Consider the following 113,528-nt stretch of genomic DNA (forward strand, 5'->3'; position numbering starts at 1 on the left):
CGGAGAGCCTCGGCTGGTTCGACGCGGACGGCCGGCTGTCCGGGGCCGGGCTGGTGCTGTACCGGCCGGTGCCCAGGCTGAAGAAGTACCTGGCGTACCTGCCGGAGGGGCCGCTCGTCGACTGGTTCGCGCCGGACCTGGTCGAAGGCTGGCTGGAGCCGATGCTCGCCCACCTCAAGGCGCGGGGCGCGTTCTCGGTGAAGATGGGCCCGCCGGTCGTCGTACGGCGCTGGAGCGCCGACGCCGTCAAGGCGGCCGTCGCGGACCCGGCCGCCCACCGGCTGCGCGACGCCGAGCCGACCTCCGAGGAGCCGCGCGCCCTCGCCGTCGCCGACCGGCTGCGCCGTTCCGGCTGGCGGCAGACCGACCCCGGCGGCGAGGACGGCTTCGCCGCCGGACAGCCCCGGTACGTCTTCCAGGTGCCGTACGAGGGGCGGTCGTTGCAGGACATCCACCAGGGGCTCAACCAGCAGTGGCGGCGCAACATCAAGAAGGCCGAGAAGGCCGGGGTGAAGGTGGTCCGCGGTGGCCCCGAGGATCTGGCGGCGTTCTACACCCTGTACACCGAGACCGCGGAGCGGGACCGTTTCATCCCGCGCCCGCTGTCCTACTTCCAGCGCATGTGGACCGCGCTGAACGCCGAACACCCCGACCGTATGCGGCTCTACCTCGCCCACCACGACGGCGACGTCCTCGCCGCGGCCACCATGCTGACCGTCGGCCGGCACGTCTGGTACTCCTACGGCGCCTCCACCGCGCGCAAGCGCGAGGTCCAGCCGAACAACGCCATGCAGTGGCGCATGATGTGCGACGCCCACGAACTGGGCGCCGCCGTGTACGACCTGCGCGGCATCACCGACACCCTGGAGGACTCCAACCACCTGCTCGGCCTGCTCCGCTTCAAGGCCGGCACCGGCGGACAGGCGGTGGAGTACCTGGGGGAGTGGGACTTCCCGCTGAACCGGCTGCTGCACAAGGCGCTGGACCTGTACATGTCCCGGCGCTGAACCGCTTCGGCTCAGGGCACGCGGGCGGGACGCGGGCCCGGAGCCGTGGGGTCATGGGGCCATGAGGGCGTGGGGCCATGAGGCATGAGGGCATGAGGCATGAGGGCACGAGGGCGTGGGGCCATGATGCTGGTGAGGCCGTGAGGCCGTGAGGCCGTGAGGCCATGAGGGTGCGGGCCGTCCGGCAGAGCGCGGGCCCGGAGCCATTCGCTCATGAGACCAGTGACGCCGCCAGCCGTCCGGCATGCGAGACACCGTCGGGACAGTGGCATAACCGCTTCACACACCTGACCGAGTCCACTACCCTGCACCGGGTAGTACATCGTGATGGACATGCCCTTCCCGGCCCGGACCCGAGGAACGCCCGTGAACACCCCCGACACCGCCACACCCGCCCCGTCGGCCGCAGCAGCCAAGGCGACGCGCGGCGGTCCGGCGCGTCGGGGCTCCCTCGGCCCGGTCGGCCTGGTCCTCGCAGGCGGCGTCTCGGTCCAGTTCGGCGGTGCCCTCGCGGTGTCGCTGATGCCGAGGGCGGGCGCGCTGGGCGTGGTGGCCCTGCGGCTGCTCGTCGCGGCCGTCGTGCTCCTGCTGGTGTGCCGCCCCCGGCTGCGCGGCCACTCCCGCGCCGACTGGGGCACGGCCGTCGTCTTCGGCATCACCCTCGCCGCGATGAACGGCCTCTTCTACCAGGCCGCCGACCGCATCCCCCTCGGCCCGGCGGTCACCCTGGAGGTCCTCGGCCCCCTCGCCCTGTCCGTCCTCGCCTCGCGCCGGGCGGTCAACCTGGTCTGGGCGGGCCTGGCACTCGCCGGTGTCTTCCTGCTCGGCGGCGGCAGCGGCTTCGGTGACCTCGACCCGGTGGGCGTCGCCTTCGCCCTGGGAGCGGGCGCGATGTGGGCGGCGTACATCGTCTTCAGCGTCCGCGTGGGGCGCCGGTTCCCGCAGGCCGACGGGCTCGCCCTCGCGATGGCGGTGGGCGCGCTGCTGTTCCTGCCGCTGGGCATCGCGGGGTCGGGGGCGAAGCTGGTCGACCCGGTGGTCCTCGGCCTGGGCGCGGCGGTGGCCCTCCTGTCCTCCGTCCTGCCCTACACCCTCGAACTCCTCGCCCTGCGCCGCCTGCCCGCCTCCACCTTCGCGATCATGATGAGCCTGGAGCCGGCCCTCGCGGCGGCGGCCGGCTTCCTGCTCCTCGGCCAGACGCTGTCCCTCATGGAGGCCGCCGCGATCGCCCTGGTCATCGCGGCGAGCATGGGGGCGGTGCGCACACAGGTGGGGTCCGCCCGCCACAATTAATGCAAGCATGCTTGCTTGTTTTTTGGTGCGCTGCCATGCTCCTCGCCATGGCAGACCCGACGCCCGTGCTCGACGACCTGCGTGCCGAAAGCGACGAACTGGACCGCCTCGTCGCCGCGTCGACACCGCAGCGGTGGACGCTCCCCACCCCCGCCCCCGGCTGGACCGTCGCCCACCAGATCGCGCACCTCGCCTGGACCGATCACTCGGCCCTCACCGCCGTCACGGACGAGGACGGCTTCCGCGCGCTGGTGGAGCAGGCCCTCGCCGCCCCCGACACCTTCGTCGACCAGGGCGCGGAGGAACTCGCCCGGCTCCCGGTCCCCGCACTCCTGGCCCGCTGGCGCGAGGGCCGCGCCGCCCTCGACGAGGCCGTGCGCAAGGCACCCGAGGGCGCCCGCTTCCCCTGGTACGGACCGCCGATGTCGGCCGCCTCCCTCGCCACCGCCCGGCTCATGGAGACCTGGGCGCACGGCCTGGACGTGGCGGAGGCCCTCGGCGTCACCCGCGCCCCCACCGACCGCATCCGCCACATCGCCCGGCTCGGCGTCCGCACCCGCGACTTCGCCTTCGGCGTGCGCGGACTGCCCGCCCCCACCGACCCCGTCCGCGTCGAACTCCTCAGCCCGTCCGGCGAGGTGTGGGCCTACGGCCCGCAGGACGCCCCCCAGCGCGTCACCGGCCCCGCCCTCGACTTCTGCCTCCTGGTCACCCAGCGCGCCCACCGCGCCGACCTGGCCCTGCGCGCCGAGGGCCCCGACGCCGACCGCTGGCTGGACATCGCCCAGGCCTTCGCGGGCCCGCCCGGCAGCGGCCGTCCACCCAAGGGGGCGGCCGGGTGACCCTGCGCGTCGGGAACTTCTCCGGCTTCTACGGCGACCGCTTCGACGCCCTGCGCGAGATGCTCGACGGCGGCGGGCTCGACGTCCTCACCGGCGACTACCTTGCCGAGCTGACCATGCTGATCCTCGGCCGGGACCGGCTGAAGGACCCCTCCGCCGGATACGCCCGCACCTTCCCGCGCCAGCTGGAGGAGTGCCTGGGCCTCGCCCACGAGCGCGGCGTCCGGATCGTCACCAACGCCGGCGGGCTGAACCCGGCCGGACTCGCCGACGCCGTGCGGAAACTGGCGGACCGGCTCGGCATCCCCGTACGGGTCGCGCACGTCGAGGGCGACGACCTCACCGCCGCGCACCCCGGCAGCCTCACCGCCCACGCCTACCTCGGCGGCTTCGGCATCGCCGCCTGTCTGCGGGAGGGGGCCGACATCGTGGTCACCGGGCGGGTGACGGACGCGGCGCTCGTCACCGGGCCCGCCGCCGCCCACTTCGGCTGGGGGCCCACGGACCACGACCGGCTCGCGGGAGCCGTCGTCGCCGGACACGTCCTGGAGTGCGGGACGCAGGCCACGGGCGGCAACTACGCCTTCTTCCGCGAGGGCGACGTGCGCCGGCCGGGCTTCCCGCTCGCCGAACTCCACGCCGACGGCAGCAGCGTCATCACCAAGCACCCCGGCACGGGCGGCTTCGTCGACGTCGGCACGGTCACCGCCCAGCTGCTGTACGAGACGGGCGGCGCCCGGTACGCGGGACCCGACGTCACCGCCCGCCTGGACTCCGTACGGCTCACCCAGGACGGCCCGGACCGGGTGCGGATCGACGGCGTGCGCGGTGAGGCGCCGCCGCCGACGCTGAAGGTCGGCCGCACACGCGTCGGCGGGTTCCGCAACGAGGTCGTCTTCGTGCTGACCGGGCTCGACATCGAGGCCAAGGCCGCGCTGGTGCGCGAGCAGATGGCCGAAGCGTTCTCCAAGTCCCGCCCCGCCGAGGTGCGGTGGGAACTCGTCCGCGCCGACCGGCCCGACGCCGACACGGAGGAGACGGCGAGCGCCCTGCTGCGGCTCGTCGTGCGCGACCCCGAACAGGCGGTCGTGGGGCGGGCGTTGAGCGGAGCGGCCGTCGAGCTGGCGCTGGCGAGCTACCCCGGCTTCCACGTCCTCGCGCCGCCCGGCAAGGGCTCCCCGTACGGCGTGTTCGAGGCGACGTACGTCCCCCGGGACGCGGTGGAGCACGTGGCCGTGCTGGACGACGGACGCCGGGTGCCGGTGCCGCCGGTGGCCGAGACGCTCGGCCGCCGGGTCTCCGTGCAGCCAGTGGCCGAGGCCCCCGGCCGCCGGGTCTCCGTGCCGCCGGTGGCCGAGACTCCCGTACCCGGTGATGACGGACGCGGGTTGTCCGTGCCGCCGATGGTCGAGGCCCCCGCACTCGGTGACGACGGACGCCGGGTGACCGTGCCGTCGGCCGTCGAGCCCCCCGTACTCGGCGACCGTCCGGTTGCGGAGCCTTCGCTTCCGGAACGGCTGCCCGCCGGGCCCGTCCGGCGTGCCCCTCTCGGGCTCGTGGCCGGCGCCCGCAGCGGGGACAAGGGCGGGGACGCCAACGTGGGCGTGTGGGTGCGGTCGGAGACGGCCTGGCGGTGGCTCGCCCACGAGCTGACCGTCGAGCGCTTCCGGCAACTGCTCCCGGAGAGCGCCGGCCTGCCGGTCACCCGGCACGTGCTGCCGGGCCTGCGCGCCCTGAACTTCGTCGTCGAGGGCCTCCTCGGCGCCGGTGTGGCCGCTCAGCACCGCTTCGACCCGCAGGCCAAGGCGCTCGGCGAGTGGCTGCGCTCCCGCCACCTGGACATACCGGAGGACCTGCTGTGACCGTCCTGTCGTCGGCGCTGGACACCGGCGCGTCCGACTACCGAGCCCACCGCGAGGCCATGCTCGCCAAGCTGACCGACCTGGACGCCGAGCACGCCAAGGCGCTCGCGGGCGGCGGCGAGAAGTACCTGACCAGGCACCGCGAACGCGGCAAGCTGCCGGCCCGCGAACGCGTCGAGCTGCTGCTCGACCCCGACACACCGTTCCTGGAGCTGTCCCCGCTGGCCGCCTGGGGCAGCGACTACGCGGTCGGCGCCTCGCTGGTCACCGGCATCGGGGTGGTCGAGGGCGTGGAGTGCGTGATCACCGCCAACGACCCGACCGTGCGCGGCGGCGCCAGCAACCCCTGGAGCCTGCGCAAGGCCCTGCGCGCGAACGACATCGCGCTCGCCAACCGCCTGCCGGTCATCAGCCTCGTCGAGTCGGGCGGCGCCGACCTGCCCTCCCAGAAGGAGATCTTCATCCCCGGCGGCGCCATCTTCCGGGACCTCACCCGGCTGTCCGCCGCCGGCGTCCCGACCGTCGCCGTGGTCTTCGGCAACTCCACCGCCGGGGGCGCCTACGTCCCCGGCATGTCCGACCACGTGATCATGGTGAAGGAGCGGGCCAAGGTGTTCCTCGGCGGGCCGCCCCTGGTGAAGATGGCCACCGGGGAGGACAGCGACGACGAGTCGCTGGGCGGCGCGGAGATGCACGCGCGCGTGTCGGGCCTCGCCGACCACTTCGCCGTCGACGAGCACGACGCCCTGCGCCAGGCGCGCCGCGTGGTCGCCCGCCTCAACCACCGCAAGGCCTACCCCGACCCCGGCCCGGCGGCCCCGCCGAAGTACGACCCGGAGGAGCTGCTGGGGATCGTCCCCGGCGATCTGAAGGTGCCCTTCGACCCGCGCGAGGTGATCGCCCGGATCGTCGACGGCTCCGACTTCGACGAGTTCAAACCGCTGTACGGGACGAGCCTGGCCACCGGCTGGGCGACCCTGCACGGCTACCCGGTCGGCATCCTCGCCAACGCCCAGGGCGTGCTGTTCAGCGCGGAGTCCCAGAAGGCCGCCCAGTTCATCCAGCTCGCCAACCAGCGGGACATCCCCCTGCTCTTCCTGCACAACACCACCGGATACATGGTCGGCAGGGAGTACGAGCAGGGCGGCATCGTCAAGCACGGCGCGATGATGATCAACGCCGTCTCCAATTCGCGGGTGCCGCACCTGTCGGTCCTGATGGGCGCGTCCTACGGCGCCGGCCACTACGGCATGTGCGGCCGCGCCTACGACCCGCGCTTCCTCTTCGCCTGGCCCAGCGCCAAGTCCGCCGTCATGGGCCCGCAGCAGCTCGCCGGCGTCCTGTCGATCGTCGCCCGCCAGTCGGCCGCCGCCAAGGGACAGCCCTACGACGAGGAGGCGGACGCCGCGCTGCGCGCGATGGTCGAGCAGCAGATCGAGTCCGAGTCGCTGCCCATGTTCCTGTCCGGGCGGCTGTACGACGACGGCGTCATCGACCCGCGCGACACCCGCACCGTCCTCGGCCTGTGCCTGTCGGCCGTGCACACCGCCCCCTACGAGGGCGCGCGCGGCGGCTTCGGCGTCTTCCGGATGTGAGACCAGACATGACCGCACCCGACCCGGTGACCATGACTCCCGACCCGGTGACCATGACTTCAGACCCGGTGACCACGACTCCCGACCCGCAGGCCGTTGCCGCTGACCCAGTGGCGACCACTTCCGCCCCTGCGGCGACCATTTCCAACCCCGTGACGATCTCTTCCGTTCTCGTGGCGAACAGGGGTGAGATCGCCTGCCGTGTCTTCCGCACCTGCGGTGAGTTGGGAATCCGGACGGTCGCCGTGCACTCGGACGCCGACGCGCACGCCCTCCACGCGCGCGTGGCCGACACAGCGGTACGACTGCCCGGCGCGGCGCCCGCCGAGACGTATCTGCGCGGCGACCTGATCGTGAAGGCGGCCGTCGCGGCGGGCGCGGACGCCGTGCACCCCGGCTACGGCTTCCTCTCCGAGAACGCCGACTTCGCGCGCGCGGTCCTGGACGCGGGCCTGGTGTGGATCGGGCCGGCGCCGGAGGCGATCGAGGCGATGGCGTCCAAGACGCGCGCGAAGCGGTTGATGGGCCTGGAGCCCCTGCGTCCGCAGGACGTGACCGAGGCCGACCTGCCGGTCCTGGTGAAGGCGGCGGCGGGCGGCGGCGGGCGCGGCATGCGGGTCGTGCGCCGCCTTGAGGAGCTGGACGGCGCGCTGGAGGGCGCGCGCGCCGAGGCCGCGAGCGCCTTCGGCGACGGCGAGGTCTTCGTCGAGCCCTATGTGGAGAACGGCCGCCACATCGAGGTGCAGATCCTCGCCGACGCGCACGGCACGGTGTGGGCGCTCGGCACCCGCGACTGCTCCCTCCAGCGCCGCCACCAGAAGGTCGTCGAGGAGGCGCCGGCACCCGCCCTGTCCGAGGACCTCGCCACGGAACTGCGCACCCTGGCCGTACGGGCCGCGCGGGCCGTCTCCTACGTCGGCGCGGGCACCGTCGAGTTCCTCGTCGCGGACGGCCGGGCGCACTTCCTGGAGATGAACACCCGCCTCCAGGTCGAACACCCGGTGACCGAGGCCGTCTTCGGCCTGGACCTGGTGGCGGAGCAGATCCGTGTGGCCGAGGGCCACGCCCTCCCGCAGGAACCGCCACGCGCGCGTGGCCACGCGATCGAGGCCCGCCTCTATGCCGAGGACCCGGCGAACGGCTGGACCCCCCAGACCGGCACGCTGCACCGTCTCGCCGTCCCCGCCGGGGTCCGCCTGGACACCGGTCACGGCGACGGCGACGAGATCGGCGTCCACTACGACCCGATGCTCGCCAAGGTCGTCGCCCATGCCCCCACGCGCGCAGAGGCCGTCCGCAAGCTGGCGGGAGCGCTGGAGCGGGCGACGGTCCACGGCCCGCCGACCAACCGTGACCTCCTCGTGCGCTCCCTGCGCCACGAGGAGTTCACGTCGGCCCGCATGGACACGGGCTTCTACGACCGTCACCTCGCCGCCCTCACCGAACCCGCGCCCGACCCGCACGCCCCCCTGGCGGCGGCCCTCGCCGACGCGCACGGCCGCTCCCGCTTCGGCGGCTGGCGCAACCTGCCCTCCGGGCCCCGGACCAAGCGCTACGCGATGGCCGGCGAGGAGCACGAGGTCCACTACCACCACACCCGGACCGGCCTGGCGGCCGACGGCGTGCTGGTCGTCCACGCCGACGCGCACCTCGTGATCCTGGAGACGGACGGCGTACGGCGCCGCTTCGAGGTGGCCCGCTACGGCGACCAGGTCCACGTCAACAACACGACGCTCACCGCCCTGCCTCGCTTCCCCGACCCGACGGCCCACCGGGCCCCGGGCTCCCTCCTCGCCCCGATGCCCGGCACCGTCGTCAAGATCGCGCCCGGTCTCGTCACCGGATCGAGTGTGCGGGCGGGCGAACCGATCGTGTGGCTCGAAGCGATGAAGATGCAACACGTCATCGCGGCCCCGGTGACGGGGACGCTGACGGCCCTGCCGGTGACGACGGGAAAACAGGTGGAGGTCGGCATGGTGCTGGCGGTGGTGCGAGAGACCCCCGACCCGCACGCGAAGGAGTCACAGTGACCACCCTCATCGAAACCGACGAGCACAAGGCACTCCGAGCGGCGGTGTCCGACTTCGGCAAACGCCGGCACGACCGCGACCACCGGACCCTCTGGCGGGAGGCGGCCGAGCTCGGCTACATCGGCGTCAACCTCCCGGACACCTACGGCGGGGGAGGCGGCGGCATCACCGAACTCTCCCTGGTCCTCGAAGAGCTCGGCGCCGCCGGCAACCCCCTCCTGATGATGATCGTCTCCCCGGCCATCTGCGGCACGGTGATCACCCGTTTCGGCACGGAAGCCCAGAAACAGGAGTGGCTCCCCGCGCTGGCGGACGGCACCCGCCTCATGGCCTTCGGCATCACCGAGCCCGACGCCGGCTCCAACAGCCACCGCATCACCACCACCGCCCGCCGTGACGGCGCGGACTGGCTGCTGACCGGCCGCAAGGTGTTCGTCTCCGGTGTGGACATCGCGGACGCGACCCTCGTCGTCGGCCGCACCGAGGACGCCCGCACCGGCCGCCTCAAGCCCTGTCTGTTCATCGTCCCGCGCGACGCGCCCGGCTTCACCCGCCGCCGGATCGACATGGAACTGCACAGCGAGGAGAAACAGTTCGAGCTGGTCCTGGACGACGTACGGCTGCCCGCCGACGCGCTCGTCGGCGACGAGGACGCGGGCCTGCTCCAGCTCTTCGCCGGCCTCAACCCGGAGCGGATCATGACGGCCGCCTTCGCGATCGGCATGGGCCGCCACGCGCTCGCGAAAGCCGTCGCCTACGCCCGCGACCGCGCCGTCTGGCAGACCCCCATCGGCGCCCACCAGGCCATCGCCCACCCCCTCGCCCAGGCCCACATCGACCTGGAACTGGCCCGGCTGATGACGCAGAAGGCGGCCCAGCTGTACGACGCGGGGGACGACACGGGCGCGGGCGAGGCCGCCAACATGGCGAAGTACGCGGCCGGGGAGGCCTGTGTGAAGGCGGTCGACCAGGCCGTGCACACCCTCGGCGGCAACGGCCTCACACGCGAGTTCGGGCTCGCCCGGTTGATAACGGCGGCGCGCGTGGCTCGTATAGCCCCGGTGAGCCGGGAGATGATTCTCAACTACGTCTCCCACCAGACCCTCGGACTGCCCAAGTCGTACTGAGGCGCCGCGTGGTGCCCGTCGCGCGAGGAGGAACCATGTTCCGCAGTGAGTACGCAGACGTACCGCCCGTAGAGCTGCCCATCCACGACGCGGTCCTCGGTCGCGCCGCCGAGTTCGGTGACCTGCCCGCCCTCGTCGACGGCACCGACGGCACCACCCTCACCTACGAGCAGGTCGACCGGTTCCACCGGCGGATCGCCGCCGCCCTGGCCGAGGCCGGTGTCCGCAAGGGCGATGTGCTGGCCCTGCACAGCCCCAACACGGTCGCCTTCCCGACCGCGTTCTACGCCGCCACGCGCGCGGGCGCCGCCGTCACCACCGTCCACCCGCTCGCCACCGCCGAGGAGTTCGGCAAGCAACTGCGCGACTCGGCCGCCCGCTGGATCGTCACCGTGTCACCGCTGCTCGAGACGGCCCGCCGGGCCGCCGAACTCGCGGGCGGCGTACGGGAGATCTTCGTCTGCGACAGCGCGTCCGGCCACCGCTCACTGATCGACATGCTCGCCTCGGCCGCCCCCGAGCCGCAGGTCGCCCTCGACCCCGTCACGGACGTGGCGGCCCTGCCGTACTCCTCCGGCACCACCGGCGTCCCCAAGGGCGTGATGCTCACCCACCGGCAGATCGCCACCAACCTCGCCCAGCTCGAACCGGCGATCTCGGCGGGCCCGGGCGACCGCGTCCTCGCCGTCCTGCCCTTCTTCCACATCTACGGCCTCACCGCCCTGATGAACGCCCCTCTGCGCACCGGCGCCACCGTCGTCGTGCTGCCCCGCTTCGACCTGGAGACCTTCCTCGCCGCCATCCAGAACCACCGCATCACCGGCCTGTACGTCGCCCCGCCGATCGTCCTCGCCCTCGCCAAGCACCCGGCGGTCGCCCAGTACGACCTCTCCTCCCTCCAGTACGTCATCAGCGCCGCCGCACCCCTGGACGCCGGCCTCGCCGCCGCCTGCTCCCAGCGCCTGAACCTGCCGCCCGTCGGCCAGGCCTACGGCATGACGGAACTCTCGCCCGGCACCCACGTCGTCCCCCTCGACGCCATGCGCGAGGCCCCCGCCGGCACCGTCGGCAAGCTCATCGCCGGCACCGAGATGCGCATCGTCTCCCTCGACGACCCCGACAAGGACCTCGGCGTCGGAGAGCCCGGCGAGATCCTCATCCGCGGCCCCCAGGTGATGAAGGGCTACCTCGGCCGCCCCGACGCCACCGCCGCCATGATCGACCCCCACGGCTGGCTGCACACCGGAGACATCGGCCGCGTCGACGAGGACGGCTGGCTCTTCGTCGTGGACCGCGTGAAGGAACTGATCAAGTACAAGGGATTCCAGGTCGCCCCCGCCGAACTCGAAGCCCTGCTCCTCACCCACCCGGGCGTCGCCGACGCCGCCGTCATCGGCGAGTACGACACCGACGGCAACGAAGTGCCGCACGCGTACGTGGTCCGCCAGCCCACCTCCCCCGACCTCACCGAAGGCGAGATCGCGATGTACGTCGCCGAACGCGTCGCGCCCTACAAACGCGTCCGCCGCGTCACCTTCATCGACACCGTGCCGCGCGCCGCCTCCGGCAAGATCCTCCGCCGCGAGCTGAGGAGCCGCCCATGACCGCACTGATCGGCCGCACCCGCGCGCGGGGCGTCGAGACGCTCAGCCTCGACGCGGCCGACACCCGCAACGCCCTGTCGGCGGCCCTCGTCGCCGACCTGTCCGCCGCGCTCACCGACTGTGCGGAGGACACCGCCGTCCGCGCCGTCGTCCTCACCCACACCGGCACCACCTTCTGCGCCGGCGCCGACCTGCGCGACCCGCCCGCCCCGGACGCCTTCGTCGGCCTGCTGCGGCAAGTGGTGGAGTTGCCCAGACCGGTCGTCGCCCGCGTCGACGGACACGTCCGGGCGGGCGGCCTCGGCCTCCTCGGCGCCTGCGACATCGCGGCCGCCTCCGACCGGTCGACGTTCGCGTTCACCGAGGTCCGCATCGGCGTGGCCCCCGCCGTCATCTCCCTCACCCTGCTGCCGCGCGCCGACCCGCGCGCCCTCGCCCGGCGCTACCTCACCGGCGAGCGCTTCGACGCGGCCGAAGCGACCCGCCTCGGCCTGCTCACCGCCTCCGGCGACGACGTCGACACCGTCCTCGCACCCGTCCTCGACGGCCTGCGCAGAGCCGCCCCCGAAGCCCTGACCGAGACGAAACGGCTGCTCACAGCTAGGGTGCTGGAGACCTTCGACCGGGACGCGGCCGACCTCACCGCGCTCTCGGCCCGGCTGTTCTCCTCCCCGCGAGCCCGCGAGGGAATGACGGCCTTCCTCGAACGACGGGATCCCGCATGGGTGCTGTGACCACGGTCGACCGTGTCCCGGGCGACCGCTCCCCCAAGCAGGACCGCAGCCGGGCCACCCGGCAGCGGCTCCTGGAAGCCGCCGTGGCCTGCCTCGCCGAACACGGCTGGGCGGGCTCCACGGTCTCCGTCGTCGCCGAACGCGCCGGCGTCTCCCGCGGCGCCGCCCAGCACCACTTCCCCACCCGCGAGGACCTGTTCACCGCCGCCGTCGAATACGTCGCGGAAGAACGCTCCACCGCCCTGCGCGCCCTGTTCCCGCAGGGCGCGGCGGGCGACCGGCGCGCGGTCGTGTCCGCCCTCGTCGACCTCTACACCGGCCCCCTCTTCCGCGCGGCCCTCCACCTGTGGGTCGCCGCGTCCAACGAGGAACAGCTCCGCCCCCGTGTCACCGAGCTGGAGGCCCGGGTGGGCCGCGAGACCCACCGCATCGCCGTGGAGCTGCTCGCCGCCGACGAGTCCCGCCCCGGCGTCCGCGAGACCGTCCAGGGCCTGCTCGACATGGCCCGCGGCCTCGGCCTGGCCAACCTCCTCACCGACGACCGGGGCCGCCGCGAGCGGGTCGTCGCCCAGTGGGCGGCCCTGCTGGAGGAGACACTGGGCTGACCCCGTTGTCGGTGGCGAGCCCTACGGTTCGGGCATGGGCAGCACATTCCAGACGATCGCCGACCGTGACGCGACCCCCGAGGACGCCCCCCGCCTCGCGCGGGCGGTGGTGGACTGGCTGGTCGCCGAGGGCATCGTCCTCGCCGAGGCGGAGCCGGGCTGGGCCCTGGGACCCCATCCGGTCCACCCGCCCGGCCCGCACTGGCAGAAGGCGGTCGAGGACCCCCGCTGGGGCCACCCCGAGGGCGTCGCCGTGTACACCGGGCACCACGTCTTCTTCAGCAACTGGAACGAACCGGGCCCGGTGGCCGTGACCTGCCCGCACTGCGGGGCGGGCGGCGACGAGCCGCTCCTGTCCACGGCGGCCGAGCGGTGGCACGTGACCGGCGAGGCCGACGCCGACTGCCCCGTCTGCGCCCGGACCGTCCCCCTGACGGCCTGGAACTGGACCAACGACCACCTGGCCTTCGTCCATCTCGGTTTCGAGTTCTGGAACTGGCCGTCACTCAGCGAGGAGTTCAAGGCCCGCGTGGCCGAGCTCCTGACCGGACACCGCACGGCCTTCCTGCCGGGCAAGGTCTGAGCCTCGGTCGGGCCCGCGCCCGCAAGGTCTGAGCCTCGGTCGGGCACACCGACGGACGGCTCAGGGACTCAGCCGCTCCACCCGCCAGCCCCCGTCCTCCCGCGCCACGTACCGCAGCCGGTCGTGCAGCCGGTTCTCCCGCCCCTGCCAGAACTCCACCGACTCCGGCACCACCCGGAAACCACCCCAGTGCGGCGGCACCGGCACCTGCCGGCCCTCCGGATAGCGGGCCGCCAGCTCCGCGTACGAGGCCTCCAGCTCCGCACGGCCCGCCACCACCGACGACTGGGCACTGGCCCACGCGCCCAGCTGGGAGCCGTGCGGCCGGGTGCGGAAGTAGGCGGCCGTCTCGTCCCGCCCGGTCCGCCGGGCCACGCCCTGCACGATGACCTGCCGGGCCATCGGATGCCAGGGGAAGAGCAGCGAGGCCCGCGGGTTCTCCGCGAGGTCGCGGGCCTTGCGGGAGTCGTAGTTGGTGTAGAAGACGAAGCCCTGCTCGTCGAAGTGCTTCAGCAGCACCGTGCGCACGCTGGGCCGGCCCTCGGCGTCCGCCGTGGAGACCACCATGGCGTTCGGCTCGAACAGGTGGGCCTCCGCCGCGGCCTGCTTGAACCAGCGCGCGAACTGCTCCACGGGCGTCGCGGCCAGGTCGGCCTCGGCGAGCCCCTCGGCCCGGTACTGCCGGCGCATCGAGGCGGGATCGGGGGAGACGGCGTCTGCGTCGTTCACATGGTCATCTTGCCGTACCGGACGCGCTCCGCACCGGAGACCCCGCACAGATGGTGGCACTCAGTGCCGCGAACACTCCCCAAAGGTGGCACTCAGGGATATGGTGCTGATGCCATCCCGGTTGCCGTCGGCCGCACGGGGCATCACAGGGGTGACCGCCCACGACCGCGAGTCCCCGCACGCACCCCCGTGCACCGGACCGCGGATCCGCCGGCGCCATCTGTCGCACACATCACGAGGAGCCGCCTGATGTCCGACTTCGTACCCGGGCTCGAAGGAGTCGTCGCGTTCGAGACGGAGATCGCCGAACCGGACAAAGAGGGCGGCGCCCTGAGGTACCGGGGCGTCGACATCGAGGACCTGGTCGGTCACGTCTCCTTCGGCAACGTCTGGGGTCTGCTCGTCGACGGGGCCTTCAACCCCGGCCTGCCGCCCGCCGAACCCTTCCCCATCCCCGTCCACTCCGGCGACATCCGCGTCGACGTCCAGTCCGCGCTCGCCATGCTCGCGCCCGTCTGGGGCCTCAAACCCCTCCTCGACATCGATGCCGAGCAGGCCCGCGAGGACCTCGCCCGTGCCGCCGTCATGGCCCTGTCCTACGTCGCCCAGTCCGCCCGCGGCCAGGGCCACCCGATGGTCCCGCAGCGCGAGATCGACAAAGCGCAGTCCGTCGTCGAACGCTTCATGATCCGCTGGCGCGGCGAACCCGACCCCAAGCACGTCGCCGCCGTCGACGCCTACTGGACCTCCGCCGCCGAACACGGCATGAACGCCTCCACCTTCACCGCCCGCGTGATCGCGTCCACGGGCGCGGACGTCGCCGCCGCCCTCTCCGGCGCCGTGGGAGCCATGTCCGGCCCCCTGCACGGCGGCGCCCCCTCCCGCGTCCTCGGCATGATCGAGGAGATCGAACGCACCGGGGACGCCGAGGCGTACGTCAAGCAGGCCCTCGACCGGGGCGAACGCCTCATGGGCTTCGGCCACCGCGTCTACCGCGCCGAGGACCCCCGCGCGCGCGTGCTGCGCCGCACCGCCCGCGAGCTGGGCGCCCCCCGCTTCGAGGTGGCCGAAGCCCTGGAGAAGGCCGCCCTGGAAGAACTCCACAACCGCCGCCCGGACCGCGTCCTCGCGACGAACGTGGAGTTCTGGGCGGCCATCGTGCTGGACTTCGCCGAGGTCCCGGCGCACATGTTCACCTCCATGTTCACCTGCGCCCGCACGGCCGGCTGGTCGGCGCACATCCTGGAGCAGAAGCGCACCGGCCGCCTCGTGCGCCCCTCCGCCCGCTACATCGGCCCGGGTCCCCGCGACCCCCGGCAGATCGAGGGCTACGGGGACACCGCGCACTGACACGGCACGACGATCACGCGGGGCTGAGCAGCTCCGCGTGATGCCGCTCGGCCACCAGCGGGTGGGCGCGCAGCTTGCCCTTCAGCTCGTTGAAGCCGTACTCCGCGAACAGCGGGTTGGCCGGGTCGTCGGTGACGCCGGGCGCGGCGGAGGCGTGCGGGAAGGGCAGCGGCTCCACGCGCGCGTCCAGCCGCGGGTTGTAGAAGAACGGCACGGAGAACCGCTCGACGGCGCTCGGCGGCGACACGACCCGATGGTTGGTGGCGACCAGGTACCCGTCGGTCGCCACCTCCAGCAGCTCCCCGAGATTGACGACGAAGGCCCCGGGCAGGGGCGGCACGTCATGGAACAGCCCGTCCTCCCGCTGCACCTGGAGCCCGCCCACCCGGTCCTGGAGCAGCAGGGTCAGGAACCCGTAGTCCTTGTGGGCCCCGACCCCCTGGTCGGCGCCGTCGCCCGCGCTGCCCGGGTACCGCACCAGCTTCAGATGCGGATGCGCCCGTTCCCCGAAGATCGGGTCGTAGAAGTCGGCCGGCGCGCCGATCGCGGCGAGCAGCTCGCGCAGCAGCCGCTGAGCGACCCCGCTGAGCCGCTCGATCCACCCCAGCGCGGCCGTCCGCAGCTCGGGCAGCCCGGCGGGCCACTGGTTGGGCCCCTCCAGCCACCAGTACGCCGGTTCACCCGGCCCCGGCACCCGCGCGGGCCGCTCCGCGCCGATGTCCAGCTGGTCCCGCCAGTCCTGGCGGCCCCCGGTCCGCTCGTCGCCGGTCCTGGTGTATCCGCGGAAGTGCGGTGAGCGCACATTGTCGATGGCGAGCCGCTCCGCCTCCGGCAGGGCGAAGAACCGCCGCATGGCGGACAGCAGCCCCTCGGTCTCGGCGTCGCTCACGCCATGCCCCACGAGCTGGAAGAACCCCACGTCGTGCGCGGCGCGGTGCAGCTGTTCCCGCAACAGCGCCCGGGCCCGCGGCCCTTGCTCGACAGCGGAGAGATCGACGATCGGCAGTTGCTGGTACGACGGTTTCGTCATGGTGGGTCCGCGGGGTCTACGGGTCCCGCGCGAGCGCCATGGGTGGGGCGGACGCACGGGTGCCAGGTGGGCAGAGGAGAAAACAGGCGGCCGGTGGGGGCCCGCGCAAAAAAGGACGGCTGGACGGCTCAGAGGGAGCGTCGACAGCCCATGCTCGTGACGCGGACGTAGTCCACATGGCGGCGTCGAACGAGCGAAAGCATGCCGTCAGCCTACTGCCTGACAAAAAATCCGTACGTGACGCGCATCACGCGCCGAAGGATCTCCGTAGAAGGCCCCGGGAAACGCAGACGACCCGCGAGTCTGGTCCTCCAGAGGAGGGCCGGCCGGACGTACCGGCGACTCGCGGGTCGGGTGACTGCTGGGATTGGGCCGGCTGCACGCGACTTTCACGTGCTCGGTCCGGCACCGCACTGAGTGTGGTGGCGAGCCGCTAGCCCGCAGTCACCTCACGCGTCCGGTTTTCATACATCTGCCGAACCACCTCCCTTCTCGTGTACCCGACACCTTAAGAACGCTTCCGGCGCCCGTTCAACCCTTTTTCCGAGTCGGTGTCACGCCGGTCCGGCAGTGGCCGCTGTGAGCGTGGTCAGCAGATGGCGTACCAGCGGATTCTCGTCCTCCGTGCGTCGTGCGGCCGCCACGGTCGTGTCGGCCGTGGGCGGCGTCAGGGGGCGGAAGGCGATTCCGCGCAGACAGAGGCGGTGGATGCCCGCGGGGGCGAGGGAGACGCCGAGGCCCGCCTCGACCAGGGCGCAGACCGTCACCCACTCGACGGCTTCCTGGGAGACGCGCGGCGTGAAGCCGGCCGTGGCGCACAGGGTGGTGATGCGGTCGTGGAGGCCGGGCCCGGCCGCGCGGGGGAGGAGGACGAAGGGGGCGTCCGCGAGGTCGGAGAGGGCGACGGCGGGGTGAGCGGCCAGCGGGTGGCCGGCCGGCAGGACGGCGACGAGGGGTTCGGTCAGGAGCGGGGTGAACGTCAGCTCCGGGTCCTCGGGCGGGGGTTCGCGCAGGAGACCGACGTCGACGGCGCCCTCGCGCAGCGCGGTGAGCTGCGGGGCCGTCGTCATCTCGCGGAGGTCCAGGTGGACGTCCGGGAACCGCGCGCGGTGGGCGTGCAGCAGCGGCGGGAGCAGGGTCAGGGCGAGGGAGGCCGCGAAGGCGACGCGGAGGCGGCCACTGCGGCCGTCCCCGGCGGCGCGGGCGGCACTGAGGCCGTCGGCGAGGCCGGTGAGGGCGCGCCGGGCGGCGGGCAGCAGCGCCCGCCCGGCCGGGGTGAGGGCGGTGCCGGCGGCGGTGCGGGTGAACAGGGGGTGGCCGACCTTGCCCTCCAGACGGCGGATCTGCTGGCTGAGCGGCGGCTGGGCGACCCCGAGGCGGTCGGCGGCCCGGCCGAAGTGGAGTTCTTCGGCGAGGACGACGAAGGCGTGCAGCTGGGGGAGGGGGAGTTCCGGACGCTCCATATCGCCAGAGATATCAGAAGGGCACTGGGTGAGTATTGGACGTATACATACGGGCGGCCTACCGTTCCCGGCATGACCGAGCGACGCGCCATCCTCAGCGGCTCCGTGTTCGAGGAGCAGATCGGCTACGCCCGGGCCGTCGTCGACGGCGACTGGGTGCATGTGTCGGGGACGACCGGCTTCGACTACGCCACGATGACCATCTCGGACGACGTGGTGGAGCAGGCCGAGCAGTGCCTGAGGAACATCGGCGCGGCCCTGGCGGAGGCGGGCTGCGGCTTCGCCGACGTCGTACGGGTGCGGTACCTGCTGCCGGACCGGGCGGACTTCGAGCCCTGCTGGCCCGCGCTGCGCCGGTGCTTCGGGGAGGTGCGGCCGGCGGCGACGATGCTGATGTGCGGGCTGGCCGACCCCCGCATGAAGATCGAGATCGAGGTGTACGCGCGGCGCCCGCGAACACGTTGACGCGCGCGTGGGGACACGCTTCGCTGACGCCGTGACGACGGATCTGCGCATCGCGCCCGTGGCCGGCGAGGCCATGCTCGAACAGTGGCGGCACGTCCACAACGTGATCGTGCCGCCGGCCGCCATGACCCTCGACGAGGCACGCGCGCGTGCGGCGCGGTACCGCTTGGAGAACGCCTACGCCGGTGACGTCCTCGTCGGCTGCTCGACCGTGCGGCCGCCGGAGGACGAGGAGGCGGTGGTGACCGTCATCGCGCGGGTGCTGCCCGAGTACCGCCGCCGCGGCTACGGCACCGTCCTGTACGACCGTGGCCTCGCCCACGCGCGCGTGCTGGGCGCCCGGGCGGTCGAGACGTGCGTGCTGGCGGTCAACGAGGACGGCCTGCGGTTCGCGCACGCGCGCGGGTTCGTCGAGACGGAGCGGTACGTGCTGGACGGCGAGAGCGACGTGTGGATCGACCTGCGGCTGACCCTCGCGTAGGGGACGCCCGGGGCCGTTACAACGATTCCTCTGCAATCTTGCGGGAACCCTATGTGGGCTGCGTCACGTTCGAGTTGAATGAGGGCACGTGAGCGAACCTGCAGGGGGTCCAGGTGAGTGCTTCCCGGCATAGAGGGACCACCGACGAGCTGGGGCCGGACGAGCCCGAGCGGTCCGGCGACCCGGAGGGCCCCGAGGGCCCGGACGGATCCGACCTGCTCGCCGCACTGCTCGACGGGATGGACGCGGCCCTGTGCGCCTTCGACGCCGACGGGGTCGTGACCCACTGGAACCGCGAGGCCGAGCGGATCCTCGGCTGGAGCGCGGCCGAGGCCGTCGGACGGCAGGGCTTCGCCGGATGGGCGGTGCGCGAGGCGGACGCTCAGGAGGTCGAGGGCCGCCTGATGTCGGCGATGCACGCCCCGGGCCGGCAGGTACACGAGTTCGCGCTGCTGACGAAGGACGGCGGCCGGGTCCTGGTGCGCACCCAGTCGGCGGCGGTCCGCGGGCCCGAGGGCAAGCCCGCCGGCCTGTACTGCGCCTTCAGCGAGGTGCACGCCCAGATCGACCTGGAGCGGTCGATAGCGCTGAGCGAGGCCCTCTTCGAGGACGCCTCCTGGGGTGTCGTCCTGGTCGACGCGGACCTGCGCCCGGCCGTCGTCAACGCGCACGCGGCCCGCGCCCTCGGCACCGGCCGTACGGCCGTCCTGGGCCGTCCGCTGGGCGAGCTGCTCGCCCGGGGCGTGGAGGAGCTGGAGAACGCGCTGACGCATGTCCTCGCCGAGGGAGCCCCGCCCGCCCCCGCCGAGATGTGGGTCGGGGTGCGCACCCCGGAGGGCGAGAAGCGGCGCTGCTGGCGCAGCGGTTTCCTGCGGCTGGCCTCGCCGCTGGCCGAGGAGCCGGTGCCGCTCGGTGTCGGCTGGCTGTTCCAGGACGTCACCGAGGCCAAGCAGGGCGAGCAGGAGGCCGCGCTGCTGCGGTTCCGCGCCAACCAGCTGCATCGCGCCTCACGCGCGGCCGCCGAGTGCGAGGACCCGGCCGAGGCGGCCACCGTCCACCTCGACTTCGCGCTGGCCGGGTTCGCCGACCACGCCCTGATCGACCGCGTCGCGGGCACCCCGCGGGCCGACGGGGAGTCCGTGCCGCCGCCCCGGCTGGTGCGGATCGCGGCGACACCGTCGGGCGGGCCCGGTCCGAGCGCGCTCACCGGGCACGCCGGGCTGCCCGTGCGGTACGCGGAGGGGCATCCGGCGCTCCAGTGCGTGGCCCGCGGCGGCTCGGTGCGCGCCTCCGCCGGCACCATGGCGCCGGACCAGGCCCGCGAGTGGGCGCGCACCCGCCAGTGGCCCGAGGACACGGTGCACGCCCTGTGCGCGGTGCTGCGCAGCCGCGGCCGCACCCTGGGCGTCGTGACGTTCCTGCGCGGCAGTGGCCGCAGCGCCTTCGAACGCTCGGACGCGACGTACGCCGAGGACGTCGCCGTCCACATGGCGGCGAGCCTGGACCTCGCCGACCTGGCGGGGCGGGCCGGCTCCGGCTGAGGCCCGGGGCGAGCGGGGCGTCGCCGGCGGGTGAGGCTCCGCCTCAGGGGCGGTAGAAGATCCGGTCCCGGTACTCGTCCATGATCCGGGCGTTCCACTCGTGTCCGCCGTCCACGTTCCCCGAGCGCAGCAGCGGCGGCTCGATGCCGCGCTCGGCGAGGGAGGCGGCGGCGGTGGCCATGACGGCCTGGAGCAGGGCCGAGGTGACGACCGTGGAGGCGGGCGCGAAGGGCGCCGGGACGGTGTCGAGGGTCAGCTCGGCGTCCCCGACCGCGATCTTGGAGTCCAGGACGAGGTCGCAGTGGTCCTTGAGGAACGTCCCCGAGACGTGCCGGGAGCCGGTGTGTGCCGCGTACGCCACCGACGTCACGCCGATGACCTTCACGCCGAGGGCGCGGGCGCGGAGCGCCATCTCCACGGGGAGGGCGTTGCGTCCCGACAGCGAGATGATCACCAGGGCGTCGCCGGCCCGCACGGGTGAGGTGTCCAGGACGGCGCTCGCCAGGCCGTCGACCCGTTCGAGGGCCGAGCCGAGGGTGGCGGGTCTGACGTCGACGCCGACGACGCCCGGCACGGCGAGCAGGTTCATCAGGGCCAGCCCGCCGGCCCGGTAGACGACGTCCTGGGCGGCCAGCGAGGAGTGCCCGGCGCCGAAGGCGAAGAGGCGGCCCCCGTCGGCGACGGTGTCGGCGAGCAGTGCGCCGGCGGCCTCGACGGCCTCGCCCTCCTCGTCGCGGACCTGCCGCAACAGGCCGATCGCGGCGTCGAAGAACTGCGCGGCGGGCGTGCGGTCACTCATCCGAAAGGCCCCTTTGCCGTGTCGGGTGGCCGGTGTCGCGGATCACCGTGCGGTCTGGACCAGTGCCCTGTCAACACGGCGCCCCCGTCCGGCACGGCTGACCGGCACGACCGACCGGAACCGCGGCGGGTCTCCTACCGCGACCGCGACCGGAACCACCCATCGGGACCACCGTCTCGACGTAACCGCCTCGTTTCAGCGGCGCGGCACGCTTGTCAGTGGTATCCGGCAGAATTGAAGCCAGGGCCAGCGCACGCGTCGGAGAGCCGTCCAGCCTTCGGCACATCTCATCGAGGGGCACGTATGTCCGGACTGATCGACACCACGGAGATGTATCTCCGCACCATCCTCGAGCTGGAGGAGGAAGGTGTGGTCCCCATGCGTGCCCGTATCGCCGAGCGGCTCGACCAGAGCGGTCCGACGGTCAGCCAGACGGTGGCGCGCATGGAGCGCGACGGCCTGGTCTCCGTGGCCAGCGACCGCCATCTGGAGCTGACGGACGAGGGGCGTCGGCTGGCGACCCGCGTGATGCGCAAGCACCGCCTCGCCGAGTGTCTCCTGGTCGACGTCATCGGCCTGGAGTGGGAGCAGGTGCACGCCGAGGCCTGCCGCTGGGAACACGTGATGAGCGAGGCCGTCGAGCGCCGTGTGCTGGAGCTGCTGCGCCACCCCACCGAGTCGCCGTACGGCAACCCGATCCCGGGCCTGGAGGAGCTGGGCGAGAAGGACGGCGCCGACCCGTTCCTGGACGAGGGCATGGTCTCCCTCGCCGACCTCGACCCCGGCCTCGAGGGCAAGACGGTCGTGGTCCGCCGTATCGGCGAGCCGATCCAGACGGACGCGCAGCTGATGTACACCCTGCGTCGCGCGGGCGTGCAGCCGGGTTCGGTGGTGAGCGTGACGGAGTCGGCCGGCGGTGTGCTGGTGGGCAGCGGTGGCGAGGCGGCCGAGCTGGAGGCGGACGTCGCCTCCCATGTGTTCGTCGCCAAGCGCTGAAGCCCGGGCGTCGTTCGACTCCTGTGCCCCGGGGCGCCCGAGGCGTGCCGTCGACGGCACGATCCGGGGATTCTGTGCGCCGAATCGCAGCGCTCCGGCGCTTCGCGTGCCACGCTGTCGCGTGAGGCATATGACCTGAGGGGGGCGGGATGATGTGCCGCGGATCATGGGAGAGCCCCGGTGCCGTAGGGCACCGGGGCCTGTCCTCCCCTGCGCTGACCCGGAGCCCCGAGCTCTCAGGGTCATTCCCCTCGGACCGGTTTCCCCGAGCGGTCCGCCTCCCGCTGAAGATCTCCCCTCGGTGGCGTCGATCATTCCTTGAGCGAGGTCACTCGTACGAGGGGTGTTGGCCGCAGAGGCACGCATTTTCGAATAGGCATTCGATAGCCTGCGGGTGAGGGAGGCCCGTGCGTGACGGATCACGCCGGGCGCGCGATGAGCAGAAGACAGTGGGCAGCACTGCGGTACGACGGCAGACACGACGCGTGACCGGACCGGCCGGCTCGAGCGGGAGCGGGGGTCCGGGCTGAGCTAGGGGGGTGCCAGGGCCTATGGCGCGACGCATCGAGGTGACCGGGGCGGGCGGTGTACGCCTGGTGGCCTGGGAGTTCGGCGACCCGCCGAAGGGCGACCCGCCGGACACCGGACCGCAGCCCGCGATCCCGGCCCAGTCGGCCGGCGACCGGACGGGCCCGCACGACGCGGACACCACAGACCCCGCAGACTTTTTCCGCTCGACCGACCCCTTCAGCCCCACCGCTCCCACCCCCGGCGTCCTGTTACTGCACGGCCTGATGGGCCGTGCCTCCCACTGGGCGTCCACCGCCCGCTGGCTCTGCGAGCGCCACCGCGCCATCGCCCTCGACCAGCGCGGTCACGGCCAGAGCGAGAAACCCCCACAGGCCGCCTTCACCCGCGAGGCCTACGTCGAGGACGCCGAGGCCGCCCTCGAACAGCTCGGCCTCGCCCCCGCCGTCCTCATCGGCCACGCCATGGGCGCCCTGACCGCCTGGCAGCTCGCCGCCAAGCGCCCCGACCTGGTCTCCGGCGTGATCATCTGCGACATGCGGGCCTCCGCGCTCGGCGCGGCCTCGCAGCGCGAGTGGGCCGACTGGTTCAAGTCCTGGCCCGTTCCCTTCGCCACCCTCGCCGACGTCCGCAAGTGGTTCGGGGAGGACGATCCCTGGGTCGAGCGCCCGAACCCGGCGCGCGGCGCGTTCTACGCCGAGGTGATGCACGAGTCCGCCGACGGCTGGCGCCCCGTCTTCGAACCCGAGCAGATGCTGAAGTCCCGCGAGACCTGGGTCTACGACGCTCACTGGGAGGAACTCACCCAGGTCCGCTGCCCCACCCTCGTCGTCCGCGGCCTCGACGGCGAACTCGGCCGAGCCGAGGCCCAGGAGATGGTGCGGGTGCTGCCCCGCGGGGAGTACGCGGAGGTGGCCGACGCCGGGCACCTCGTCCACTACGACCAGCCGGAGGCCTGGCGCGCCGCGATCGAGCCGTTCCTGGACGGCGTCCTCACTCCGTGACCCGGACCGGGCGCCGTCAGCGATCCCGCCCGCACGCGTAGGCCAACGGAGAGATCAGCTCCTCCGCGTCCGGCAGCCACCGGTTCGCGGGCGTCGGCCGGCAGGCCCACTGCACGGCACCCCGCGAACCGAACCGCGTGGGCGGCGCGGCCACGTACTCCCCTTCACCCAGCGCGACGAGATCGAGGGAGGACAGCGACCAGCCCAACTTGCGCACCAGATCGGGGACCTTGACCGAGGCTCCGGGCAGCACGAAGAAGTGCATCCGCCGGTCCGGCGCCAACGTCACCGGCCCCAGCGTCAGTTCCATCCGCTCCATCCGCGCCAGCGCCAGGAACCCGGCCGTCTCCGGCACGGAGATCGCGTCGAACGTACGCCCGGTGGGCAGCAGGATCGAGGCGGTCGGCTGCTTCTGCCACATACGGCGGGCGACGGTCGCGCTGCCCGTCGCCTGCGTCGCCCAGTCCGGCCGGGAGGGATGCGCCCCGGGCGCCGCGCACGCGGCGTCACCGCAGGAGCAGCGCTGTGCCCCGTCGACGGCTTCCAGCCAGGTGCCGGGGAAGACGTCCCAATGACGTTCCTCGGCGTAGCGAACAGCGGTCTCCAGCAGCGATTCCCCGCGCTGCTTCGGGATTTGGGTGGCTTCGGCACCCACGATGGTCTCTTCCACGATGAACACAACTCTAGCCGTCACCAGGGGTTACGCGGACCCGTGTGCGCGGGGGAGGAGCATCGATTCCGCGTCCGGGGCGCATAGGTGCATGTCCGGGGGCGCGCGGGAGGAACGGGCGCGGGAGCGGGTAGGCAGGCATGGGGGTCGGCTTCCGCCTTTACCCCGGCAATCCTCGCATGCCTCGCATTTTCGCCGTCTACGTGGGGCATTGATCTTCACGGCCGGAACTTTTCGGTGGAAGACACATCAACTCGGTGCGCGGGATGGCACCGCAGCCACAGGGGGTAGTGCCAATGGCCGCAAGGCCTCTCGTCGCGCGGCAGCCGAACGAACGGCTGCAGGCGCTCATCCAGGAGGCGGGGTGCTCGAACGCCGGGCTCGCCCGCAGGGTCAACATGTGCGGTGCCGAGCACGGCCTCGACCTGCGCTACGACAAGACGTCCGTGGCCCGTTGGCTGCGCGGTCAGCAGCCGCGCGGACGGGCCCCGGCGATCATCGCGGAGGCCTTGGGCCGCAAACTGGGCCGTACGGTCACGATCGACGAGATCGGCATGGCCAACGGCAAGAACCTCGCGTCGGGTGTCGGTCTCCAGTTCTCGCCGACGGTACTGGGGGCCATCGAGCAGGTCTGCGAGCTGTGGCGCAGCGACGTGGGGCGGCGCGACTTCCTCTCGGGATCGTCCGTGGCCGCCTCGGCGTTGGTGGAGCCGAGCCGGGACTGGCTGATCTCCTCGCCCGACGCGCAGGTGGCGCGCTCGGCGGGGCCACGGGTGGGGATGTCCGACGTGGCGGCCGTGCAGGCGATGACGCAGGCGCTGGTCGACCTGGACCACCAGTACGGCAGCGGGCATGTGCGCCCGGTGGTCGTGCACTACCTCAACAGCGTCGTCTCGGGTCTGCTGGCCGGCTCCTACCGGGAGGCGGTGGGACGTGAACTGTTCGCTTCCGTGGCGCGTTTGACGGAGCTGGCGGGCTACATGGCCGTCGACACCGGACAACCGGGCCTGGCCCAGCGCTACTACATCCAGGCCCTGCGCCTCGCGCAGGCGGCGGGCGACCGCGGCTACGGCGGCTACGTCCTCGCCGCGTCCATGAGCCACCTCGCCGCCCAGCTCGGAAACCCGCGCGAGATCGCCCAGTTGGCGCGGGCGGCGCAGGAGGGGGCGCGGGGGCGGGTGACCCCGCGCGCGGAGTCGATGTTCCACGCCGCCGAGGCGCGCGGGCACGCGCTCATGGGCGACGTACGGGCGGCGCAAGTGGCGGCCGGGCGGGCGGTGTCGGCGCTGGAGGCGGCCGATCCGGCGGCCGGGGACGACCCGGTGTGGATCGCGCACTTCGACGAGGCCTACCTCGCGGACGAGTTGGCGCACTGTCACCGCGACCTGGGGCAGGCCGAGGCGGCGGCGCGCTGCGCGGAGCGGGCGCTGGCCGGGCATCCGCCGAGCCGGGCGCGGCGGCGGGCCATCGGCTATGTGCTGTTGGCCACCGCGCAGGTCCAGCAGCGTGACATCGAGCAGGCCTGCACCACCGGGATGAAGGCGGTGGAACTGCTGGAGACACTGCGCTCCAACCGGGGCGCGGAGTACCTGGAGGACCTCCAGCAGCGGCTGGAGCCGTTCCGGGAGGAGCCCGTGGTCAGGGAGTTCGGGGCGCGTCTGGACCTCCAGGCCGCCGCGTGAGAGGGCGGAGCGCCGGGCGCGACGGGTACAGCGCACGGCGCTCCGGTGCCGCCAGACCCCTCACTGGGAGGGAGATCACGTCCTGAGCTGCGTGGCACGGGGTTCCGGGGACCCGGTAGCGTGAGCCGACGATTCCGAAGGTCCCCCATTCGTAGGAGTCCCGGTGACGCAGAGTGGACAGGGCGAGGAGCCCTCGGCGCGGCCCGCGCGCGAAGGCATCGTGCTGCCCTCCGACGGTGGCGAGCCCCTGCTGCCGGGCATGACGGGCGACCGGACCGGCCCGAGCGGCCCGCGGCCGCGCCCCTACGGCGGCCCGCAGCCCTACGACCGGCAGGACCCGTCGGCGTCCGCGCCGCCCGCCGGGCAGACCTGGGGCCGGCCGTGGGGACCCGAGCAGCAGCAGCCGGAGCAGGGACGGCCGCTCCCGGGCGAGCAGCAGTGGGACACCCCGCAGCCGACGGGCCCGGACGCGTGGCACGGGCAGACGGGTCCGGCCGCGTCCCAGCCGGGCGCGGGCCCGCTCCCGCCGGAGGGCGCCCCGGCACCGTCGTACGGGCAGGACGCGAGCGCCGTGCAGCCGTCGCCGTACGGCCACGGTGCGCCCACCGGGCAGCCGCAGCCGTACGGGCAGGACCTGCCGACCGCCCAGCCGCCGTCGTACGGGCAGGACCTGCCGACCGCCCAGCCGCCGTCGTCGTACGGGCAGGACTCCCGGGCCGCGCAGTCGGCGTCGTACGGGCAGGGGGTGGCGGGGGCGCCGTTGCCGCCCGTGGACGAGGGGGCCACGCAGTACATACCGCCGGTCTCGGCCGGGGCCGGGCCGATGCCCGCCTCCGACGAGGGCGCCACGCAGTATCTGCCGCCCGTCGCCGCCGCGCCCGTCGACGAGGGGGCCACGCAGTACATACCGCCGGTCGCGCCGGGCGCGCTGCCGCCGGAGAGCCCCTCGGAGTCGACGCACTTCCTGGGCCGGGCGCAGAAGCCGCAGCCGCAGCCGGGTTCGGCGCCGATGCCGGGTGCCGGGCACCCCGACGCCGAGGCCACCCAGTACATACCGCCCGTGACCGGGCAGGCGTCGGACCGGCAGCCGCCGGCCGAGTTCGACAACCTCTTCCGCGGCGGCGCGGGAGGCGAGGCGCCGGCCGGCGCCACCCAGCAGATACCCCGCTTCTCCGAGCCGGAGGGGTACGCCCCGCAACCCGCCTACTCCGCACAGCCGCCCGGCGACCCGGCGGGCGGGCGGCGCGGCAGACGCGGGGACGACGACAACGGCGGCGGCCGGGGCGGCCGTACCGGATCGCGGGTGCCGCTGCTGGCGGCGGTCGGGGTGGCCATCGCGGTCGTCGGGCTCGGCGCGGGCGCGCTGATGGCCGGCGGGGGCGGCGGTGACCAGGGGGACGACAACAAGACCGTGGCCGCGTCGGCGCCCGCGGGCGAGGGGTCCGCGTCGGCGTCCGCCGATCCGACCGAACAGCAGGCGATCGCCCTGGACAAGCTGCTCGCGGACAGCGGCAGCAGCCGGGCCAGCGTGATCAGCGCGGTCGCCGACGTGAAGGCGTGCACCGACCTCGCGCAGGCCGCCACCGATCTGCGGGAGGCGGCGAAGCAGCGCACCGAACTGGTGACGAAGCTGTCCGCCCTGACCGTCGACCGGCTGCCGAACCACACGGCCCTGACCACCGCCCTCACCAAGGCGTGGCAGGCGTCCGCGTCCGCCGACGACCACTACGCGGCGTGGGCCGACCAGACGGCCGCGGACAAGAAGAGCTGCAAGAAGGGCCAGGCCCGCACCACGGCGCAGACGCAGGCCGGCAACCGGGAGAGCGGCACCGCCAGCACGCAGAAGGCGCGGGCCGCCAAGCTGTGGAACGAGATCGCGAAGAAGTACGGTCTGACCCAGCGCCAGCCGACCCAGCTCTGAGACCCTCGGCGGGCTCAGTCCACGTCCGCGGTCTCCAGCGTCTTCGTCGTGTCGACGAAGCCCTGCTTGGCCGCCACCAGCCGGCCCCGCTTCACCGTCTGGAGCGTCACGTTGGCGTTGACCAGGCGCGGGAAGCCGATGGAGGCGAGCTGGTCGGTGAACTCCCAGCGCAGCGTGGGCGTGAGGCCGCCCGTGGAGACCTTCAGCCCGTCGTCCAGGGCCCGGCGCACGGTGTGGGCGGTCACCTCGCCGTCGCCCAGCGCGTCCACGGCCGCCCTGAACACGGAGTACGCGATCCAGGTGGTCTGCACACCGGTGTCCCCGGCGTCGATACGGGTGTCGGAGAACGCCTCCTCGCTGATCACCTTCTTCATCGCCTCCCAGCGCGGATCGCTCGCCACCGGGTACCAGCCGGTGACGTACGCGCCCTCGTAGGGGCCCGACGCGCCGCCGGAGGAGTCGATGACGCTCTGGTCGACGCTGCCGAGGACGGTGGCGGTGCGCACGGCGGGGAAGTCCTCGCGGGTGCGGCGGAAGGAGTCCATGAAGGTGCTGGTGCGGTCGCCGAGCGCGGGCACCACGCAGCCCTTGCGGTCGGCCGTGCCGTCCGCGGTCTTCTCCAGGGCTTCCTCCGCCTGCGCCGAATACTCGGTGGCGTCCTCCGCGGCCCGTTGGTCGGAGGAGGGGTCGTGGTCGCCGGCCGTCAGCCCGGCGTTGAGCATGGTGGGCAGCGTGTCGCCCGCGATGGTGTCCGGGCGGATGAGCGCGACCGGCCCGCAGACCGTGGCGAGTTCCTTCCCGAGGCCCGCCAGCAGCGTGGGCTGGCCGCCGTTGACCGGGTAGGACAGCGGGCTGGTGAACTCGGCGTCGGTGACGCCGTAGCCGCCGATGTAGGGGATGCCGGCGCCCTCCAGATGCGGGAAGAAGGCGTCGGAGTGCTGGCTGTAGGAGCCGACGACGGCGACGGCGTCCTCCTTGACCGCGCGCCGGGCGCACTTCGCGGCGCTCACCGCGTCGTTGTGCTCGTTGCACGTCAGCACGGACAGCTTGCGCCCGTTCAGGCCGCCGTTGGCGTTGACCCAGCGGGCGTAGGCGCGGGCGAAGGCGGGCATGCCGGGCATGTTCGTGGCGCCGGTGCCCTCGGGGGCCCAGGTCATGACGACCACCGGGTCGTCCCCGGAACCCCCCGTGGCGCCGGGGACGATCCCGCAGCCGACGGCCAGCGACGCACAGGCCACCAGTGCGCCCGCCGCGACGGCTTTCGCTCTGGCGGGCCTGGGGATGCGGATGGACCTGGGGAGGAAGGTGTCTCGCGTACGTCGCCTGCCGGTCATGTACCCGCACGATTCCGTCACATGGCTAACCTGGGAGTCATCCATGATCAACGGTTGGTAACGGGCAGGTGAATTGCGGGGGCCGGGGAGCCGCCCGGAGCCGGGAACGTACGATCGGTGACCGTGCAAGGTTCCCAGAACACTTCCCGTCGCGGCCGTCGCTCGTTCACCATGGGCGGCATGCCACTCAACGACATGCCGTGGTGGCGCTGGCGCAGCAATGTGCGCTCCGCGCTGCACATGCTCTCGGACCCGGTGTTCCAGCGGGACGTCTGGCTGGCCGGCGTGGACGGCTACGGGGACGTCACCGACGCCGTGTACCGCCTGGTCGAGGACACCTGGCTGGACAACTGGTCCGCCGAGAAGTACGTCGGCACGATCTTCCGTGACTCGCAGGAGGCGGCGCTCGTCGACACCGCGGTGCTGCGGGTGCTGCGGATCATGCACCAGGTCGGCCCGGACGCGCCGGTGGCCGCCTACCTCGAGCACCAGGCCTGGCCGGAGGCGGTGCGGGCGGCGCGCGACGCGCACGTACGGATGGCGGCGGCCGACGAGGAGGACCCGGACGCCCCGCCGCGCACGCTCGAGGTGCTGCGGATCATGACGCGGTCCGCGTAGCGGACGACGGTCGGTGGGGTGGGGCGGACATGAGACCCTGTGGTGCATGAACGAGCAGTCCACCCGAGCCGCGGCGGTCCCCGCCGACCAGTACGTCCTCACCCTTTCCTGCCCCGACAAGCAGGGCATCGTGCACGCCGTGTCGAGCTACCTCTTCATGACCGGCTGCAACATCGAGGACAGCCAGCAGTTCGGTGACCACGACACGGGTCTGTTCTTCATGCGCGTGCACTTCTCGGCGGACGCGCCGGTGACGGTGGACAAGCTGCGGGCGAGCTTCGCGGCGATCGGTGACTCCTTCCACATGGACTGGCAGATCAACCGGGCCGACGAGAAGATGCGCATCGTCCTCATGGTCAGCAAGTTCGGGCACTGCCTGAACGACCTGCTGTTCCGGGCGCGGATCGGGGCGCTGCCGGTGGAGATCGCGGCGGTGGTCTCCAACCACACCGATTTCGCCGAGCTGGTGGCCTCCTACGACATTCCCTTCCACCACATTGCGGTGACGAAGGAGAACAAGCCCGAGGCGGAGGCGCGGCTGCTGGAGATCGTCCGCGGGGAGAACGTCGAGCTGGTCGTGCTCGCGCGGTACATGCAGGTGCTGTCGGACGACCTGTGCAAGCAGCTCAGCGGGCGCATCATCAACATCCACCACTCCTTCCTGCCGAGCTTCAAGGGCGCGAAGCCGTACCACCAGGCGCATGCGCGGGGCGTGAAGCTGATCGGGGCGACGGCGCACTACGTCACCGCCGACCTCGACGAGGGGCCGATCATCGAGCAGGAGGTCGAGCGGGTGGGGCATGACGTCACGCCGGATCAGCTGGTCGCGGTGGGGCGGGACGTGGAGTGCCAGGCGCTGGCCCGGGCCGTGAAGTGGCACGCGGAGCGGCGGATCCTGCTGAACGGGCGACGGACGGTGGTGTTCGCCTAGGGCCACGGCGGCCCGAGCCGTCACATGCGCTGAGGTCCCCGAGCCGTCACATGCGGCTGAGGGACGCCGCCGCGTACAGGACGTCCCTGATGGCCTGCCGGTCTCCGGCCTGGCCCGCTGCCGCCTCCTCCGGAGGGACGTGGCCGGCGGTGAGTTTGCAGAACTCCGTGTCGTCCAGGGCCACGTGGGCCACCTCGTGGTCGGCGGAGCCCAGTGCGGCGGGGGAGTCCAGGGGGATGAGCCACTGGCCGCCGCCCGAGCCCTCGATCTCCAGCCGGAGACTGCGGCCGGGCCGGCCGGCGGGGACGAGGTGGCGGGTGGGCGCCGGGGCGGCGAGACCCGCGCGGCGGCGTTCGGCGAGGGCGCCGGGGAGCATGCGGGCGGCCAGGTCGATCATGCCGTGGAGGTGGCGCGGGGCGGGCGGCGTGTAGGGGTAGTCGACCGCCTCCGCGATGTCCTCGGCGTGCAGCCAGCACTCGAAGGCCCGGTCCAGCAGCGCGTCCCGCAGGGGCAACTCGAAGTCGCCGTACGACACGGGCAGGGTGCCGGGGCCCGCGCCGGTGAAGGAGACCGTGCGGACGAGGGCGTGGGTCTGGTCGCGCCACGGGCCGCGTACGGAGCGGTCGGGCGGGACGTGCGAGGCGTCCCAGAACGCCTCCGTGCGCTCGGCGGGGGTGCGCGCCGGTTTGTCGCCGGGGAGCGGGTCGTCGAGGCCGAGCGCGACGGCGACCAGGCCGTCCACCGCGAGCAGGTGGGCGATGACCCCGGCGACGGTCGTGCGGCGGCTGGTGGCCTCCTCGCCCCGGTACCAGCGCAGCCGTACCGGCGCGAGCCACTCGGCCTCGCCGAAGTCCTGGAGCAGGGCGTCCAGACGGGCGGTCTCGGCGTCGTACGAGGTCGCCCAGTCGGGCACCGGGATACGGGGCGGGCGCCGGTCCAGGCAGCCCTCCAGGACGCGGGTGCGCAGGCCGGGGTCGAGGTCGAGGCTCTCGGGGCGCTGGAGCAGGCCGACGGCCTCCCGCAGGCGCCGTGCCTCGTCGGCGCAGGTGCCGCAGGTGCCGAGGTGGTCCTCGACGGCCGCGGTCTCCTCGGCCGAGCAGGCCGCCAGCGCCCACGCGCCCAGCAGCGACTTGAGCACCCGGTGCTCCAGGTGGAGCGGGGCCGCATCCCGCTGGTCGTACGGGTCGAGGTCCTCCGTGCCGGTCATGCCGCGCCTCCGTATTCGGGTGGGGCTCCGGGCGCGGCGGTGTCGTGGGCCGTGGAGAGCAGTTGCAGGCCGAGGCGGAGCCGGCGGCGGGCCTCGTCCTCGGTGACGCCGAGGTCGGCGGCGGTCTGGCGGTAGTCGTGGCGCTGGAAGTAGGCCAGCTCCAGGGCTAGGCGCAGCGGGGTCGGCATGGACTGGACGATGTAGTCGGCGCGGGCGGCGACAGCGGCGTGGCGGACCTTGGACTCCAGTTCCTCGGTGGTGCCGGGGCCGCCGTCGGCGAGGGCGGCGGCCCCGGTGGCGCGCAGCCGCTGTACGGCGAGGCGGTGGGTGAGGGAGGCTAGGAAGGTGCGCAGAGGGCCCTGGCGGGGGTCGTAGGTGCCGGGGTGTTCCCAGACGTGGGCGAAGACCTCGCGGGTGATGCCGTCCGCGGCCTGTTCGTCTTTGAGTACACGGTGGGCGAGTCCGTGCACAAGCGAAGCGAACCGGTCGTAAAGCTCACCGAGGGCGGCGGCTTCCCCGCGCGTGAGCCGCTGCTGCATCGTGCGGTCCCAGCGGGGCGGTGCCTCCCTCTTCGTCATGCGGCCCCCTCACTCGTGCCGTTGTGTCCAGCCTGCTGCCTCCGTCACCTCGAATGTAGTCGGCACCCCGGACACCGCACGCCCCTTTGTGGCAATGTGCGCCCCCCGTCGCTCCGCGGGTGGTATTGGGCGCGCCCGTCCGGCCTCTTCATGATCAGGTATGCCCTATTGCGATCGAACGGGACCGAAAGCGATTGAAACAAGCCTCTTTCCTTTGTCTGCCGTTTTTTGCTCGGAGTTTCGGGGAACGGCCGCTGGGCAGCCGCGCTGCGAGGAAGCGAAGGGACAGCTTCCGTTCCAGCGAGCGAAGGGCGTGGTGGTGGCGTTCAAAGTGACCGGCGGCGAGCGGGGCGAATGGGCCGTGCTCCATGTGTCGGGCGAGCTGGACCTGGTGACGTCGCCGGTGCTGCGTCAACGGGTGCACGACGCGGTGGCCGAGGGCCGCCACAGTCTCGTCCTGGACCTGTCCGAGGTGCATTTCTGCGACTCCAGCGGCGTCGGCGTGCTCATCGCCGCCCGTCGCCTGATCCGCTCCTGCCGGGGCCGGCTGCGGCTGATCCTGCCGGCCCGGGGCGCGGTCGAGGACTCCCACGTCAACCGGGTCCTCGGCGCGCTGGGCGTACGCCGGCTCTTCGACGTCTACGGCGACGTCGCGGAGGCCGTGGACGAGGGCGACGACACCGAGCCGCTGTCGGCGTGACGCCCCCGGGCCGGGCGGACCGGGCCGGCGCGGGTCAGCCCAGTGCGTCGCGGGCGGCCACGACGAACTCCGTCACCGTCAGCCCAGTGCGTCATGGGCGGCCGTGACGAACTCCGTCACCGTCAGCCCAGTGCGTCGCGGGCGGCCGTGACGAACTCCGTCACCATGGCCCGTGTGTCGTCGCGGAGCCGGTCCAGTGCGGCCCGGTCGTGCGCCTTGTGCAGCTGGTCGATCCGCTTCAACGTCCGGCGTCCGCGCTCCACGAGGGCCTCGTCCGGCGACAGCATCTGCACCCGGAACAGCGCCTCCTGCGCCACCGACCGCAGCTCGTACCCCTCCGCGCGGGCCTGCCGGCACTCCTCGGGGGTGCCGTCCTCGTGCTCCAGGAACCACCGGCCCACCAGCGCCCGCCGGTAGTTGACGAGCGCGCCCGCGTACGCCCCGTAGGCGTCCATGCGCTCCTGCCGCAGCCGCTCGTCGCGGGTGAAGCGCTCCGTCCGCTCCACCGACCGCAACTGGAACCGGTGGGTGAGCGCCGCGCCGAGCAGGGTCCCCACCACCGCTATGAAGCTCGCCGCCAGTGCCTCCATGTCCGACAGTGGATCACATCACAGGTCGGCCACACGCCTGTTCCGAAATTCCCCCGGTCTTGGCACAACCGTCACCTTCCGGCCGTCCGGGCGTCGTCGGCGTCGTACGCTCCCGCCTGGAAGCACACCCCACGTGACGACGTAAGGCGGCCCGAGAAGACATGGTCAGCAGCGAGTACGAGCGCAGGATCGCCGGCCGGTTCGCCACCTTCGACCAGGACGGCAACGGCTACATCGACCGGGAGGACTTCGGCGCCGCGGCGAAGGCGCTGCTCGCCGAGTTCGGCATCCCCGCCCGGTCGGACAAGGGACAGGCCCTGTACGCCGGCGCCGAGGCGTTCTGGCAGGGCATGGCCGGCATGGCGGACCGGGACGGCGACCAGCGCATCACCCGGGAGGAGTTCGTCGACGGCGCGGTCAAGCGCCTGCGCGACAACCCCGGGCGGTTCGCGGAGATCGCCCGTCCGTTCCTGCACGCGGCCCTGGACCTCGCGGACGCCGACGGCGACGGCGCGGCCACCGTCGAGGACACCGTGCGCGTACTGCGCTGCTTCGGCGTCCCCGAGGACGTCGCCCGCGCGGCCGCCGCCGCCCTCGACACCGACGGCGACGGCCTGGTCGGCGAGACGGAGATCGTGCCCGCCTTCGCGCGGTACTTCACCGTCCCCGGGTAGGGCTATCCGGTGGTGCCCGCATAGCGTTCGCGCAGTTTGTACTTCAGTACCTTCCGCAGCGTCTCGTTCCGCGGGAGGGCGTCCACCACCTCCAGCCGCTCCGGCAGCTTGTGCACCGACAGCCCTTCCGCGCGCAGGTACGAGGTCACGGCCTCCAGGGTCAGTTCCGGGGCCCCCGAGGGCTGTTCGACCACCGCGCACACCAGCTCGCCGCGCTCCGCGTCCGGCAGCCCGACGACCGCCACGTCGCCCACCGCAGGGTGGGCGTGCAGCAGGTCCTCGATCTCCTTGGCCGAAATGTTCTCACCCTTGCGGATGATCACGTCCTTCAGCCGTCCGGTGAGGACGAGATGGCCGTCGGCGGTGAGGTGTCCGAGGTCGCCGGTGCGCAGGAACCCCTGCTCGTCGAAGGCCTCCGCGGTCTGCGCCGGGTCCAGGTAGCCCCGGCACACCGCCTCCCCGCGCAGCCGCACCTCACCGTCCACGATCCGGATCTCCATCCCCTCGGGCGGCCGGCCCTCCGTCGTCGCCAGGTTCTCCGGGGTGTCGTCGGGCGACCCCATGGTGATCATCGGCACCTCGGTCATCCCGTACCCGTGGGTGAGCCGCACGCGCATCTCGCGGACGACCGCGTGGTACAGCTCCGGCGGCTTGGGCGCCCCGCCGCCGGCGAGCAGCCGCAGCGACGGGATCAGCGGCGCCCCCGGCCGCTTGCGCTGCTCGGTGAGGAACATCGAGTAGAACGCCGTCGAGCCGCCCGCCACGGTCACCTTGTGCCGGCGGTACTCCGTCAGCGCCTCCGGCAGCGCGAACTGCTCGAACATCACCGCCGGGAAGCCGTACAGCAGCAGCATCACCGTGTAGTCGGGGCCGGCGATGTGGGCGTACGGGAAGGCCATCGAGCCCACGTCGGCGGCGGACAGCCGCAGCGCGTGGGCGAGGCAGGAGCCGCCCGCGATCAGCGAACGGTCGGTGTGCAGCACGCCCTTGGGGTCGGAGGTCGTCCCGGAGGTCCAGTAGATCCAGCGGACGCGGGTGCCGTCGGCGGGCGGCGGGGGCAGCACGCGCGGGTCGCCCTCCGGCAGGTCTTCGTACGCCTCGAAGACGCCCTTGGCGCCCAGTCGCCGTGCCATCTCGCCGTGGTCGAAGCCGCGCCAGACGCCCGGCACCGCGAAGAACTCCGCCTTCGACTCGCGCAGCGCGAAGCCGACCTCGCGGTCGCGGTAGAAGGGGATGACGGGGCTCTGGACGGCGCCGAGCCGGGCCAGCGCGAAGGACAGCACGGCCGTCTCCAGGCGGGTGGGGAGCTGCCAGGCGACGACCGTGCCGGGACGTACGCCCAGGTCGTACAGGCCGGCCGCGGTGCGCTCGGCACGCGCGCGCAGGGCGCCGAAGGTCAGTGAGCGGTCGCCCTGGAGGAGGACCGGGCGGTCGGGGGTGAGGGCGGCGCGGCGGTCGAGGAGGTCCCAGAGGGTGCGGGATGCGCTCAGCGCGTGGGCGGTGTCGGTCACGGCGGCCCCCTTCGGAGACGGACACGTGTTCTGACGGACAGTCAGATGGTGGGCAGAGCGTAGGGCGCGGCGCCTTGTCGGTCCAGGGGTGTGGCACTAGCCTGCTTGCGACGGTCAATCTGACGGTCCATCAGATAACAGGTGGGGGAACCCATGGTCGAACTGCCCCGCATCATCAGCGTCGACGACCACGTCATCGAACCCGCGCACCTCTTCGACACCTGGCTGCCGAAGAAGTACCGCGACCGCGGGCCCAAGCCCCTCACCGCCGGGATCGGTGAGCTGGCGTACGTCGGCGGCAAGTACCAGATCACGATGGACCCGGACGGCCCGCCCACCGACTGGTGGATCTACGAGGACCTGAAGTTCCCGTACAAACGCAACATCGCCGCCGTCGGCTTCGACCGCGACCAGATGACCCTGGAGGGCATCACCCGCGAGGAGATGCGGCGCGGCTGCTGGGACCCCGCCGCACGGCTGGCGGACATGGACCTCAACCACGTCGAGGCCAGCCTCTGTTTCCCGACCTTCCCCCGCTTCTGCGGGCAGACCTTCGCCGAGGCGCACGACAAGGAGGTCGCGCTGGCCTGCGTGCGCGCCTACAACGACTGGATGGTCGAGGAGTGGTGCGGCGACAGCGGTGGACGGCTCATCCCGCTGTGCCTGATCCCGCTGTGGGACATCGACCTGGCGGTGGCCGAGATCCGGCGCAACGCCGCCCGCGGGGTGCGCGCGGTCACCTTCTCCGAGATCCCCACCCACCTGGGGCTGCCGTCCATCCACTCGGGCTACTGGGACCCGTTCTTCGCGGCCTGCGAGGAGACCGGGACGGTCGTCAACATGCACATCGGCAGCAGCTCGCAGATGCCGGCCGCCTCCCCCGACGCCCCGCCCGCCGTCCAGGCCTCGCTCAGCTTCAACAACGCGATGGCCTCGATGATGGACTTCCTCTTCAGCGGGGTCCTGGTGCGTTTCCCGGCCCTCAAGCTCGCCTACTCCGAGGGCCAGATGGGCTGGATCCCCTACGCCCTGGAACGCGCCGACGACGTGTGGGAGGAGCACCGCGCCTGGGGCGGGGTGCGCGATCTGATCCCCGAGCCGCCGTCGACGTACTACTACCGGCAGATCTTCTGCTGCTTCTTCCGCGACAAGCACGGCATCGCGTCCCTGGACGTCGTCGGCCGGGACAACGCCACCTTCGAGACCGACTACCCGCACGTCGACTCGACCTTCCCGCACACCAAGGAGGTCGCCCTCGACCATGTGAAGGGCCTCGACGACGAGACCGTCCACAAGCTGATGCGGGGCAACGCGATCCGCATGCTCGGCCTCGGCCTCGACGCCTGATGGACCTCGCGGACACGCCCGAGGAGGCGGAGTTCCGCGCCCGTCTGCGGGAGTGGCTGGCGAAGGAACTGCCCGCGCTGCCCGGCAAGCCGCCCCCCGACGACTGGCCGGCCCGGCGCGCCTACGACCTCGGCTGGCAGCGCCGGCTCCACGACGCCGGGTACGCGCACGTGCACTGGGACGCCTCCCCGACCGTCCGGCTGATCTTCCTGGAGGAGACGGAACGGGCGGGCGCGCCCTACGTCGGCGCGGGCTTCGTCGGGCTGCTGCACGCCGGGCCGACGATCGCCGCCGAGGGCACGGAGGCCCAGCGGGAGCGCTGGCTGCCGCCGATCCTGCGCGGCGAGGAGGTGTGGTGCCAGGGCTTCAGCGAGCCCGGCGCCGGCTCCGACCTCGCGGCGCTGCGCACGCGCGCGTGGCGCGACGGCGACGACTACGTGGTGAGCGGGTCCAAGATCTGGACCTCCCACGCCGAGGTCGCCGACTGGTGCGAACTGCTGGTCCGCACCGACCCGGACGCGCCGAAGCACCGCGGCATCACCTGGCTCGCCCTGCCCATGGACACCCCGGGCGTCACCGTACGGCCGCTGCGCACGCTCGCCGGGTCGGCGGAGTTCGCGGAGGTGTTCCTCGACGAGGTGCGGGTGCCGGCCGCACACCGGGTGGGCGCCGAGAACGACGGCTGGCGGGTGACGATGGTGACGCTCTCCTTCGAACGCGGCACCGCCTTCGCGGGCGAGGTGGTCGCCTGCCGTCGCGTGCTCGGCGAACTCGCCCGCGAGGCCCGGGCGAACGGCCGCTGGGACGACCCGGCGCTGCGGCGGCGGCTCGGCGCCCTCAATGCCCGCTTCCGGGCCCTGTGGCGACTCACCCAGTGGAACGTCAGCGCGGCCGAGGCCTCCGGCGGGGTGCCCGGTGTGTCGGGTTCGGTTTTCAAACTGAGCTACTCGCACGCCCGCCAGGAGCTGTACGACACCGCCGCCGACGTCCTGGGCGACGCGGCCCTCGACCTCGGCCGGCCCTGGGTGCTCGACCGGCTGTCCTCCCTCTCCTACACCATCGCGGCCGGGACCTCGCAGATCCAGCGGAACATCGTGGGCGAGCGGATCCTCGGACTGCCGAAGGGGCGGTGACCACCGGCATGCGCTTCCAACTCACCGAGGACCAGCGCGCGTTGCGGGCGGGCATGCGGGAGGTGCTGGCGCGCCGCTTCGGCCCCGACGCGCTGCGGCGGAGCGTCGCGCGGCCCCGGCTGGACCGGGGGCTGTGGCGGGCGCTGGGCGACGCCGGGTTCTTCGCGCTGCGGGTGCCGGAGGCGGACGGCGGGGTCGGACTCGGCCTTCCTGAGGCGGTGTTGCTGTTCGAGGAGGCGGGTCGGGCACTGCTGCCGGGGCCACTGCTGGCCACCCATCTCGCGGCGGGGACCGTACCGGGCGCGGCGAGCGGGGAGACGGTCGTGGCGGCCGTCGACGGCGGACTGGTGGAGTGGCTGACGGAGGCGGACGTCGTCCTCGGGGACGCCGGGGGAGCCGTGCCGCTGCGGTCGGTGGATCCGCTCACCCCGCTGCACCGGGTACCGCCCGGCGCCCGGACGGCGGACCCCGTCGCCGTCCTCCTCACCGCCGCCGAGCAACTCGGCACCGCCACGCGCGCGTGCGAACTCGCGGCGCAACACGCCCGGACGCGAGAGCAGTTCGGGCAGCCGATCGGCGCCTTCCAGGCGGTCAAGCATCTCTGCGCGGAACTGCTGGTGCGGGTCGAGGTGGCCCGGGCGGCCGTCTACGCGGCGGCCGTCACCGCCGATCCGGCGGACATCGCGGCCGCCCGGCTGCTCGCCGACGAGGCCGCCGTGCGCGGCGCCCGCGACTGTCTCCAGGTGCACGGCGGCATGGGGTTCACCTGGGAGGCGGAGGTGCATCTGCTGCTGAAGCGGGCCTGGGTGCGCACCCGGCGTGCGGGCTTCGACACGGAGAGTGAGGAGTTGCTCGCGGCGGACCTGCTGGCGGAGACGGGCGGAGAGGCCTCCCGCCTGCGGTGATGGTGTGACTGGCGTGATGGATGAGGCTGGTGTCGCGGATCGTGGCACAGCATCGTCACGCAGCGTGGATATGCGGTTGTGTCCGATGCGTGACCCGTCACGGCGTGGAGTCGGACGGTCGCTCCGGTACCTTCTGTGGGATGCGAGTGGTTCCGAGCGCGATCCGTGCCGGTGGTGCCCCTGGGGCGGTGCCGGACGCGAGGGTGCGCACCCCTGCTCGCAGGGCTTTCGCGTGGCCGGACGGCAGTCGGGGCCCCGCGTGTTCGACTCCCCGGAACGAGCGTCGCACAGTATGCCGCACGGGTACTCCTTCGCGCTGGAATATGCCCGAAGCGCTTGTTGAGGTGACTGTACGTCAATCAAGCTGTCTCGTAAGGGATTCACGTTCCGTCACCCTGCCTCTGGCTGTTGTTCTGGCCATGCAGAAAATGGCTACGATCGTGGCCCTCGTCGTCATGGTGCTCGCGTGGCTAGCGTGGCTCGCGTGGCGCGCGGCCATGTGTCCGCCGGTTCGGATGGTGTGAGCGGTGCAGGTGCTTCAAGTGCAGCTGGAAATCCGGCCCGACCCCGCTGAGGTGGGGCGAGCCCGGAGGTGGGCCCGTTCGCGCCTGGCCGGGTCCGGGATAGGGGCCGACGAGCCGCTCGCCGAGACGTTGATCCTGCTCGTCTCCGAGCTCGTCACCAACGCCGTCGTGCACACCGGCTGTCCGGCCGTGCTGCGGCTCTCCCTGCCCGGCGGGGCGACCGGGGAGGCCGTGGTCCGCCTGGAGGTGGCCGACCGCAGCGACCGCGCGCCCGTGCCCCGCTGTGTGGACGACGACGCGACCGGCGGGCGCGGACTGGCTCTCGTCGACGGCCTCGCCGACCGCTGGGGCTGGACCATGGACGGCCCGGGCAAGCGCATCTGGTGCGAACTCGACCGCTGCGCCCCGCCGGAGAAGGGCGAGAAGCAGGGGCCGGCCTATCAGGGTCCGACCTACGAGGGGTTCGCCTGCGAGGCGGTGTGACGGCGCACGGGCGCGACGCGCGCCCCTGGTCCCCCGTTGCCGGAGCACGGATGCAGAAAGCGCTGTCGCCCAACTCCCGTCCGGCCGTGGTGCGCCCGGACGTGCTTCCGTGCGCGCCCATCACAAAAGGTGCGTAAGTAATAAATCCCCGATCGGGTGTTGACGGCACGTGTCCGTTTGATCACGCTTGTGGTCAGCGATTCGCCGCGAGGGGACGGCGAGGGCTTCGGTGACGGGAGCCCTCGGCGAGTGCGGGTCGCCGGTTCGGCGCCGGCTCCCTCAGGGCCGAGGAGAAGGGCGGGTGCGCCGAGTCGGATGGTGGCGCGCAGTGTGCCGTGCTCGGGGCGGGCAGGTGCGCGCCACCATCCGTCGTTCTCCGGGCCGGACGGGCCACAGCGCCGGGCGGAGGGGTGCACCGCCGCCCGGCCGCGGGAGCCGCTGATCAGATGCCGGGACTCAGGACCCGGGTGTAGGTGAGGGGATTGCTGGTACCGGCGGCCGTGGTGACCGTGACGCCGACCGGCCCGGCGCTGCCCGCCGGTGCCACCGCGGTCATCTGGGTCGGGGAGACGACCGTGAACGCCGCGGGGGTGGCACCGAAGCGGACCTCGATCGCGGTGGTGAGGCCGGTGCCGGTCAGGGTGATGACGGTGCCGGCGTACGTCGGTCCCTGGTCGGGGACGAGGGAGAGCAGCGTCGGGGCCGCGACATAGACGTAGCTGACGGGGTTGCTGGTGCCGCCGGGAGTGGTCACGGTGACTGCCGCCGTACCGGCCGCTTGGGGCGGGGTGACCGCGGTGATCTGTGTGGCCGAGATGACGGTGAACGACGTCGCGGGCACCGCGCCGAACTTCACGGCCGTCGCACCGAGCAGGTCGTTGCCGGTCAGGACGACCGAGGTGCCGCCCGCTGTGCTTCCGGACGCGGGTGTGACAGCGGTCAGCGAGGGCAGCGCGGCGAAGTAGAAGTACGCGCTGGGGTCGTCGGGGTTGCTGGTGCCGCCGGGAGTGGTCACGGTGACCGCCGCGGCACCGGCCGTGTGGGGCGGGGTGACCGCGGTGATCTGTGTGGCCGAGATGACGGTGAACGACGTCGCGGGCACTCCGCCGAACCTCACGGCCGTCGCACCGGTGAAGGCCGTGCCCGTCAGAGTGACGGTGGTGCCGCCGGAACTCGGGCCCTGGACGGGTGACAGGTCGGTGACGGCAGGGGCCGCGACGTACGTGAAGGTGAGCGCGTTGCTGGTGCCTCCGGAAGTGGTCACGGTGACGGGTACGCCACCGGCCGCATGCGCCGGGGAGACCGCGGTGATCTGCGTGGCCGAGGTGACGGTGAACGACGCCGGGGTGCCGCCGAAGCTCACCGCTGTGGCCCCGGAGAGGTTGGTGCCCGTCAGGGTGACGGTGGTGCCGCCGGACACCGATCCCTGGGTCGGCGACAGGCTGGTGAGGGACGGACCCCCCGTGACATAGGTGAAGGGCACCGACTGGGTGCTGGTGCCCTGGCTGGTGGTGACCGTGACGTTCACCGTCCCCGTGCCGGACGGGCTGACCGCCGTGAGCTGGGTGCTGCTGGTGGAGGTGAACGAGGTCGCGGGTTTGGTGCCGAACCGGACGGTTGTCACGCCGGTGAAGCTGGTTCCGGTCACGGTGACGGTGGTGCCGCCGGAGGCCGGTCCCTGGTTGGGACTGACCGATGAGACCACAGGGGGAGCCATGGCTGTACTCCTTCGATGGGACACGCCCATGGACGCGGGTGGGGGCCCGTCCGGGCGGAGGGGGGACTGCCGCCCGGACGGGTTCTCATCGCCTCCGCCGAGCGAAGGCCGCCTGAGGGCTCAGATGCCGGGGCCGGTGACGTAGGTGAAGCCGCCGACCTCGGTGTCCGATCCCGAGGGGTTGGTCACCACCACGTCGACCGCGCCCGCGGTGCCGGGTGGGGTGACCGCCGACAGCGTGGTGGTGTTGATCACCGAGAACGGCGCGGGGTTGCCGTCGAAGGTGACCGACTCCGTGCTGTCGAGGTTGGTGCCGGTGATGGTCACCGCGGTCCCACCCGAGGTGCCGCCCGTGTTGGGGCTGATGGTCCCGATCGTCGGGTCCTCGACGTAGGTGTACGACAGGCCGTTGTTGGTGCCGCCGGCCGTGGTCACGCTGACCCCCACCGGCCCGGCCGCGAGACCCGCCGGAACCGTGACCGTGAGCTGGCTGTCACTGACCACGGTGGGGGTGGCGGTCACCCCGCCGAAGGACACGCTGGTGGCCGTCTGCAGACCGGTGCCGTTGACGGTGACGACGTTGCCGCCGGCCAGCGGTCCGGACGTGGTCCCCAGGGAGCCCTTGAAGGGGGCGCCGACGTAGAAGAACGACACCGGGTTGCTGGTTCCGCCGGGCGTGGTCACGGTGACACCGACCGTGCCGGTACCCGACGGGGAGACGGCGGTCACCTGGGTCGGCGAGACCTGGGTGATGTTCGTGGCGGACTTGGTGCCGAACTTCACGGCGCTGGTGTTGGACAGGTTCGTCCCCGTGATGGTCACCAGCGTCCCGCCGCCGGTGGAACCCTGATTCGGAGAAATGGGCATGAGGCACTCCTCGCTGGTTTGCTGGTTGAGGGAGACGTGCGAGGAACCGGCGAGGGGAACCCGGCCATCGGCTGCCACGCTCAGGAGGACCAGCCCTGCCGCGGGCAGGTCTGCTCTCTTCCGGGCCGTACGGGCGCAGTCGGTGTCACCGGGCACGAGGCGCACGAGGAGACATCCGCTTTCGCGCACAGGGCGCGAGACGCGAGGCACAGCGGCCTTCGGCATCCCTTTGGGCAAAGAGAAAACCGGCAAACGCTGCCTGTCTCAACGATCCCCCGGCACGGGGATGGGCAGCCCGCCGGTTCGCACTTTCAGTGACTCACACGTCCGAACGGGTGACAAGAGGGCGTCAACTCATGTCACCCATAAGGGGGAATGGTCGAGCGCGTGTTCCCCAGGTCGTGGGTGTGGGAGTCGATGCGGCGGTGTGGCGGCCTGCGATGTGGCGCGGAGAGGCGAGTGGCGCGGAGAGGTGGTGTGGCGGCGTGGCGGGGCTTATCGGGCCGGGTGTCGTCGACGGCAGTGTGCGCCTGCTCGCCGGAAAAACGGGTCGGCCGGCCGGGAAACGGGTCGGTGGGCCTGAAAAAGGGTGTGGCGGGAGAATTCCGATTCCCTGACGCGGTTTCATGCCGCAGTTACCGTTCCGCCGCACCGCGTAGGTGATTCGTCTCCGCGGAAACGTCGTCGGCGCCACCGCCTTTGCCGGGCCTTTCGGTCCCGGGCCTTTCGGCGGCTGTGAAGGGGGTATGACCTGGGCGGCCGTTTCAGCCGGTGCCGCGAACGGCACCGGCTGAACGGGATCCATTTCCCCACCGGGGGTGCCCATCGCGGTATGCCGGAAGGACCGCCCGGACTCTTCCGGAAAGAGCCGCGGGTGGATCCGGCTGCCACATCCCCCGGCGAGGACGGGCGGCCCACCGGTCGGATCCGTTCCAGTTATTCATTGCGGCTATGCCAGCGGCAAGGGGCTTCGGGGCAACTCACACGAACGGCCCAGCGCGCATTTCGCGCCCCCCACGGCGGGCGGCGTCAATTCCAAGGGGAGGACGGCGCGTTGGGAAGCGCGTCCGTCCGGCCTGCTTCAAGAGGCGACCGCCCCTCCGGGACCGGCCGGGGCCCTGTCCTCACTCGTCCAGATCCCACTGGGTGCGCACGGTCGACGGCCGTGATCACAGTGGACTGCCGAGGACCGACCAGAGAAACGAGGAAGAACCAGTGCTGACGGTGAAGAATGCGCGCGGCCTGGCCTTGGCCGCATTGCTGGGAACGTCCGTGTCGGTCATCGCCACGCCGGCCGCCGCCGAAACCCTGACCTCAGGCGGAACGGCGGTGGTCCCGTGCGGAGACGTCGCCAAGCTGACCGAGCGGATCGAGCAGGCCAACACCCTCGGCGTCGGAGTGATCGTGCTCGCGCCCGGCTGCACCTACACGCTCACGGCTCCGTCCGCCGAGCTCGTCGGCGTCAACGGCGCCAACGGACTTCCCGCCATCACCTCGAGACTGTCCATCATCGGCCGCGGCGCCACCATCACCCGGTCCTCGCTCACGCCCTTCCGCATCGCCGAAGTCGCCGCCCAGGGGTCCCTCGTCCTCTCAGGGGTCACCGTGTCGGGCGGCAGCGCCACCGCGGCCGTCGGCACTCCCGGCGGCGGAATCCTGAACCAGGGAACCCTCACGGTGGTCAACTCCCGCATCATCGGCAACGCCGCCTCGGGCGCGGGAGGCGGCGTCGCGGTGACGGCCGGTGCCCGCGCACAACTGGTCAACAGCACCGTGTCGCAGAACACCGGCTCCGACGGCGGCGGCCTCCACGTCGGCGACTCCGGCCGGCTGACCGTCAGCTCCGCATCCGTCGTGGACAACACCGCGACCGCCACCGGCGGGGGACTGGCCACCTTCGGCACCACGGTGATCAACAGATCGAGGGTTCGTGACAACACCGCCGTCGGTTTCGAGGGCGGCGGCATCTACACGGCGACCGGCACCCTGACCGTCAACGCCGGCCGCATCGAGGACAACGACGCCGGCTCGTACGGCGGTGGCATCGCGAACTGGGGCAGCACCGTGTACCTGCGGGCCTCCCTGCTGGACGAGAACACCGCCACGGAAGACGGCGGTGGCCTGTACAACAACAGCGGCACGTCCCGCCTGATCAGCAGTCGCGTCACCGACAACACGGCGGAGAACGGCCAGGGAGGCGGCGTGTTCGTCGCGGGCGGCTCGGTCACCCTGACGGCCGCCCTCGTCGCAGGCAACGATCCCGACCAGTGCGCCCCGGCCGGCAGCGTCCTCGGCTGCTCCTGAGCCCCGGCGACCGCCGTCAGAGGATGGCCACGGGTGCCACCGGAGCACCCGTGGCGCCGACGAAGGGTTCGGGCATCGCCGACAGCAGGAACGCGTAGCGGCCCTCTTCTCCACAGGCTGTGGACAAACCTTCGAGATTCCAGTTCTGGCCTTGCAGCATCCCCATCTCCACCAGGTCGAGCGCATGCACGGGCAGCCACAGATCGTCGATCTCGGGCGGGAAGATCTCGAACGTCAGTGTGTCGTTGGCGACCGCCGCCACATCGCGCGCGTGGAACCACTCGGGCGTGCGCACCGACAGCCCCGGCGAGGGATGCGCGTAGCCGTGCTTGTCCCCGGCCAGGAAGACCCGCATCTGCCCGGTCCGTACGAGCACGATGTCGCCGGCCCGAACCCGGGTGCCCGCCAGGTCCTCCGCCGCCCGCAGGTCCTCCGGGGTGATGGCGTGCCCGCCGGGCAGCCGGTCGACGCCACGCGCGCGTGCCACGTCCAGCAGGACCCCGCGCGAGACGATGTGGCGCGCCTTGTCGATGCCGCTGAACTCGGCGCCGCCGTACGCGGTGACGGTGGCGGCCGGGCGGCCGTTGTAGATCCGGCCCGAGTGCGAGACATGGGTCAGCGCGTCCCAGTGGGTGGCCGCCTGAAGGCCCATCGTCACCGCGTCGTCGCTGCACGCCACCGTGCCCGGGCCGAAGATCTCCTGGTTGATCTGCACCATCGTGTGCAGGGGATTGACCCGCCCCGGGATCATCCCGGTCTGCACGCCGTCCTCCCGCAGCGGGAGCGCGAGCGGCACGCGGCGGCCGGTGCGGACCTCGGCGGCCGCCCGCCGCACCACCTCGTCGGTGATCAGGTTGAGGGTGCCGATCTCGTCGTCGGCGCCCCAGCGGCCCCAGTTGTTGACGCGCGCGGCGATGGCGTGGAACGCCTCCGGCAGTGCCATCCGGTGCCTCCCCGGGGCTTGTCTCCGACCGTCTGACGGGACATAAAATCTAACGGTCCGTCAGAAACTGCGGGAAGGGGCCGGGCATGGGGAACTTCTTGGCGGGCAGGACCGTCGCCGTGACGGGCGCGGGACGGGGCATCGGCCGGGCGGTGGCACTGGCGGCGGCGGCCGAGGGCGCGCGGGTCGTCGTCAACGACTACGGCGTCTCGGTCGACGGCGCCTCACCCACCAGCGAGGTCGCCGAGGCCGTCGTCAAGGAGATCGAGGCGGCCGGCGGCGAGGCCGTCGCGGTCGCCGACGACATCTCCACGATGGCGGGCGGGCAACGGGTCGTCGACACGGCCGTGTCGACGTACGGGCGGCTCGACGGGGTCGTGTGCGTGGCCGGGATCCTGCGCGAGCGGATGCTGTTCAACATGTCCGAGGAGGAGTGGGACCCCGTCGTCGCCACCCATCTGAAGGGCACGTTCACGGTGTTCCGGGCGGCGTCCGCCGTGATGCGCGCCCAGCGGTCCGGCACGCTGATCGGCTTCACCAGCGGCAACCACCAGGGGTCGGTGTCGCAGGCCAACTACAGCGCGGCCAAGGGCGGGATCATCTCGCTGGTGCGCAGCGCGGCGCTCGGGCTGCACAAGTACGGGGTGACGGCCAACGCGGTGGCGCCGGTCGCGCGGACCCGGATGTCGGCGGGCGTGCCGATGGAGCTGGCGGAGATCGGGGAGCCGGAGGACGTCGCCGCCATGGTGACTTTCCTTTTGTCGGACCGGTCGCGGGAGCTGGGGATAACCGGGCAGGTCTACACGGTCGCCGGTGCCAAGATCGCGGTGTGGGCACAGCCGCGGGAACTGCGCTCGGCTTACGCGGAGGGCGGTTCCTGGACGCCGGAACGGATCGCGGAGTTCCTGCCGGGGTCGGTCGGGGTGGATCCGATGCCGATGCTGGAGCGGCTGGAGGAGATGGCGAGGGCGGCGGCGCGGCAGAAGCAGGGGCAGGCGCAGGGATAGGCGCAGGGGCGCCGACGTGAGGAGTCACCGTGGATTTCGGGTTCACCGAGGACGACGAGGCGTTCCGGGTCGAGGCCCGGGACTGGCTCGCCGCTCATGTCCCGCACGCCACCGACCGCCGTGGCTGGGAGCGCACGCTCGGTGCCGCCGGGTGGATCGGGATCGGCTGGGGTGAGGGCGGATACGGCAACCGGGTCGCCGGGCTCACGCGGCAGGTGGTGTGGGCCGAGGAGTACGCGCGGTCGGGGGCGTCGGCGCGGTCCGGGCACATCGGGGAGAACCTGCTGGCGCCCACTCTCCTCGCGCACGGCACGCCGGAGCAGAAGGCGCGTTTCCTGCCGCCGGTCGCGGCCGGCGCCGAGCTGTGGTGCCAGGGCTACAGCGAACCCGGCGCCGGATCCGACCTCGCGGGGGTCCGGACGAGAGCCGAGCGGACCCCGGACGGGACGGCGTACCGGGTCAGCGGGCAGAAGATCTGGACGTCGCTGGCCCATGAGGCCGACTGGTGCTTCGTGCTGGCGCGCACCGATTCCGCGTCGACGCGTCATCGCGGGCTGAGTTTCCTGCTCGTGCCGATGGACCAGCCGGGGCGGATCGAGGTGCGGCCGATCCGGCAGATGACCGGCACGAGCGACTTCAACGAGGTCTTCTTCGACGGGGCGCACGCGCGCGCGGAGCACGTCGTCGGGGGCGAGGGCGACGGCTGGCGGGTCGCGATGAGCCTGCTCGGCTTCGAGCGCGGGGTGTCCACGCTGGCCCAGCAGATCGGGTTCGCCGAGGAACTGGGGCGCGTGGTCCGCACGGCCGTCGAGACGGGCGCCGCCGACGATCCCGTCGTACGGGACCGGCTCGTGGCGCTGTGGGCCGAGCTGCGGGCGATGCGCTGGAACGCGCTGCGGACGCTCGGCGGTTCGGGCGGTCCGGGCGCGCCCAGCGTGGCGAAGCTGCTGTGGGCGGGCTGGCATCAGCGGCTCGGGGAGCTGGCGGTGCAGGTGCGCGGCGCGGCGGCGGGGGTGGGGCCGTCGGACTGGTCGCCCTCGGTGCCGTACGCGCTCGACGAGGCGCAGCGGTTGTTCCTGTTCTCACGGGCCGACACCATCTACGGCGGCTCGGACCAGATCCAGCGCACGATCATCGCCGAGCGGGTGCTCGGCCTGCCCGGACAGCCCAAGGGACGGTGAGGGACGCGATGCGTGGCGTGGTGTTCGACGGGGAGCGGGCCGAGGTCGTGGACGATCTCGCGGTGCGGGATCCGGGGCCGGGCGAGGTGCTCGTCGCGGTGGCGGCGGCCGGGCTCTGCCACAGCGACCTGTCGGTGGTCGACGGGACGATCCCGTTCCCGGCGCCGGTGGTGCTCGGGCACGAGGGGGCGGGCGTGGTGGAGGCGGTGGGCGCCGGGGTCACCCACGTCCGGCCGGGGGACCACGTCGCCCTGTCCACGCTCGCCAACTGCGGCGCGTGCGCCGACTGCGACCGGGGACGGCCGACGATGTGCCGGCGGGCCATCGGGCGGCCGGGCAGACCGTTCACGCGCGTGGGGCGGCCGGTGTACCAGTTCGCGTCCAATTCGGCCTTCGCGGATCGGACGGTCGTCAAGGCCGTGCAGGCCGTGCGGATCCCCGACGACGTTCCGCTGCCGTCGGCCGCGTTGATCGGGTGCGGGGTGCTGACCGGCGTCGGCGCGGTGCTCAACCGCGCGCGGGTGGGGCACGGGGAGAGCGTCGTCGTCATCGGGACGGGCGGGATCGGGCTGAACGTGATCCAGGGGGCGCGGATCGCGGGGGCCCTGCGGATCGTCGCCGTCGACGCGAATCCGGCGAAGGAGGCGATGGCACGGCGGTTCGGCGCGACGGACTTCCTGACCTCGACGGACGGCGTGCGCGAGCTGCTGCCGACCGGCGCCGACCACGTCTTCGAGTGTGTCGGACGGGTGGAGCTGATCCGGGCCGCGGTCGACCTGCTCGACCGGCACGGGCAGGCCGTGCTGCTCGGGGTGCCGCCCGCGACCGCCGAGGCGTCGTTCCTGGTGTCCTCGCTCTACCTGGACAAGTCGATCCTCGGCTGCCGCTACGGCTCCTCCAGACCCCAGCGGGACATCGCCCGGTACGCCGAGCTGTACCGGGCCGGACGGCTGCTGCTGGACGAGCTGGTGACGCAGACGTACCCCGTCGAGGACTTCGCGAAGGCGGCGGCGGACGCGGAGGCGGGCCGGGTCGCGCGGGCCGTGCTGACCTTCTAGGCCCTGTCGTCCGGATCAGCCCCGCGACGTCGGGATGACCCGGACGACAGGGCCTGGCCCCGCGCCTTCGACCGGGTGGTGGGTGAGGGGTCAGCGCAGGGCGCCGACGCCGCCGGGGCTCTCGTCGGCTCCCGTCGCGCCGCTCGCGGTGCGGAAGGTGCGGCGATATGCCGTCGGAGTGACCCCGAGGGCCGCCTGGAGGTGCTGGCGCATCGACTGGGCCGTGCCGAAACCGGCGTCGCGGGCGACCTGGTCGACGGACAGGTCGGTGGACTCCAGCAGGTGCCGGGCCCGTTCGACGCGCTGCTGGGTGAGCCACTGGCCGGGGCTGAGGCCGACCTCCTCGCGGAAGCGGCGGGTGAAGGTCCGTACCGACATGGACTCCTGGGCGGCCATGTCCCGCAGCTGGATCGGCTCGTGGAGCCGGCCGAGCGCCCACGCGCGCGCGGTGGTGGTGCCGGCCTGCTGCGGGTCGGGCACCGGCCGTTCGATGTACTGCGCCTGCCCGCCGTCGCGGTGCGGCGGTACGACCGTGCGGCGGGCGACCTCGTTGGCGACGGCGGTGCCGTGGTCGCGGCGGACCATGTGCAGGCACAGGTCGAGTCCGGCGGCGACGCCCGCCGAGGTGAGCACGTCGCCGTCGTCGATGAAGAGGACGTCCGGATCGACGTCGATCTGCGGGAAGAGCCGCTGGAGGCGGTCGGAGTCGGCCCAGTGCGTGGTCGCCGGGCGGCCGTCGAGGTAGCCGGCGGCGGCGAGGACGTACACGCCGGTGCAGATGGAGGCGAGGCGGGTGCCGGGGCGGATGTGCGCGAGGGCGGCGGCCAGGTCCTCGGTCAGCACGCCCTGCTCGAAGACCGGGCCCAGCTCGTACGAGGCCGGGACGATCACGGTGTCGGCGGTGGCGAGGGCCTCCGGGCCGTGGGCGACCTGGATCGCGAAGTCGGCGTCGGTCTCCACGGGGCCCGGCGGGCGGACGGAACAGGTGACGACCTCGTACAGGCGCCGTCCGTCGGGGCCCTTGGGGCGGCCGAAGATGCGGTGCGGGATGCCCAGCTCGAAGGGGAGCAGGCCGTCGAGGGCGAGCACCACCACGCGGTGCGGGCGGAAGTCCGAGATGCCTGAGGCCGATTCCATGGCCCGATCCTAGCGAACACTGTCCTTCGGGCCACTCGATGGCCGTGATCCGGTATCCGAAGCTCTATGACGTGACACAGACAACGGAAGCCACCACAGTCGTCCCCGAGCGGCGGCGGAGCCGCGTCCACCGCGCCTGGTTCGTCGCCGCCGTCACCTTCGTCACGATCATCGGCGCGGCGGCCTTCCGCTCCCTGCCGGGCCTGCTCATCGACCCGCTGCGCGCGGATTTCGGCTGGTCGCGCGGCACGATCGGCGCCGCCGTCTCGATCAACCTGGCGCTGTACGGCCTCACCGCGCCCTTCGCCGCCGCGCTGATGGACCGCTTCGGCATCCGCCGGGTGGTGGCCGTCGCGCTGACCGTGATCGCGGTCGGTTCAGCACTGACGGTGTGGATGACGGCGCCCTGGCAGCTGTGGCTGTGCTGGGGGCTGCTGGTCGGTCTGGGCTCGGGCTCGATGGCGCTGGCGTTCGCGGCGACGGTCACCAACCGCTGGTTCACCGAGCGGCGCGGCCTGGTCAGCGGCATCCTCACCGCCGCCTCCGCCTCCGGGCAGCTGATCTTCCTGCCGCTGCTGTCCTGGATGGTCACGCGCTACGACTGGCGTCCGGCGGCGGTGACGGTGGCCCTGGCGGCCCTGGCCGTGGTGCCCTTCGTGTGGCTGCTGCTGCGCGACCACCCGGCGGACGTGGGTCTGAAGCCGTACGGCGCGCGGGAGTTCGTCCCCAAGCCGCCGCCGGTGACGGGCGCCGCGCGCAGGGCCGTCACGGTCCTCCTCTCCGCGATGCGCACCGGCCCCTTCTGGCTGCTGGCCGGCACCTTCGCGATCTGCGGGGCGTCGACGAACGGCCTGATCCAGACGCACTTCGTGCCCGCCGCGCACGACCACGGCATGCCCATCACGGCGGCGGCCTCCCTGCTCGCGGTCATCGGCGTGTTCGACGTGGTCGGCACGATCGCCTCCGGCTGGTTCACCGACCGCTTCGAACCGCGCCGCCTGCTGGCGGTCTACTACGCCCTGCGCGGCGTCTCCCTGCTCTTCCTGCCGATGCTGCTGGCGCCCACGGTCCACCCGCCGATGCTCTTCTTCATCGTCTTCTACGGCCTCGACTGGGTCGCCACCGTGCCGCCCACCCTGGCCCTGTGCCGCGAGCAGTACGGCGAGGACAGCGCCATCGTCTTCGGCTGGGTCCTCGCCTCCCACCAGGTCGGCGCGGCCCTGGTCGCCTTCCTCGGCGGCGTCGCCCGCGACGTCTTCGGCTCCTACGACGTCGTCTGGTACGCGTCGGGCGCGCTGTGCGCGGCGGCGGCCCTGATGGCCCTGGTGATCCGCCGGAGGCCGACGGGTGCGGTGCCGGTGGTGGCGTAGGGATGGTGGCGGCCTGCCCGCGATAGGCGGCAGGGTCCACAGGGCATCGGCACCCCTAGAGGAACCGTCCCTTGTGGAACAGCAGCGGTGCCGTGTCCTCCCGGTGGGTGCCGAGGGCGGTCACGTGGCCGACGACGATCAGGTGGTCGCCGCCCGGGTGGACCGCGTGGATCGTGCAGTCGATCCAGGCGAGGGTGTCCGCGAGGCGGGGGGCGCCGGATGCGGGGGCGGGGTCGTAGGGCACGCCCGCGAACTTGTCGGCGCCGCTCACCGCGAAGGCGCGGCAGAGGGCGCCCTGGTCGGCGGCGAGGACGTTGACGCAGAAGGCGCCCGCGCGGGCGATGCGGGGCCAGGTCGTGGACGTGCGGCCGACCATGAAGGCGACCAGGGGTGGGTCGAGGGAGAGGGAGGTGAAGGACTGGCAGGCGAAGCCGGCGGGGCCCGCCTCGCCGTCGGCGGCGGGGGCGGTGACGACGGTCACGCCCGTCGCGAAGTTCCCCAGCACGCGCCGGAATGCGCCCTGGTCGACCGGTGCCCGCTCGTCGTCGCGGACACATCGCAGCTCGGGGCGGGGGAGCGGCTCCACCGGCCCCGCCCGGAGATAGCGCACGGCGGCGGCCGCCATGCCCGCGTGTCCCATCATGCCCCCATTGAAGCTGACGGTGCGTCAGATAGGAAGGGGTGGGGTGACGGCCGGCGGGTCAACTGCGCTGTCGGCGTGGCCTCTTGCTGGGCGTCACTCGGCCGCCGGCGAGTGGAGGCTCGACGGGCGGCCGGCCGCCCTGCGCGATCAGGTCATCGCCGCCGTGGCGGCCGAGACCCACGCCACTCCCACCCGGGTCGCGCTCGCCTGGCTCCTCGGCCGCTCGCCGGTCGTCCTGCTGTAGGGCATTGCGTACGCTGCCCCGCATGGGGTGGGGAGAGGTCCGAAGCGGGGCCGGGCGGTACCGGGCCGGCGCCGAGGTGAACGTGAACGTGGCCGCGGCGGCGGGGGCGGCGCAACTGCCGGCGGTCTTTCTGCTGTGGTGGGCGCACGCGCTGGCCACCGACCCGTACGGCGTCGGCTACGGCGGTGCCTTCGGGCTCGCCTGCCTGGCCGTCCTCGCGCCCGCGTACCTGCCGCTGCTCGGGCTGCTGCACGCGTGCGCGCAGACGGTTCCGGGGGCTCTCCTGGGCGGGCCGGCGTTCCGGCGGCTTCCCTGGCCGCGGTGGGTCCGGCAGTTGGTGGGCGCCGGGATCGTCGGTCTGCTGTGGGCCGCGGTGGGGGCGGTGCTGTGGGGCTGGCCGTACGTCACCGCCGCGCTCGTCCTCGTCGGCCTCGGGGTGCTGCCCGTCCTCGCGGTGGCGTACGCGCGCGTGCGGGCCGTCGGGAGCCTGTGGGGCATCTGGTGGCGCGCGGGCGTGGCCTCCGTCGCCCTGTTCGTCTTCGCCTTCGTCGGCAGTCTGCTGGCCAGTGTCACCGGGCTCGTCGAGGAGTACGAGGCTCCCGAGCTGTCGGCCGCCGAGCTCGCCGGCGTCTGGCGCGGGGACGACGGGGAGGTGCTGGAACTGCGACCGGGCGGCCGGGCCACGCTGACCGGGATGCCGGTTCGGGCCGGCTTCGAGGCGGAGGCCGACTTCGAGGTGTGCGCGGGCGGCGGGACCTGGTCCCTGCGCGGGGAGAGCGAATACGGCACGCGGGACGCCGTCGCCGTACGCCTCGAGACCGGTAGCGGCACCGGGAGCGGGTGCGGGGAGGAGACGCTCTGGACGCTCGCGGGGACCGAGGCGGACCCCGAGCTGTTCGTGATCTTCGGTGATCCCGACGCGGGGGAGGTGCGGGTCCTGACACGGGACTCCTGAACCTGGGCGGCCCTCGGCGGTTCCCGGTGCGGGGGCTCACCGGCCCCGGAAGCGTGGTTCCCGGCGTTCCGTGAAGCTCGCCACGCCCTCCCGGGCGTCCGTCGTCGTCATGTTGATCTCCTGGGCGGCGGCCTCGGCCGCGAAGGCGCCGGCGCGGTCGGTGTCGAGGGAGGCGTTGACGAGCTGCTTGGTGAGGGTGAGGGCGCGGGTGGGGCCGCAGGCGAGGCGTGCCGCCCAGGCGCGGGCGGTCTTGTCCAGTTCCCCGTCCGGGACGACCCGGTTGACCAGGCCGAGGCGTTCGGCGTCGGCCGCGCCGAGGGCGTCGCCGAAGAACATCAGTTCCTTGGCGCGCTGCGGGCCGATCAGACGGGGGAGGAGGTAGGCGCCGCCGGCGTCGGGGACCAGGCCCCGGCGCACGAACACCTCGATGAACCGGGCCGATTCGGCGGCCAGGACCAGGTCGCAGGCGAGGGCGAGATGCGCGCCGAGGCCGGCCGCCGTGCCGTTCACCGCCGCGACCACGGGCTTTTCGCAGTCCAGGACGGCGGCGATCAGACGCTGGGCGCCGAGGCGGAGGGTGCGGGCCACGTCACCGGCGATCCGCTCGCCCGCCGGAGGCCCGCCGCGCAGGTCCGCGCCCGCGCAGAAGCCGCGCCCGGTCCCGGTGAGGACGACCGCCCGCACGTCCGGGTCGGCCGAGGCCCCGGCGAGCAGGTCGATCAGCTTCTCGCGCAGGCCGGGCGTGAGCGCGTTGAGGGCCTCGGGGCGGTCCAGGGTGATGTGGGTGACGTGCTGGTCGGTCGTGGTCCGGATCCACGGGTCGGGCATGGTCGGGCTCCGTTCTGATTCCGGCGCGGTCCAGCCAAGCGCGGGCGGGCCTGCCCTTCCGTCGGTTGCCGGGCCTTCCGCTCCTCGGCCGGTTCGTCCCCCCGGCCGCTGCCGCCCCGCCTGCTTCTTCTCGTGTCCGCCGTGCGTGGTCCGGCGCTCCCGCCGGGCGCGCCGGCCTCTTTCGTCCCGCTCTCCGCCATGAGGTGATCCCCGGCCGGTACGGCGGCCTCCGCGAACCCCTCACGGCACACCGCCGGCGCGTCCAGTGTCATCGCAGCTCTCACCGGCACACCGCCTGCGCGTCGAGTGTCATCGCAGCTCTCACCGGCACACCGCCGGCGCGTCCAGTGCCGTCGCAGCCCTCACCGGCACACCGCCGGCGCGTCCAGTGCCATCGCAGCCCTCACCGGCACACCGCCAGCGCGTCCAGCGCCACCGCGCCCTGCCCCCGCTCCAGCACCATCAGCGGGTTGATGTCCAGCTCCGCCAGGTCGTCCCCGAGTTCCAGCGCCATGCGCTGCACCCGCAGGACGACCTCGACGAGGGCGTCCAGATCGGCCGGGGGGCGGCCGCGGACGCCGTCCAGCAGGGGCCTGCCGCGCAGTTCGGCGAGCATGTCGCGGGCCTGTTCCTCGCCGAAGGGCGGGACCCGGACGGCCGCGTCCCGCAGCACCTCCACCAGGACCCCGCCCAGACCGACCGTCACCGTCGGCCCGAAGAGATCGTCGTGGGTGACGCCGACGACCATCTCCACGCCCCGCTCCACCATCTGGCACACCAGGACGCCGTCCAGCGAGACGCCCTCGTAGCGGGCGATGTCGGTCAGGTCGCGGTAGGCGTCCCGTACCTGGCTGGCCGAGGTGAGGCCGATCCGCACCAGGCCCAGCTCGGTCTTGTGGGCGATGCGGGCGCCGGACGCCTTCATCACCACCGGGTAGCCGACCAGCCCCGCCGCCCGCACGGCCGCCGCCGCGCTGGTCACCAGATGTTCGCGCGGGACCCGGATGCCGTACGCCCGCAGGAGCTGCTTCGCCGCGTGCTCGCTGAGCTGCTGGCCGGGGCGCATCAGCAGCTGCGCCTTGCGGAAGGACGGGGACGCGGTGCGCGGGGCCTGGTCGAAGGGCGAGCGGTAGTCGCGTACGAAGCGGTGGTGGCCGAGATGGGCGCGGACGGCGGTGAGGCAGCCCGCGACCGTGCGGAAGGTTGCCACCCGGGAGGAGCCGAGCAGCACGTCCCGGTAGGCGGGCTCGGTGCCGACCGGTGAGCCCCACACCACGCACACCAGCTTGTCCGTCGTCTCCGCCGCGTCCACCAGGTCCCGCACGAGCCGGTCGCTCAGCGGCGGGAACGGGCCGGTGATCGGGCAGATCAGGACGCCGACCTCGGGGTCGGCCAGGATCGCGTCGATGATTCTGCGGCCGCGCCAGTCGCCCACCGGGTGGCCGCCGTTGTCGATCGGGTTCGCGACGTTCAGGTACTCCGGTATCCACTGGTGCAGCTCGGCCTGCTTGTCCGGCGACAGCTGCGGCAGCCGCAGTCCGGCCGCCGTCGCCAGGTCGGCCACGTGCGCGCCGGTGCCGCCGGAGATCGCGTACACCGCCACCCCGTCGGCGCGCGGCGGCCTCGCCCGGGCCAGCAGGGCGGCGGTGTCCTGGAGTTCGTCGAGTCCATCGACGCGGATCACGCCGTACTGCCGCATCGCCGCGTCGACGACGTCGTCCGCGCCGGTCAGCTTGCCGGTGTGGGTGGCGGCGGTGCGGGCGCCGGCCTCGGTGCGGCCCACCTTCACCGCGACGACCGGAACCCCGCGCCGGGCGGCCCGGTCGGCGGCGAGCAGGAAGGCCCGGCCGTCCTTGAGGCCCTCGATGTAGCAGGCGATCGCGCCCACCTCGGGCCGTTCCGCGAAGTAGGAGAGGAAGTCGGCGGTCTCCAGATCTGCCTCGTTGCCGGTGGGCGCCCAGTGGGAGAGGCGGATGCCGAGCTCCTGGAGGGCGAAGACCGGACGGCCCTGGTGGCCGGACTGGGTGATCAGCGCGATGGCGGGGCCGTCGAGGTCGTCGCGGAAGCGTTCGAAGGCGTTGAGGTTGGTGTTGGGCCCGAGCAGCCGCATCCCGGAGCGGGCCACGGCCGCCGCCAGCCGCTGCTGCGCGGCCGCGCCCTCGGCGCCGGTCTCCGCGAACCCGGAGGCGAAGACGACCGCGAACCTCGCCTTGGCCTCGGCGAGCTGCTCGACGACGGGCAGCGGATCGGCGACCAGCAGTACCGCCAGGTCGACCTGCTCGGGCAGATCGGTGACGGAGGGGAAGCAGGGGATCCCGAAGACGGTCGCGCGGGTGGGGTGCACCGGGTGCAGCCGGGCCCCCACCCGCTCCGCCCAGCCGGCCAGCTGCCGGGTGATCCCGGTGTTCGGCCGGCCCTCGGCGTCCGACGCGCCGATCACCGCGACGGACTCGGGGCGGAAGAACCGGTCCAGATCGGGGACGGCCGCGTACAGCGGGCGGCCGCTGACGTCGAGGTCGTCCGCGTCGGCCGGCCGTCCGTGCACGGCCGGACCGGGCTGTTCGCCGCACGCGATGACCCGGGCCCGGCGGGAGTCGGTGGTGAGGGTGCCGTGGGTTGATCCAAGCATCGGTCCGCCCGCTCCTGTGTGACTGCCAAGTAACTGACGCCCTGTCAGATTACAGAACTGACGACTTGTCAGGAATGGGTGTGCACCGACAACCGCACCGACAACCGCGCCGCCGCCCGCACCGGCACCGCGCCGGCACCCGCGTCTCCGTCCGCGTTCGCCGTTCGCGTTCGCCGCCCGCGCCGACGACTACAGCGCTGCCAGCACCTCCTTCGCCACCCGCTCGCCCGACCGCACGGCCCCGTCCATGAAGCCCATCCAGTAAGTGGACGTCTCGGTGCCGGCCCAGTGGATGCCGCCGACGGGCTTGCGCAGGGCCGGGCCGTACTGGGTGAGGACGCCGGGCGCGGCGATGGAGACGGGGCCGCCGCGGGTGTAGCCCTCGTTGTTCCAGCGTTGCAGGACGAAGGAGGAAGGGGAGGCGGCTTTCTCGCCGAAGTACGTCGTGTAGTCCTTCAGTACGGCCGCCCTGACCTCCGCCTCGCTCGCCGCGTCCAGTTCCCGCGCCTTGTCGGCCTCGATGAAGCCCATCAGCGCGCCGTAGGAGGCGTCGGGCGGGGAGTTGTCGAAGGTGGAGCTGATCACGCCGGTGTCGCTGACGACCTGCCCGTTGAGCCCGTCGGCACGCCAGAAGGGGGTGTCGTAGATCGCGATCGCCTTGCCGACGGAGGCCATCGGCAGGCGCTGGGTGAGCTGGTCGCGGCCGGCCGGCAGGAGCGGGTCGTACTGGATGCGGGCGGCGAGCGGCGGCGGTACGGCGACGACGACCCTCCTGGCGTTGACGGTGATGCCGTCGGCCGTCACCACGTAGCCGCCGCCGGAGCGGGTGATCGTGCGGACCGGGGCGCTCAGCACCACCCGGTCGCCGAGGGAGGCGGCGAGCTTGACGGGGACGAGCTGGGAGCCGCCGACGAAGCGCAGCTGCTGGGCGCCGGTCCCGGTCTCGGTGAGGCGTTCCAGGGTGCCGGGGTTCGACGCGTCACCGGCGGCGGCGATGTAGAAGAGGACGAACAGCAGCGACAGCTCACGCGGTTCCGCCGAGAAGATGGACGTGCAGGCCACGTCGAGGAGGAACTTGGCGGACGGGATCACGGCGTTGGCGCGCAGCCAGCTCTCGAAGGTCTGCCGGTCCCACTCCTCGGCCTTCGCCGCGGTCCAGGGCGCGTCGACCGGCACCTGCTTGGCCATGTCGTTCAACGAGGCCTGCACGATCGCCGCGTTGGCGAGCCCGGCCGCGTCGACCGGCGGGACCGCGCCGAGCAGGCCGTCGGTGGCGTACGGGGTCTTCTTGCCGTCCTTGTAGAGCAGGTTCTTGCCGCTGTTGTAGGTGGCGAAGGTGGCCACGCCGAGGGAGTCGGCGAGCGCCTTGATGCGGTGCTGGGTGGGGCCGATGAACTCGCCGCCGCCCTCGGTGACCCCGCCGCCGGCCAGGTTCAGGCCGACGACCCGGCCGCCGACCCGGTCCCGGGCCTCCAGGACGGCGACCGTCCGCCCGGCGGCGACCAGGTCACGGGCCGCGGTGAGCCCGGCGAGGCCCGCGCCGACGATCGCGACGTCGACGTCCCGCGTCGCGGCGGAGGCCGTCCCGGCGGCCGCCGCGGTGAGGCCGGCCGTACCGGCGGCGACGGCGGCGGTGCGGCCGAGCAGGGAGCGGCGGGAGAGGTGTCTTTCGCTTGCCACGTGCGTCCTCCGTGGAGAGGGGGGTGGAGCCGGAAAGGTGAACAGGGCTCACATTCTGGCTCCGCGCGAGGGCGCGGACAACGCTCTCGTCACATTGGACACACATGTAACGGGCAGGGATATCAGGCGAGTTGGGGCGTGGGCAGGTGCCGGGGCGGTGTCAGGCGAGGTGGCGGCGGACCGACTTCGCGATGCGTTCCGCGTCCCCCGCCACCTCGCGGAGCGTGCCGCTGATGGGGGTGGTGAAGCCGGTGAAGTACAGGCCGGGCGCGCTCTTCGGGGCGTTGCGGCCGTGGGTGACGGGCAGGCCGCGCTCGTCCAGGACGCCCAGGTGGCCGACCAGGCCCTCCAGGGCGCGGACGTATCCGGTGGCGGCGACGACGGCGTCCGGGGAGATCCGGGTGCCGTCGGCGAGGACGACCTTGCCGCCCTCGAAGCCGTCGACGGCGGCCACGACCTCGACCTTCCCCTTGCGCACCGCGTCGATCAGGCCGACGTCCTGCACCGGGATCGCCCCCTGCCGGGCCCGGGTGTAGAGGCCGGTGTCGGGGCGCGGCAGACCGTGCGCGGACAGGTCGGGCAGGGTCAGCGCCATCACCCGGCAGATCCGGTCGACGAGGCCGACGGGCAGCCGGCGTACGAGGATGCCGCTGTACTGGGAGGGCCAGCCGACGGTCGAACGGCGCACGATGTGCGGGACCGTGCGCACGGCCAGCCGCACCCGCTCGGCGCCGCTCTCCACCAGGTCGACGGCGATCTCCGCGCCGGTGTTGCCGACGCCGACGACCAGCACGTCCCGGCCGGTGTACGGGGTGCCGTCGCGGTAGGCGGAGGCGTGGGCGAGGTCGCCGGTGTACGCCTCGCGGCCCGGCCAGTCCGGCAGGTGCGGGGTGTGGTTGTAGCCGGTGGCGACGACGACCGCCGCGCCGGTCAGCTCCCGGCCGCCGGAGGCGCGCAGCAGCCAGCCGGTGCCGTCGGGGGTGCGCTCGACGCGGGAGACCTCGACGCCGGTGACGATCTCCAGCTCGTGGTGTTCGGCGTACTTCTCCAGGTACCGGGCCACGTCGTCGCGGGCCGGCCAGCGCCCGAACCGGCGCGGCATCTTCAGTCCGGGCAGGGCCGAGGTGCGCCGGGTGGTGTGCAGGTGCAGCCGGTCGTAGTGGCGCCGCCAGGACGCGCCGATCCGGTCGGCCTTCTCCACCACGACGGCGCGTATCCCCTGGGCGCGCAGCGCGTACGCGGTGGCCAGTCCGGCGGGGCCGCCGCCGACGACGTACACGGGGCGGTCGGCGGGGTTCGCGGGAGTGACGGGGCTGGGCGGTGCGGAGTCGGCCATGAGCGCGAGCGTAATCACATGCGCGGTTGATGGGTCTCGGTCAAGACCGGAATTGGTTGCGGATCGATCACGCTTGGGGGAGGTGTGGGTAGGGCCGGTGACGTACCTCGCCTGAATGTGGACGAGTCGCGAGGTGGGAAGCCGCGACGCCGGGCCCGGGTGCGCTGGGGCCTGGAGTGGCGGGGCGGAGTGGCGGGGCGGCGTCGCGGGGGCGGCGTCGGTTCTTATGGCCTGGACTTCCCAGCCCGTGCCATCTGACGTACCGTCAGATCCATGGATGCGCTCTGGCTCACCGGTGCGGAATGGCTCGCGGTGCTGCGGATCGGACTCGGTCTGTGGTGGCTGGAGAGCTGGCGGCACAAGGACAGGAAGGGCTGGTTCGAACGCGGCACCGGCATCGCGTGGGCGGCGGACGTGGCGGCCAAGCACCGCTGGAACGCCGTACGGTCCGGCTTCCAGGTGGTGGTGGCGCCCAGGCCGCGCGTGATGGCGTACGTGGTGGTCTACGCGGAGCTGGCGCTGGGCCTGGGGTTGATCGCCGGGTTCCTGACACCGGTCGCCCTGGTGGGCGGGCTGCTGCTGAACGGCCTGTACTTCACCCTCATGATCCACGACTGGGCGGAGCAGGGGCAGAACTCGATGATGGCGCTGATCTCGGTGGTCGCGCTCGGTGGGATGTCCTGGCAGACGTGGTCGCTGGACAGCGCGGTGGGGTGGTTCTGATGGGCGTGGCCGGGGGCGGGCGGTGTGCGAGGGGGCGGTCGCGATGACCACTGCCGGGGGCGGGCGGTGTGCGAGGGGGCGGTCGCGATGACCACCGCCGGGAGCGGGCGGTACGACCTCCCCGAGGCCGACGCCTTCACGCGCGCGTACTGGGACGCGGCCGCCGAGGGGCGGCTGCTGATCCGGCGCTGCGGGGCGTGCGCGCGGGCCCACCACTACCCGCGGGAGTTCTGCCCGTACTGCTGGAGCGAGGACGTGACCTGGGAGGCCGCGAGCGGGAGGGCCACGCTGTACACCTGGTCCGTCGTCCACCGCAACGATCTGCCGCCCTTCGCGGAGCGGACGCCGTACGTCGCCGCCGTCGTCGATCTGGAGGAGGGGCCGCGGATGGCGAGTGAGGTGGTCGGGGAGGTGGCGCCGGTGGCCGGGATGGAGCTGGTGGTGGACTTCCGGGAGGGGGTGCCGGTGTTCCGGGCGGCGGCCTCGGCGTCCTGGCAGGTCGTCCGGCTCGGCGGCGAATAGCTGGCCGGGGTCCTCCAGGATCCAGGCGCGCGGGACGAGCGCGGCGAGGCCGCCGTCGGAGACGGCCGTCGCGCGGAAGGTGTCGGCGTCAGCGCTCCAGCCGCAGTGCCAGCCCGTCCAGGACGACGTCCAGGCCGAAGGTGAACTTGGCGTCGCGCAGTGCGGCCGGGTCGGCGGTGGCGGGGGTGATGTCGGCGTAGGCGGTCCTGAGGTGGTCGTGGCCGGCGGCGGCCTCCTGGGCGGCGGGCGCCAGACGGGCGATGAACTCGGCCTCGGTCTCGCCGGAGCGGGCGACGGTGAGGAGCCAGGCGGCTTCCGTGGTGCTGATGCCGATGACATAGCCGAGCACCGTCTCGATGGAACGCTCCGGCTCCGGGAAGCCGGCGCCCGTGAACAGGGCGGCCAGCCGCTCGCTGAACGACATCAGGTTCGGGCCGAGGTAGACCAGCCCCGCCTGGCCGAGGACCGAGGACAGCCACGGGTGGCGCAGGACCGTCGCCCGGAAGGAGGCGGCGGCCTCGGTGACCGCGGTCCGCCAGTCGGCGCTGTCGGCGGGCGGCACGTGGATCTCGGCGGCGACGGCGTCCACGGCCAGCTCCATCAGCTCGTCCTTGGTGGCGACGTGCCGGTAGAGGGAGGCCGCCCCGGCGTTCAGACGGGCGGCGAGCTTGCGCATGCTCAGGGCGTCGACACCGTCCGCGTCCGCCATCGCGATCGCCTCGCGCACGATCGCCTCCCGGCTCAGCGTGGGCTGCTCGGGCTCACGCCGCTGACGCGCCCAGACGGACGGGACGGGCTTCTCGTTCTGCTTCTGGTTCTTCTCGCTCTGCTTCTGGTTCGTCTTCGCGGCCATGGGCTGCGGCTCCCTCGGTCGTGGTGGCTCGTGAACGGTTGTCGTGCGCGTGAGCGGCGTCGTGGCGCGTACGTGGTCGGCGTGTGGCGGGTACGCGGCCGGCGTCGTCGCTGCGTACGTCGTTCGCGTCCAGCGTACAGAGTTCTGGGCTTGCGAACAGTGTTCCGTCGTGCGTACAGTGTTCGCAACGAAGGAACGGCGTACGCAACGCCGTCCGGGAGTGCAGTCGGGAGTGAAGGGGAGTCCCATGGAAAGCCGCACGGAAGTCCGCGCCGAGGGTGTGAGCCGCGATCCGCGGCGCTGGTGGATCCTGATCGTGCTGTGCCTGAGCACGCTCGTGCTGGTCGTCGACAGCATGGCGCTGACCGTCGCGGTGCCCTCGATGACCGAGGACCTCGGGGCGAGCGCCCAGGACACCCAGTGGATCCTGGACTCCTACATCCTGGTCTTCGCCGGCCTGCTGCTCACCTCCGGCAGCCTCGGTGACCGCTTCGGCCGCCGCAAGGTGATGCTGATAGGCCTCCTGCTCTTCGGCGCGGCCTCACTGGCGGCGACCTTCTGCGACAACCCTGCCGAGGTGATCGCCGTCCGCGTCGCGATGGGCGTCGGCGGTGCGCTGATCATGCCGTCCACCCTCTCCATCCTCATCACGGTCTTCGACGAGGACGAGCGCGGCAAGGCGATGGCGGCCTGGGGTTCGGTGTCCATGCTCGGACTGGTCGGCAGCCCGGTGCTCGGCGGTGTCCTGATCGACCACTTCTCCTGGCAGTCGATCTTCCTGATCAACGTCCCGGTCGTCGCGCTCGCCCTGCTCGCCGGCGTCCTGCTGATGCCCGAGTCCAAGGCCCCCTGGCAGAAGCCCGACCCGCTGGGCGCGGTGCTGTCCGCGGCCGGTATGACCGCCCTGGTCTGGTGGATCATCGAGCTTCCGCAGCACGGCGCCTTCGGCGGCCGTTCCGCCGTCAGCCTCACCGTCGCCGTCGTCTCCCTCGTCGGGTTCGTGATCTGGGAGAACGTCACCAGCTCCCCGATGGTCCCGCTGGTGCTGTTCAAGCACCGCAACTTCAGCGGCGGTTCGCTCTCCCTGGCCCTGGTGCAGATCGGCAACGGCGGCCTGCTGCTGGTCCTCACCCAGTACCTCCAGTTCGTCCTCGGCTACTCCGCCATCGAGGCCGGCCTGGCCTTCCTGCCCCTGGCGATCACCGCCCTCGTCGGCAACGGCGCCGGCGTCAAGCTCGCCGCGAAGATCGGCAACCGCTTCGTCATCCTGACCGGCATGCTGCTGATGGTGGCCTCCTTCGCCCTGCTGACCACCGTCACCGCCGACAGCGGCTTCACCGTCCCGGCCATCGCCCTCGGCCTGCTCGGCCTGGGCGCCGGCCTCGCGATGCCGGCCGCCGTCGCCGCCCTGATGGGCACCATCCCCGAGGACAAGGCGGGCGTCGGCTCGGCCCTGAACGACACCATCCAGCAGGCCGGCACCGCCCTCGGCATCGCGATCCTCGGTTCCCTGCTGAGCAGCGGCTACGACGCCGAGATGCCCGCCGACGCACCCGAGGTCGCCCGCCAGTCCATCGCCGGCGCCCTGGCGGTGGCGGGCGAGGACACCGCCCTGGTCCACGCCGCCCGCGAGGCCTTCACCGCCTCGATGTCGACGACCTTCACGGTCAGCGCGATCGGCGTCCTCGCGGCGGCGGTCCTGGCCACCCTCGTGATGCGCGACAGCAGGACCGGGTCCTCGGACGGGACCGAGACCCCGGCGAAGGAGCGGGAACTGGCCGCCTGAGCCACCCGACGACCCCCTCCGCACGACCGCACGACACTCCCGAGGCCGGTGCCCCCTCCCAGGGCGCCGGCCTTGCGGCGTTCCGGGGAGACACCGACCGACACCACGGAAAACGGCCCCGACCTGGCACCGAAGACCGACAACGGCCCGAACCGCCACCGCAGACCTAAAACGGCCCGACCTGCCACCGAAGAGGCCGAAAGACCGTCTTCACCGTCGTCGCCCGATGATCATCACCCGAGACGAGGACCACCGTTGACATCACTTCTCGACCGTCTGACGAGCCGGCCCGTCGGCGCCCTCCTGGCCCTCGCCGGAGTCGTCGCCAGTGTCCTGATCGGCAAGGACGGTCTGGACACGGTGGTGGGCTGCGGAATCACCAACGACGCCCGTGCCTCCCAGACCGCCGAGGACTGGACCACCCAGGCCGACCACGTGGTCGTCGCCACGCCCACCGCCGAGCAGGACACCGGCCGGCGTGACTTCGCAGCGGGCGCCATCCAGTACCGGACCGACCGCAAGGTGACCTTCCGCGCGGACGACGTCCTGTGGTCCGCGAAGACCCCGCAGCGCCCCCTCGGCAAGGACTTCACCATGGTGGCCGCCGGCTGGCAGGTGTACCGCGAGAGCGGCACGCGCGTGAAGCGCACGACCCCGGCCGCCCCCCGCCTGGAGATCGGCCACACCTACCTGCTCGCCCTGCGCTGGACGGACGACCAGTGGACCGTCCTCGGTGAGGGCGCCGCCGTCCCGTTCGACGACCGCACCGTCGCCCAGGGCGAGTGGTGCGGACGCGTCCTGAGCAAGGAGGAGATCGCCCGGGCCGAACGCTTCGCCCGCTCCGGCGACACCAGCCTGGAGAAGGTCCTGGCAGGCCAGGACGAGCAAGCCGTCGAGCGGGAACTCGCGGCGGCGGGCGGAAAGCAGCGCTAGCGCCGCCGGCGGACCCGGCCGGCGAGGAAACACGGGGCCGGGCGCGTCGCCGACCGCCGGGAGGTCAGGTCCGCCCTTGGCGCGCGCGGGTGTTCAATGGCCGGATGACCGACATCAGCGAGCCGTACGCCGCACCGCCCGCCCCCGGTCCCCCCGGTCCCCACGGCCACGGCCTGCGTCTGCGCCTGTGGGACCCCGCGTCCGAAACCGACGTGGACGCGTGGCTGCGCGGGCGGACCGACCCGGAGTTCCGGCGCTGGAACACACCTCTGAGGGCGGTCACCGACCGGGAGAGCGCGCGGGCGTCACTGCGGGACAAGGCCGCGGAGCGGGAGGCCGGGACGAGCGTGACGTTCTGCGTCACGGACGCCGCCGACGCGACGATCCTCGGCGAGATCACCGTCAACGCGATCAGCCGTGTCGAGCGCAGCTGCAACATCGGCTTCGGGGTCCTGCCCGAGGCCCGCGGCCGCCAGGTGGCCACCCGCGCCCTCCTGCTCGTGACGCGCTGGGCCGTCGACGAACTGGGGCTGCACCGCCTGGAGTTGGGCCACGCCCTCGGTCACGAGGCGTCCTGCCGGATCGCCGAGCGCTGCGGCTTCCGCTACGAGGGCACCCTGCGCGGCGCGATGCTCGAGCAGGGCGGCACGGACGCCTTCCGCGACGTCCACCGCCACGCCCGTCTCGCCACCGACCCCGAACCGCGCCCCTGGGAGACCCTGCGCGGGTGACCCACCGCCGGTTCGGGGCGGGTCCCCGGAGGTCGTCATGGCCCTGCGGGGTCAGTTGGCCGTCGGCGCCACCAGGCGGGCCACCCGCCCGTGCTCGCCCGAGGCCCAGCAGCTGCCGTCGCCGCCCCGCGAGACCGCGTCGAAGCTGCTCGTGTCGAACGTGGTCCAGGTGAGTCCGTCGTCGACGGACACCTCGCTTCCGGTCGGGCCGACCACCAGGAAGGCGTGCCCGGTCCACACGGCTCCCGAGCGGTAGGCGGGCGGCGCGTGGTCCTCCACCGCCCGCCAGGTCCCACCGCCGTCGCGGGTGACCGCCAGGAGCCGGCCGGGGCGGGTCTGGTCGGTGTAGTCACCGCCCACGGCGACGCCCTCGGCCGGGCTGCGGAAGGACAGCGCGAAGATGCCCGCGTCGCGCACCGTGCGGATCGGAGTGTCGGCCACCTGCCAGGTCCGCCCCAGGTCGAAGGAGCGGAACACCCGGGCGCGCGCCGCGCTTCCGGTGGCGAACCAGTACTGCCCGCCGTGACTGACCAGGCATGTGCCGCTGGCGGCGAAGGCCGCCTCGCCGTCGAGGGCCGGCGGCATGCCTTGCGGGTCGACCGGTGACCAGGTGCGGCCGCCGTCGGACGTGCCCATGAGACGGAACCTGCCCTCCACCGGATCGGCGAGCGCGAGGCCGTGCCGACGGTCGGCGAACGTCATGCAGTCGTAGAAGGCGGCGGGGTCGCGGTTGCGGAAGGTCTCCGTCCAGTGGACACCCCCGTCGGCGGTGGCGAAGATCCTCGCTGCCTCTCCGGAGCCGAAGGTCAGGGCCACCGCGTGGGTGGCGTCGAAGGCCCGGATGCTTCGGAAGTGCAGGGCGTCGGCGCCCGCCGGACCCACCGGCTGCCACGCGGCACCACCGTTCTCGGTGCGCAGGACCACGCCATTCGCTCCCGCCGCCCACACGGTCCGGTGGTCGACGACCGCCAGGCACCGCAGTCGTACGTCGACTCCGGTGGGCGTGACCACCCACGCGTGGTCGTCGGCGGGAAGGGGGCGGGAGGCGTGCACGCTGGGGTTTGTCATGCTCCCCTAACTTACGTCGGGGTGCGGCCGGGTGGGGCTTCTGCGACGAAAAGGGAAGAGTGGCGCCGAGGTAGACTGCACAGCGTGACTGACTCAGCCGTGCGCGTCCGTTTTGCGCCTTCTCCCACCGGAATGTTCCACGTTGGCAACGCTCGATCGCTGCTACTCAACTGGGTTGTGGCGCGACAGACCGGCGGTGTGATGGTGCTGCGTATCGAGGACACCGACGCCGCCCGGAGCCGTCCGGAGTGGACGCAGGGCATCCTCGACGCGATGGCCTGGCTGGGTGTCGGTCCCGACCAGTACGAGGGCCCGCTGTTCCAGTCCGAGTACGCCCACCACCACCAGGAGGCGATCGACAAGCTCCTCGCCGAGGGCAAGGCGTACTACTGCGACTGCACCCGCGAGGACGTCGTCGCACGCCACACGGCCGGCGAGGTCGACCAGCGCCTGGGCTACGACGGCTTCTGCCGCGACCGCGGCCTGGAGGCCGCTCCGGGACGCGCCGTGCGGTTCCGCACCCCCGACGAAGGAGTGACCACGGTCGAGGACGTCGTCCGTGGCAAGCCGACCTTCGAGAACGCCCTGATGGAAGACTTCGTGATCGCGCGGGGCGACGGCTCCTCGGTCTTCCTCCTCGCCAACGTCGTGGACGACATGACGATGGGCATCAACCTCGTCATCCGCGCCGAGGAGCATCTCTCCAACACGCCGAAGCAGCAGCTGCTCTGGGAGGCCCTCGGCAAGACGCCTCCGACCTGGGCACACTCGCCCATCCTCGTCAACGAGCAGCGGCGCAAGCTCTCCAAGCGGCGCGACCGCGTCGCCCTGGAGGACTTCCGGGACGAGGGCTACCTGCCCGAGGCCATGCGCAACTACCTGATGCTTCTCGGGTGGGCGCCGTCCGGCAACCGCGAGATCGTCCCGTGGTCGGTCTTCGACGAGGAGTTCCGGCTGGCGGACGTCAACCCCGCACCCGCCTTCTTCGACGTGAAGAAGCTGCGCGCCTTCAACGGCGAGTACATGCGGGCGCTCTCGGTCCCCGAGTTCATCGAGCGCTGCCGTCCCTGGCTGGCCGGGGAGAGCGTCCCCTGGGACGCCGCCGACTTCGACGAGGAGCTCTTCGCGCAGGTCGCGGAGCTGGCCCAGACCCGGATCACGCTGCTCAGCGAGATCGTGGAGTACGTCGACTTCCTCTTCCTCAAGGAGCCGGTGTTCGACGAGAAGTCGTGGAACAAGGCGATGAAGGAAGGCGCGGCGGACCTGCTCCGGGCCACGATCGCGGCCTACGAGACCGTCGACTGGCAGACGGACGCGCTCAAGGCGGCCCTGGAGGCCGTGGGCGCCGAGCGCGGCCTGAAGCTCGGCAAGGCGCAGGCACCGGTCCGCGTGGCCACCACCGGCAGGACGGTCGGCCTGCCGCTCTTCGAGTCGCTCGAAGCGCTCGGGCGTGAGCGCACCCTGACCCGTCTGCGGTCCGCGGCGGAGCGCCTCGAGAGCTGACCGCTCTCCGGCGGTGCACGGCAACCGCCGTTCCGCGGCCGGCCCGGTCGGTGCCGGCCGCGGAACGCCCGCTCCCAGGAGCAGGGCGACTTCGGGCCCGGGTCAGTCGTCGCCCGGTTCCAACGCCGTCAGCCGGACGGTGACACGCTCCCCGAGACCCGTCGGCTCCACCCAGGGCTTGCCCTTGTAGTGGTGACTGAGCCGGTCGATCGTCTCAGCGGCGCCTTCCGTCGTGAAGGTGGTGGTCCCGCGGACCCGTACGCTGCTGTACGGGTCTCCCGCGGGGTACACCACGAGCGCGGCCTCGGGCCGGTGCTCCAGGTTGCGGTACTTCGGACGGTCCTTCGTCGTGGACATCAGTACGTCGTCACCGTCCATCTCGGCCCAGACGACGAACTGCTGGGGCCGGCCGTCCGGGCGTACGGACGACAGGACCGCGACGTTCGCTCCCGCGAGCACCTCGCGCAGCCGGTCGATCGTTTCCTTCATCTCTCTCCTCTGCTGGGGCGGCCGAGGCAGAACCTCGTGCCCTGTCTGTGTGATCTGCACGTGGTGAGCCATGGCCCGCACGGTCGTCAGGTCCTGGACGACCCGCGGACTGAGTGGGAAGCCGAAGGTCTCTGCCAGGGCGAGGAGCACGGGCAGATGCTGCAACGAGCTCCAGTCACCGGTCGGCAGGCCCGAGTCGGCGGTGAGTTCGGCAGGCTCCCTCCCCAGGGCCGTGGCGACGATCTCCAGCACCCGACGGGTCACTTCCCCGCTCACCGCCGCCCCACCACCATGGCGTCCCGGTTCCTCGCGAACCACGGATCCAGCACCTCCACGAAACTCCTCAGGGAAAAGGCGGCGATCTGGGTGAGCCCCACCGTGGTCGTCCGTACCGCTCCGGCGGCTTCCAGCACCCGGCCGACCGGTCCGGCATGCAACTCGACACCCGGACGGCGGATGTGGCACGGCCAACTGCGCGTCGTGACCACGCCGTTCACCACCACCTTGCCGGTGAAGCGTTCCCACCGTCGGTAGGGCACGTCGTGCCGCTCCTCCAGCCAGTGCACGTGCGCGACGCCGTCGTGGAAGCTGCACCCGATGAGCAGGACCGTGGCGTCGATCTCGATGAGGTGGTCGAAGACGGATCCGGGCCCGAACGCGGTGGCGGACGACAGCCCGCAGATCCCGGGAGCGGCCGGGCCCCGCACGCAGACCGGGTTGTAGGGCGGGTCCCAGGTGCGGCGGGTAAGGGGACCCAGCCGGAACGCCTCGGACAGCACACCGGACCGGGACGGGGTCTGCTCCAGATCGAAGCAGCCCTCGTAGCGGAATCCCGGGTGGAAGCTGGGCATGACCAGCGTGCCCTCGGCGCCGACGGCCGTGTCGAGCGCCGACTGCACGGTGCCCACGGGGTCGCGGAGCAGCCCGAGCGAGGCGAGGGAGGAGGCCACGTAGACGACCTGTCCCCGCTCGACGCCCACCGAACGGAAGGCGTGCAGGATCTCCTCGCTGGTCGTGCCGGTGAGGGACTCACGATCCATCCGTGCCTCCCAGCAGCCCGTGCACCGCGGCCGGCCACCGCTCCGGGTCGGGACCGTGCTGGGCGAACAGCGCGTACGCCCACCGGTCGAGCCCGAGGCCCATGCAGCAGCTGTGGGCCCACTCCCCGTCGCCCGTCCGGATGCGCCAGGCTCGGCCGAAGTGGTCACCGTGGTAGTTGACCGACCCGATGGCCAGGTCGGAGCCGTCGAAGGGCAGCTCCGCGAGCAGCTCGTGCTTGACGCTGAACGAGAGCTGGTACATGCGCATCCGGGAGAAGGTGTCGATGAAGAACGGGTCGGCGGCGGTCCGGATCTGCCCGCGCACCCTCCGCTCCCGAAGGAGTTCCGCCGCGGCCTCCAGCATCGTCTCCCTGGCCCGGAGCACGGCGGTCTCGGAGCCGACGCAGACCAGCTCCCGCACCGTGAACTCGCGCAGCCTGCGCAGCCCTTCGGTCGCCCCGCTCTCGTACCGGTAGCAGCGGGCCCGGCCGCTCACCACCTGCGGGCCGTCCAGGGTGCGGTCGGACAGCGTCCGGTAGAACGGCTGGCACACGGCCGGTGAGAGGACGGCATCCGGACGGTCGCTGGTGTCCGGGACGGAACGCAGGTCCAGCTCACCGGTGTCGGGGTCCACGCACGCGGCGGCGAAGCGATCGACCACCGAGCGGCCTTCCTGGAGGTGGAAGACGTAGTTCGCGGCGGGCGCGGTGGCTCCCAGGCCGCCCGTCGTGTGCAGCGTCCGCGGCGCGACCAGCGTCGGCAGCTGGACCTCGGCGGGGCCGAACGCGCTCAGCCGCCGGCGGAAGGACCGGTCCAGCCCGTCGATCAACCGTGCCATGGGGCCGGTGTACGTGAAGGATCCGGGCGCCTCCGCGCAGACCCAACGCCGCTGCTCCAGCGTCGGGAAGGGGTCCGCGCGGGGCGCGGCCGCCAGCACCACCGGGCTGTCGTGGACGACGACGGGCCGGAACGCGTCCGACCCGGCGAGGACTTCGGACGCGGCCTCCCGGAGGGCGCGGGCGACAGCCGGACCGTCCAGCGCGCCCTCGTAGTCGACGACCATCCCGGGGGGTTCGCCCTCGACGACGGTGACGGCACGGATGCCGGGCGTCACCCAGTACATGTGCTTGCACAGGGTGTCCCGCACATCGCCGGGAACGGGCGCGGGCAGGCGCACGGAGATCGTGGTCACACGCGGCCCCGGAGCGGAAGAGGAGTCAGCAAGGTCATTCCTTCAGTCGCAGCGCCTTGACGGGGCACAACTGCACGGCCTGTCGTACGGCTTCGGACGACGCGGCGGGAAGCCGGTCGCGCCGCAGCCGCACGGTGCCGTCCGTCGGCTCCTGCTCGAACACATCGGGCTCGATGAGGACGCACTGGCCCGCGCCGATGCAGCGGTTGAGATCAGCGGTGAGCTTCATCTGCGGGCGGCTCACCACGTCACGGGCAGTCGGTGGACGCCGTACAGGCCCATGTCGTGTTTGAACGGCACCTCCTCCAGGGGCACGGCCGGCCGCAGGGTCGGCACCCGGCGGAACAGCGTCCCGAAGACGACGTGCAGCTCCAACCGCGCGAGCGTGTGGCCGAGGCAGTGGTGCACGCCGTAGCCGAACGCCAGGTGGCGGCGGGCGTCCCGGTCGAGGTCCAGCTCCTCGGGACGGTCGAAGACGCTCTCGTCGTGGTTGGCGGAGGCCAGGGACGTGATGACCCCCTCGCCCGCCCTGATCGTCCGCCCGCCGACCTCGATGTCCTCCAGCACGGCTCTGGTGGGCGCGATGTGCACGATGGTCTGGTGCCGCAGCAGCTCCTCGACGGCGGCTTCGACGGCCGCGTCCGAGGGGTCGTCGCTCAGCTTCTTCAGCTGGTCTGGCGCCTGGAGCAGGGCGAGCACCCCGAGGGTGATCATGTTGGCCGTGGTCTCGTAGCCGTTGACGAGCAGCAGCCGGGCGATGTCCACGAGGGCGTCGTGCGACAGCTCGCCCGTCCGGACGTGCCGCAGCGCGACCCGGCTGATCAAGTCGTCCTCGGGACGGCGGGTCTTCTCGGCGACCAGCCGGTGCAGGCGGTCGAGGATCTCCTGGTTGGCCAGGCGGACCTGTTCGGGCGCGGCGTTCAGGTTCATCCGGGTGGCGGTGCGCTGCGCGAAGAACGCGTGGTCCTCGTACGGCACGCCGAGGAGGGCGCAGATGACCTGTGACGGTACCGGCAGCCCGAAGGCGGCGACCAGGTCCGCCGGGCGGGGACCGGCGAGCAACGCGTCGATCAGCTCGTCCACGACCCGCTGCACCAGCGGGCGCAGCCCGGCGATCGCACGGACCGTGAACTCCCCGCTGAGCATGCGGCGGTACATGTCGTGCCGTGGCGGGTCCAGATGGTTGAAGGAGGCCTCGCGGTCGGGTGCCTCGGCGCGTCCTTCGCTCAGGAACGGATATCCGTGCGTGCGGGGATTCGCGCTGAGACGGTGGTCGCCGAGAAGGGCGCGGACATCGGCGTGGCGGGTGACGAGCCACGCCCGCTCACCGTTCCACAGCCGCACCGGGCACACCGGCTCCTCGGCGCGCAACGCGGCGAAGTCCGGGGGCGGCAGCAGAGGGTCGTCCCGTTTCATCGGGTAGGCCGGCGCGTCGGGGTTTCGGTCGGTCATCGCTGCCCTCACCTCCTCGTCGGCGCGGCCAAGGCCCGGGCCAGGGCCGCTTCGCTCGGTCGGACGGCCACGAAGTTGCCGCCGCGGAATGATTCCGATGTCACGTCGTAGGGGCGGAACTCGACTCCGTCCGGGAACAGCCTGCCCAGTGAGTAGCCGTGGGGTGCGAGGCGTGCGTACAGGTCGGCGAGCAGGCAGCGGGCGACGACGTTGGCCAGTCCGTACTCGAACTGGATCACCCGGATCCTGCCCTGTTCCAGCGTTCGGGAGAAGCCTTCGAGGACGCGGCCCTCGGCGCCCTCGACATCCAGCTTCAGCAGGTCGATCGTGTCGACGCGGGCTGCCTCCACGTACTGGTCGCCGGTGACGACGGTGGTGGTCCGGCGTTCCGAGGGCGAGCTGTGGGGGACCGGCAGGATCGACGTCAGCGCCGGTTCCGCCGGGTAGAAGTCGTAGTCGACGGTGCCCGCCTCGCGGTCGAGCCCGCTCGGGGCGACGGTGAACCGGCCGGGACGCGAGGAGAGCCGGTCCCGCAGCCGGGAGCGGTTCTCCTCGTCCAGTTCGAAGCAGTGCACATGAGCCCCGCGCAGGCGCTGTGCGGCGGCCTCCGCCCAGTCGCCGACGTTGGCCCCGACGTCGAACACCACTGACACAGCGTGGGCGGCGAGACGGGTCAGCAGCCGGGACTCGCCGTTCGTGCCCATGTCGAACTGCACGTTGTCGGCCGCGTCCAGCCACGCGTGGGCGGCCTTGGTGAGGCAGCGGGCCGCGGGTACCGCCCGGTTGCGGGCGACGAGGTTGGCAAGCCGGCTGTAACGCCAGCGGCGACTGCTGAACTGGGGGACGACACGCTGCCTGAACTCCGCGTCAAACACTCTGCGGCTCCAGGGCTCGCGCGATCCTGTCGGCGCTCTCCGCCGGGCCGAGCAGGGCGACCAGGGCGAGGATGTCGGGGCTGGTGCGCGATCCCCACACCGCCCAGCGGACGCAGTCGAGGACGGTGCGCGCTGTCACGTTCTCCTCCTGTGCGACGCCTTCGAGGACTCGTCTCGCCTCCTCGGCCGAGCCGACGGGTGCGGACCGCAGGGCGGCGACGACCGCCGGCAGGGTCGTCCGGTGGGCCGCGAGCAGTTCTCGGACCTCGGGAGGCAGTTCCGGCGGGCGGACGAGCCGACCGATGTGGCCGGCGAGGTCCCTCAGGGTGCGGCAGTGGGGGAGGAACACCGCGACGGCCCGCTCGCGCTGGGCGAGGGTGCCGGGCGGGAGGGCCAGGTCGGTCAGGAAGGGCACGACCGCGTGCGCCAGCCGGCGGTGCGACTGCCGCCGCAGGTGCTTGCCGCTGAGCCACTCCAGGCGGGCCGGGTCGGCGCTGCCGCAGGACCGCCGGAGCTGTCCGAGAGCGAACGCGGAGGTCATGTCCCGCAAGGTGAACACCTCCTGGCCGGAGTGCTGCCGCCAGCCCAGTGCCGCCGCGAAGTTGACCACCGCGTCGGCCGGCACGCCGCGGTCCTTGAGCTCGCGCACGGGCGTGCGGTAGATCCCGTTCGAGACCGGCGGGACGTGGGCGAACCGCGGGGGCTCCCAGCCGAACCAGTCGTACAGCAGCAGGTGCTTCGCCGTGTTCACCAGCCAGACGTCGGCGCGGATGACGTGGGTGATGTGCATGAGGTGGTCGTCGACGACGGACGAGAAATGGTAGGTGGGCATTCCGTCCGCCTTGAGCAGGATCTGATCGTCCAGTGTCGACAGGGGGATCCCGACCTTCCCGTGGACGGCGTCGTGCACGTGGATCCGTGCCCCGGCCTCCCCGGGGATCCTCATGCGGACGACATGGGGGTCCCCGCGGTGCACCCGGGCCCATGCCTGCGCGAGCGGAATCGTGGCGCACCGCCCGTCGTAGCGCGGCGGGTGTCCGGCCGACCGCTGCTGTTCGCGGATGGCGCGGATCTCACCCGGGGAGCAGAAACAGAAGTACGCCACCTTCGCGGCCACGAGGTGATGGGCGTGGGTCCGGTACAGGTCCGCCCGCTCGGACTGGGTGTACGGCCCGTAGGGGCCGCCGCGGAGCCCGCCCTCGTGGTAGTCGACTCCCGTCCAGGCCAGCATGGAATAGAGGTCGTCGGTGTGTTCCAGGTCCAGACGTGTACGGTCGGTGTCCTCCACACGGATGACGAAGGACCCGCCGTTGGCCTCGGCGAAGGCGTGGTTGAACAGCGCGATCCGCAGCGCACCGACGGAAAGGGGACGCTGCAGGCTGGGGCCCACCCTGACTCTCACCGTCATCGGACGTCAGTCCTCCAACCCGGACGCCACCAGCGCCTCGTAACGCAGCGGGGCGCGGCGGTATCCCTCGTACCGGAAGCGGATGCCGTACGAGAACAGATGGCCGCGCAGTGCCTCCGAGTCCTCGCTCGCCTCGCCGCTGAGCACCCTCTTGGCGAAGTCGAACCGGCAGACGTGTTCGCCGGCCGGCCCGGCGACGCGGACGTGCAGCACCTCGCCGGCCTCCAGGAGCAGTTCCACGGCGGGACGGGTGCCGCGCAGCCGGAAGCAGGTCGCGTCATCCGTGTCCACCTCGGCGGCCGGCCAGCGTCGGCGGGCGAAGGCGGCGAGCGCCGCTGTCCGCAGCGGTGCGGGGGAGGCCGGCCGTTCCTGGATCCGCAGGAGACGGGCCGGCACCCCTCCCACCAGGCCTCGTTCGGGAACGTCTTTGGTCACCACCGAGCCGGCGGCCACGGTGCCCCCGTCCGCGATCCGTACGCCGGGGGAGATGACGGACCGGCTGTAGATCGCCACGTCGGACCCCAGGGTGACCGGTCCGTGGGCGTACAGGAAACCGTCGTCGGCGGGCTGCCAGTGGGCGTGGGTGGCGAGGGTGCAGTCCATGCCGATGGCCGTGTCGTCGCCCAGGACGACCGGCTCGGCCGTGTTGACGTGACTGCTGCGCCCGATGTGACAGCGGTCGCCGGCCTGGAACAGACCGTCGCCGGAACGCCATCCACCGCCGCCGATCTCGGCGCGGCGGTTCATCCAGAACTCGGTGCCGGTGAGGATCCGCCCCGCCTTGAGCACCGCGTCCCGGCTGATCTTCGCGTGCGGCCCGAAGCGCGCCTCGCCCAGGGTGTGCACGGTCACGCCGGGGAACAGGACGCAGTTGTAGCCGAGGTGCAGGTTCTCCGCGGTGATCCGGCAGCCGTCGCCGATGTGGCAGTCGGCCGCGACGACCACGCGGTCGGCCGTGATGCGTACGTCCCGGCCGACGCGGGCGCCCGCGCCGATCTCGATCTCGTCGGCCTCGATGCGTGTGCCCCGGCCGATGGACACCCGGGGTCCGATGCGCGCCCCGCGCAGCCGGTGGTGCAGGCGGCGCGCCGAATCACTCAGTTCCACGGCAGCTCCTGAGTGAGCTCCCGCAGCCACCGCGTCGACGCGTAGGCCGAGCCGGCGTCGGGCTGTCCGGTGACGTGTTCGAGGACGACGTACTCCGGTCGCGCGTGCCGGGCCAGTGTGCGCATCAGCCTCGGCAGGTCGATCCAGCCGTCCCCCGGGGTTTGGGCGGGCAGCGGCACCTGGTGCCTCCCCGCGTCCGGGCCGTCGTCCTGGGTGTTGTACAGGTGCACGGACGAGATGAACTCGCCGGTCCCGGCCACGAAGTCGTACACGTCCTCCCCATGGATCGAGGTGTGGGCATGCCCCACGTCCAGGCACATGCGCAGGGTGGGGAAGGCCTCGAAGAACGCCCGGTAGTCGGTCGCGGAGCCGAACCGCGGGTGGTAGCTGAGGTTCTCGACGAACAACGGCACCCCGAACAGCTGCTGCAACTCGGCCAGCCGGGCACCGGCGTCGACGAGGGCCTCGGGTGTGTCACCGTCCGCTCCCTCCGGGCGCGGTGGTGGGCCGATGGGGCGGGGGTGAGGGGTGGGGAAGTGGACGACCACGTAGGCGGCCGAGGCGTCCACGGCCGCTTCGAGGGTGCGCCGGACGAGGTCCAGCGCAACGCGTCGGCCCTCGGAAGTGGGCCCGGTGATCTGGAACTCCCGCAGACGCCCTTCGTACGGCACGGGACAGTGCAGGCCCACGGGCAGGGACGCGGACCTGATGAACCGGGCGACCCGCGGCCACTCTCCGGGGCCGCAGGCGCACACCTCCAGACTGTCCGGGCCCAGCCCCGCCAGGGCGCCGAGATCCGTCATCCGCCCGGCGCCCGCCGTGGACAGGCCGATACGGGGCACCGCCTTCCGGACCGCCGTCGCCTCCGTCACGAGAACTCCAGCCGCTGCACCACGCAGGAGAAGGCCTCCGCGAAGGCACAGCCGCTGCGGTCCCCGTGATAGCGGGCCCTCGCCCGCAGATGCTCCGCGTACTTCGCACCGGCCGACTGGGAGGTGTGGCAGCCGACGGCCTCCAGCTTGCGGGCGAACTGCTCGGACACGTCCACGTACGTGTTGAGCGGGAACGGCGCGACGGAGGCGGCGTACTGGTTGGCCTGTTCCGCCATGAACAGGTCCGCGGTGTGTCCCCGCAGCGCCGAGACGGTGGCCTGCGCGACCAGCACGTGGTCCCGGTGCGTGTCGCCGTGCCAGTGCGTGAAGACCTTCGCCGGACGCAGCTCCCTGACGTAGGAGTCGAACTCCCGGACGAGCGCGTAGGCCGGGAGGTCCTCCACCTGCCAGGTGCCCGGCCGGTCGAGGACGTGCGCCTTCGCTCCCAGCGCGGCGGCGCCGGCCGTCACCTCCGACAGCCGGCGCTCACGGTGGTCGGGGACCGATGCCACGACCACATGGACCTCCCACCCCGCCGCGGCGAGCACCGCGAGGGTGCCGCCCATCCCGATCTCGGCGTCGTCGGGGTGCGCGGTGAAGGCGAGCGCGACCGAACTCACCGCCACTTTCCGATCATGGTCGGTAGCACCGCGCCGGCGCCGAGCGCCGTCTCCACCACGGTACGCAGCCAGGCGCCGTAGGAGTAGAAGGGCGGGTACTCGTCCAGCGAGTAGTGCGCCTCCGGCTCGGTGCCGGCCCGGGATATGCGCCAGTCCGTCAGGCCGCGCACATCGTGCTCCCCCTCCGGGGTGGTGACCCGGATGTCCATGAGGGAACGCAGCGCCGTGGTCACGCCGGCGACGACATGGCCGCGGTGGTGGGCGTTCTCGTTGAAGAAGATGCCCCGCGCTCCGAGGTCGTCGGCCAGGCCGGCGGGCGTGTACCGGTCGTCCGCGTCGTAGATCTTCTTCGCCACGCGGGCCTTCTTGGCCGCGTGATGGGCGTACATCGCCTTGCGGATGGCGGTGTGGTCGCCCACTCCAGAGCCCGGTTGCGGAACGAAGTCGCGGTGGAAGACGACGTAGATGCCGAAGTCCTCCTTGCCGAGCCGGCCGGGCCGGTCGAGGTTGGTGCCCCGGGGACACATCAGGGTGGCGTGGTCGGACGGGTGCCGTGGGTCCTCCGCCGCGTGGGCCATGATCAGCTCGATCAGGGCCATGGGCGTCTCGTGCGCGTCGATCTCCGCGAGGGTCGCCTCCCGCAGGCAGGCGTGGACGTCCCCGGACGACGGGACCGCGACCGCCGGATGGCGCTCCGCCAGGGCGGCGGCGAGCGCGGGCGGCAGCACGTCGCCGTGGAGCTGCTCCAGGGGCAGCAGCAGCTCCCTGCGGTGCCAGGTGCGGCCGTCGATCTCCAGGACCCGCATGAACGTGCGGTCGATGCTCCGGCGCAGGACGGGCAGCCGCGCCGCCACCTCCCACCACTCCAGGCTGTCGGTCGGCGGCCCGCCGTCCTCGCCCAGCTCCTCGAGACGGGTCCGGTACTCCAGGTGCATCCGACGGAGGTGGCGTTCGACGACCTCCAGGTCCGCGGTGATGCCCACCTGTTCCAGGCGGATGTGGGCCTGGCCCATCGCGTAGAAGGCGGCGAACAGCCGGGCCTCGTCCTCCTGCCAGGTCTCCTCGGGCTGTGCGCTCAGCTTGTCCAGCCGGGCGGCGACGTCCGCGACCGAGAGGGTCTGCCCACCGACGTCCAGGGTGAGGTAGCGGCGGTCGATGGCGGTCACCTTGGCGGCTGTCGCGGCTGCCTCGCTGACGGAGACGCCGCGCAGGAAGCCGAGGGGGTCGGGTGTCCTTGGGGTCGCTGTGGTCATGACAGCGTCACCGGTCCGCTGATGTATCCGGGTCCGCCCACTTCGACGTAACGGACGTGCTCGGGGAAGGCGCGTCCCGCCCAGGTGCCCAGGTTGTCGACGACGCAGGTCGCCTGGGACAGCCCGGCGAGCAGGGCCTCCCGGTCGATGGCCCGGTAGGGCTCGTGCGGGGTCACGAGGACGACGCTGTCGCACTCGGCGAGTCCGTCGGGGAACCGCAGCGGCGCGCAGCCCGTGATCCGGGTGATCTCGTCGTCGGAGTAGAGCGGGTCGTGGACCCGGACGGTCACCCCGTCCTTGGCCAGCTCACGGGCGAGCCGGACGCCGGGGGAGCGGGCGTGGATCTTCATCTCGGGTGCGTACGCCACGCCCAGCACCGCCACGGTGCCGAACCGTCCGTGCTTCCGCAGGGCGCGTCTGGCCTCGGAGAAGAGTCTCTCCTCCGTGGAGTCGAGCTCCTCCGCCAGGCCTTCCAGGCCGGGTTCCGCGGCCAGGTAGTCCTTGGCGAGCGGCACGCAGTAGCCACCGATGCCCAGTGAGGGGTGGTACTCCTGCATGTTCCACTTCGTGCTCGCCATGCGCAGCACGGAGGACACGTCGTAGCCGGGCAGCATGGTGACGAGTTCGTTGGCCAGCAGGATGTCCCGGTAGCGGAAGTAGTTCTCGATCACCTTGACCAGGGCGGCATGTTTGGCGTCGGGCGCCTCGTGGATCTCGCCGCAGATCGGTTCGTACAGCTTCCGCATGAGCGCGGTGATCTCGGGGGAGTCCCCGCCGATGATCTTGGGGATGGACGCCATGGTCCGCCCTCGTTCGGTGAGCCAGTCGCGGCGTGGCGAGGAGCCCAGGTGGTAGTCGGTGCGGTGCTCCAGGCCAGCCTCCTGGAAGGCCGGGTGGATGACGGAGTCGATCCACGCCGGCGCAATGGTCGACTCGACCACCACGTGCAGCGGACGGGCCCGGGCCCCGTTGGCGATGCGTTTGACGACATGGCCCAGCGTGCCGTCGTCGATGCTGCCCTGAGCCTCCGTCGGGATGCACAGGATGTGGACGGGGTGGTCCGCGGTGAGGAGCAGCTCGTCCTCGGTCGTCGCCCTGAGCATGCCGCTCCGGGTCTCCGCGGCGTACGTGTAAGGGAGTTTCGGCAGATGCGTGAAGGGCATTTCGCCGCTGTTCAGCCGAGCGACGCGCTCCTCGTCGATGTCCATGATGAGGCAGCGCCGACCCGTGCGGGCGAGTTCCCCGGCCAGGGTGTATCCGATCAGGCCGAGACCCCAGATGGCTATCTCGTCGTCACTCGGTCCGCCCATGTGACTCCTCACTTCGTCTTGATCCAGGTACGAGCGGGGGGACACTGCCGCGTCCTACTCCGCGTGGTGCTGCTGGGAGCGCAGGTGCAGGTCGTCCAGACGACCGAGGAGCGAGGGGTCGTGCTCGAAGATCGTGTCGAGCAGCCACATGGAGATCTTCGCCAGGTGCCGGTCGATCTCGCACTTGAAGCCGTCCGGGCCGCCGAAGAGGTCGCCGTAGAGGATCTCGCCGTCGTGGAAGCAGGAGCCGCCGCACACGTACCGGATGTCGCACCGGGCGCAGACGTTGGCGTTCTTGACGCCGGCGGTGGACTCGGTCTGCTCGAAGAACGGCGTGCCGTCGAGCTGCTTGTGCAGGTGGGCCGGGACGGCGGTGCCCTTGGGCCGCTCGGACTCGCCGAGCAGCTGCAACGCCCTGACGCCCGGCTGGCCGGTGAGCTTGGAGACCTCGGGACCGGAGGGGACCGACGCCGACGTCGCGTCGCCCTGTTCCCGGCGGCGGATGCCGAGCGGCACGTCCACGGTGGTGCGGTCGATCGAGCCGATCCGCTGGGTGCCGTCCGTGGTGAAGCGGTGGCAGAGGTTGACGTTGCCGTCGACGTCGACGTTCACGTACGCGGTGCCCGCACCGCAGCGGTTGTGGCGCTTCTCCAGGTTCCTGAAGTTGCCGAAGTACTTGTAGAAGTCGGCGAGGTACCACACGTCGCCGCGCAGCAGCTGGTCGCGGTACGCCTCCGCGAGCCGGTCGTAGGCGGCGATCAGCTGGGCCAGCTTCTGTTCCTTCGCCACGGCGATCTCGGGCACCGCGGTGCCGACCAGGGCGTAGCGGATCAGCTTGACGCCGAGGCTGCGGAACAGCTCCGCGTACTCGTCGACGTCCAGGTTGCTCGCCGTGAGGGTGGCGTTGATCATCGTGTGCGGGTCGATGTCCAGGAACTTCTCGATGTTGCGCACGACGGCGTCGTAGGTGCCCCTGCCGTTGCGGAAGATCCTGAAGGTGTTGTGGGCCGCCCGGGTGCCGTCCATGCTGATGGACACCGTCATGCGGTGGTCCTTCAGCAGTTGCTCGATCTCGCGGTTGAAGAGCGTCCCGTTGGTGTTGATGCTCATGTAGACGCGCTTGCCGGAACGGTTCGCCTTGTCCTCCGCGTACTCGGCGGCCTGGCGGATGACCGGCACGTTCATCAGGGGCTCGCCGCCCAGGAAACGCAGGTAGACCTCGGGTTTCTCGCCGGCCTGCTGGAACAGCCAGTCGACGGACTTCCGCGCGGCCTCCACGTCCATCAGCTTGCGTTCCTTGCCGCCGTACAGGCCCTGCTTGGCGAAGCAGTAGGGACACGCCATGTTGCAGTCGTGGGCGACGTTGAGCGTGATGAAGCTGATGCCGCCCTTGGGCAGCTCCTTCAGGATGGTCCTCGGTCGCTCCGCCTCGTCGAGGTGACGAGTGAGGCGCTCGTTCGTACGTCCCACGGGCGCGAAACGAAGGGTGTTGGGCTCGTAGGCGTACTGCTGTCCCTGGTACGTGAACTCACGCAGATCAACAGGCTGCATGGTCAAAGCCATGAGGAGACTCCTCGCCTCGGCGGTCAGTCGCTGTCGGTGGTGTGATCGATGTACGGAGCCGACACACCGCCCTGCATGGGCGGCGCGTAGATGTGGAAGGTGACGGCACGTCCGGGCCCGTCGTTGCGCATCCGGTGGTGCGCCCCCTGCGGCGTCACCAGCGTCTCGGCCGGCCCGAGGACGCGTTCCTGGCCCTCGCTCACCGCCGTGATCCGCCCTTCGACGACCAGGACGACGGACTCGGAGATGCCGTGGTCGTGGTACGAGCTCTCCTGGCCGGCCTCCCAGCCGACGAGGATCACATCGCACTGGTCGGAGGTGTAGAGGCGCTGCACGGCCCGCCCCTCCTCGGCGAACCACAGCATGTCCTTGAGGTTCACCGCGGTGAGCGGGAACCGGTCGAGACCTGGCTTCATGCGCTGTCACCCTCCGTCGGCAGACGATCGTCATTGCCCATGCAGATCTCCGTCACCCTTCCGGAACCCGAGCACTCCAGACGGGCGTGCATGAAGCGCCAGTTGGAGAACGCCAGGATGTCGCCGGCCTCGAGCCGGACGCGTTCCGCGAGGTCCTCCTGACCGCGGCAGTACGCGAAGAACTCGTCGAAGAGCCGCTCCTCCTCCTGCGAGAGCGCCAGGTGGTCGCCCTTGCTGGCGCCGTGCCGGTCGTAGATCCGGCAGGGGGCGTCGGCGGCCTCCGGAACGACCAGGGCGGCGGTGACCGGTGTCCCGACCGCCACCCGTCCGTGGTTGTAGTGGCGCGGCTCCATGCTCAGGGGCCGTTCCGCGACCAGCATGTCGACGATGTCGTCGCGGCCGAGCCCGCGGAGCCGGGTGAGGATGTCGTCGATGTGGAGGACCAGGTTGTCGCCGCCCTCGGCGTCCGGCACCACGCACCGGATGACGGTGAACTCCGGCGGTCGCAGGTACCGGGACATGTCGGTGTGGAAGTCGAGAGTGCGCGGGCGGTAGGCGGTGTAGTCGGGCCGCTCCAGGGCGCCGTCGACCTCGCACCGCCACACACCGGTGACGTAGGAGCGGTGGTCACGCCAGACGTCCATCCACGGCAGCGCCGTCTGCACTGCCTCCAGCGTGTCCCTGTCCGCGACGGCTGACGACTTGACCAGTACGGCGCGGTGCCTGAGTTCGTCCGCCGCGACGGGGGCCGACAGAAGGTCGTCCGGGCTCCGCACGACCCTGATGCCGCGATCCGTCGGGGAGGCCTGTTTCAACGCCTGTGCCGGGGGGCTGCCTGCGTTCAAAGTCCTTCTCCGTCCCAGTGGCGTGCGCAAGCGGAAACCACACAGAACGGCCTGGATCTGAGCCAGACCGCGGGGATGATTCTTGGCGGCTCCCGGAGGAGCCGTCCAGAGGTCGAAACCGTACATGTCGGTTGTGCGGTGTTTGTGATTTGGCGTCAAATCGCCTATGCCAAAAGGGAATTCGGTGGAGCGCGGGGGCGCGTTCGCTGCCAGGAGACGAGGTTTCCGCAGGTGACGCCTGATGCACACAACGCCACGGTGAACACGGATGTCCGCCCTCACCCCACCTGTGTGGTTCGGGTGAAAACTTTCAAGACTTCACCATGACCGCCCGCGAGCGGCGCCGTCAGTGCGCCGCGAACTGAACCCCGGTCGCCTGCACGGCGCCCGGGCGCAGCGCGATGCCCTCGACGGTCAGCCGCTCCCCGTAGATGTCGGTGATCCTGATCGCGCCCCCGCAGCCGGTGCCCCGCTCGGAGAGGAAGTAGTTGTACTCGGTGCGGGGCAGCGCGGTCCATCCGTCGCCCGTGCGGATCTCCAGGCGCGCCAGCGGGTTGCGGTGGCCGAGTGCCTGGATGCCGCACCAGTACTGGCTGGAGCCGGTCTTGTAGCGCAGGGAGACGGTGTCGGTGGTGCTGGGGCTCAGCAGGGTCCAGGTGATCGCTATCCGGCCCACCGAGAGGTCGGCCAGCTTCGCGAAGGCCTGGGTGCTGAGGTCGAGCTGGCCGGGCGCGCAGGGCGCCGGGCACTCGTTGGTGATCCGGACCGTGACGGACGCGCCGCTCGCCGCACGCACCCGCACGTACGCCCCGCACGCCTTGGACGTCTCGTAGTCGGCGGTGTTCATCGCCGCGATCATGAGGTCGTCGCTGGGCCCGAACGAGCAGGCGCCGTCGCCGTTGCCCGCGTCGTACGACGTGGCGACGCCCCGGTAGGTGACGCCGGGCCGTACCCGTCCCCCCGCCGGCGCCGCGGTGGACGGCGTGCGGGGTCTGCCGCCGCCGGCCGTCGCCCGCGCCGACGGGGTCGGGGTGGCGGAGGCCGACGGTGTGGCCGTCGCGGCGGTGGCGCTCGGGGACGCCGAGGCCGTGGGTGTCGCGGAGGGTGTCGGCGCCGTCGGTGGGCCGGAGGCCTCGGTCTCCGCGACGGGCGTCACCACGGCCGCCCCGCCCTCGGCGCCGCCCCCGCCCCCGCCCTCCGGGCGCAGGGCCACCACCAGGGACACGAGCAGCACGACGGCCGCCGCCGTGACGACGACGGCGACAGGTGCGGTGCGCCGGCCACCACGGGCACGGCGATGCGAAGCGGAAGCCACGACTGAGTCCTCACACGATCCGGGAAACACATCCTCCCCTCAGTCGCCACCGGCCCCACGAACGTTGCCGCGTCCCGGGAAATGCCTAGGGCCACAGCAACTCGCGCGCCCACGCCTCCTCCACGCGGCGGTACCTGAGACGGACGTGGCGGCGGCGTTCCTCGCCCTGGAAGAACTCCGCCTCCTGCGGGCGGAGCCGGTACAGGGTCCAGGTCGGGGACGGGGTGGTCGGGTCGTGGCGGGCGCGTTCCCAGGCGGCTTCGGAGGCCGTCGCCAACTCCTCCAGCGAGCCGAGGACTTCGCTCTGGCGGCCGGTCAGGGCGGCTGCCAGGGCGCCCGTGGAGCGGGCGTGCAGGTCGGCGAGGGCTTCCTCGGCGGGCGCCGCGGTGACCGGGCCGCGCAGGCGGATCTGGCGGCCGTGGACGGGCCAGTAGAAGGTGAGGGCCGCGTAGGGGCGGGCGGCGAGGGCACGGCCCTTGCTGCTGGTCACGTGGGTCGCGAAGGACCAGCCGTCCGCGTCGGCGCCGTGCAGCATGACGATCCGGGCGTCGGGCAGGCCGTCCTCGTCGGCCGTCGCGAGGGTCATCGTGTGCGGTTCCCGCTCGCCCGCCGCGACCGCCTCGGCGAACCAGGCGGTGAACAGCGCCAGCGGTTCGTCGGGCGCCGTCGCCGGGTCGAACGCCGGGAGGTCGGTCACCTCCGGGTCCCACACCCGCAGTGACCTGAGCAGCTCGTGAAGATCCGTTCCCATGGGTCGAGTATCGACCCGCCGGCCGGGAGCGACTCCGAGCGTGGTCGCCGTGGACGTGCCGGCCGGGAGCGACTTCGGGCGTGGTCGCCGTGGACCCGCCGGCCGGGTGCGGCTCCGGGCGTGGTCGCCGTACCGGCGCTGACTACGCTCTGCTTCCATGCGCCTGATCCCCGACGATCCGTTCCCCGAGGTCGGCCACCCCTTCACCACCGTGGTGAGCGCCGACGGCCGCTGGCTCGCCGTCGCTTGTTCCGTCACGGGCCGCAACGGCGGCGGCCGGGTCGCCGTGTACCGGACGAGTGATCTGGCGCTGTGGGACCAGTTCGTGCTGGAGCGGGGCATCGAGGACATGGCCTTCCACCCCGCCCTGCCCGTCCTGGCCGTCGGCACCGAGGACGGTGACGAGTTCGAGCGCCGCGGCGGACTGCACCTCTACGAGCCCGGGACGCGACGCCGCGCCGACGCCGCCCTGCCGGACGTCGGTGTCACCGGCCTGCGCTGGCTGGACGCGCGTCGGCTGGAGGTGACGTTCGCCGCGCCCGTCGTCGACTACGAGGACCTGGGTCGGGACGCGTACACGCGCCGCGTCGTCGAACGGGACGACTGGGCGACGGCGGCCGGCCCGGACACCGACGCCTCCGCCGCTCTCGAAGCGCTGGTGGCCGGGGAACGCGTCCCCGTGGACATCGACCGGGAGCGGCCCGGGGCGGCGGACCTCACCCGGCCCCAGCGGTACCTCGCCGAACTCGCCGCCGAGCGGGGCCGTACCTGGACCCGCCGTGCCGGTGTCGCCGTCGTGCACGCGCTGCGCGACGGGCGGGTGCTCACGGCCGCGCAGGGCGGCACCCTGCTGGAGTGCTGGTCGCCGGACGGCGGGGAGCTGTGGTCCGTGCCCGCCCCCGAGGACGCCTTCCAGCGTTCGGGCTGCCGGCTGTACGTGACGCCGGACGAGAGAACCGTCTGGATCACCGTCCTGGTCGGGACCAGCGACAACCGGACCACCCTGCTGCGGCGGTTCGCGCTCGCCGACGGCACCCTCCTCGCCGAGCTGAAGTTCGCCTTCCCCGTCGCCCTCGCCTCCCGGACGGACGGCGTCTGGATCGCCCGGGACTCCCGCGAGCTGTACCCGGGGCCGCGCTGGCCGCCGTACGAGAGTGTCGTCCTGACCCCGTCCGGGAAGCGGCTGGGTGCTCTCGCGCTGGGGGAGAGCGACAACTCGTACGACCTCCAGGTGCGGCGGTCGCCGCACCTGCTGCTGCTCCAGGGGGCCGGGGCCGAGGACACGCGCACCGAGCTGCTGGAGAAGTGGGTGGTCAGGGTCGCGCCGGACGGGGCCGAGCGGCTGTTCCCGTACGCGTGGGGCGACGCCGCCGTGGGCCCCGTGGGGCGTTTCCTGCGCGGCGGGCCCGCCGTGTACGTCGAGGACGACGGGGCCGGGCTCGTCCACGCCTGCACCGACGGCCTGGACGGGTTCCTGCTGCGCCGGGCGTTGCCCGGGGGCGAGGTGGTGTGGGCGCACCGCCTGCCCGCGCGGGTCACGGGCGTCGACGCCCACGCCGGTCTGGTGCACGCCGTGACGGCGGCCGGCCCCGACAACGGCGAACTCCTCACGCTCCGCGCCGACGACGGCGAGATCCTGCGCCGGGTCCCCACGGCCGTCGGCGGCCATGTCTTCACCCCCACCTGCCTGAGCGTCTCCGACAGCGGTGCGCTGGTCATCGGGACGGTGGAGGGACGGGTGCTGTCGACCCGGGTGTGATCCCGCCCAGGTCGCTAGTCCCGGCCCAGCACCACCGTCCCCGAGGAGCAGAACCAGCCGCCGGTCCCCGACGCCACCCCCAGCCGGGGCAGGGCGCCGTCGCGGGCGCGGACCTGCCGGGCGCCCGCCTCGCCCCGCAGCTGCCGTACCGCCTCCACCAGGAGGAACAGGCCGCGCATGCCGGGGTGCTGGGCCGACAGGCCGCCGCCGTCCGTGTTCACCGGCAGGTCCCCGCCCTCGACCCGGAGCCGGCCCTTCTCCACGAACGCCCCGCCCTCGCCCTTCGCGCAGAACCCCAGGTCCTCCAGGGTCACCAGCGTCATGTAGGTGAAGGCGTCGTAGAGCTGGGCGAAGTCCATCTCGTCGGGGCGCACCCCCGCGCGCGCGAAGGCGAGACGGCCGCTGACCGCCGCCGGGGAGACGGTGAAGTCCTCCCACTCCGTCATGGCGGCGTGCGAGACGTGTTCGCCGGTGCCGAGGATCCACACGGGCGCGGTGCGGCAGTCCCGTACGTACTCCTCGGCCGCCAGCAGGACCGCCGCGCCGCCGTCGGAGCGCAGGCAGCAGTGCAGTTTCGTGAACGGGTCGGCGATCATTGGGCCGGACAGGACGTCGGCCACGGACACCGGCGTGCGGAACATCGCCTCCGGGTTCAGGGCCGCGTTCGCCCGCGCCTGGACCGCCACCTGCGCCAGCTGCTCGATCGTCGTGCCGTACTCGATCATGTGGCGGCGGGCCGCCATGGCGTACTTGGCGATCAGGGTGTGGCCGTAGGGGACCTCGAACTGGAGCGGGCCGCGCGCCCCGAAGGAGAGGGTCGCGGTGCGGCGGCCCGCCCGGACGTCCGCGCGGGCCGTCGAGCCGTAGACCAGCAGGACGGCGTTCGCGTGGCCGGCCGCGATCGCGTCCGCCGCGTGTGCCGCCATCACCTCCCAGGTGGAGCCGCCGACCGAGGTGGAGTCCACCCAGGTGGGCCGCAGGCCCAGATAGTCGGCCACCTCGACGGGGGCGAGGGTGCCGAGGCCGGCGGAGGCGAAGCCGTCGATGTGCGCGCGGCCCAGTCCGGCGTCCGCCAGCGCGCGGCGGGCCGCCTGGGCGTGCAGGGCGTACGGCGTGGCGTCGTCCACGCGTCCGCAGTCGGAGAGCGCCACACCCACGACGGCGACCTTGCGACCTGACGTCATGGATCTGACGGTACATCAGATCCGGGTGCCCGGGCAGGGGCCGTCGCTCTGGGCATCCCGGTCGCCCCGGCCTAATATGACGGATCGTCAGATAGCGAGGAGGGGGGAGTTCCGCCCATGGACCCCAGCTTCACCGCCGAGCAGCAGGAGATCCGCCGCACTCTGCGGGAACTGCTCCACAAACGCTCCGGCCCGCACGATCTGCGCGCCGCCCTCGACACCCCCGCGGGCCACGACCCCGCCCTCTGGTCCGCCCTCGCCGGCCGGCTGGGCCTGCCCGGCCTCGCCCTCCCCGAGGCGTACGGCGGTGTCGGCTGCCCGGTCACCGACCTCGCCCTCGCCTGCGAGGAGACCGGCCGGGCCCTCGCCCCCTCCCCGCTCCTGGCCACCTCCGTCCTCGCCGCGCCGCTGATCCTCGCCCTCGGCACCGACGCCCAGCGCACCGCCCTGCTGCCGCGCGTCGCCTCCGGCGCCCTCACCGCCACCCTCGCCGTCCCCGCCTCCGCCCTCACCACCGCCCTCGCGCTGACCCGCGCGAACGACGGCGACTGGGCGGGTGGGGGCCGGGCCGGCGGCATCCAGGCGTCCCGGCGCGCCGACGGCGGGTGGCGGCTGTACGGCGAGGCCGCGGGCGTGCTCGACGGGCACAGCGCCGGCCTGTTGCTCGTCGCCGCCCACACCGGCGGCTTCGTCCGCTCCCGCCCGCTGCTCTTCCTCGTCCCCGGGGACGCCGAGGGCCTGACCCGCGTACGGCAGACCGCGCTGGACGCGACCCGCCCGCAGGCCCGCCTCCAATTCCGTCATGTCGAGGCCGAGTTGTTGGGCGGCGACCCGGACACCGACATCCTCCCGGCGCTGTCCCGGCTCGGCGACCGCGCCGCCGCCGTCCTCGCCTGCGAGGCCGTCGGGGCCGCCGACCGGGCGCTGGAGCGGACCGTGGAGTACGCCGGACAACGCGAGCAGTTCGGCCGGACGATCGGTTCCTTCCAGGCCGTGCAGCACCGCCTCGCCGACGTGTACGTCCAGGTGCAGACGGCCCGCTCCGCCGCCTACTACGCGGCCTGGGCGACCGCCCGCGACGAATACGTCGGCGCCCTCGCCCTCGCCCAGTGCCTCACCGCCCTGCGCACCGCCGCCGCCGAGGCCGTCCAGTTCCACGGCGGCATCGGTTTCACCTGGGAGCACGAGGCGCACCTGTACTTCAAGCGCGCCGCGGGCGACGACCTGCTCCTCGGTCCCGCCCACCGCCTGCGCGCCCACGCGGCGCGACGATCGGGGCTCTTCGAGCGGGGCGGACGCGACCGGCGTCACCGGCGCGACGAACGCGACGAACGCGACGGACGGGACGACCGGCGGACGGAGGTGGCGGTGTGATCGGTACTCGGATCGTGCAGAAGGTGTCCTCGACCCCGCTCTTCGCCAAGGCCGCGCCCCGTGTCGTGCCCGCGCTCGACCGGGCCGTGCACCGGCTCACCCGGGGAAAGGTGCTGCTCAGCGCGCAGCTGCTGCCGGGGGTGGTGCTCACCTCCACCGGGGCGAGGAGCGGTCTGGCGCGGCGGACGCCGCTCGCCTGCATGCCGGAGGACGGGGGCCGCGGCTGGATCCTCGTGGGGTCCAACTTCGGGCGGCCCGGACACCCCGCCTGGACCGCCAACCTCCTCGCCCACCCGGACGCGGAGATCAGCTGGAAGGGCGCCGACATCCCGGTGACGGCCCGGCTGCTGGAGGGGGAGGAGCGCGCGGCGGTCTGGCAGGCGGTGCTGGCGTTCTGGCCGCCGTACGCGGCCTACCAGGCGCGGGTGGAGCGGGAGATCCGGCTGTTCAGGCTCACCCGCCGGGCGGAGCCGTAGGGCCTCACAGCGTGGCCAGTCGCTGGAGCAGCAGGAACGCCCCGATGCCCAGCATCGCCGCCCCGGAGGTCCGGGTGACCGCGCGGGCCGCGGCGGGGCGGGCGCCCAGGACCGCGCGGGCCGCCGCGCCCACCGTCAGATAGACCGCGGCGCAGCACGCCATGTGCAGCAGGCCGAGGACGGCCGTCTGCGCCGGGACCGGCAGCCCGCCCTCCCCCGTGACCAGGAACTGCGGCAGGACCGACAGGTACAGCAGCAGGCCCTTGGGGTTCAGCCCGCTGATCGCCGCCCCGCGCAGGAAGACCCGCTCCCCGATGCCCGACGCCTCCGTCGGCATCCCCGGCCGCCGCAGCACGCCCCACCCCAGCCACACCAGGTACGCCGCACCGGCCACCGTCAGCCCGGTCAGCAGCGCGGGCGACCCGGCCACCAGGACCGCCAGGCCCGCCGCCGCGAGCGCCGTGTGCAGGGCGTAGCCGCTCACCAGGCCGGCCACCGCCCGCCCCACCGAGCGCCCGCGCAGCCCCGCCGCGATCACATACGCCCAGTCGGCCCCCGGCACGCACACCAGCAGCAGGTCCAGGAGGAGGAAGGAGAGCAGGAGTTCCGAGTGCATGGAGGGGACATTAGGCGTGAGACGGCCGAAAGTGTTTCTGAAGTTTGCGCGGTACCGGCCTGTCCGGGGGAAAATCTGCCTCATGGACGACGTGGACCGGAAAATCCTTGCCGAGCTCCAGCAGGACGGGCGGCTGACCGTGACCGAGCTGGCCGCGCGGGTGCGGCTGAGTGTCTCGCCGTGTCACCGGCGGCTGCGGGAACTGGAGCGGTCGGGGGCGATCAGCGGCTACCGGGCGGTCGTCGCGCCGGCCGCCGTGGGGCTGACCTTCGAGGCGCTGGTCTTCGTGTCCATGCGGCAGGAGGACCGGGACACGGTCGCCGAGTTCGAGAGCGCGCTGGCCGGCATCCCGCACGTCCTGGAGGCCGAGCGGCTGTTCGGGGAGCCGGACTACCTGCTGCGGGTGGCCACCGCCGACCTCGCGGCCTTTCAGCGGCTGTACGACGAGCGCCTCGCGACGCTGCCCGGGGTGCAGCGGCTGACGTCCACGCTGGTGATGAAGCACGTGGTCAAGGACCGGCCGCTGCCCGCATAGCGCGGCGGGCGGTGGTCCACTCGCGTGAACCACCGCCCGCCAGACAGGACTTGGGATCTGGGAAACCGGATGAACCAGATGAATCAGGTGAACCGGATGAGCCAGATCAACCAGGGAATACCGGAAAACTGGAAAAAGGGTGCTCCGGCCGCGCCGGACGCTACTTCGTCGGCTTCTTGCCGGTGATGCCCAGATGCACCAACAGTGCGAGATTCGGCTTGAGTTCGGCCTGCTTCACGCCCCAGGAGGAGAAGCCCTTCTGGTGCGAGGCCACCGCCGCCAGCATCGCGACGATCGAACCGGCGACCGCGGCCGGGTTCACGTCCTTGTCGACCCGGCCCTTGGCCTGCAACTCGGCGACCGTCTCGGCGAGGGAGTTGTTCACCGAGTTCAGGATCTTCATGCGGAGCTTGTAGAAACGCTTGTCGCCCTCGGCGGCACCGAGGTCGACCACGCGCAGGATCGCGTCGTGCTTGCGCCAGAAGTCCAGGAAACCGTCGACGAGTTCCTGCGCCGTCTGCCAGCCGGCCTTGCCGACCCAGGACCGACCCTCCAGCAGTTCCGTCAACCCGGCGCCCTCGGCGGCCATTTGCTCGGCGATCTCCAGGACGGCGCCCTCGACGTCCGGGAAGTACTGGTAGAAGGTCGCGGGCGAAGTGCCCGCCTTCCGGGCGACGTCGATGACCTTGACGTCCCGGTACGGAGAGGAGCTGAGCATCTCACTGAGGCAGTCCAGCAGCTTCTGCCGCGTCGCCTGCCCGCGTCGACCGGCCACGCGGCCGTCGACGGTACGCACTTGTCCTGTCATGTCGTCAGCTTACCGAGGGGTGATCGGAGCGCTATTCGGCCGACTGCAAATGGGGTGCGCGAGGACGCGGACACGGCTGTGCCTGGTCTGCGCGCTGCGTGCACCGCCGTTAGTTTGGCTGCATGGCCGAAAACAGGGCATCGGTGTACACAGGGGGATACCCGGAGGGATACCCCGAGGGCGTCCCCTGCTGGGTGGACGCTCAGCTTCCCGACGTGGAGGCGGGCAGGCGGTTCTACGGCGAGCTCTTCGGGTGGGTCTTCGAGGGCGCGTACGGCGCCTCCGTGTGGGCCCGGCTGGAGGGGAAACCCGTCGCGGCGCTCGCGCCCAAGACGGACGGCCGGATGCCCACCGTCTGGACGGTGTACTTCGCCACGCCGGACGCGGAGTCGACCGCCCGGCGGATCACGGCGGCCGGCGGGCAGGTCGTCATGGCGCCGTTCCCGGTCGACGGGCTGGGCGTCGCCGCCCTCGCCGCCGACCCGGAGAGCGCCGTCTTCGGTCTCTGGCAGGCGGGCAGCCACCACGGCTTCGGCATCCGCCACCGGCCCGGCACCTTCGCCTGGGCGCAGCTGTACGCCCGGGACATCGAGACCGCCAACACCTTCTACGGGCACCTCTTCCACGAGGCGCTCTTCGGTCCCGGCGCCGACCCCGACTTCGGCCGGGCGGCCGTCACGGACTTCTTCGCGGAGATGATGCCGCCGCACTTCCTCGTCCACTTCGGTGTCGCGGACTGCGAGGCGGCGCTCGGCGCGGTGACCCGGCTCGGCGGGCGGGTCCAGGCCGGACCCTTCGCCGCCTCGTACGGCACGGTGGCGGTCGTCACCGACAATCAGGGGGCGTCGTTCGCGGTCCTGGAGCGCTGAACTGTAGCTTTCTGCCCTGATATGACACTGGACACCCCGATTGTCCCCGGGTTCGCAACCGGTGGCCCGGCCAGGAAGAATCGGGGTGCGTGCCGCCATGGCGGTGCGGTGGTGAGACGCTGCACGGGGTCGCGTACACATATGGGTGGCGGGGCTCGTACGGGGAGGTGGCAGGCAAGTGGTGGATCAGCTGACGCAGCACGATCCGCGGCGGATCGGGCCGTTCGAGGTGCTGGGACGGCTGGGTGCCGGCGGCATGGGGCTGGTCTATCTCGCGCGCTCGGCCTCGGGCCGGCGCGTGGCGATCAAGACGGTCCGTACGGAGCTCGCCGAGGACCAGCTCTTCCGCGTGCGCTTCACGCGCGAGGTCGAGGCGGCCCGGGCGGTCTCCGGCTTCTACACGGCCGCGGTGGTCGACGCCGACCCGCGCGCCGCCGTGCCGTGGCTGGCCACCGCGTACGTGCCCGCGCCCTCGCTCGAGGAGATAGTGAACGAGTGCGGGCCGCTGCCGGCCCAGGCGGTGCGCTGGCTGGCGGCGGGCGTCGCGGAGGCGCTCCAGTCCATCCACGGCGCCGGGCTGGTCCACCGTGACCTGAAGCCCTCCAACGTCCTCGTCGTGGAGGACGGCCCCCGGGTGATCGACTTCGGTATCGCGTCCGGCGTCTCGAACACGCGTCTGACGATGACGAATGTCGCCGTCGGCACCCCCGCCTACATGTCCCCGGAGCAGGCGAAGGACTCGCGCAGTGTGACCGGCGCGAGCGATGTGTTCTCGCTGGGCTCGACCCTCGTCTTCGCGGCCACCGGGCATCCGCCCTTCCACGGCGCGAACCCGGTCGAGACCGTCTTCATGCTGCTGCGGGAGGGCCCGGACCTGGAGGGCCTGCCCGACGAGCTGCGCCCGCTCATCGAGTCCTGCATGCAGATGGAGGCCACGGGCCGCCCCTCCCCCGCCGACCTCCAGGCCCAGCTGGCCCCCCACCTCTTCGGCTCCGGCTCCGACGACAGCGGTACGGCGTCGGCGTGGCTGCCGGAGAAGGCGGTCGCGCTCATCGAGTCCCGGCGCGGCGCCCGCACGACGACCGGGGTCGCGCCCGTCGCCGGTGCCGGGGGAGCCGGGGGAGCGGCTCCCGCCCGGCCCGCCGCACCGCCCCTGCCTCCGCCGCCCTCGCGCGACCCCGTGGTGCTGTCCCGGCCGCCGCAGCCCGCGCCCGTCGGCACCCCCGACACCGGTCCCGTCCGGCTGATCGGCGCGGCCGTGCCCATCGGGCCGGGGCCGCGCGTCGCCGAGATGCGGGCCGGCGCCGCCGCCAAGGCGCCCGTGCCCGAGCCCGGCCTGGTCGCCTCCTGGACCCGGCCCCGCACCGGCGTCAACGGCGCCGACCCCGCCGTACCGCCCGCCCCCGCCGCGCCCCCGGAGACCCCGGCGGGGTGGCGGCCGTGGCGGTTCCGCATGTCCAACGACGTGTGGGGCACCCCGGCCGTCGCGGGCGACCTCGTGTACGTCACCTCCTTCGAGGTGCACGCGCTGGACGTGGCCACCGGCCGCCGCCGCTTCAAGACGCGCGACGTGGCCTGGTCGATGGCGGTCGCGGACGGCCGGGTGCACGCCTCCGACGGGCCCACGCTGTTCGCGCTGGACGCCCGGGAGGGCAACGACCTGTGGCGGCTGCCGACGGACGCCTGGGTGTACTGCCTCAAGGCCGAGCGCGGCACCGTCGTCACCGGCACCCGCGGCGGCGGCATCCAGGCCTGGGAGGCCTCCACCGGGCAGAAGCTGTGGGAGGTCACCGGCTGCCAGACCGACTTCGAGTCCCCGGAGGCCGGGCCCGCCCTGCACGACGGCGTCGTCTACGTCTGGCAGGACGCCCGGCTGCGCGCCCTGGACGCCCGTACGGGCGACGAGCGCTGGTCGTACCCCATCGGGGACACGGCGTCCTGCGGCGGCGTCCCGGTCCGGGTCACGCCCGCCCCCGACGGCTATGTCTACGTCTCGGCCGGCACCCGGGTGATCGCCGTGGACGTGGCGAGCGGCATGGTGCGCTGGCACTTCGAGGCGCCCGCGGCCTTCCTCTCCCCGCCGACCTTCGTCCCCGGCCCCGCGGTGACCGGGGGCGGGGTGTACCTGGCCGACTACCTCGGCACCGTGTACGCCCTCGACGCCACCGACGGCCGCGACCGCTGGCGCATCGCCACCGAGGCCCGCTCCTCCATCGAGCCGGTGCTGGTGGCCGCCGGCCATGTCCACGTCGGCAGCGGCAAGGGCCTCTACACCCTGGACGCGGTCACGGGCACGCCCAAGTGGCGCTTCCAGTCCGGCGGCGACATCGTGGGCGCCCCCGTGGTCGCCGAGGGCCGCATCCACTTCGGCTCGACCGACCACCTGCTGTACACCCTGAAGGCCGACGACGGCCGGCTGCGCTGGAAGCTCGCCACGGGCGGCGAGATCACCGGCTCCCCGGTGGTCCGCGACGGCGTGGTGTACGCGTGCAGCAAGGACCGCTGCGTGTACGCGCTGGACGCGGAGAAGGGCACGGGCACCGCGAGAACGGCGTGAGCCCGACGCCGTCCGGGACGGCCGTCGCACCGAGTACACACGGAAAGGGGCCGGACGGCGGCCGTCGCTGCGGGGGAGCGGCCCACACGCCGCCCACACCGCAGACGCTACGCCCAGCACAAACCGCACGCCACACGGTGACGCCCCCCACCTGAACCCCGCACGCGTCACCGCACCCACGCGCCCCGCACCCCGGCGCGCGGGTGACCACCGACGCCCCGGCCCAGCCCCGCACCGAGCACCCGCGCGGGCTCACCGGCCCCTGGCCCCGCCCGGGCCCGGCGCGGCGCGCGAGGCCGGCCCTGTCCGCCCTCGCCGTGCCCGCCCACGGCCTCCCGCGCCCGTCCGGGCGGGTACGCGGCGGTGACGGCGGTGCGGACTCCGGGGCGGGTGGCCGGCGGCGGCGCGACCGGGGTCGTGCCGAGCGTCCGCGCGGGCTTCACGGGGCCCGGCCCCGCCCGGCTCTGTCCCGCTCCGCCGTGCGGGCCCGCCCGTGGCGCCCGGGCTCCGGCGCGGGTCCTCGGCGGCGCGGATCAGGGACTCGTGGTCGGCGTCGTGGGCCGGGTCATCGCACGCGGAAGTCGTTCGGGCGGCGGGTGGTGAAGAGGTCGGTCTGCCGGTCGGGGGCGAGGTTGCCCAGGGTGACGAGGTGGGGGGCCTGGGCGTAGGCGGCCGCGCGGGTCGCCTCCTTCGCCGCCCACAGGGCCCGTACGGTGCCCTGGACCGCGGTGGGCGGGTGGCCGGCGATGACGGTGGCGCAGGTGAGGGCAGCGTCCAGGGCGCCGCCCGCGTCGGTGAGCTCGGACACCAGGCCGGTGTCGTGGGCGCGGCGGGCGGAGACGCGCTCGGCGGTGCCCATGAGCATCATCCGCGCGGCCTCCCCGTACGGCATGCGCCCGCTCATCAGCACCGACTCGTAGGCGCTGACCATGCCGTAGGTGGTGTGCGGGTCGAAGAAGACGGCGTCGGCGCCGGCGACGAGGAACTCGCACTCGCCGAGCAGGTAGAAGGCGCCCCCGCAGGCCATCCCCTCCACGGCGGCGACGACCGGCTTCCACAGGTCGTTCGCCTTGGGTCCGACGGTGAGCAGCGGATCGTCCAGCATGTAGGGCGAGGAGGGCTGCGGCACGACGGCGTCCCGGTCGATCCCGGTGCAGAACGCCCGCCGCCCGGCCCCGGTGAGGACGACGGCCCGCACGGTGTCGTCGAACCGCAACGCCCGCCACACCTCGGCCAGCCGCCGTGCCATGTCGAGGTCGATGGCGTTGAGCCTCTCGGGCCGGTCGAGGGTGACGACGGCGACCCCGGTGTCCCGGTCGGCGGTCAGACGCACGCTCACGGCCGCTCCAGCACCCACTGCGGCAGCCCGCCGTCCGCGTCGAACACGACGCGCACCCGGGCCCCGACGCGCAGCCGCTCCACCGGCACGGAGTCCAGCCGCGCCCCCGCCGCGCTCACCAGGTTCCCCACCAGCCGGATCCGCGGCGCCTCGGCCAGCTCCACCACGATCACGTTGTACGGCGCCTGCTCGGCGTAGTCGGGCAGCAGCGGCGGGTGCGGGACGACGTACGACCAGATGCGTCCGCGCCCCGAGGTCGGCGTCCACTCGTTCGCGAAGGACTGGCAGTGCGGGCAGCAGGGCCGTGGCGGGAAGCGGGGTTCGCCGCAGTCGGCGCAGCTCTGCACGCGCAGTTCGCCGCGGGCGGCGTACTGCCAGAAGGGGGCGCCGTCGGCGTCCGGGACCGGCTTGAGCATCTCAACTCCTGAGGAGCAGGGCGGAGGTCGGGACTCCCTCCCCGGCGGTGACCAGGCAGGTGGTGGCGCCGGGGACCTGCGCGGTGCTGGTTCCCCGGAGCTGCTTCACGCCTTCGTTGATCAGGTTGAAGCCGTGGACGTACGCCTCGGAGAGCCCGCCCCCGCCGGTGTTGACCGGCAGCCGTCCGCCGGTCTCCAGCGCCCCGCCCTCGGTGAAGGCCCCGCCCTCGCCCCGCCCGCAGAAGCCGTACCCCTCCAGGGAGAGCAGGACCAGCGGGGTGAACGCGTCGTAGATCTGGGCGACGTCGACGTCCTGCGGGGTGAAGTCGGCGTGTTTCCACAGGTGTCGGGCGGCGGCCCAGGCGGGTCCGGTGAGCGGGTCGTCGTTCCAGTAGTTGACCATGCCGTGGTGCTGGGCGGGCAGCCCCTGGGCGGCGGAGTGGACGTACACGGGCCGCCGGCGGCAGTCGAGGGCGCGCTCGCGGCTGACGACCACGCAGGCCAGCGCGCCGTCCGTCTCCAGGCAGTTGTCGTAGAGGCAGAGGGGTTCGCTGATCCAGCGGGAGGTCATGTACGACTCGCGGGTCAGGGGGCGTTCGTACATGACGGCGGCCGGGTTCTGGTTGGCGCGGTTGCGGCAGGCGAGGGCCACGTGGAAGAGGTGGTCGCGGGTGGCGCCGTACTCGTGCAGGTACCGGCGGGCCAGCATGGCGATCTCGTCGACGGGCCGCAGCAGCCCGTACGGCCGGGTCCACTGGGCGGGGGTGGGGAGCTGCACGCTGGTGTTGGTCCAGGGCCGCGGCCCGCTGCCCCGCTTCCGCGACCGCCACGCCACCCCGACCGTGGCCTGCCCGGCGGCGATGGCGGCGGCGAGGTGGGCGACGGTGGCGCAGGAGCCGCCGCCCCCGTAGGGGACGCGCCCGAAGTAGGTCAGGTCCCCGAGGCCGACGGCCTTGGCCAGCTCCACCTCGTCGGTCTCCTCCATGGTGTAGGAGGCGAGCGCGTCGACCTCGCCGGGTGCGATCCCCGCGTCGTCGAGGGCGGCGAGGACGGCACGGCAGGCGAGGGTCTTCTCGTCCTCGGGGAGATGCTTGGCGAAAGGGGTCTGGCCGATGCCGACGATGGCGGTGGCGTCCTTGAGACCGGCCATGCTGGGGCACCTCCGCTCGCTCGGCGGTCAGCTGACAGTCCGTCAGGTTACCGTTAATCTGACGGTCAGTCAGCTACTGGGTTCCGGGTTCGGGAGGCTGTCGTGCGCGGTGACGCGGAGTGCGGGACATGGGAGACGTGGCGGACGATCCCCGGACTCGTCCGGTGGGCGGCGCACCGGTACGCGGACGTGGAGGCGGTCGTGCAGGGCCGTACCCGCGTCCCGTACGGCGATCTGGGCGCGCGGGTGGAGCGGTCGGCGGCGGCGTGCCTGGCGCACGGGGTGCGGCCCGGCGACCGGGTCGCGATCTGGGCGCCCAACTCCCTGGACTGGGTGGTCGCCGCGCTCGGCGCGGTGTCGGCCGGCGCGGTCCTGGTCCCGCTGAACACCCGGTTCAAGGGCGCGGAGGCGGCGGACGTGCTGCGCCGCAGCGGGGCGCGGCTGCTGTTCGTGACGGGCACGTTCCTGGGCACCTCGTACGTGGCGTCCCTGCGGCGCGCGGCCGGAACGGGCCCCGGGCAGGGGCCGTTGGGCGGGCTGCCGGCGCTGGAGACGGCGGTGGTGCTGTCGGAGGACGCGCCGGTGGGCTTCCACACCTGGAAGGACTTCCTGGCGGGCGGGGAGGGGGTGGGGCCGAGGGAGGTGCGGGACCGTGCGGCACTGATCGACCCGTCCTGGCCGTCGGACATCGTCTTCACCTCGGGCACGACGGGCCGCCCCAAGGGCGCGGTCATCACCCACGCGCAGACGCTGCGGGCGTACGAGATCTGGGCCGACCTGGCCGGCCTGCGCCGCGGCGACCGCTATCTCGTCGTGAACCCCTTCTTCCACACCTTCGGCTACAAGGCGGGCGTGATCGCCTGCCTGATGCGCGGCGCGACGATGATCCCGCAGCCGGTGTTCAACGTGGACACGGTCCTGGCGAACGTGGCGAAGGAACGCGTGTCGGTCCTCCCCGGCCCTCCCACCCTCCACCAGTCGCTGCTGGACCACCCGTCCCGCGCCGCCCACGACCTCTCGTCGCTGCGGCTGGTGGTGACGGGCGCGGCGGTGGTGCCGCTGCGGCTCGTCGAACGCCTGCGGGGCGAACTGGGCGTCGGCACGGTCCTGACGGCGTACGGCCTGTCGGAGGCCAGCGGCATCGTCACCATGTGCCGCCGGGGTGACGAGCCGTCGGTGATCGCGTCGACCTCCGGCCGGGCGATCCCCGGCACCCGGGTGCGGGTGGTCGACGCCGCGGGCGCGCCGCTCGGCCCCGGCGTGCCCGGGGAGGTGATGGTGCGCGGCTTCAACGTCATGCGCGGGTATCACGAGGACGAGGCGGCGACCGCGCGGGCCGTGACCGAGGACGGCTGGCTGCGCACGGGCGACGTCGGTGTCCTGGACGAGTCGGGCAACCTGCGGATCACCGACCGCATCAAGGACATGTTCATCGTCGGCGGCTTCAACGCCTACCCGGCGGAGATCGAGCAGACCCTGGGCCTGCACCCGGACGTCGCCGACGTCGCGGTCATCGGCGTCCCCGACGCCCGCCTGGGCGAGGTCGGCAAGGCCTTCGTGGTCCGCCGCCCCGGCTCCCGTCTCACGGCCGACGACCTGATCGCCTGGTCCCGCCGCGAGATGGCCAACTACAAGGTGCCGCGCGGGGTGGAGTTCGTGGCCCGGCTGCCGCGCAACGCCGGCGGGAAGGTGGTGAAGGGCGAACTGCGCGGGCGGTGAACGGAGCAGTCCCCTCCCCGGCCCGCCCGGAGGCGGGTGCGCCCCGCCCGCGGTCGTCGGGGATCATGAACCGTCCATACACGAGACGGTGAGGGAAGTTCTCGGGTGAGTGGCAGGGACCGGAACCGGGGGTCGGTCGTCGAACGGGCGCGGACGGTGCTGCCCCCGGGTGAGGTGCTGAGGGGTGAGCACTGCGTGGGACTGGCGGAACGGGCGCCGAGGCCCGGCCGTTTCCGTCGCCCGCGCGCTCTGCGGTCGGAGAGCCGCACGCTGGGGAACTGGTTGATGCTCCCGGTGTTCGGGGCCGCGCGGCTCATGTCCGTCACGTGGAACCCGTTCGAGGCGCTCTTCGAGGCCCTCTTCTGGCGGGAGGAGAAGAAGCCGGGCAAGCCGTTCCACGGCGGCTGGGACAGCATGGCGGGCCGGCTGGCGCGCGCCGTCGTGCCCCGGACCAGGAACGGCGCGGTCGTGGTGATGCAGGTGACCGACCACCGCCTCCAGCTCGCCTACGTCTCCCATGCCCGCTCCCTCATGGGCGGGCACGGCCCGGTGGAGGCCGGGTGGTCCATCGACCTCCGTCACGTGAGCTGGATCCGTGACCGCGCCGACGTGGCGGGCGGCGACCACGAGATCGGCTTCGTCGACGGCTCGTGGTGCTCGGTCCACTTCACGGGCCCGGGCTGGCGCCACATGCCGGACGCGTTCCCGTTCAGGCTGAGCCACCTCGACCGGAACCCGCACGCGGGATGATCCGGCGGAAACACCTCGGCCGCGACGGCTCCCCCTCCGTGCCGTCGCGGCCGAGCCCCCGTCCGTGGAGGGGGAGTCGGGTCAGGCCGGCTCACCCGTGGCGTGGGTGTTGTCGGTGCCGACCTCGCCGGTGTCCCCCGTGGCCGGCTCGCTCGTCTTGAGCGGCTTGATGGTGGCGTGGGTGTTCAGCGTGGTGAGTTCCTCGGCGTCGGTCGCCTCGGGCGTGGTGGTCTTCTGGTCGTCGCTCATGGACTGACTCCCTGACGTGGTCTTGTGGTGGGGTGGGAGAACGCCCGCCCGGCCATTCCCCCGCGGACCGCCGGACGGGCGCTCCCTGGCCGCTACACCTTAAGGCGCGGCCCCCGCCGCCCCGTCTGCCCCCCGACGCGACGGAACGACACGATCCAGAGTGCCGGTTGGCGATAAACGAACGATGAACGGGCCGGCGACGCCTCGGGCGATCGGGGCCGTCCCGGGCGATCGGGACCGCTCACGTGCTCGGCGGTGCCTCAGGTGATCGGGAGCGGTTTCAGCAGGGGGCGCACCGCGTCGGCCTCCGGGGCCTTCAAGGACTCGAAGATGGCCAGGGCCTCCTGCCAGCAGACCTGCGCCCGGCCGGTCTGTCCGATGCCGCTCAGCGCGTGGCCGAGGGCGACCAGGACGTTCCCGCGCCGCCATTCGCCGCCGATGCCGCGCAGGACGGTCAGGGCCGCCTCGGCGTGCGTCGCGGCCTGCGCCAGGCGCCGCGCGGCGATGTGGGCCTCGGCGAGCCGGAAGAGGGTCATGCCCTCCCACAGCCGCTGCCGGCTGTCGCGGAAGACGGCGAGCGCCTCTTCGAGACGGTCGACGGCCGAGGTGAGCGAACCGCTCTGGGTGAGGGCGAGGCCCAGCGCGTACCGGCCGTTGGCGCCCTTGAGGGCGTGGCCCATGGCGTCGTACATGTCGGTGCCCCGCTGAGCCAGGGAGACGGCGGTCTCGGTGCGGCCCGTCGCCAGGTGGATGCGGGACAGGTTGCACAGCGCGCTCGCCTCGCCGGGGCCGTCCCCCGAGGCGCGGAAGCTCTCGATGGCCCGGGTCAGATGGGTCTCGCCCGCGTCGTGGCGGTTCTGGTACAGCGCGATGACTCCCAGCATGTTGGACGCCCAGCACCGGGGGAGCGGATCGTCCGCCGACTCGGGCAGCTCCAGTGCCTCCGCGGCCTCCTGGCCCGCCAGCTCGAACCGGCCGGACATGTGGTGGCCGTTGGCCAGTGTCACCAGGGCCCTGGCCTCCGCCCGCCGGTCACCGGCCGCCCGCGCGGCCTCCCGCAGGGCCGCCCCGGTGGCCTCGTACTCCTTGGAGTTGGCGCCGGACTCGGCGAGGTCGATGGACGCCCACAGCAGGTCCACCGCCCGTCTCACCTGGTCGGGCCCGGTCGACTGGCGTACGCACGCCAGCAGGCACACCGCCTCCGCGTACAGCCAGTCCTGCGCCGCCCGCCGGTCCGCGAAGGACAGGCCCGGGTAGTCCGTGCCCTCCAGGTGGTCCACCAGCCGGTCCCCGGGGCGTTCGATGGCGTAGACGCCCGCCACCGTGGCCAGGTAGAAGTCCAGCAGACGTGACAGCGCCGCGTCGCGTTCCGCGGGGAACTGCTCGTCGCGTTCGGCGCATGCACGCGCGTAGAGCCGGACCAGGTCGTGGAAGCGGTAGCGGCCGGGTGCCGCCGACTCCAGCAGGGAGGTGTCGACCAGGGCCTCCAGGAGGTCTTCGGTGTCCTCGGCCGGGAGGTCCAGGACCGCCGCCGCGGCCGCGAGGGAGATGTCCGGGCCGTCCGCGAGGCCCAGCAGCCGGAACGCCCGCGCCTGGTTCGGCTCCAGCTGGCCGTACCCCAGCTCGAACGTCGCCTTCACCGCCAGGTCCCCGGCCTGGAGTTCGTCCAGCCGGCGCCGTTCGTCGGCGAGCTTCGCCGCAAGCACCGACACCGTCCAGGTGCGGCGGGCAGCCAGCCGGGAGGCCGCGATGCGGATCGCCAGCGGCAGGAACCCGCAGGCCGCGACCACGTCCAGCGCGGCCTCGCGCTCGGCGGCGACCCGTTCCTCGCCGACGATCCGCGTGAACAGCTGCAAGGCCTCGTCGGGGGACATCACGTCCAGGTCGACGAGGTGCGCGCCCGCCAGGCCGACCATCCGCACCCGTGACGTCACCAGGGCCGCGCAGCCCTCCGTCCCCGGCAGCAGCGGCCGTACCTGCGCCGCGTCCCTCGCGTTGTCCAGCAGCACCAGGACCCGCCGGCCGTCCAGGACCGAGCGGTACAGCGCCGCCCGCTCCTCCAGGGAGTCCGGGACCGCCGTGTCCGGGGTGCCGAGCGCCCGCAGGAACGCCCCGAGCACCGCCTCCGGTTCCGCCGCCCGCGCGCCGGCGCCCTGGAGGTCGACGTACAGCTGGCCGTCCGGGAAGGCCGCCCGTGCCCGGTGGGCCACATGGACGGCCAGGGTCGTCTTGCCGACGCCGCCGATGCCGGCCAGCGCGGAGACGGCCATCACCCGGCCCGCTCCGCCGCCCCCCTCGGGGCCCGGCTCCGACGCCCCGGCCAGCACCTCGCTCAGCTCCTGCACGACGGCCGACCGGCCGGTGAAGTCGGGCACGGTCGCGGGGAGCTGGGCGGGACGGACCGGCGCCGAGGAGGGTTCGGCCGGCGGCGCCGACGGCTCCGCCAGCTCCGGGTCGGCCTGGAGGATCCGCCGCTGGAGCTCGCGCAGACCGGCCCGCGGGTCCACGCCCAGCTCCTCGGCCAGCAGGCGCCGGGTGTCCGCGTACACCGCGAGGGCCTCCGCCTGGCGGCCGCAGCGGTACAGCGCCAGCATCAGCAGCTCACGGAAGCGTTCGCGCAGCGGGTGCGCCGCGGTCAGGGCGGTCAGTTCGGAGACCGCCTCCGCGTGCCGGCCCTGCTCCAGGTCCATGTCGAGACGGGACTCCAGCAGCCCCAGCCGCCACTCCTCCAGCCGTACCCGCTGGGCCTCGGCGTACGGGCCGGGCACACCGGCCAGCGTCTCGCCGTCCCACAGGTCCAGCGTCCGGTCGAGGATCTCCCGGGCGCGGCACAGGTCCCCGGCGGCGCGTGCCTTCTCCGCCTCCGCCGCCCACTCCTGCGCCACCGCCAGGTCCAGCGCGCCCGGCCGCAGCCCGCGCACCGCGTACCCGCCCGACTCGCTCACCAGGACGCCCGCGTCGAGCACCTTCCGCAGCCGTGAGGCGTACGTCCGTACCGCCGCGAGGGCCTGCGACGGCGGCTCCTCGCCCCACAGCGCGTCGATCAGCTCGGCGGCCGTCGCCGTACGGCCCTCGCGCAGCAACAGCGCGGCGAGCAGGGCGCGTTGCTGGGGGGAGCCGGTGGCCAGCGGCTCCTCGCCGCGCCGGGCGCGCACCGGGCCGAGCACGTCGAAGCGCAACGCCGTCGGCTCCACCGAGGAGCCGGGACGTCTCTGCTCCGGCACGCGCGGTACACGGTCGTCCATCGGGGTCTCCCTACTACCTGACCAACCAGGACAGTTTGCCCTGTCCATGGCGGAACCGTCAGCCGTGCGAGACACCTGTCACAAGGCTGGTCACGCGCGGCCCTCGGGAGTCCACACACCTCTCACAGTGTCTCCGCACAAGTCCGCGCGGAGCCGGACACGGCAGCCCGCTCCACGGTAGCTGACGGTCCGTCAGATCGGCGCTACCGTGACCCCCATGGACACGCATCCCACCCCGCTGCCCCGGATCATCTCCGTCGACGACCACACCGTCGAACCGCCCACCGTCTGGCAGGACCGCCTGCCGAAGAAGTACCAGGACACCGGGCCCCGCATAGTTCGCGCCCCGGTGAAGGAGATGACCTTCCTCGGCGGCCACTTCAAGCCCGTCATGGGCGAGCCCGGCGACGACGGCCCCCTCGGCGACTGGTGGGTCTACGAGGACCTCCGCCGGCCCCTCACCCGCCTCGACACCGCCGTCGGCTACGACCGGGACGAGATCCGGCTGGAGGTCATCACCTACGAGCAGATGCGTCCGGGCTCCTACGACGTTCCCTCGCGCCTCGCCGACATGGACGTCAACCACGTCCAGTCCGCCGTCTGCTTCCCCACCTTCCCGCGCTTCTGCGGCCAGACCTTCACCGAGGCCGCCGACCGCGAGCTGGGTCTGCTCTGCGTGCGCGCCTACAACGACTGGACGGTGGAGGAGTGGTGCGGCCCCGAGGCACACGGCCGGCTCATCCCCCTCACCCTCATCCCCCTCTGGGACGCCGAGCTGGCCGCCGCGGAGGTCCGCCGCAACGCGGCCCGCGGGGTGCGCGCCGTCGCCTTCTCGGAGATCCCCCCGTTCCTCGGCCTGCCCTCCGTGCACACCGACGCCTGGGACCCCTTCCTCGCCGCCTGCGACGAGACCGGCACGGTCATCGCCATGCACATCGGCTCCTCCAGCCGCATGCCCTCCACCTCCGCCGACGCCCCGCCCGCCGTCGGCTCCACCATCACCTTCGCCAACTGCTGCTTCTCCATGGTCGACTGGCTGATGAGCGGCAAGTTCGAACGCTTCCCGAACCTCAAGGTCATGTACGCCGAGGGCCAGATCGGCTGGATCCCGTACATCCTGGAGCGCGCCGACGTCGTCTGGGAGGAGAACCGGGGCTGGGGCGGCGTCGCCGACAAGGTCCACCGGCCGCCGTCCGAGCTGTTCGCCGAGCACGTGTACGGCTGCTTCTTCGACGACGCCTTCGGGCTGCGCAACCTGGACGCCGTCGGCGTCGGGAACGTGCTGTACGAGACCGACTACCCGCACTCCGACTCCACCTGGCCCAAGTCCCGCGAGGTCGGCGAGGCGCAGATGGGCCATCTGGACCCGGACGTCGTCGAACGGATCGTCCGGGGCAACGCGATCGAGCTGCTGGGGCTGACCGAGGACGGCCTGTGGGACGGACCCCGGTGACCGCCCCGGAGTACGGCATCCAGCTGCCCGTCCAGTCCCAGTCCACGCTGTACGCCGAGCCCTGGGAGGCCGGCGCGGGGCCCGCCGAGCTGGTCGCCGTCGCCCGCGCCGCCGACCGCGCCGGCTTCGCCTATGTCGCCTGCTGCGACCACGTCGCCGTCCCGCGCCGGCTCGCCCCGGCCATGGGCACGGTCTGGTACGACCCCGTCGCCACCCTCGCCCACCTCGCGGCCGTCACCGAACGCGTCCGCCTCCTCAGCCATGTCGCGGTCGTCGGCCTGCGCCACCCGCTGATCACCGCCAAGCAGTACGCCACCCTCGACCATCTCTCCGGCGGCCGGCTGGTCCTCGGCGTCGGCGCCGGACACGTACCGGAGGAGTTCGAGGCGCTCGGGGTGGACTTCCGGCGGCGCGGGGCCGTGCTCGACGAGTGCGTGGACGCCCTGCGGGCCGCCCTCGGCCCCGACGAGTTCCCGTCGTACGCGGGGAAGGAGTACGCGTTCGACGGGCTCGGGCAGCGGCCCCGGCCGGCGCAGGAGCGGATCCCGCTGTGGGTCGGCGGCTCCTCGCCCGCCGCCGTACGGCGCGCCGCCCTCCGGGGCGACGGATGGCTGCCCCAGGGCGACCCGCGCGAACGACTGCCGCGCCGGCTCGCCCGTATCCGCGAGCTGCGCGAACAGGCCGGCCTGGACGGAGAGTTCACCTTCGGAGCGATCACCGAGCCGCTGTACGTCGGCACCCCGGCCTGGGACGTCGGCCGGCGCACGGTGACCGGCGGCCCGCAGGCCCTCGCCGAGTCGCTGCGGGAGTACCGGGCGATGGGCGTCGACCAGGTCCAGGTGCGGTTCCGGAGCCGGAGCGCGGCCGAACTCATCGACCAGATGGACGCGTTCGGGACGGAGGTGGCGCCCCTGCTGTGACTACCTGTCTGACAGCCCTTCTTGAATTTTTGAACATGTCCGCGCCGGGCCGCGTATGTACGAACGTACGGACGTGATGGTTCCGGCGGAAGGACCCGTGTCATGCGCTCCTCCCAGCGACTCTCCGTCGCCCTCGCCTGCGCGGAGGGCGACTGGCCGCACGACGACTGGCCCGCCCCCGACGACCCGTACGTGGGGCGGGCCGTGCGTCTGGCGCGTCCCTTCCGGGTCCCGCGGGGCGTGGACGTCGCCCTGCTGCGCTGCGCCGAGCCGCTGGACGCCCTGGGGGAGCTGTCGGGCGCGCGCGTCCCGGTGATCGTGGTCAGCGCGTGCCGGGACACGGACACCGTCGTGGAGGTGTTCCGGCGCGGGGCGGGCTATCTCGTCGAGGGCGACTACTGCACCTGCATGCTGTCCTCGGCGGTCGTGGGGGCCACCGTGGGCCACACGTACCTCTCGCCGTACGCCTGCGCCGCCCTGCGCGCGGGGGCCCGGCGCACCCCCGCGGCCGACGGGGCGATCGAGCGGCTGCGGGCGCTGCTCTCGCCGCGCGAGCAGCAGATCATGGAGCTGCTGTCGACCGGTCTGGGCGCCCAGGAGATCGGGCTGCGCTTACGGCTGAGCGAGAAGACCGTCCGCAACAACCTCAGCAACATCTACGCCAAGCTGAACGCCCGGGGCAGCACGGACGCGGTCCTGCGGTGGCTGGGAGCCGCGCCCGTGCTTCGCATCTGAGAACGGTACGTCAGCTCGCCGGGATCTCGCTCAGCGGGATTTCCACGTCGGTGACGTTCCCGCCGCCCTCACCGAATCCGGGTTCGGCGCGCAGGCTCTTCGTCGAGTTCTTGATTCCGTTGGCCTCCGGGGTCCCGCATTTCACATTGCGCAGCCACAGCCGGCCGTCGGGCGTTCCGTTGTTCAGGATCTGCGGATAGAAGACGTGCACGGTGGCGGCGCCCTCGCTCGGCGCGAAGAACACCTTCTGGCCGTCCTGTGCCTCCTTGTACGTGGCCCTCAGGAATCCGCTCACGTCGGTGCGCTTGGCGGACCACATGAAGAAGCCGATGCTGTCCGGCTGCACGGTGTCCGTCCGGCTGAATTGCAGGGTGGTCGTCTTGTCGTCACGCGTGATGTTGATGGTCGAGGTGTTGAACTTCACGCCGATCTCGAAGAACGAGTTGCCCAGTTTGGTGTCGGCCCCCGCGGTGAATCCGTCCTCCAACTGGATGGTCCTGGTGACGGACGTGCTCACGCTGAAGGTGTTGCTCGTGCCGGTGGTCGATCCACAGTTGTCGGTCACCGCCGAGACGCGCTGGTTGGGGCCGAGGCTGTTCGCCTTGAACTGGACGTCGACGAATTCGCAGTTCTCCAGTTTGTCGGAGTCCGCGGCGCAGTCGGCGGTCACCTCGGAGGGAGTGGCGGCACCGGCCTGGTTCATCAGCGGGACGATCACCGCGAGGGCCGCCACCGGAGCGAGGGCCAGGGTGATGCGCTTCTTCTTGCTGCGGTGGCTTCTGGTGCGGTGGGTGCGGGTCATGGGGGGTCTCCGAAAAGGGGGTAGGGGCATTCGATTTGGGGGTGCGACCTGGGGGGATCGCGGCCGTGCGGGCTCAGCAGTCCGACAGGACCGCCTTGGAGGTGCCGTCCACCACACCGGGGGCGCCCGCGGCGCCCGGCAGGACGACGGGGCCCTCGACGACGTCCGGCGCCACGAAGTTCTGCTCGGGGGTGGCGTTGGTGACGGTCGTCGCCTCGCGGGCGTCGATCCGCACCCGCCATTCGCCGGTCATGCGCTGCATCTTCGGGGTGAACTCCATGTGGAGCACCTTTCCGACCGGCACCTCACGCTGTTCCGTGGCGCCGGCGGTCGCCGCTTTCACGGTCATGTCCAGCGTTCCCTTGTGCTTGAGCCACGACCCGCTCAACAGCCCGAAGAGGCCGCCTCCGCCGCCCTGCTGGGTCACCGTGTACTTGCCCTGGCCCTGGGCCGCCGTCGCGGACCAGGTGACGGAGACCTTCGCCGGTTCGGTGGCGTTCGGCTCGCAGTTCGGGAAGTCGATGGACGCCTTCTCGGTGGGTCCGTCGAAGGTCTCGAACTTCGTCTCGACGAAATCGCAGTTGTCCGACGCGAAACTCGGGCCGGCGATCGGATGACCGCCGAAGTCGGATATGGACTGCTGCTTGCCGTTGAGCACCTTGGCCCGCTGGCACATGGTCATGATCTGTTCCGGCGTCTTCTCGTCGGCCGCGTTGGCCGACGGAAGCAGTACTGCGGCGACCGCCGCGCCGGTGGTAAGCGACGCCCCGATCGCCACGTACCTGACCTTCTTGTTCCTGAAGCGTCTGTTACCCATGTCCTGTTCTCTCCTTGGGGGTGCCTTTACCTTCCGGTCGAGGATTATTCGGTGCCCGCGGAGGCTGTCGACAGAGTCAAATGTCCCTACTCACCGGTCACTCAGATCGCTTGTGCAATCGGACCTACCGGTATCTGACGCATCGTCAGCCATAGCGGTACGCTGACCTCGGCCAACGCACCGCGAAGGGAGTCCGCATGGGCAAGCTCGACGGACGTGTCGTCCTCGTCACAGGCGCCGCGCGCGGCCAGGGGGAGCAGGAGGCCCGCCTGTTCCGGCAGGAGGGCGCCGAGGTCGTCGTCGCCGACGTTCTCGACGAGCGGGGTGAGGCGCTCGCCCAGGAGATCGGCGCGCTCCACGTCCACCTCGACGTGAGCCGGGAGGCCGACTGGCGCCGCGCCGTCACCGCCGCGCGGGAGGCGTACGGCCGGATCGACGGACTGGTCAACAACGCCGGCATCCTGCGCTTCAACACCCTCCTGGAGACCCCGCTCGACGAGTTCATGCAGGTCGTCCAGGTCAACCAGGTCGGCTGCTTCCTCGGCGTGAAGACCGTCGCGCCTCAGATGGCCGACGGCGGCACGATCGTCAACACCGCCTCCTACACCGGGCTGACCGGCATGGCGGCCGTGGGCGCGTACGCCGCCACCAAGCACGCCATCCTCGGGCTGACCCGGGTGGCCGCGCTGGAGCTGGCGCCCCGGGGCATCCGGGTCAACGCGATGTGCCCCGGCGCCATCGACACCCCCATGTCCAACCCCGCCCTGCTGGACCCGGAGGCGGACGCCGAGGCGACGGCGCGGGGCCTGGACCGGCTCTACCGCAAGCTGGTGCCGCTCGGCCGGATCGGCAGGCCGGAGGAGGTGGCGCGGCTCGCCCTCTTCCTCACCTCGGACGACTCCTCCTACATCACCGGCCAGCCGTTCGTGATCGACGGGGGCTGGCTGGCCGGGGTCAGTGTGATCTGACGCCTGGTCGGCTATTGACGGTCCACCCGCCCGGTGCCACAGTCGGCGGCAACCGATGTATCTGACGATCCGTCAGAAACCATGGACCCGGGACGGTGAACCTCCTTGGAATTCGGGCTCTTTGTACAGGGATACGTGGGCAAGCGCGCCGAGACCGACCCGCTCGCCGAGCACAAGGCGCTGATGGAGGAGACCGAGTACGTCATCCAGGCGGACCGTTCCGGCTTCAAGTACGCCTGGGCGTCCGAGCATCACTTCCTGGAGGAGTACTCCCACCTCTCCGCCAACGACGTCTTCCTCGGCTATCTCGCCCACGCCACCGAACGCATCCACCTCGGCTCCGGCATCTTCAACCCGCTCGCCCAGGTCAACCACCCGGTGAAGGTCGCCGAGAAGGTCGCCATGCTCGACCACCTCAGCGGCAACCGCTTCGAGTTCGGCAGCGGACGCGGCGCGGGCTCCCACGAGATCCTCGGCTTCCTCCCCGGCATCACCGACATGAACCACACGAAGGAGATCTGGGAGGAGACCATCGCGGAGTTCCCGAAGATGTGGCTCCAGGACGAGTACGCCGGCTTCCAGGGCAAGCACTGGTCGCTGCCGCCGCGCAAGGTGCTGCCCAAGCCGTACGGCAAATCCCACCCGGCGATGTGGTACGCGGCCGGCTCGCCCCCGTCGTACGCGATGGCCGCCCGCAAGGGGCTCGGGGTGCTGGGCTTCAGCGTGCAGAAGGTCTCCGACATGGAGTGGGTGCTGGAGCAGTACAAGACGGCGATCGTCGACGCCGAGCCGGTCGGGGACTTCGTCAACGACAACGTGATGGTGACGACGACGGCGATCTGCGCGCCGACGCACGAGGAGGCCGTACGGGTCGCCGTGAACGGCGGGCTGCACTACCTGCCCTCGCTGGTCTTCCGCTACCACGACACCTTCCCGCGGCCCGAGGGCTTCCCGGAGTGGCCGCAGACGCTGCCCGAGTACACCGCCGACTTCGTCGAGCTGCTCATCGAGGAGGAGCTGCTGATCTGCGGCGACCCGGACGAGGTGCTCACGCAGTGCAAGCGGTGGGAGCAGGCCGGGGCGGACCAGTTGAGCTTCGGGCTGCCGGTGGGGGTGCCGAAGGAGGAGACGCTGCGGACGATCCGGCTGATCGGGGAGCACGTGATCCCGAAGATCGACACGGACCCGGTCCATCGGACCACGCGGTTCCGGCAGGCCGCCTGACCGCCGTCGGCGGGTGCGGGCCCGTTCCCGGTCGCCCGCGCCCACGCGGCACAGCCGCACACCGACACCGCCCCGCGCCCCCTCGGGGAGCCGCCCCCGCCGGAGTTGAGGAGGACCGCATGCTCGATCACGTCATCAAAGGCGCGACCGTCGTCGACGGGACGGGCGCGCCCGCCCGGGTCGCCGACGTGGGGATACGCGACGGCCGTATCGCCGTGGTGGGGAAGGTCACCGAGGCCGCCCGCTCCGTCGAGGACGCCGCCGGGCTCATGCTCGCCCCCGGGTTCGTCGACCCCCACACCCACTACGACGCCCAGCTCTTCTGGGACCCCTACGCCACACCCTCCCTCGACCACGGGGTGACCACGGTCGTGGGCGGCAACTGCGGGTTCACCCTCGCCCCGCTCCATCCCGCACGCCCGGAGGACGCCGACTACACCCGGCGGATGATGTCGCGGGTGGAGGGGATGGCGCTGGTGGCGCTGGAGGAGGGGGCGCCCTGGAACTGGCGCGGCTTCGGGGAGTACCTGGACGCGCTGGAGGGGCGGATCGCCGTCAACGCGGGCTTCATGGTGGGGCACTGCGCGCTGCGGCGGTATGTGATGGGGCCGGACGCGGTGGGCGGGCAGCCGTCGAAGGAGCAGCTCGCCGCCATGACCCGGCTGCTGGGGGAGGCGATGGAGGCGGGCGCCTGGGGGCTGTCCACCACACAGTCCTCGACCCATGACGACGGCGACGGCAGGCCGGTCGCCTCCCGGCACGCGCGGCCGGACGAGCTGCTGGCGCTGGCGAAGACCGTCGGTGAGCACGAGGGCACACAGATCGAGGCGATCGTCGCGGGCTGCCTGGACCAGTTCAGCGACCCCGAGATCGACCTGCTGGTGGAGATGAGCGCGACCGCCGGACGCCCCCTGAACTGGAACGTCCTGACGATCGACGCCACCGTCCCCGAGCGCGTCCCCCGGCAGCTGGAGGCGAGCGAGCGGGCGCGGAAGGCGGGCGGCCGGATCGTGGCGCTGACCATGCCGATCCTCACCCCGATGAACATGTCCCTGGGCACCTTCTGCGCCCTGAACCTGCTCCCCGGCTGGGGCCCGGTCCTCGCCTTGCCCGTCCCGGAGCGCATCGCGCGGCTGCGCGACCCCGACGTCCGCGCGGAGATGCTGCGGCGCGCCGACTCCAAGGAGGCGGGCGTCTTCCGGCGGCTCGCGAACTTCGGGCGGTACGTCATCGGCGACACCTACAGCGAGGCCAACCAGGGCCTGACCGGCCGGGTGGTACGGGACATCGCCGCCGAACGCGGCCAGGACCCCTTCGCCTGCCTGGTCGAGATCTGCGCCGCCGACGAGCTGCGCACGGTGCTGTGGCCGATGCCCACCGACAACGACCCGGCGTCCTGGGCGCTGCGCGCCGAGACCTGGCGGCACGAGGACGTCCTGCTCGGCGGCTCCGACGCCGGCGCCCACCTGGACCGCATGTGCGGGGCGCCGTACACCACGCGCTTCCTCGGGGACTGTCTGCGCGGCCGGAAGTTGGTCGAGCCGGAGCAGGCGGTGAAGATGCTCACCGACGACCCGGCCCGGCTGTTCGGGCTGCGCGGGCGGGGCCGGATCGAGGAGGGCTTCCACGCCGACCTGGTGCTCTTCGACCCCGAGCGGATCGACGCCGGCCGGGCCACCCTGGTGCACGACCTGCCGGGCGGCAGCCCGCGCCTGGACTCCCGGCCGATCGGCGTGCGCGCGGTCTGGGTCAACGGGGTCGCGGCCGTCCGGGACGACGTGGTCACCGGTGCCGTGGCGGGGAAGGTGCTGCGGTCCGGCCGCGACACCCGGACGGTGGCCACCCGGTGAACCAGCGGTTGTTCGTCGGCGGCGCGTGGGTCGAGCCGGACGGCGGCCACTACGAGGTGACCGACCCGGCGACCGAGGAGACCGTCGGACTGGCGCCGGAGGCCTCGCCGGACCAGGTGCGCGCGGCCTGCGCCGCCGCCCGCGAGGCCTTCGGACCGTGGTCGCGCACGGCCCCCGAGGAGCGGGCCGCGCTCCTCGCCCGCACGGCGGAGATCATCGCGAGCCGGTTCGGGCCGTACGCCGAGCTGGCCCGGGCGGAGACCGGCGCGACGACGGCGACGGCACGGGCGATGCAGGTCGGTGTCGGCATCGCGCGTTTCCGGCGGTACGCGCGCGTGGAGCCGTCCGAGTGGGCGATCCCGCCGCAGATCAACGAGGCCGGCCCGATGGGACGGGCGGGCGTGATGGGCGCGCTGGCCGTGCGGCAGCCGGTCGGCGTGGTCACCTGCGTCACCTCGTACAACAACCCGTGGGCGAACCCGGCGGGCAAGGTCGCCCCGGCGCTGGCCATGGGCAACACGGTCGTCGTCAAACCCGCCCCGCAGGACCCGCTGTCCGTGTACCGGATGGCGGAGGCGCTGGCGGAGGCGGGCGTGCCCCCGGGCGTGGTGAACGTCGTCTCGGGCCGCGCGGTGGAGGTCGGTGAGATCGCGGTGGCGTCCCCGGACGTCGACATGGTGAGCTTCACCGGCTCCACGGCGGTCGGCCGGC

At 72.6% G+C, this 113,528-nt stretch carries 104 protein-coding genes (1 of these 104 only partly in view); 55 read left to right on the forward strand and 49 right to left on the reverse strand.

Annotated elements, in window-relative coordinates; all coding sequences use genetic code 11:
- The 11 genes from ALMP_RS15790 to ALMP_RS15840 all read left to right on the forward strand — a co-directional run.
- Window positions 1-1,007 (forward strand): aminoacyltransferase (locus ALMP_RS15790; protein ID WP_264928404.1); only part of this gene is annotated, 1,007 nt, incomplete at its 5' end.
- Between the two features lie 366 nt (window positions 1,008-1,373).
- Window positions 1,374-2,300 carry a DMT family transporter gene (locus tag ALMP_RS15795; protein WP_264928406.1) on the forward strand — a complete coding sequence of 309 codons (927 nt, stop codon included), beginning with the start codon at window positions 1,374-1,376 and terminating at the stop codon, window positions 2,298-2,300.
- A 47-nt stretch (window positions 2,301-2,347) separates the two neighbouring features.
- A complete protein-coding gene (locus tag ALMP_RS15800; protein ID WP_264928408.1) occupies window positions 2,348-3,142 on the forward strand; it encodes a TIGR03084 family metal-binding protein in 795 nt (264 codons plus the stop codon).
- Window positions 3,139-5,004, forward strand: a complete 1,866-nt coding sequence (locus ALMP_RS15805) for an acyclic terpene utilization AtuA family protein (protein WP_264928410.1) — start codon at window positions 3,139-3,141, stop codon at window positions 5,002-5,004. The genes ALMP_RS15800 and ALMP_RS15805 overlap by 4 nt, the downstream gene beginning before the upstream one ends.
- Window positions 5,001-6,599: an acyl-CoA carboxylase subunit beta gene (locus tag ALMP_RS15810; protein WP_264928412.1), complete on the forward strand. Its 1,599-nt coding sequence runs from the start codon at window positions 5,001-5,003 to the stop codon at window positions 6,597-6,599. The genes ALMP_RS15805 and ALMP_RS15810 overlap by 4 nt, the downstream gene beginning before the upstream one ends.
- A gap of 53 nt (window positions 6,600-6,652) precedes the next feature.
- Complete coding sequence (locus ALMP_RS15815; RefSeq protein WP_375803495.1) at window positions 6,653-8,629, forward strand: acetyl/propionyl/methylcrotonyl-CoA carboxylase subunit alpha; 1,977 nt, start codon at window positions 6,653-6,655, stop codon at window positions 8,627-8,629.
- Window positions 8,626-9,756, forward strand: coding sequence for an acyl-CoA dehydrogenase family protein (locus tag ALMP_RS15820; protein ID WP_264928416.1), 1,131 nt, complete (start codon window positions 8,626-8,628; stop codon window positions 9,754-9,756). The genes ALMP_RS15815 and ALMP_RS15820 overlap by 4 nt, the downstream gene beginning before the upstream one ends.
- A 35-nt stretch (window positions 9,757-9,791) precedes the next feature.
- Window positions 9,792-11,360, forward strand: a complete 1,569-nt coding sequence (locus tag ALMP_RS15825) for a 4-coumarate--CoA ligase family protein (RefSeq protein WP_264928417.1) — start codon at window positions 9,792-9,794, stop codon at window positions 11,358-11,360.
- Window positions 11,357-12,094: an enoyl-CoA hydratase family protein gene (locus tag ALMP_RS15830; protein WP_264928419.1), complete on the forward strand. Its 738-nt coding sequence runs from the start codon at window positions 11,357-11,359 to the stop codon at window positions 12,092-12,094. The genes ALMP_RS15825 and ALMP_RS15830 overlap by 4 nt, the downstream gene beginning before the upstream one ends.
- Entirely contained in the window at window positions 12,082-12,699 is a 618-nt protein-coding gene (locus ALMP_RS15835) for a TetR/AcrR family transcriptional regulator (protein WP_264928421.1), read from the forward strand. Before ALMP_RS15830 ends, ALMP_RS15835 begins: the two co-directional genes overlap by 13 nt.
- A gap of 34 nt (window positions 12,700-12,733) precedes the next feature.
- On the forward strand, window positions 12,734-13,282 hold the full coding sequence (locus tag ALMP_RS15840; RefSeq protein ID WP_264928423.1) for a hypothetical protein: 549 nt from the start codon (window positions 12,734-12,736) through the stop codon (window positions 13,280-13,282).
- A 60-nt stretch (window positions 13,283-13,342) separates the two neighbouring features.
- Here ALMP_RS15840 and pdxH read toward each other — a convergent pair whose 3' ends face one another.
- Window positions 13,343-14,011 (reverse strand): pyridoxamine 5'-phosphate oxidase, encoded by a 669-nt coding sequence (gene pdxH, locus ALMP_RS15845; protein ID WP_264928425.1) that lies wholly within the window; start codon window positions 14,009-14,011, stop codon window positions 13,343-13,345.
- A 249-nt stretch (window positions 14,012-14,260) separates the two neighbouring features.
- Between pdxH and ALMP_RS15850 the strand changes: the two genes are divergently transcribed.
- Window positions 14,261-15,361, forward strand: a complete 1,101-nt coding sequence (locus ALMP_RS15850) for a citrate synthase 2 (RefSeq protein WP_264928427.1) — start codon at window positions 14,261-14,263, stop codon at window positions 15,359-15,361.
- 13 nt (window positions 15,362-15,374) lie between these two features.
- Here ALMP_RS15850 and ALMP_RS15855 read toward each other — a convergent pair whose 3' ends face one another.
- Both ALMP_RS15855 and ALMP_RS15860 read right to left on the reverse strand, forming a co-directional pair.
- On the reverse strand, window positions 15,375-16,391 hold the full coding sequence (locus tag ALMP_RS15855) for an isopenicillin N synthase family oxygenase (RefSeq protein WP_264928428.1): 1,017 nt from the start codon (window positions 16,389-16,391) through the stop codon (window positions 15,375-15,377).
- A 554-nt stretch (window positions 16,392-16,945) separates the two neighbouring features.
- On the reverse strand, window positions 16,946-17,854 hold the full coding sequence (locus tag ALMP_RS15860; protein ID WP_264928431.1) for a LysR family transcriptional regulator: 909 nt from the start codon (window positions 17,852-17,854) through the stop codon (window positions 16,946-16,948).
- Between the two features lie 72 nt (window positions 17,855-17,926).
- Between ALMP_RS15860 and ALMP_RS15865 the strand changes: the two genes are divergently transcribed.
- From ALMP_RS15865 to ALMP_RS15875, 3 genes are all read left to right on the forward strand, one after another.
- Window positions 17,927-18,319: a RidA family protein gene (locus ALMP_RS15865; RefSeq protein ID WP_264928433.1), complete on the forward strand. Its 393-nt coding sequence runs from the start codon at window positions 17,927-17,929 to the stop codon at window positions 18,317-18,319.
- 73 nt (window positions 18,320-18,392) lie between these two features.
- The gene (locus tag ALMP_RS15870; protein ID WP_264928658.1) at window positions 18,393-18,800 is read left to right on the forward strand and encodes a GNAT family N-acetyltransferase; all 408 of its coding nucleotides are present in this window, start codon (window positions 18,393-18,395) and stop codon (window positions 18,798-18,800) included.
- A gap of 113 nt (window positions 18,801-18,913) precedes the next feature.
- On the forward strand, window positions 18,914-20,341 hold the full coding sequence (locus ALMP_RS15875; protein WP_264928435.1) for a PAS domain-containing protein: 1,428 nt from the start codon (window positions 18,914-18,916) through the stop codon (window positions 20,339-20,341).
- A 43-nt stretch (window positions 20,342-20,384) separates the two neighbouring features.
- Here the strand turns inward: ALMP_RS15875 and ALMP_RS15880 are convergent, their stop codons facing one another.
- The gene (locus ALMP_RS15880; RefSeq protein ID WP_264928437.1) at window positions 20,385-21,140 is read right to left on the reverse strand and encodes an SIS domain-containing protein; all 756 of its coding nucleotides are present in this window, start codon (window positions 21,138-21,140) and stop codon (window positions 20,385-20,387) included.
- Window positions 21,141-21,443: 303 nt separating this feature from the next.
- On the opposite strand from ALMP_RS15880, the gene ALMP_RS15885 reads away from it, so the two are divergent.
- The gene (locus ALMP_RS15885) at window positions 21,444-22,136 is read left to right on the forward strand and encodes a metal-dependent transcriptional regulator (RefSeq protein ID WP_067020955.1); all 693 of its coding nucleotides are present in this window, start codon (window positions 21,444-21,446) and stop codon (window positions 22,134-22,136) included.
- A gap of 551 nt (window positions 22,137-22,687) precedes the next feature.
- Entirely contained in the window at window positions 22,688-23,668 is a 981-nt protein-coding gene (locus ALMP_RS15890; protein ID WP_264928443.1) for an alpha/beta fold hydrolase, read from the forward strand.
- Window positions 23,669-23,684: 16 nt separating this feature from the next.
- Here ALMP_RS15890 and ALMP_RS15895 read toward each other — a convergent pair whose 3' ends face one another.
- Complete coding sequence (locus ALMP_RS15895) at window positions 23,685-24,347, reverse strand: bifunctional DNA primase/polymerase (protein ID WP_264928445.1); 663 nt, start codon at window positions 24,345-24,347, stop codon at window positions 23,685-23,687.
- 287 nt (window positions 24,348-24,634) lie between these two features.
- Here ALMP_RS15895 and ALMP_RS15900 point away from each other — a divergent pair, with 287 nt between their 5' ends.
- Together ALMP_RS15900 and ALMP_RS15905 are read left to right on the forward strand one after the other, a co-directional pair.
- Window positions 24,635-26,020, forward strand: a complete 1,386-nt coding sequence (locus ALMP_RS15900) for a transcriptional regulator (protein WP_264928447.1) — start codon at window positions 24,635-24,637, stop codon at window positions 26,018-26,020.
- Window positions 26,021-26,183: 163 nt separating this feature from the next.
- Window positions 26,184-27,941: a hypothetical protein gene (locus ALMP_RS15905; protein ID WP_264928449.1), complete on the forward strand. Its 1,758-nt coding sequence runs from the start codon at window positions 26,184-26,186 to the stop codon at window positions 27,939-27,941.
- A 14-nt stretch (window positions 27,942-27,955) separates the two neighbouring features.
- On the opposite strand, the gene ALMP_RS15910 is transcribed toward ALMP_RS15905, so the two are convergent.
- Entirely contained in the window at window positions 27,956-29,275 is a 1,320-nt protein-coding gene (locus tag ALMP_RS15910) for an ABC transporter substrate-binding protein (protein WP_264928451.1), read from the reverse strand.
- 117 nt (window positions 29,276-29,392) lie between these two features.
- On the opposite strand from ALMP_RS15910, the gene ALMP_RS15915 reads away from it, so the two are divergent.
- Both ALMP_RS15915 and purU read left to right on the forward strand, forming a co-directional pair.
- The gene (locus tag ALMP_RS15915) at window positions 29,393-29,893 is read left to right on the forward strand and encodes a hypothetical protein (RefSeq protein WP_264928453.1); all 501 of its coding nucleotides are present in this window, start codon (window positions 29,393-29,395) and stop codon (window positions 29,891-29,893) included.
- 46 nt (window positions 29,894-29,939) lie between these two features.
- Window positions 29,940-30,824, forward strand: a complete 885-nt coding sequence (purU, locus tag ALMP_RS15920; protein WP_264928472.1) for a formyltetrahydrofolate deformylase — start codon at window positions 29,940-29,942, stop codon at window positions 30,822-30,824.
- Window positions 30,825-30,870: 46 nt separating this feature from the next.
- Here purU and ALMP_RS15925 read toward each other — a convergent pair whose 3' ends face one another.
- Window positions 30,871-32,031: a zf-HC2 domain-containing protein gene (locus ALMP_RS15925; protein WP_264928474.1), complete on the reverse strand. Its 1,161-nt coding sequence runs from the start codon at window positions 32,029-32,031 to the stop codon at window positions 30,871-30,873.
- Entirely contained in the window at window positions 32,028-32,609 is a 582-nt protein-coding gene (locus ALMP_RS15930) for a sigma-70 family RNA polymerase sigma factor (RefSeq protein WP_264928476.1), read from the reverse strand. The genes ALMP_RS15925 and ALMP_RS15930 overlap by 4 nt, the downstream gene beginning before the upstream one ends.
- 313 nt (window positions 32,610-32,922) lie before the next feature.
- Here ALMP_RS15930 and ALMP_RS15935 point away from each other — a divergent pair, with 313 nt between their 5' ends.
- Entirely contained in the window at window positions 32,923-33,309 is a 387-nt protein-coding gene (locus ALMP_RS15935) for an STAS domain-containing protein (RefSeq protein WP_264928478.1), read from the forward strand.
- Window positions 33,310-33,431: 122 nt separating this feature from the next.
- Here ALMP_RS15935 and ALMP_RS15940 read toward each other — a convergent pair whose 3' ends face one another.
- Window positions 33,432-33,899, reverse strand: a complete 468-nt coding sequence (locus ALMP_RS15940; protein WP_264928480.1) for a hypothetical protein — start codon at window positions 33,897-33,899, stop codon at window positions 33,432-33,434.
- 161 nt (window positions 33,900-34,060) lie between these two features.
- Between ALMP_RS15940 and ALMP_RS15945 the strand changes: the two genes are divergently transcribed.
- Window positions 34,061-34,573: an EF-hand domain-containing protein gene (locus tag ALMP_RS15945; protein WP_264928482.1), complete on the forward strand. Its 513-nt coding sequence runs from the start codon at window positions 34,061-34,063 to the stop codon at window positions 34,571-34,573.
- A gap of 2 nt (window positions 34,574-34,575) precedes the next feature.
- Here the strand turns inward: ALMP_RS15945 and ALMP_RS15950 are convergent, their stop codons facing one another.
- Entirely contained in the window at window positions 34,576-36,084 is a 1,509-nt protein-coding gene (locus ALMP_RS15950; RefSeq protein ID WP_264928484.1) for a class I adenylate-forming enzyme family protein, read from the reverse strand.
- Window positions 36,085-36,237: 153 nt separating this feature from the next.
- Here ALMP_RS15950 and ALMP_RS15955 point away from each other — a divergent pair, with 153 nt between their 5' ends.
- The 4 genes from ALMP_RS15955 to ALMP_RS15970 all read left to right on the forward strand — a co-directional run bounded on the left by ALMP_RS15955 (window position 36,238) and on the right by ALMP_RS15970 (window position 40,476).
- The gene (locus ALMP_RS15955; protein ID WP_264928486.1) at window positions 36,238-37,431 is read left to right on the forward strand and encodes an amidohydrolase family protein; all 1,194 of its coding nucleotides are present in this window, start codon (window positions 36,238-36,240) and stop codon (window positions 37,429-37,431) included.
- Window positions 37,431-38,564, forward strand: coding sequence for an acyl-CoA dehydrogenase family protein (locus ALMP_RS15960; RefSeq protein ID WP_264928487.1), 1,134 nt, complete (start codon window positions 37,431-37,433; stop codon window positions 38,562-38,564). Before ALMP_RS15955 ends, ALMP_RS15960 begins: the two co-directional genes overlap by 1 nt.
- Window positions 38,565-38,572: 8 nt before the next feature.
- Window positions 38,573-39,469 (forward strand): acyl-CoA dehydrogenase family protein, encoded by an 897-nt coding sequence (locus ALMP_RS15965; protein WP_264928659.1) that lies wholly within the window; start codon window positions 38,573-38,575, stop codon window positions 39,467-39,469.
- A gap of 542 nt (window positions 39,470-40,011) precedes the next feature.
- A complete protein-coding gene (locus tag ALMP_RS15970) occupies window positions 40,012-40,476 on the forward strand; it encodes an ATP-binding protein (protein ID WP_264928488.1) in 465 nt (154 codons plus the stop codon).
- A gap of 442 nt (window positions 40,477-40,918) precedes the next feature.
- Here ALMP_RS15970 and ALMP_RS15975 read toward each other — a convergent pair whose 3' ends face one another.
- Entirely contained in the window at window positions 40,919-42,193 is a 1,275-nt protein-coding gene (locus ALMP_RS15975; protein ID WP_264928490.1) for an IPT/TIG domain-containing protein, read from the reverse strand.
- Window positions 42,194-42,313: 120 nt separating this feature from the next.
- The gene (locus tag ALMP_RS15980; RefSeq protein ID WP_264928492.1) at window positions 42,314-43,060 is read right to left on the reverse strand and encodes an IPT/TIG domain-containing protein; all 747 of its coding nucleotides are present in this window, start codon (window positions 43,058-43,060) and stop codon (window positions 42,314-42,316) included.
- Between the two features lie 1,215 nt (window positions 43,061-44,275).
- Here ALMP_RS15980 and ALMP_RS15985 point away from each other — a divergent pair.
- A complete protein-coding gene (locus ALMP_RS15985) occupies window positions 44,276-45,364 on the forward strand; it encodes a right-handed parallel beta-helix repeat-containing protein (protein WP_264928494.1) in 1,089 nt (362 codons plus the stop codon).
- 16 nt (window positions 45,365-45,380) lie between these two features.
- Here ALMP_RS15985 and ALMP_RS15990 read toward each other — a convergent pair whose 3' ends face one another.
- Window positions 45,381-46,307: a cyclase family protein gene (locus ALMP_RS15990; protein ID WP_264928495.1), complete on the reverse strand. Its 927-nt coding sequence runs from the start codon at window positions 46,305-46,307 to the stop codon at window positions 45,381-45,383.
- Between the two features lie 86 nt (window positions 46,308-46,393).
- Here ALMP_RS15990 and ALMP_RS15995 point away from each other — a divergent pair, with 86 nt between their 5' ends.
- The 3 genes from ALMP_RS15995 to ALMP_RS16005 are packed head-to-tail and all read left to right on the forward strand — an operon-like array spanning window position 46,394 to window position 49,553.
- Window positions 46,394-47,314 (forward strand): SDR family oxidoreductase, encoded by a 921-nt coding sequence (locus ALMP_RS15995; protein ID WP_264928497.1) that lies wholly within the window; start codon window positions 46,394-46,396, stop codon window positions 47,312-47,314.
- Window positions 47,315-47,343: 29 nt separating this feature from the next.
- Window positions 47,344-48,495: an acyl-CoA dehydrogenase family protein gene (locus ALMP_RS16000; RefSeq protein WP_264928499.1), complete on the forward strand. Its 1,152-nt coding sequence runs from the start codon at window positions 47,344-47,346 to the stop codon at window positions 48,493-48,495.
- Window positions 48,496-48,503: 8 nt separating this feature from the next.
- The gene (locus tag ALMP_RS16005) at window positions 48,504-49,553 is read left to right on the forward strand and encodes a Zn-dependent alcohol dehydrogenase (RefSeq protein ID WP_264928500.1); all 1,050 of its coding nucleotides are present in this window, start codon (window positions 48,504-48,506) and stop codon (window positions 49,551-49,553) included.
- Window positions 49,554-49,643: 90 nt separating this feature from the next.
- Here ALMP_RS16005 and ALMP_RS16010 read toward each other — a convergent pair whose 3' ends face one another.
- Entirely contained in the window at window positions 49,644-50,690 is a 1,047-nt protein-coding gene (locus ALMP_RS16010; RefSeq protein WP_264928501.1) for a GlxA family transcriptional regulator, read from the reverse strand.
- Window positions 50,691-50,761: 71 nt separating this feature from the next.
- On the opposite strand from ALMP_RS16010, the gene ALMP_RS16015 reads away from it, so the two are divergent.
- Window positions 50,762-52,060, forward strand: coding sequence for an MFS transporter (locus ALMP_RS16015; protein WP_264928503.1), 1,299 nt, complete (start codon window positions 50,762-50,764; stop codon window positions 52,058-52,060).
- 55 nt (window positions 52,061-52,115) lie between these two features.
- Here ALMP_RS16015 and ALMP_RS16020 read toward each other — a convergent pair whose 3' ends face one another.
- Window positions 52,116-52,700, reverse strand: a complete 585-nt coding sequence (locus tag ALMP_RS16020; protein WP_264928660.1) for a flavin reductase family protein — start codon at window positions 52,698-52,700, stop codon at window positions 52,116-52,118.
- A gap of 46 nt (window positions 52,701-52,746) precedes the next feature.
- On the opposite strand from ALMP_RS16020, the gene ALMP_RS44390 reads away from it, so the two are divergent.
- Together ALMP_RS44390 and ALMP_RS16030 are read left to right on the forward strand one after the other, a co-directional pair.
- The gene (locus tag ALMP_RS44390; protein ID WP_375803490.1) at window positions 52,747-52,947 is read left to right on the forward strand and encodes a hypothetical protein; all 201 of its coding nucleotides are present in this window, start codon (window positions 52,747-52,749) and stop codon (window positions 52,945-52,947) included.
- Between the two features lie 22 nt (window positions 52,948-52,969).
- Window positions 52,970-53,902: a hypothetical protein gene (locus ALMP_RS16030; RefSeq protein ID WP_264928505.1), complete on the forward strand. Its 933-nt coding sequence runs from the start codon at window positions 52,970-52,972 to the stop codon at window positions 53,900-53,902.
- 36 nt (window positions 53,903-53,938) lie between these two features.
- Here the strand turns inward: ALMP_RS16030 and ALMP_RS16035 are convergent, their stop codons facing one another.
- The 4 genes from ALMP_RS16035 to ALMP_RS16050 form a co-directional block, all read right to left on the reverse strand.
- Window positions 53,939-54,730 (reverse strand): enoyl-CoA hydratase/isomerase family protein, encoded by a 792-nt coding sequence (locus ALMP_RS16035; RefSeq protein WP_264928507.1) that lies wholly within the window; start codon window positions 54,728-54,730, stop codon window positions 53,939-53,941.
- A gap of 403 nt (window positions 54,731-55,133) precedes the next feature.
- On the reverse strand, window positions 55,134-57,359 hold the full coding sequence (locus tag ALMP_RS16040) for an acetate--CoA ligase family protein (RefSeq protein ID WP_264928508.1): 2,226 nt from the start codon (window positions 57,357-57,359) through the stop codon (window positions 55,134-55,136).
- A gap of 189 nt (window positions 57,360-57,548) precedes the next feature.
- On the reverse strand, window positions 57,549-59,039 hold the full coding sequence (locus ALMP_RS16045) for an FAD-dependent oxidoreductase (protein WP_264928510.1): 1,491 nt from the start codon (window positions 59,037-59,039) through the stop codon (window positions 57,549-57,551).
- Window positions 59,040-59,199: 160 nt separating this feature from the next.
- Window positions 59,200-60,375 carry an NAD(P)/FAD-dependent oxidoreductase gene (locus tag ALMP_RS16050; protein WP_264928512.1) on the reverse strand — a complete coding sequence of 392 codons (1,176 nt, stop codon included), beginning with the start codon at window positions 60,373-60,375 and terminating at the stop codon, window positions 59,200-59,202.
- A 273-nt stretch (window positions 60,376-60,648) separates the two neighbouring features.
- Here ALMP_RS16050 and ALMP_RS16055 point away from each other — a divergent pair, with 273 nt between their 5' ends.
- Both ALMP_RS16055 and ALMP_RS16060 read left to right on the forward strand, forming a co-directional pair.
- On the forward strand, window positions 60,649-61,098 hold the full coding sequence (locus tag ALMP_RS16055; RefSeq protein WP_264928514.1) for a DoxX family protein: 450 nt from the start codon (window positions 60,649-60,651) through the stop codon (window positions 61,096-61,098).
- A gap of 87 nt (window positions 61,099-61,185) precedes the next feature.
- Entirely contained in the window at window positions 61,186-61,620 is a 435-nt protein-coding gene (locus ALMP_RS16060) for a Zn-ribbon domain-containing OB-fold protein (RefSeq protein WP_264928516.1), read from the forward strand.
- Window positions 61,621-61,708: 88 nt separating this feature from the next.
- Here ALMP_RS16060 and ALMP_RS16065 read toward each other — a convergent pair whose 3' ends face one another.
- A complete protein-coding gene (locus tag ALMP_RS16065; RefSeq protein WP_264928518.1) occupies window positions 61,709-62,473 on the reverse strand; it encodes a TetR/AcrR family transcriptional regulator in 765 nt (254 codons plus the stop codon).
- Between the two features lie 247 nt (window positions 62,474-62,720).
- Here ALMP_RS16065 and ALMP_RS16070 point away from each other — a divergent pair, with 247 nt between their 5' ends.
- The 3 genes from ALMP_RS16070 (at window position 62,721) to ALMP_RS16080 (ending at window position 65,923) form a co-directional block, all read left to right on the forward strand.
- Window positions 62,721-64,259: an MFS transporter gene (locus ALMP_RS16070; RefSeq protein WP_264928520.1), complete on the forward strand. Its 1,539-nt coding sequence runs from the start codon at window positions 62,721-62,723 to the stop codon at window positions 64,257-64,259.
- A 255-nt stretch (window positions 64,260-64,514) separates the two neighbouring features.
- Complete coding sequence (locus ALMP_RS16075) at window positions 64,515-65,192, forward strand: hypothetical protein (RefSeq protein ID WP_264928522.1); 678 nt, start codon at window positions 64,515-64,517, stop codon at window positions 65,190-65,192.
- Between the two features lie 104 nt (window positions 65,193-65,296).
- A complete protein-coding gene (locus tag ALMP_RS16080) occupies window positions 65,297-65,923 on the forward strand; it encodes a GNAT family N-acetyltransferase (protein WP_264928524.1) in 627 nt (208 codons plus the stop codon).
- 51 nt (window positions 65,924-65,974) lie between these two features.
- Here the strand turns inward: ALMP_RS16080 and ALMP_RS16085 are convergent, their stop codons facing one another.
- Window positions 65,975-66,991, reverse strand: a complete 1,017-nt coding sequence (locus ALMP_RS16085; RefSeq protein WP_264928525.1) for an oxidoreductase — start codon at window positions 66,989-66,991, stop codon at window positions 65,975-65,977.
- Between the two features lie 84 nt (window positions 66,992-67,075).
- Here ALMP_RS16085 and gltX (ALMP_RS16090) point away from each other — a divergent pair, with 84 nt between their 5' ends.
- Complete coding sequence (gltX, locus tag ALMP_RS16090) at window positions 67,076-68,494, forward strand: glutamate--tRNA ligase (protein WP_264928527.1); 1,419 nt, start codon at window positions 67,076-67,078, stop codon at window positions 68,492-68,494.
- A gap of 102 nt (window positions 68,495-68,596) precedes the next feature.
- Here the strand turns inward: gltX (ALMP_RS16090) and ALMP_RS16095 are convergent, their stop codons facing one another.
- The 17 genes from ALMP_RS16095 to ALMP_RS16175 form a co-directional block, all read right to left on the reverse strand.
- The gene (locus ALMP_RS16095) at window positions 68,597-69,259 is read right to left on the reverse strand and encodes a TIGR03618 family F420-dependent PPOX class oxidoreductase (protein WP_264928529.1); all 663 of its coding nucleotides are present in this window, start codon (window positions 69,257-69,259) and stop codon (window positions 68,597-68,599) included.
- On the reverse strand, window positions 69,256-70,023 hold the full coding sequence (locus ALMP_RS16100) for an AAC(3) family N-acetyltransferase (protein WP_264928531.1): 768 nt from the start codon (window positions 70,021-70,023) through the stop codon (window positions 69,256-69,258). Before ALMP_RS16100 ends, ALMP_RS16095 begins: the two co-directional genes overlap by 4 nt.
- The gene (locus ALMP_RS16105) at window positions 70,013-71,215 is read right to left on the reverse strand and encodes an aminoacyl--tRNA ligase-related protein (RefSeq protein WP_264928533.1); all 1,203 of its coding nucleotides are present in this window, start codon (window positions 71,213-71,215) and stop codon (window positions 70,013-70,015) included. Before ALMP_RS16105 ends, ALMP_RS16100 begins: the two co-directional genes overlap by 11 nt.
- A gap of 34 nt (window positions 71,216-71,249) precedes the next feature.
- Window positions 71,250-71,459, reverse strand: coding sequence for a ferredoxin (locus ALMP_RS16110; RefSeq protein ID WP_264928535.1), 210 nt, complete (start codon window positions 71,457-71,459; stop codon window positions 71,250-71,252).
- Complete coding sequence (locus ALMP_RS16115) at window positions 71,456-72,667, reverse strand: cytochrome P450 (protein ID WP_264928537.1); 1,212 nt, start codon at window positions 72,665-72,667, stop codon at window positions 71,456-71,458. Before ALMP_RS16115 ends, ALMP_RS16110 begins: the two co-directional genes overlap by 4 nt.
- Window positions 72,668-72,675: 8 nt before the next feature.
- Complete coding sequence (locus ALMP_RS16120) at window positions 72,676-73,542, reverse strand: FkbM family methyltransferase (protein ID WP_264928538.1); 867 nt, start codon at window positions 73,540-73,542, stop codon at window positions 72,676-72,678.
- Complete coding sequence (gltX, locus tag ALMP_RS16125; protein ID WP_264928540.1) at window positions 73,535-74,950, reverse strand: glutamate--tRNA ligase; 1,416 nt, start codon at window positions 74,948-74,950, stop codon at window positions 73,535-73,537. The genes ALMP_RS16120 and gltX (ALMP_RS16125) overlap by 8 nt, the downstream gene beginning before the upstream one ends.
- A gap of 6 nt (window positions 74,951-74,956) precedes the next feature.
- Entirely contained in the window at window positions 74,957-76,057 is a 1,101-nt protein-coding gene (locus ALMP_RS16130) for a hypothetical protein (protein WP_264928542.1), read from the reverse strand.
- Window positions 76,048-76,929 (reverse strand): sugar phosphate isomerase/epimerase, encoded by an 882-nt coding sequence (locus ALMP_RS16135; protein WP_264928544.1) that lies wholly within the window; start codon window positions 76,927-76,929, stop codon window positions 76,048-76,050. Before ALMP_RS16135 ends, ALMP_RS16130 begins: the two co-directional genes overlap by 10 nt.
- A complete protein-coding gene (locus ALMP_RS16140) occupies window positions 76,926-77,555 on the reverse strand; it encodes a PIG-L deacetylase family protein (RefSeq protein ID WP_264928546.1) in 630 nt (209 codons plus the stop codon). The genes ALMP_RS16135 and ALMP_RS16140 overlap by 4 nt, the downstream gene beginning before the upstream one ends.
- Window positions 77,546-78,802, reverse strand: coding sequence for a hypothetical protein (locus ALMP_RS16145; protein WP_264928548.1), 1,257 nt, complete (start codon window positions 78,800-78,802; stop codon window positions 77,546-77,548). The genes ALMP_RS16140 and ALMP_RS16145 overlap by 10 nt, the downstream gene beginning before the upstream one ends.
- A complete protein-coding gene (locus ALMP_RS16150; protein WP_264928550.1) occupies window positions 78,799-80,112 on the reverse strand; it encodes a nucleotide sugar dehydrogenase in 1,314 nt (437 codons plus the stop codon). The genes ALMP_RS16145 and ALMP_RS16150 overlap by 4 nt, the downstream gene beginning before the upstream one ends.
- Before the next feature lie 54 nt (window positions 80,113-80,166).
- Entirely contained in the window at window positions 80,167-81,675 is a 1,509-nt protein-coding gene (locus ALMP_RS16155) for a radical SAM protein (RefSeq protein WP_264928552.1), read from the reverse strand.
- A 23-nt stretch (window positions 81,676-81,698) separates the two neighbouring features.
- Complete coding sequence (locus ALMP_RS16160) at window positions 81,699-82,091, reverse strand: cysteine dioxygenase family protein (protein WP_264928554.1); 393 nt, start codon at window positions 82,089-82,091, stop codon at window positions 81,699-81,701.
- A complete protein-coding gene (locus ALMP_RS16165) occupies window positions 82,088-82,867 on the reverse strand; it encodes a TauD/TfdA family dioxygenase (RefSeq protein WP_264928556.1) in 780 nt (259 codons plus the stop codon). The genes ALMP_RS16160 and ALMP_RS16165 overlap by 4 nt, the downstream gene beginning before the upstream one ends.
- 415 nt (window positions 82,868-83,282) lie before the next feature.
- Window positions 83,283-84,251 carry an RlpA-like double-psi beta-barrel domain-containing protein gene (locus tag ALMP_RS16170; RefSeq protein ID WP_264928558.1) on the reverse strand — a complete coding sequence of 323 codons (969 nt, stop codon included), beginning with the start codon at window positions 84,249-84,251 and terminating at the stop codon, window positions 83,283-83,285.
- A gap of 85 nt (window positions 84,252-84,336) precedes the next feature.
- Window positions 84,337-85,002 carry a pyridoxal 5'-phosphate synthase gene (locus tag ALMP_RS16175; RefSeq protein ID WP_264928560.1) on the reverse strand — a complete coding sequence of 222 codons (666 nt, stop codon included), beginning with the start codon at window positions 85,000-85,002 and terminating at the stop codon, window positions 84,337-84,339.
- 157 nt (window positions 85,003-85,159) lie between these two features.
- Between ALMP_RS16175 and ALMP_RS16180 the strand changes: the two genes are divergently transcribed.
- Window positions 85,160-86,761: a sialidase family protein gene (locus tag ALMP_RS16180; RefSeq protein ID WP_264928562.1), complete on the forward strand. Its 1,602-nt coding sequence runs from the start codon at window positions 85,160-85,162 to the stop codon at window positions 86,759-86,761.
- A gap of 14 nt (window positions 86,762-86,775) precedes the next feature.
- Here ALMP_RS16180 and ALMP_RS16185 read toward each other — a convergent pair whose 3' ends face one another.
- Entirely contained in the window at window positions 86,776-87,945 is a 1,170-nt protein-coding gene (locus ALMP_RS16185; RefSeq protein ID WP_264928564.1) for an acetyl-CoA acetyltransferase, read from the reverse strand.
- 117 nt (window positions 87,946-88,062) lie between these two features.
- On the opposite strand from ALMP_RS16185, the gene ALMP_RS16190 reads away from it, so the two are divergent.
- Window positions 88,063-89,319: an acyl-CoA dehydrogenase family protein gene (locus tag ALMP_RS16190; protein ID WP_264928566.1), complete on the forward strand. Its 1,257-nt coding sequence runs from the start codon at window positions 88,063-88,065 to the stop codon at window positions 89,317-89,319.
- Entirely contained in the window at window positions 89,316-89,795 is a 480-nt protein-coding gene (locus ALMP_RS16195; RefSeq protein WP_264928568.1) for a nitroreductase family deazaflavin-dependent oxidoreductase, read from the forward strand. Before ALMP_RS16190 ends, ALMP_RS16195 begins: the two co-directional genes overlap by 4 nt.
- A gap of 4 nt (window positions 89,796-89,799) precedes the next feature.
- Here the strand turns inward: ALMP_RS16195 and ALMP_RS16200 are convergent, their stop codons facing one another.
- Window positions 89,800-90,411: a LysE family translocator gene (locus tag ALMP_RS16200; RefSeq protein WP_264928570.1), complete on the reverse strand. Its 612-nt coding sequence runs from the start codon at window positions 90,409-90,411 to the stop codon at window positions 89,800-89,802.
- A gap of 82 nt (window positions 90,412-90,493) precedes the next feature.
- Here ALMP_RS16200 and ALMP_RS16205 point away from each other — a divergent pair, with 82 nt between their 5' ends.
- Window positions 90,494-90,946 (forward strand): Lrp/AsnC family transcriptional regulator, encoded by a 453-nt coding sequence (locus ALMP_RS16205; protein WP_264928572.1) that lies wholly within the window; start codon window positions 90,494-90,496, stop codon window positions 90,944-90,946.
- A gap of 160 nt (window positions 90,947-91,106) precedes the next feature.
- Here the strand turns inward: ALMP_RS16205 and ALMP_RS16210 are convergent, their stop codons facing one another.
- The gene (locus tag ALMP_RS16210; protein ID WP_264928575.1) at window positions 91,107-91,754 is read right to left on the reverse strand and encodes a TetR/AcrR family transcriptional regulator; all 648 of its coding nucleotides are present in this window, start codon (window positions 91,752-91,754) and stop codon (window positions 91,107-91,109) included.
- Between the two features lie 122 nt (window positions 91,755-91,876).
- Between ALMP_RS16210 and ALMP_RS16215 the strand changes: the two genes are divergently transcribed.
- A complete protein-coding gene (locus ALMP_RS16215) occupies window positions 91,877-92,623 on the forward strand; it encodes a VOC family protein (protein ID WP_264928577.1) in 747 nt (248 codons plus the stop codon).
- Between the two features lie 178 nt (window positions 92,624-92,801).
- Complete coding sequence (locus ALMP_RS16220) at window positions 92,802-95,180, forward strand: PQQ-binding-like beta-propeller repeat protein (protein WP_264928580.1); 2,379 nt, start codon at window positions 92,802-92,804, stop codon at window positions 95,178-95,180.
- Between the two features lie 167 nt (window positions 95,181-95,347).
- Here the strand turns inward: ALMP_RS16220 and ALMP_RS16225 are convergent, their stop codons facing one another.
- The 4 genes from ALMP_RS16225 to ALMP_RS16240 form a co-directional block, all read right to left on the reverse strand.
- The gene (locus tag ALMP_RS16225) at window positions 95,348-95,623 is read right to left on the reverse strand and encodes a hypothetical protein (RefSeq protein WP_264928582.1); all 276 of its coding nucleotides are present in this window, start codon (window positions 95,621-95,623) and stop codon (window positions 95,348-95,350) included.
- Between the two features lie 122 nt (window positions 95,624-95,745).
- Complete coding sequence (locus tag ALMP_RS16230) at window positions 95,746-96,519, reverse strand: enoyl-CoA hydratase/isomerase family protein (protein WP_264928583.1); 774 nt, start codon at window positions 96,517-96,519, stop codon at window positions 95,746-95,748.
- Window positions 96,516-96,935, reverse strand: coding sequence for a Zn-ribbon domain-containing OB-fold protein (locus ALMP_RS16235; protein ID WP_264928585.1), 420 nt, complete (start codon window positions 96,933-96,935; stop codon window positions 96,516-96,518). The genes ALMP_RS16230 and ALMP_RS16235 overlap by 4 nt, the downstream gene beginning before the upstream one ends.
- Before the next feature lies 1 nt (window position 96,936).
- The gene (locus ALMP_RS16240; RefSeq protein ID WP_264928587.1) at window positions 96,937-98,085 is read right to left on the reverse strand and encodes a lipid-transfer protein; all 1,149 of its coding nucleotides are present in this window, start codon (window positions 98,083-98,085) and stop codon (window positions 96,937-96,939) included.
- Window positions 98,086-98,187: 102 nt separating this feature from the next.
- Here ALMP_RS16240 and ALMP_RS16245 point away from each other — a divergent pair, with 102 nt between their 5' ends.
- Together ALMP_RS16245 and ALMP_RS16250 are read left to right on the forward strand one after the other, a co-directional pair.
- Complete coding sequence (locus ALMP_RS16245) at window positions 98,188-99,804, forward strand: FadD3 family acyl-CoA ligase (RefSeq protein ID WP_264928589.1); 1,617 nt, start codon at window positions 98,188-98,190, stop codon at window positions 99,802-99,804.
- Between the two features lie 105 nt (window positions 99,805-99,909).
- Window positions 99,910-100,554, forward strand: a complete 645-nt coding sequence (locus tag ALMP_RS16250) for a hypothetical protein (protein ID WP_264928591.1) — start codon at window positions 99,910-99,912, stop codon at window positions 100,552-100,554.
- Window positions 100,555-100,635: 81 nt separating this feature from the next.
- On the opposite strand, the gene ALMP_RS16255 is transcribed toward ALMP_RS16250, so the two are convergent.
- Window positions 100,636-100,803 (reverse strand): hypothetical protein, encoded by a 168-nt coding sequence (locus ALMP_RS16255; RefSeq protein WP_264928593.1) that lies wholly within the window; start codon window positions 100,801-100,803, stop codon window positions 100,636-100,638.
- A gap of 260 nt (window positions 100,804-101,063) precedes the next feature.
- Window positions 101,064-104,048 (reverse strand): BTAD domain-containing putative transcriptional regulator, encoded by a 2,985-nt coding sequence (locus ALMP_RS16260; RefSeq protein WP_264928595.1) that lies wholly within the window; start codon window positions 104,046-104,048, stop codon window positions 101,064-101,066.
- A gap of 217 nt (window positions 104,049-104,265) precedes the next feature.
- Here ALMP_RS16260 and ALMP_RS16265 point away from each other — a divergent pair, with 217 nt between their 5' ends.
- The 3 genes from ALMP_RS16265 to ALMP_RS16275 all read left to right on the forward strand — a co-directional run bounded on the left by ALMP_RS16265 (window position 104,266) and on the right by ALMP_RS16275 (window position 107,156).
- Window positions 104,266-105,501 (forward strand): amidohydrolase family protein, encoded by a 1,236-nt coding sequence (locus ALMP_RS16265; RefSeq protein WP_264928597.1) that lies wholly within the window; start codon window positions 104,266-104,268, stop codon window positions 105,499-105,501.
- Window positions 105,483-106,421 carry a TIGR03619 family F420-dependent LLM class oxidoreductase gene (locus tag ALMP_RS16270; protein ID WP_264928599.1) on the forward strand — a complete coding sequence of 313 codons (939 nt, stop codon included), beginning with the start codon at window positions 105,483-105,485 and terminating at the stop codon, window positions 106,419-106,421. Before ALMP_RS16265 ends, ALMP_RS16270 begins: the two co-directional genes overlap by 19 nt.
- A gap of 102 nt (window positions 106,422-106,523) precedes the next feature.
- Window positions 106,524-107,156: a LuxR C-terminal-related transcriptional regulator gene (locus tag ALMP_RS16275; protein WP_264928602.1), complete on the forward strand. Its 633-nt coding sequence runs from the start codon at window positions 106,524-106,526 to the stop codon at window positions 107,154-107,156.
- A gap of 10 nt (window positions 107,157-107,166) precedes the next feature.
- Here the strand turns inward: ALMP_RS16275 and ALMP_RS16280 are convergent, their stop codons facing one another.
- Window positions 107,167-107,958, reverse strand: a complete 792-nt coding sequence (locus tag ALMP_RS16280; protein WP_264928604.1) for a hypothetical protein — start codon at window positions 107,956-107,958, stop codon at window positions 107,167-107,169.
- Window positions 107,959-108,031: 73 nt separating this feature from the next.
- Window positions 108,032-108,775, reverse strand: a complete 744-nt coding sequence (locus ALMP_RS16285) for a hypothetical protein (protein WP_264928606.1) — start codon at window positions 108,773-108,775, stop codon at window positions 108,032-108,034.
- A 197-nt stretch (window positions 108,776-108,972) separates the two neighbouring features.
- On the opposite strand from ALMP_RS16285, the gene ALMP_RS16290 reads away from it, so the two are divergent.
- The 4 genes from ALMP_RS16290 to ALMP_RS16305 all read left to right on the forward strand — a co-directional run.
- The gene (locus ALMP_RS16290) at window positions 108,973-109,743 is read left to right on the forward strand and encodes an SDR family NAD(P)-dependent oxidoreductase (RefSeq protein WP_264928609.1); all 771 of its coding nucleotides are present in this window, start codon (window positions 108,973-108,975) and stop codon (window positions 109,741-109,743) included.
- 105 nt (window positions 109,744-109,848) lie between these two features.
- The gene (locus ALMP_RS16295) at window positions 109,849-110,967 is read left to right on the forward strand and encodes an LLM class flavin-dependent oxidoreductase (protein ID WP_375803491.1); all 1,119 of its coding nucleotides are present in this window, start codon (window positions 109,849-109,851) and stop codon (window positions 110,965-110,967) included.
- Complete coding sequence (locus ALMP_RS16300) at window positions 110,964-112,817, forward strand: amidohydrolase family protein (RefSeq protein WP_264928661.1); 1,854 nt, start codon at window positions 110,964-110,966, stop codon at window positions 112,815-112,817. The genes ALMP_RS16295 and ALMP_RS16300 overlap by 4 nt, the downstream gene beginning before the upstream one ends.
- Window positions 112,814-113,528, forward strand: partial view of an aldehyde dehydrogenase family protein gene (locus ALMP_RS16305; RefSeq protein ID WP_264928613.1) — the 5' end (the start) only. Its footprint extends 731 nt past the window's final position; only the first 715 of its 1,446 coding nucleotides appear in the window; the start codon lies at window positions 112,814-112,816; its stop codon lies beyond the right edge, outside the window. The genes ALMP_RS16300 and ALMP_RS16305 overlap by 4 nt, the downstream gene beginning before the upstream one ends.

The sequence above is a fragment of the Streptomyces sp. A012304 genome (assembly GCF_026008495.1).
Classification (GTDB): Bacteria; Actinomycetota; Actinomycetes; order Streptomycetales; family Streptomycetaceae; genus Streptomyces.

Bases quoted from the DNA above. Each gene is read 5' to 3' on its own strand.
- ALMP_RS15800 (WP_264928408.1), top strand. From the start codon at position 2,348: ATGGCAGACCCGACGCCCGTGCTCGACGACCTGCGTGCCGAAAGCGAC.
- ALMP_RS15815 (WP_375803495.1), top strand. From the start codon at position 6,653: ATGACTTCAGACCCGGTGACCACGACTCCCGACCCGCAGGCCGTTGCC.
- ALMP_RS15825 (WP_264928417.1), top strand. From the start codon at position 9,792: ATGTTCCGCAGTGAGTACGCAGACGTACCGCCCGTAGAGCTGCCCATC.
- ALMP_RS15830 (WP_264928419.1), top strand. From the start codon at position 11,357: ATGACCGCACTGATCGGCCGCACCCGCGCGCGGGGCGTCGAGACGCTC.
- ALMP_RS15835 (WP_264928421.1), top strand. From the start codon at position 12,082: ATGGGTGCTGTGACCACGGTCGACCGTGTCCCGGGCGACCGCTCCCCC.
- ALMP_RS15840 (WP_264928423.1), top strand. From the start codon at position 12,734: ATGGGCAGCACATTCCAGACGATCGCCGACCGTGACGCGACCCCCGAG.
- ALMP_RS15850 (WP_264928427.1), top strand. From the start codon at position 14,261: ATGTCCGACTTCGTACCCGGGCTCGAAGGAGTCGTCGCGTTCGAGACG.
- ALMP_RS15855 (WP_264928428.1), bottom strand. From the start codon at position 16,391: ATGACGAAACCGTCGTACCAGCAACTGCCGATCGTCGATCTCTCCGCT.
- ALMP_RS15860 (WP_264928431.1), bottom strand. From the start codon at position 17,854: ATGGAGCGTCCGGAACTCCCCCTCCCCCAGCTGCACGCCTTCGTCGTC.
- ALMP_RS15865 (WP_264928433.1), top strand. From the start codon at position 17,927: ATGACCGAGCGACGCGCCATCCTCAGCGGCTCCGTGTTCGAGGAGCAG.
- ALMP_RS15870 (WP_264928658.1), top strand. From the start codon at position 18,393: ATGCTCGAACAGTGGCGGCACGTCCACAACGTGATCGTGCCGCCGGCC.
- ALMP_RS15880 (WP_264928437.1), bottom strand. From the start codon at position 21,140: ATGAGTGACCGCACGCCCGCCGCGCAGTTCTTCGACGCCGCGATCGGC.
- ALMP_RS15885 (WP_067020955.1), top strand. From the start codon at position 21,444: ATGTCCGGACTGATCGACACCACGGAGATGTATCTCCGCACCATCCTC.
- ALMP_RS15890 (WP_264928443.1), top strand. From the start codon at position 22,688: ATGGCGCGACGCATCGAGGTGACCGGGGCGGGCGGTGTACGCCTGGTG.
- ALMP_RS15900 (WP_264928447.1), top strand. From the start codon at position 24,635: ATGGCCGCAAGGCCTCTCGTCGCGCGGCAGCCGAACGAACGGCTGCAG.
- ALMP_RS15910 (WP_264928451.1), bottom strand. From the start codon at position 29,275: ATGACCGGCAGGCGACGTACGCGAGACACCTTCCTCCCCAGGTCCATC.
- purU (WP_264928472.1), top strand. From the start codon at position 29,940: ATGAACGAGCAGTCCACCCGAGCCGCGGCGGTCCCCGCCGACCAGTAC.
- ALMP_RS15925 (WP_264928474.1), bottom strand. From the start codon at position 32,031: ATGACCGGCACGGAGGACCTCGACCCGTACGACCAGCGGGATGCGGCC.
- ALMP_RS15930 (WP_264928476.1), bottom strand. From the start codon at position 32,609: ATGACGAAGAGGGAGGCACCGCCCCGCTGGGACCGCACGATGCAGCAG.
- ALMP_RS15940 (WP_264928480.1), bottom strand. From the start codon at position 33,899: ATGGAGGCACTGGCGGCGAGCTTCATAGCGGTGGTGGGGACCCTGCTC.
- ALMP_RS15945 (WP_264928482.1), top strand. From the start codon at position 34,061: ATGGTCAGCAGCGAGTACGAGCGCAGGATCGCCGGCCGGTTCGCCACC.
- ALMP_RS15955 (WP_264928486.1), top strand. From the start codon at position 36,238: ATGGTCGAACTGCCCCGCATCATCAGCGTCGACGACCACGTCATCGAA.
- ALMP_RS15960 (WP_264928487.1), top strand. From the start codon at position 37,431: ATGGACCTCGCGGACACGCCCGAGGAGGCGGAGTTCCGCGCCCGTCTG.
- ALMP_RS15965 (WP_264928659.1), top strand. From the start codon at position 38,573: ATGCGCTTCCAACTCACCGAGGACCAGCGCGCGTTGCGGGCGGGCATG.
- ALMP_RS15975 (WP_264928490.1), bottom strand. From the start codon at position 42,193: ATGGCTCCCCCTGTGGTCTCATCGGTCAGTCCCAACCAGGGACCGGCC.
- ALMP_RS15980 (WP_264928492.1), bottom strand. From the start codon at position 43,060: ATGCCCATTTCTCCGAATCAGGGTTCCACCGGCGGCGGGACGCTGGTG.
- ALMP_RS15990 (WP_264928495.1), bottom strand. From the start codon at position 46,307: ATGGCACTGCCGGAGGCGTTCCACGCCATCGCCGCGCGCGTCAACAAC.
- ALMP_RS15995 (WP_264928497.1), top strand. From the start codon at position 46,394: ATGGGGAACTTCTTGGCGGGCAGGACCGTCGCCGTGACGGGCGCGGGA.
- ALMP_RS16005 (WP_264928500.1), top strand. From the start codon at position 48,504: ATGCGTGGCGTGGTGTTCGACGGGGAGCGGGCCGAGGTCGTGGACGAT.
- ALMP_RS16010 (WP_264928501.1), bottom strand. From the start codon at position 50,690: ATGGAATCGGCCTCAGGCATCTCGGACTTCCGCCCGCACCGCGTGGTG.
- ALMP_RS16020 (WP_264928660.1), bottom strand. From the start codon at position 52,700: ATGGGACACGCGGGCATGGCGGCCGCCGCCGTGCGCTATCTCCGGGCG.
- ALMP_RS16030 (WP_264928505.1), top strand. From the start codon at position 52,970: ATGGGGTGGGGAGAGGTCCGAAGCGGGGCCGGGCGGTACCGGGCCGGC.
- ALMP_RS16035 (WP_264928507.1), bottom strand. From the start codon at position 54,730: ATGCCCGACCCGTGGATCCGGACCACGACCGACCAGCACGTCACCCAC.
- ALMP_RS16040 (WP_264928508.1), bottom strand. From the start codon at position 57,359: ATGCTTGGATCAACCCACGGCACCCTCACCACCGACTCCCGCCGGGCC.
- ALMP_RS16050 (WP_264928512.1), bottom strand. From the start codon at position 60,375: ATGGCCGACTCCGCACCGCCCAGCCCCGTCACTCCCGCGAACCCCGCC.
- ALMP_RS16055 (WP_264928514.1), top strand. From the start codon at position 60,649: ATGGATGCGCTCTGGCTCACCGGTGCGGAATGGCTCGCGGTGCTGCGG.
- ALMP_RS16060 (WP_264928516.1), top strand. From the start codon at position 61,186: ATGACCACCGCCGGGAGCGGGCGGTACGACCTCCCCGAGGCCGACGCC.
- ALMP_RS16065 (WP_264928518.1), bottom strand. From the start codon at position 62,473: ATGGCCGCGAAGACGAACCAGAAGCAGAGCGAGAAGAACCAGAAGCAG.
- ALMP_RS16070 (WP_264928520.1), top strand. From the start codon at position 62,721: ATGGAAAGCCGCACGGAAGTCCGCGCCGAGGGTGTGAGCCGCGATCCG.
- ALMP_RS16080 (WP_264928524.1), top strand. From the start codon at position 65,297: ATGACCGACATCAGCGAGCCGTACGCCGCACCGCCCGCCCCCGGTCCC.
- ALMP_RS16085 (WP_264928525.1), bottom strand. From the start codon at position 66,991: ATGACAAACCCCAGCGTGCACGCCTCCCGCCCCCTTCCCGCCGACGAC.
- ALMP_RS16100 (WP_264928531.1), bottom strand. From the start codon at position 70,023: ATGGATCGTGAGTCCCTCACCGGCACGACCAGCGAGGAGATCCTGCAC.
- ALMP_RS16115 (WP_264928537.1), bottom strand. From the start codon at position 72,667: ATGACCGACCGAAACCCCGACGCGCCGGCCTACCCGATGAAACGGGAC.
- gltX (WP_264928540.1), bottom strand. From the start codon at position 74,950: ATGACGGTGAGAGTCAGGGTGGGCCCCAGCCTGCAGCGTCCCCTTTCC.
- ALMP_RS16145 (WP_264928548.1), bottom strand. From the start codon at position 78,802: ATGACCACAGCGACCCCAAGGACACCCGACCCCCTCGGCTTCCTGCGC.
- ALMP_RS16150 (WP_264928550.1), bottom strand. From the start codon at position 80,112: ATGGGCGGACCGAGTGACGACGAGATAGCCATCTGGGGTCTCGGCCTG.
- ALMP_RS16155 (WP_264928552.1), bottom strand. From the start codon at position 81,675: ATGGCTTTGACCATGCAGCCTGTTGATCTGCGTGAGTTCACGTACCAG.
- ALMP_RS16160 (WP_264928554.1), bottom strand. From the start codon at position 82,091: ATGAAGCCAGGTCTCGACCGGTTCCCGCTCACCGCGGTGAACCTCAAG.
- ALMP_RS16175 (WP_264928560.1), bottom strand. From the start codon at position 85,002: ATGGGAACGGATCTTCACGAGCTGCTCAGGTCACTGCGGGTGTGGGAC.
- ALMP_RS16180 (WP_264928562.1), top strand. From the start codon at position 85,160: ATGCGCCTGATCCCCGACGATCCGTTCCCCGAGGTCGGCCACCCCTTC.
- ALMP_RS16185 (WP_264928564.1), bottom strand. From the start codon at position 87,945: ATGACGTCAGGTCGCAAGGTCGCCGTCGTGGGTGTGGCGCTCTCCGAC.
- ALMP_RS16190 (WP_264928566.1), top strand. From the start codon at position 88,063: ATGGACCCCAGCTTCACCGCCGAGCAGCAGGAGATCCGCCGCACTCTG.
- ALMP_RS16200 (WP_264928570.1), bottom strand. From the start codon at position 90,411: ATGCACTCGGAACTCCTGCTCTCCTTCCTCCTCCTGGACCTGCTGCTG.
- ALMP_RS16205 (WP_264928572.1), top strand. From the start codon at position 90,494: ATGGACGACGTGGACCGGAAAATCCTTGCCGAGCTCCAGCAGGACGGG.
- ALMP_RS16210 (WP_264928575.1), bottom strand. From the start codon at position 91,754: ATGACAGGACAAGTGCGTACCGTCGACGGCCGCGTGGCCGGTCGACGC.
- ALMP_RS16215 (WP_264928577.1), top strand. From the start codon at position 91,877: ATGGCCGAAAACAGGGCATCGGTGTACACAGGGGGATACCCGGAGGGA.
- ALMP_RS16235 (WP_264928585.1), bottom strand. From the start codon at position 96,935: ATGCTCAAGCCGGTCCCGGACGCCGACGGCGCCCCCTTCTGGCAGTAC.
- ALMP_RS16240 (WP_264928587.1), bottom strand. From the start codon at position 98,085: ATGGCCGGTCTCAAGGACGCCACCGCCATCGTCGGCATCGGCCAGACC.
- ALMP_RS16255 (WP_264928593.1), bottom strand. From the start codon at position 100,803: ATGAGCGACGACCAGAAGACCACCACGCCCGAGGCGACCGACGCCGAG.
- ALMP_RS16260 (WP_264928595.1), bottom strand. From the start codon at position 104,048: ATGGACGACCGTGTACCGCGCGTGCCGGAGCAGAGACGTCCCGGCTCC.
- ALMP_RS16265 (WP_264928597.1), top strand. From the start codon at position 104,266: ATGGACACGCATCCCACCCCGCTGCCCCGGATCATCTCCGTCGACGAC.
- ALMP_RS16275 (WP_264928602.1), top strand. From the start codon at position 106,524: ATGCGCTCCTCCCAGCGACTCTCCGTCGCCCTCGCCTGCGCGGAGGGC.
- ALMP_RS16280 (WP_264928604.1), bottom strand. From the start codon at position 107,958: ATGACCCGCACCCACCGCACCAGAAGCCACCGCAGCAAGAAGAAGCGC.
- ALMP_RS16285 (WP_264928606.1), bottom strand. From the start codon at position 108,775: ATGGGTAACAGACGCTTCAGGAACAAGAAGGTCAGGTACGTGGCGATC.
- ALMP_RS16290 (WP_264928609.1), top strand. From the start codon at position 108,973: ATGGGCAAGCTCGACGGACGTGTCGTCCTCGTCACAGGCGCCGCGCGC.